Genomic DNA, 115,343 nt, shown 5'->3' with positions numbered 1-115,343 from the left:
CAACTTGAACGCTACGATGGCTCTGGTACTTTGCTACAAAGTGCTGAAATGAAGGCGTTATCAATGGACGTTAAATATGATATCCCAGCTGATAAGAGTGCTTGGCTTAAAAAGCCATTCACTATTATTCCGACAGACAATCCATTGAGTGAAATTCCATACACGCAAACTAGCATTACATGGTGGCGCTTTAACAATGTAAAATTCTCCTGCCATGACAACAACTTGTACGTCAGTTATAACAACGGAGGTCAAAAGATTGCGAAATACGACGTAAACCTCCAACTTAAGTGGCAAAAGCTGATTGATATTCGTTACTGGGCTAACAGCTCGCGTGCTTCTGAAGCAATTGAAATGGCGCTCTCTGAGAACGGATTTTTATACACAGTGCAACATATTAGTACTGATGCAATTCCTGCCTACAATCATAAATTTTCGACCAACCATGCGATACCCGATAACACGGATCAAAGTGCGATGCACATGATTGTAAAAACCTTTAATGTAGACGGTGAACAACTCAATGAACAATTTATCAGTGATACTGACTCATCGTTAGTGGAGGATGTTCAAGTACATCAAGACAGTGTATTTGTTGGTGTATCGGCACGTCGCAGCAAAACGGGTAGAACAAGATATTCAAGCGAATGGGATATTGGTTTAGTAAAAGTTTACCATGGTGAAAGGGCTGCCGAGCGTTATTGGTATGACTTAGATAAAGAAGATGTGCTACGTGGAGTAAAGATCAGCAACGGCACATTATTTGTGTACGGCCATACTGGTGGTGTACAAGTGGACACAAATAGCTGGGTTGAACATAGCAAGGCGTTTATTGGGGAAATCAACCTTGAAAACCTAGCCGATATTGCTGTTGAAACCACTAGCACCGCACGTTCCGCCAGTTTCCAAGACTTAACCATTCAAAATGGCGTGTTAAGCGCTGTGGGACTTGAGAATGCGCCCATGACACATTCTACTGATATCTCTATGGCGGGTCTGTTCATTAAAAAAACACTCGACGATTAGACCTGCTAAGTGGTGATAACGACCAAGTTATCACCACTTATTATTAACGCGAAAGCAAAGTAACCACAGCTTGAGCCCCTTTATTGTCCGATAAATTCGCTAAATGCAATTCCCCTTGCTGATTACGAATAAGCTCCCGGCTCAACACCAAGCCGATACCCGAGCCATTTGGTTTAGTGGAATAAAATGGTACAAAAAGGTTATCTGGATTGGCGATACCTGCGCCGTTATCTGCTAGGGTAAATCGCCAATTTTTTGGTTTATCTATGGTTAGTGTTATGCCATCATTCCCCGCAGATTGATTCGCTTGCTCGGCATTATTGACAAGGTTGATCATAGCCTGCGTTAGCTGAGCTTCATCACAATAAACCAAACCTATATAAAGCACCTTTATCTCAACACCGGGAAATAAAGCTTGCCAGCGCGATACCAGCAACTCTACCTCAATGCTTTGCATATCAACGGGTGGAAGCTGCGCTACTTGTGCGTAGTTTGCAACAAATTGCTGTAAATGAGCGGCACGGCTTTCTATTACACCGAGCATAGTTTGCTGCATCTCAGGTGAAATGATATTGCCATCTTGTTGTAGAGATTGCGCCATTGAGTAGACCGGAGTTAAGGTGTTTCGCACTTCATGATTGAGCACCGACAGTAGCTTTTGCCATACCTGCTTTTCATTATCTCGCAGCGCTTGCTCCACCGAGAAAAACACCAGTAATTGATAGACCCGCTGCCCCCGATATAGTTTATGAGCCGCAATGCTAAATCGAGAGATGTGCTGCGTATGCTGCCACTGTTCATCCACATACTGAAGCGCCAGTGCTTTCGCATGTGCACCATGTAACACCTGCTCTGGATACACGGTATTCATGGCATGATTGGCAAAATACACATGATGATGCCCATCAAGTACCACAATTGGCAGGGTGAGTTCGCTAATAAAATTAAATACAAAAGCTTCATTTTGACCATATTCTTGACGCTTTTGCTGTAATCGCTTGGCAGCTTCTTTGAGCTCGGCCTTGAGCAATTCAACCCGGCCCTTACGGTACTGCGCTAACTGCCAGACACCAAACTCCTCGTTGGTTACACCATCCAACTGGACAGCCAAATTTTCAAGCACCTGCATTACTGCCCGATAACCGTAACTCAGTGCGAATACAGAGGGGATCATCACACCGAGCAACAAAGTGATTGCACTTAACAGCGTAAGCTCAAAATAGCAGATCATCCCAAGCGCGAGCATAGTAAGTGTGCTTATAGGTATCGCAAAGCCCACCAATAACTTATGCTCAAGTGATGCCAGCTTAGCCATCAAGCTCTGCCTTTGGGCTAATATCATGCTTTTCTAGGCGTCGATAAATTGCAGATTTACTCAAGCCCAAAAACTCTCCAGCGGCCACTACATTGCCATCGAAATGGCGGATCGCTCTTGCAATCATGCGTTTTTCGGCTTCTTCAAGGCTCAAAAGTGGGATCTCTTGCTCTGGTACACCTTCCTCAAGCTCAATATCATCCGCAGTTATTTCAGGCTGAAGTCCTAAGATCACCGCTCGTTCAATGACATGAGATAGCTCACGAATATTGCCAGGCCAGCTGTAACTTAATAATTTGTCTAGCGCCGCAGTGGTTAGCGTGCGCTCCCGTCCGGTATCATTACCATGGCACCTAGTGTGTTTCGTTAAAAAATGGGCAGCTAAGTTTGGCAGCTCTGCTAATCTCGCTCTGAGTGGCGGTACCTTTAGCACCACCGTATTTAAGCGATAAAGTAAGTCCTGACGAAACTGCCCTGCGTTAATCGCTTCTGACAAATCCGTATTAGTGGCAGAAACAATCCGCGCGTTACTGCGGCGCGTTTCAGAATCTCCCACGACTTCATATTCACCCGTTTCGAGCACGCGTAATAGCTTACCCTGAAGTGGCAGCGGCAAGCTGCCGATTTCATCTAAAAACAAAGTGCCATTTTCAGCCATTTCAAACCGCCCAGTGCGGTTTGCTTTTGCATCGGTGAATGCGCCTTTACGATGGCCAAATAACTCACTTTCAAATAATTCTGTTGGAATAGCGGCCATATTTACGCTCACAAAAGCGTGCTCAGAGCGACAGCTAGTATCATGAATATATTTAGCCAACTGACTTTTTCCGCAGCCATTTTCTCCCAAAATAAGCACATTGGCATTGGTTTTTGCAACGCGCTGAGCTTGCTGAAATAACTGAGTGGTTGCGTTATTGCCTGCGTGTGGTTCATGTGATGACGATAGCGCTTCAGCACTTTTGGTGTAGCGTCTAACAGTGTTCAGCAGTCGCTGGTTTTGCCAAGGTTTTTCAATAAGGTCACATGCGCCCAGCTGCATTGCTTGGACCGCAAGCTCAACTTTGGCCCATGCGGTAATAACCACCACAGGCACACTTATTTGCGCTTGTCTCAGCCAACTAAGAAATTGCAGTCCTTCTTTTCCTGAGGTGGTATCTCTATTGAAGTTCATATCAAGCAAAATAAGCGCAACAGGCTGCTCTGATAACAAAGCTTTGGCTTCATCTGGGTGTGCAGCTTCAAGGCTCATAAAACCATGACTTTGTAGCACTATGGTGGCTGACATTCGCACGTCAGGGTTGTCGTCGATGATTAAAACTGGCGTCATCACTTCCTACTCATATTTTGTATGGGCTTACGCCCAAACTTTAATGTTTTAATGCACGCATTGGTGTCGAGTTTATTAACTGTCTCATTGGGTAAATCGCCGTGGCTAACGCAAAAGCCAACATGGTAACAATCACCACAAGCAACCAGCTAGATTTTGCCAACAACCAATCTGACGAAACACTCATATAAAATCCCGCAACAACCATAATGGCAGCCAACATCGCCACTAGCATGGGTGCGATGGTATCTGACAATAACAACCGAGATAAGCGGTGTCTTTTGGCACCAAGTGCCATTCGCATCCCAAACTCGTAGCGTCTTTGTTGAAAGCTATAGTTAAGCACGCCATATATGCCCACCCCAGATAACAATAAACAAAAACCACAAAGCGCAAAGCTTAGCAATAAAGTCAAACGCTCCAAATAGGTAATGCTTTGATATGTCTTTGTTAAGTTTGAAAAACGCCATATTCCCGCCTGACCATTCACGGTGCTGATGGCATTTTGGATCTGAGCGCGAGTAAGTGATGCTCCCGATTCCATTTCTATCATAAATGGATAACCCAAAGGCAGCGCAGGTAGCCAAACCGCTTTACCTTGAAGCTCATGATGACGTTTAGGATGGTTGAAGTTTTTTGAAATACCTACGATTTCAGCAGGTACATCTGGGTTAAAAATAAAATACGTTTCACCAATCACATCACCGCCCGGTTTTAACGCCTGTGCCGCGGCTGAAGAGACAATAGCCTCTTCCTTTTCGCCTCGAATTGCAGCCTCGCTAAACGTGCGTCCTGCAACGAGTTCAAGCCCAGTTAATGCAAAATAATCCGCCCCAACGTTACCTCTAACCATGCTCGGTGTCCATTCACCCGCCATATCCTGCATAGCAACCACAGGGACATCGCTTTGTAATGGACTTTCTCCATGGGCGACGCCTAACACGCCCTGAATGTTAGCCAACGCGAGTTTGAATCCTTCAATATTGGCGTAACGCGCGGGAAATGGAGTGGGATCTGCGGGAATATGCAGCATCACGCTATACATATTATCCAACTTTGTTCCGAGCGGTCTAAGCAAAGTATCGGCGCTTTTACATAGCACTAAGGTCGCCCCAAGCACCAGCACAGTGGTAAAAAACAGCTGTACCGCAACCAGTGTTTTTGTCGTCGTTGTGCGTACCGCTTTTACGCTACCCTTACCTGACGACTGCATGCTTTGCTTAAGTTGGCTAAAATCAATCATGCGTGAGGTGACAAACGCAAACAATAAAGCTAATAACAGCACGGTTAGGATAGCACTGAGCAGCACCGTGGTATCTAAGCTTAAAGTGTCAATCAGCGGCAAATAACCACTGGTGAGCGATTTAACTAACCTCAGCTCCCACGCGGCGATAAATAACCCCACCAGCACAGCGCTTGACACCAATAACAGCGCTTCTAGTAAGATTCCACGAAACAACAGCTTACGCTTTGCACCGAGCATAGCTTGTAAGGCCAGTTGCTGCTGGATGGTGTGAGCTCGAGAGATAAACAAATTACTTACATTAAAAATTGCGATGAGTACCAAGCATGACACACTCAACAATACGATAATGGCAAGCTTGTCATGTCCCGCCAGTTCTACGTCACGGTAGGAACGTACTATAGGTTCAATATCAAGTAACGCTTCGTCAGCCGATTTCCATTCGCTTTGGTGCAGTTGAGCATTTTGATATAGCTGCTCTGCGAGGATATCCTGACCACTATTGACTGGTAATATCGCCAGTAACTTCAAGTTGTTTAGTCTGCTACTCCACGGATGATACTCGCCGCGCTGATCACCAAAAAATCGCTCATCTTCAGAGAAACTAAGCCACAGCGCCCCATTTCCTTCACTTAAAAAGTAAGGATCAACATGCGTACGTGCAGCAACACCGACGATGGTGTACAGTCTGCCAACAATCCGCAGACTCTCCCCAAGCACACTGTCATCACCATTGAAGTATTGTTGCCAAAGTTTATAGGAAATAATGACCTCTGGATTTTTCTGGCTAATGCTTTTCGTCGGCGTTAGGTATCGCCCCAGTGCTAGCGGCATTTTCACCATACTAAAATAATCCGAACTTGCAAAAGTCAGCGTAAGCTTTGGTTTGCCAGCTAGATTTTCAACCACATCGGAAAAGCTACTGATCAAAGCTCGCTTTTCATACATGGAGGGACTCTGATACCAGTTCAGCATATTTTGAAAGCTTTGCAACCCTTCAGACATCCTATCTTGATATACGTTTTTTTGTTCTACTACCACAAATCTTGATTCATCTTCAATCTCAAGCGGCTTAATAAAAAAGCCACTAAATAGACTCAATGCGACAAAAAAACAGCTTAACGCGAGTGCCAACGTCAGTACTAATGTGATACAAAAATTCGGCACCTGAACCAAACTTTTAATTGCCAGCCCTAGTTGACGCCGAAATTGCAAAAACCCCATTACACCACCTCCGCAGTACAAATATCGCGTTTTGCAACGCTTGATGAAACCTGTACACCATCTAAAAGCTGAATTTGCCGCTTGGCATAACCTGCATAGCGAATATCGTGCGTCACCATGCAAATGGTTGTGCCTTGACTATTCAACTCCCCCAGCAAGGCCATTACCGCATCACCATTTTTAGAATCGAGGTTTCCAGTTGGTTCATCGACTAATAAAATACTTGGCTCGCCTGCAAGCGCACGCGCAATAGCCACTCGCTGCTGCTGGCCACCAGATAGTTGGTTTGGTTTATGTTTTGCTCGGTGGGACATTTCAACTTGCTTAAGTGCACCCATCACACGGCGCTCAATTTCGTCAGTCGCAAGCGCAGGCTCACGATATTGAAGCGGTAAAGCCACATTATCAAATACCGTTAACCCATCGAGTAGATTAAATGACTGAAAGACAAAACCGATATGCAAATTACGCAGCTCTGCTTGCGTGTCTGCGTCTAGCGTACTGGTTTCTATATCTTGGATGCGATAGCTGCCCGAAGTGATGTCATCTAATAGTCCAAGAATGCTCAATAGAGTGGATTTTCCCGATCCTGACGGACCAGTTATCGCAACGTAATCGCCCCTTTCAATTTCAAGGTTAATGTTGCTAATGGCGTGAGTTTCAACATCCTCGCCAAAGAACACTTTGCTCACTTGATGTAATGCCAAAATTGTCTTGTCCATTTGTTCTTCCTTTACCGATTGAGTGATTTAATTGTTATTTTTTCTAGGTGCTGGTAGTCAGACATTTCTGACACCACCACTTGCTCACCGGATAAACCGCCTTCAAGTACTTCTATGGCATTGCCGGCTAGTTTACCAAACTTAAAACTTTTTTTGATAAGCATGTTGTTTTGTTTATCTAAAACGAATAATTGACTATGAGATTGTGGAGTTACACGCGGTGGCTTAATCAGTGAAAGTGCGGCGGTCTTTTTTGCTGTAAAAATTTGCCCTTCAACAGTCAAAAGTGGGCGAGCATTGCTTGGCAGCTCTCCAAGTAATGTCAGTTCTATCGCAATACGCCCGTCTTGTACGATGGGCACAATGCGGCTAACCTTAGCCTCAACCTGACCAACAAAGGTGTCTACTAGCGCTCGTTGACCTAAGATAATCTCGCTTGCTTCTCGCTCTGGCACCATTAAGTCGGCTACCAAAGTTCGCTCACTACCCACCACAGCTAGCGCCTGCCCGCGTGTAATTGCTTGACCTTGACTGACATGTACTTGCTGCAACATGCCGCTGATCCCCGCTGTAACTTGTAATTGCTCCACCGCCTGAAGCGCGACCTGATAGCTCAGCTCATATTCTTTTAATAGCTCTAGCTCAATCTCAATTCTTTGCTTGTGTAAAGCACTGGTTTGGCTAAGTTGCTGCTGAGCAAGTTTTACTCGCTCGCTTAACTGGGCGACCGTTAAGATTGAGCGCTGATGATCTAAGCTTGAAACTATGCCTTGAGTGACTAATTGGCGCTCAGCCTGCTCTCGCAATTTGGCATTTTCAAGCTCACTGCTGAGTAGGGTATTTTGTCCTTTTAATACTAATCGCTCACTTTCTTGGCTTAGCCTTAATGCTTCAACATTGGCTTTTTACCTAGCGAGTACCAGTCTTTCTCGGTGGAGTTGCTGAGTTAACTCAGGATTGGTTAACTGTAAAATAACGGTGTCTGGCTCTACCCTGCTGCCAGGAAGATGCAGTACGGTTTCAACTTGCGCTGCAAATGCAGTTGTGATCTCTCTACTGATCTTTGAGCGTAATCGGCCATAGCCTTTAACACTAAATTCTATTGTCCCGGATTGAATAGAGGCAAACTTGAGTGTTTCAACATCTAGCTGATGCCTGTCCGGTAAGAACAACATACCAAAGAGTATAATTAGGGTGACAGTCACAATTAATCGCCACCTAAAAGCCTTGACAGGTGGTTTTGTCAGAGTCGTTTTAATATCCATCGCTTCACTGTATTAATTTTTTATACGTAAAAGCGACATCTATGCCAAAGTTAACCTATTGATTTATTGTATTTTTTAATTTTTTGTTTGTGTTTCTTTCCCAACAGTGGGACTGTGGCAGAGCTTTTCTGGGAATTTTTGAAGTAAATAATGAATGGGAAGTCTAGAAAGTAACTCTTAGTTACGCTTTAACTTGATCATAGTTAGAGGTGTACAACCGATGTAAGCTGCGCACCTATGATAGGTCGCGAAGTTTACAGCAAACTAGAGTGTCTTCCAGATCAAGATATTGTCCCCGCGTCTAACACAACGCTGCACGACATCGCCGATATAGTGTTTTGCGCCTTCAGAGAATTGTTTATCTGCGTAGTAGCAAAACTTTGTTGAGTCGTAAGTTTTTGCTTGTTTGTTATTTACTTCAACATTATTCGCTTCAGCAGCAATTGAAAAAACAGGTGCTAATAGCAAAACTGAAAAAATATATTTTATCATTTTAATTTCCTTTTTATTCAGCCCACAAAGCCTATGGGGTGTTTCATTTACATGTTAAGACGGGTATATCAACCGCAACAGCCAAGCTCTTATTACATTTCAACCTGCTCAGAAATTACCTAAAACAACTTAAAAGCAATAAAAACTGACTAATTTTAAATCGTACCTATTTCAATTCCAATGTCAATTATTTAACACCGACCACCGAATTCTAAAACTCTATAGAAGTCTTTAAGTATGATGCTAATCATATTAGCACTGGCCCTATTGAACTATATTTTATGTCTATATACGTGGAGGTATTCTTAGACTCTAATACTATAATCGCCAAATTGCTTTAAAGGTTTTACTCGCCAAATAGAAAAATAACAGCGGCATCAATACTAACTTCAGTACCAAAAGCGATACCACGTTTAAGAAGTCTATAAAAAGTGACTCAGCAGCATCGAGCATATCGCTAATACCACTAGAAACCGCTTTAATTGCTCGGCTTAGCGTCCCCTCATTGCTACCGTGAAGCTGCTCATTGAGCTTTTCGATTGCGTGTTGATGTTGATCTTTTTCTCTATTGATAAGCGCTATTTCAGTGTCGAGTTTTGTTTTATCGCTGGCCAATCGCTGCTGCTTTTCAATCAGTGGCTTAGCCTCTTCACTTTTGGTAAATGTTAGCCACTCGGATAAACTTCGGTTCGCTTGAGCCGCTTCAATATCACCTTCCAAAGCGGTAATTTCAGCATGTAGCTCGGTCGCTTCACCATGAAGACGGATCTGTTGTTTCGTCAATAGCGCTATTTGCTCACTATGGCTTTGCTTTTGACTGGCGATTTGAGCCTTTATTTTTACACTTTGTGTGCTGGTCTTTGTAGCTTGAGATTGAAAGAGGTCAACACTGCTCGACACCACTTCACTTTGTTTATTTATTTCTTGGTCCAGTAACAGTTGACTAGTGAGACCCGTCGATAGAATTACAAACGGAACCACAAAACGGATCAGTAGCATCGTGGCTAATATTTTAGTCCTTACCGTTTGCCAAAGTCCTAGATAGCAACACACGAAATACCCAATTACGGTGACGGTAAAAGCAACACTGAATAAAATATGAGTGGAAATAGTGTAGAGAATACGTTGTATAAACAAAGAGCCAATGGCTAGTTGCATCACATCAGAAATGTATTCGGCTAAATCATTGATAGGATCGAGTAGCTGCGCAGGCTGAATGCTTGCAACACCAATCCCAACCTCGGCAGATTGCAGCAAAGAAATAGCGCCATTTACCGTACGTGCTGAAGCATAGACAAGCGAAGACTGCAGTAGCGCATCATCAATAAAGGCCATCATGGCGGTATTAAACTCTGGCAACCAACTTATTACCACAAGGATGGCTAACAGAAAATATAACGCTATTTTTCCACTTTTTGTTTGCATATCAGCCTCAGCCTTTTAGCAGTTTTATTAAGCTTTATTCGCTTGCCCTAACACGGTAATAGTGCGCTCAATAAAACGGGTAAGCGCCCGCTCTGGAAGAAAAGGTTGTCGCCCTTCAAGATTAAACTGCGCTAATAAGCGCTTGATCTTAGCATCGTTCTTTATTTGCTCAACCGACTTACCCGCCTGATTCAAAATTTTAACCCGCTCAACCCAAGCGAATGTTTGAATTCTATGTTGTTCGAGTTCTCTTTTCGATGTAGGTTTGCCATGACCTGGCACTATCAACGTATTTTGATCGCCAATCGACAAAATCAAATCGACCGCTTTATTAAAACCCGTTAAGCCCCCGGCATAAAATGTTGGATGCCAGTTTGTGGTGTAAATGTCTCCGGTAAACAAAATATTGCTTGTAGGATGATAGAGGATGTTGTCATTGGCGGTATGTGAAACGGCTTGAGTATGCTTTATCACCCAAAGCTCCTTTAACCCTTGCGGGCTGTCAATAAGTGTAAAACCTTGCTGTTGGAAAAAAGCATTACCACCAGTATGATCCGAATGACTATGTGTGTTTAGCAGGTATTTTTTCTCGGTCTGAAAGCTATTCTGTATCAAATCATTGAGCTTTGGCAAATCCGCATCTTCAGTTGTAGGGTCAATGATCACCACTCCCCTTTTCGTTGCAAAGATCCCAATGTTTGTGCCATAACTTTTATCTCTGACGACTTTTGCTGTGTCAGATTGATAAAGCACTTCAAACTCACCGCTATAAGTTGGCTGAACAACAAATAAGCCCAATAAAATGAACGCCATAATAGACCGCATTTCACACTCCTTTATATTATTAGATTGCTCACGTTATAGCCATTATGACTTCTTTACAAGCCTATTTTCCTCTCGGTTTGATGGAGCGGCCAGGCTTTTCCTCAAGCGGTTTATCAGGCCATCTGTGTTTTGGATATCGACCACGCATTTCTTTGGCCACCTCAAAATAAGAAGTTTGCCAAAAGTTGCTTAAATCACTGGTGGTTTGGATTGGCCTTTTCGCTGGAGATAGCAGCTCAAATCGTACCGGGACTTGGCCGTTGGCGAGCGTTGGCGACGTCAATTGACCAAACATTTCTTGTAACACCACAGAAACGGTTGGCCCTTGGTGCTCATCGTAGCGGATCGCGACTCGCTTATCGCTTGGCGTGGTGTAAAACTCAGGTGCTTGCGCTTCGAGTTGCTGTTGCTGCTCCCAAGTGAGTGTCGCTTGAAGCAGGTTAAAAATATCCAGTTGCTTCAGTTGTTTGATAGTATTTACGCCCGTCAAATAGGGCAATAACCAAGTATCAAGCTGCGCTATCAAACTTGCCTCAGATATCAGTGGGAAGGTATCTAGCTGCTCACTTAACCATTTAGCTCGAGCGAGCCAAGCGTGACTTTTTGCCGACCAATTGAGTATACCAAGCCCTTCCGATGTGAGGATATCCCTTACACATTGGGCAAACGCTTCTTTGGGGATCTGACTCAGATTTTGCTCTTTTAATACCAGAGCATGATATTTAACTTGTTGCCGGCCCTGAACCGCTTCTTTTTTACTATCCAGTTGATACTGCACCGCCTCACTCAAGTATGGCGCTAGCTGCTCAAGTAATGTGCCCTTTTCGATTGCGCAGCTTAGAAATACTAAGCCATCCTTATTTTTGCCATCCACATCACAAACAATCAAATAGGTCTGACCTTGCAGCGGATCTCCGTCACGTAATGTTACCCCCCGACCATTCGCAAGCAAGTAGCGGTTATCCCCTTGAGGACGTTTTTGCGCAGCTCTGTCAGGAAAGGCATGGAGCAATAAAGTGGGCACTAAGGTTTGAATATCTACAAGGGTGATTGCTTCACTCTTGAGCCTAACTCCTAGTTTGTGTGCAAATGATTTGGCCAATTTTACGGCCTGCTCTGCGGCAGCTCTGTGCAAACGATATGCTTTGGCGGTACGGGTACGGTCTTGCACAAACTCAATCAACGCCAATACTCGCTCAAATATATCGCTTGTGTTGGCTTGTACTACAATATCGCGCTCGCTCAATATTGCCGCCAAAAAACAAGCTAGTTGTTGCGCAATTGGCGTCTCACATCGCAGTAGCATGCTGGCAAGACGAGGCGAAACACCCAGTTGTAGTGCACGCTGCCCAGCAGTTAACACTTTATTATGCGCATCGACCAAGCCAAGCGACTGATTCAATTGACAGGCCACCGAAAAATGTTGCATCGGTGGCGGTGTTAGCCAATTCGCGTCCTTGTATTGTGTCACTCCCCACGCACTTAGCTCTAACGCTAAGTCAGAAAGGTCAGTGGTGGTTATTTCTTCTGGCTGAAAGTCACTTAAATTATTATGCTCACTTTCGCGCCAAAGACGTAAACACTGGCCCGCTTGTAGACGACCTGCACGTCCTGCACGTTGTGTTGCTGATGCCTTTGAGATCATCACCGTATCTAGCCGCGAGAGACCGCTTTTAACGTCATAGGTTAAGCGTTTTTCAAGGCCAGAATCTATAACCATAGTGATCCCGGCTATGGTCAAACTGGTCTCAGCAATATTGGTCGCAAAAATAACACGTCTTGATGCACTGGCGCTTTTACTGAGCACCTTTTCTTGTTCAGATAAGGGTAATCCGCCGTACAAAGGCAGAAGCTCAACATTACTTTGTTCAAGCTCTTGGCACGCCTGAATGCAGCGCTGAATATCAGCCTGCCCGGGGAGAAATACCAATACATCGCCATCGCTTTGTAGAGTGAAAGCATGGCGCAGCGCACTTAACACATGATCTGCCAAGTAACGACTCGCTTTACCGACATATTCAATTTCAACTGGATAAGTTTTACCAGGACAAGATAACCTTGGTGCGCCATCCAAATAATTCGATAAAAGCTCGGTGTCTATCGTTGCAGACATCACCAGTAATTTGAGATCGTCGCGATACGCTTGTTGCACTTCAAACGCGAGCATTAAAGCTAAATCCGCATGAATCGAACGCTCATGGAATTCATCGAAAATAATAAGTGCAACATCACTGAGTTCAGGATCCGCTTGAAGACGGCGAGTCAATACGCCTTCGGTGACGATTTCCAAGCGGGTGTTGGATGAAACACGTTGCTCGTTTCGAATTTGATAGCCTACTCGCTCGCCGACCGATTCTCCCAGCTGTTTGGCTAAATAGGTCGCAATAGATTTTGCCGCCACACGACGTGGCTCAAGCATAATTATTTTTTTACCTGAAAAAATATCAGCTTGCAGTAAACGCAGCGGCACTAAGGTCGACTTACCTGCGCCGGGTTCGGCCTGTAATACCAGACGGTTATCATTGGTTAAAGTGGAAATGATCTCGGGGATGAAGGCTTCAATCGGCAGCAAAACTATAACGCTTTATTATTCTATCTTGTTCAAGATGATACACCTAAACTGGATGTCTCCAAACAACCGAATTCGCTTATCGGGTATTACAAGCATAAATAAGATCGGATAAATTTGACCACGTTTTTAATTTGCCCGCTTGTAAATATGAGCGTAGGTTTTGCACCACGTGCTCTGCCGGACTTTGCATTTCCTCGCTTCCGGTATGGACTCCAACCCAAGCGTTACGATGAGATTCTTTCGCAAGATATAAACCACCGTCGGCTAACTCCAACACATGCTCCCAGCTAAGCTTATCTGGTTGTGTTGGATCAAACGGGAACGGAGCAAAACCAATTGAACAAGTACAGTTGATAGTTTGATCGTTCACCACAAATGGATAGCTCTCCACTTGGCGACGGATCCGCTCTGTCACTTCGTGCGCAGCCGCTCTGTCCATATCTGGCATCACCAGCAAAAACTCTTCCCCACCCCAGCGCACTAGAATATCTGACTCTCGAGTGCATTGCTTAAGGATTTCAGCAAAGTCTTGCAACACGATATCTCCTGCGGCATGACCAAATCTGTCATTGATACTTTTAAAGTGATCGATGTCGACAATCACAAAAATTAAATCGGCATTCTGTTGTGTTTGCGGAATTTGCCACTTTTGCCTGTACACTTCAATGGTGCCATCAATCACGCTAAAAAAATGATGCCGATTACTCAGTCCAGTCAAGCTATCAGTGAAACTAAGGGTTTGCAACCGCTTGTTTCGCTCCGCTAATTCCTCGGTCCGCTGCGCAACCTGACTCTCTAACAGCTTGGTGTAACGGCGATTTTGCCAGCGCCAATAAAAAACCAGCACTAAAGTAAACACCAGCAAGGCTATCAATAACCAACGTTGCTGGCTTAATCTTGCGTTTTCTATCTGTTGCTGATGCGCCATAATTTGCTTTGCCTGCTGAGCATTATCTCGCTCAAGCTCATTAAGCGCCTGCTTTTGTTGCGCGAGAGAATACTGCGCTTCTAGCTTCAGCAGTTTGTTATTACGCTTTTGCAAATTCAGTGACTGCTCGGTAACGGCATAGCGTTTTAAATAACGATGCGCTTGCTGATAGTCTCCAAGCTGGGCATAAGCTGAAGCCAGTATCCATTGCAACTGAGATTGAAAAAGTAAAAAACGTGTGCCGAGTGTATCTCTCAGCCCTGCCTGAGCTAAATCGATTGAAGTTGCAAAATCACCACTTTGTAAAGCCACTCTGGCACGCTGCACCGCTGCCATAATCCGCATTCTTTGGTTTTGAACCAAATAACCTGCATTGTCTAACTCATCTAGAATTTGTTTGGCTGATAAATATTCACCGAGCTGTAAATGAGCCCAAGAGCGTGTGAGCTTTAATTGCGCTAGTGTCTCCTGTCGAATACCTGAATTCTCTGGTACGAAAGAAGACTTAAGCGCTAAACGATAAGCGCCCTTATCCATATTCAAGCGCGACTGCCATAAACTGATATCGGCTTTTATCTGGGCATTATCATCAATTTGCTCAGCCAGTACTGACGCTTTATCCAAATAGCGCTGCGCTAATTCATAGCTCTCTAAGTCAATATCAAGGTGAGCGATGGCGAGATAGGTGTTTGCCTTTAAAAACGTATTGTTATCGGCTTCGGCCAACTGCAACGCTTGTTGGTGCAAGTCCAGACCATCTTCAAAATCACCAAAATGCTGAACTATACTACCTTCTAACAGTAATGCTTTGATTTGCAGCGGCTTATTACCTTGCGTACGCGCTTGCTCTCGCAGCGCTCTGATGTCCGGTAACAAAGACAAGTCATAATCTTGTTCAGCCGACACTTGTAGCGCATTTAAATTGCGCTGTATTTGTTCCGATGATTCGTAAGCAAAACCACAAAATGTAATTAGCCCACTCACCAATATGCAAAGCGATACCACAGCTGGCTGCATTAGTCTCCTCCCACCAGCATTTCAGCGTTAGCTACCTGCCAATTCGCTACTTTTTTGTTGATAAAACCGGACTCTGTCAACGCCCGTTTAATCACGCCTCGTCGTTTAAGGATTTTTAACCCACGATTGAGTGCCGCAAATATTTGCACGCCTTCAGGATGATTTTTACTGACGACAAAATGCCGAGAGTCTGGCAAGACAACCTTAATATTTTCGATTGGGACATATTCTTTACCTTCAAAATTTAAAGTTAAAGAATCACTCACGCTAAAATTAATCAACATAGTGTCGACGACATCACTTTCTACCATTGCCAACATGGTTTCCCACGGGCCAATAAAGCTCACCATGTGTAAATCTGTATTCATCAAGGCACGCCAATCCACTTCCCATTGCGGGTTAGATACCACATTCAGCTGCCGAAGCTGTGAAAGCGGCGTTTGCTGCAGTGCGACATTACGCTTGGTGACGTAAAGCCCAGCTTCGTAATCTCCAACTTCAACAAGCGGATCTGAGATAAATAATGACCCGCGATAGTCCACGATATTTTCATGCCAAACACTGCGAGCAAGGATTAAGCTTTCCCCAGCGATCAGATCAGAAAACTCTAGAATATTCACCGAAGGTTTTGGATTAAATACGACTTTACGTGTTTCACCACCAAGAAACAGGGCCTGCTGTAATAGCACCATTTCGATGATTTCAACATGAGAACCTTTGGTGGTTGGGAAAAAAGAATCAACGTCTAAGACATCACGACCCGCAAGAAAGTGCTCATAACGCTGACTGAAATTTTCGCTACTGATTATATCAACAACCAGCTGATTGCTCCCCCAACAGAGATTGGAAATAAAAAGGAGTGAAGACAGCCACTTCATCTTCATTGTTGAGTAAAGCCTTATTATTAACAGTTATTCAAATCAGTATACTTGAATTTAGCGCGCTCTGTTAACCACTAAACAACATATTCTAATGAATTTGGATTTACTGCTAGCACACAGGTAAGTAGCCAGACTTGAGTCCGAATTTAAGGAACAAAATTATGCTTGACGTAAATGAAAAAAACATTTAGTTTCTAAATTAACAACAAAGCAAAAGGAAATTAAAATGTTAAACATAAAATTAAATAAAAAATCAATTAAACAACTTGCAACTTCTAACCGCCTAGATAATAAAATGACACCTCTAGTGAATGGTGCAAACGGATCTATCTGGGAAGATCCTACTGCAAGCCATTTTCATATGTCTTGCGAAAATGGTGGTGGATGTAAATCGGCTAGAGGAGATACTTGCCGATAAAAAGTTCAGCAAAATAGGCCTCGCGTTAGTGAGGCCTATTTTTAGGCATCAATATGCGCTATTCATACCCTAAGTTAGGACCAAGCCAACGCTCCGCTTCTTCTAGCGACATAGCTTGACGCGCAGCATAGTCTTCTACTTGATCTCTTTGAATACTCGCAACGGCAAAGTACTTAGAATCTGGATGCGAGAAATACCAACCCGACACCGCTGCTCCCGGCCACATGGCGTATGAGCTAGTCAGCTTCATACCGATACGGTTTTCGATATCTAACAGCTTCCAAATTTTTTGTTTCTCTGTGTGTTCAGGGCACGCAGGATACCCTGGCGCTGGACGGATCCCTTGATAGTTTTCACGGATAAGTTCTTCGTTACTTAGCGCTTCATCCGCCGCAAATCCCCAGTGCACTTTACGCACTTGCTCATGTAAGTATTCAGCAAATGCCTCGGCTAAGCGATCTGCGACCGCTTTAATCATGATCTTGTTGTAATCATCTTGCTTGGCATCAAATGCGTCCGCTAAGTCATCTTCTTCAAGACCACCAGTGACGGCAAATGCACCGAAATAATCAGGCGTGCCTTTAGGTGCAATATAATCCGACAAACAATAGTTAGGGAAATCGTTTTTTTCGGTTTGCTGACGCAGCTGACATGACGTAACCAAGACTTCGCTACGCGACTCATCGGTATAAATTTCAATATCATCACCCACGCGGTTAGCAGGGAACAACCCAATCACACCCAGTGGCTGCAAAGTACCCGCTTGTTCTAACTGATCTAACATGACATTGGCATCATGAAACAGTTTTTGCGCCTCTTCACCAACCACTTCGTCTTTTAGAATACGTGGATATTTACCGGCCAATGACCAGGTCATAAAAAATGGCGTCCAGTCGATATAATCACGTAGCGTTTTAATGCTCACGTCTTTAAACTCGGTGATCCCCAACTTATTTGGCACCGGTGGCGTGTAGCTTTGCCAATCAAGTTTTACCGCATTATCGCGAGCTCGCGCCAAGGTAACCGGTTTTGAACGTGGCTTTTTACGCGCCTGCTGCTCCCGTACTTTGACATATTCGTCCGCGGTTTTTGCTAAAAACTCTGGCTTTTGGGTTTTACTTAACAGGCTAGATACCACACCAACCGCACGACTGGCGTTGTTGACGTAAATCACACCTTTGTCGTACTGAGGTTCAATTTTAACCGCCGTATGTGCTTTCGATGTGGTTGCACCACCAATGAGTAGAGGAATATCAAAGCCGCGACGCGTCATTTCTTTCGCAACATGCACCATTTCATCAAGGGATGGCGTAATAAGACCAGACAGACCAATAACATCAGCGTTTTCGTCAATGGCCGTTTGCAGAATTTTCTCTGCCGGCACCATCACACCCAAGTCCACGACTTCGTAGTTATTACATTGCAGTACCACGCCCACGATGTTCTTACCAATGTCGTGTACATCGCCCTTAACCGTGGTCATGATCACTTTACCGTTGCTTGAGCCTTCTTCTTTTTCGGCCTCAATGTAAGGGTCGAGGTAGGCAACCGCGCGCTTCATCACTCGAGCAGATTTCACCACTTGAGGCAGGAACATTTTGCCCGCGCCAAACAAGTCGCCAACCACGTTCATGCCATCCATCAGTGGCCCTTCAATCACTTGAATTGGCTTATCAAACTGTTGCCGACAGGCCTCGGTATCCTCGTCGATAAACTCGGTGATCCCTTTAACTAAGGCGTGCTCCAAGCGTTTTTCAACTGGCCAAGAACGCCACTCTAAATCTTCCTGTTTTTCGGCTTGCGCCATGCCCGAGTATTTAGGCGCGATTTCAACCAATCGCTCGCCAGCACCGGCGTCGGTATTGAGGATCACATCCTCAACGGCATCACGGAGCTCTTTTGGAATATCGTCATACACGGCTAACTGACCGGCATTGACGATCCCCATATCCATGCCCGCTTTAATCGCATGGTAAAGAAACACAGAGTGGATCGCTTCACGCACCGGGTTATTACCACGAAAAGAGAAAGAAACGTTCGATACGCCCCCTGACACTTTACAGTGCGGCAGGTTTTGTTTAATTTTGCGCGTGCCCTCGATAAATTCTACGGCATAGTTATCGTGCTCTTCGATACCCGTAGCGACCGCGAAAATATTGGGGTCAAAAATAATGTCTTCTGGCGGAAACCCAAGCTCGTCAACCAAGATTTTGTAAGAACGCTGACAGATCTCAAACTTTCGTTCTGCGGTTTCCGCTTGACCAACTTCATCAAATGCCATCACCACCACAGCAGCACCAAAGCGCTTAATGATTTTAGCTTGGTGGATAAATGGTGCCTCACCCTCTTTTAAAGAGATTGAGTTTACAATGGCTTTACCTTGAATACATTTCAGGCCCGCTTCAATAACTTCCCATTTAGACGAGTCGACCATGATGGGAACTTTAGAAATATCCGGCTCTGACGCTATCAGATTAAGAAACTTCACCATCGCAGCTTTTGAGTCCAACATGGCTTCATCCATGTTGATATCGATCACTTGCGCGCCGCTTTCAACCTGCTCTCTAGCAACATCCAGCGCGGTTTCGTAATCTTCTTCTAAAATTAAGCGCTTAAATTTTGCCGATCCCGTTACATTGGTACGTTCACCGACATTGGTAAATACTGCTGTTTGTGTCATGGTGAATTCCTAATTTAAGTTACAGGCTTCAAGACCTGCCAAACGCATCCGCACTTCGATGTTAGGCAAGCTACGCGGCTGGGTTTGTGCAAGGCCTCTCGCGAAGGCGCGAATATGTTCAGGCGTAGTGCCACAGCAGCCGCCAACAATATTGATAAACCCTTCGTTACCCCAATCGATAATCTCTTTTGCCATGTCGTCGGCGTCTAGGTCGTATTCACCAAATTCGTTAGGAAGCCCTGCGTTTGGATGCACAGAGGTAAAGGTCTCACAAACCCGTGACAGCTCTTCTACATATTGTCTTAATAAATCAGGGCCTAGCGCGCAGTTGAGGCCGATAGAGATTGGCTTAATATGGCGAATGGAGTTATAAAACGCCTCGGTGGTTTGCCCTGATAGCGTGCGACCGGAAGCGTCGGTGATCGTGCCCGAGATCATAACAGGCAGAGTGACGCCCGCTTGCTCGAACGCTTCTTCTACACCGTAAGACGCGGCTTTGGCGTTGAGCGTATCAAAAATAGTCTCAATCAAAATAAGATGAGCACCGCCCTCGATAAGAGCAAGCGTTGATTCGACATAAGCTGCAACCAACTTGTCAAAAGTGATATTGCGAAAGCCTGGGTCGTTTACATCTGGAGAAATCGAACAAGTTTTTGACGTTGGACCAAGCACACCTGCCACATAGCGAGGCTTGCTAGGATCTTTGGCGGTAAATTCATCACATACCGCACGTGCAAGCTTCGCCGATTCAAGATTAATCTCACGGCTTAGACTTGCCATGTCATAATCTTCCATCGAGATGGTGGTAGCATTAAAAGTATTGGTTTCAATGATATCCGCGCCAGCAGCTAGATAATCGCGATGGATCTGTTTGATTATCTCAGGCTGCGTCAAACTTAGCAGATCGTTGTTGCCTTTGATAAGGACATGCCAATCTTTAAAGCGCTCACCGCGATAGTCTTGCTCTTCTAATTTATGCTTTTGGATCATGGTTCCCATTGCACCATCTAAGATCAGAATACGTTGCTGCATCGCTTGCTTAAGCTGCTCTGCTATTTGCTCACCGTTTACGGCTACATTATTCGGCATAATTGTTAGTCCTTACATCTTGGCTAACTAAGTTAATATCATAAGGTGTGGTTTGGTAAACATAGTAGTTTAACCAATTTGAGAATAACAAGAATGCATGACTTTGCCATGTCTTAGATGGACGTTTGTTGGTGTCATTCTCAGGAAAATAGTTCTCAGGCTGCGGTGCGTTGGCCATTTTTTCACAATCGCGAAGATATTCTTTTTGTAGCGTATCGGCGTCGTATTCAGGATGACCGGTAATATATACTTGGCTACCTGAGTGATTTTTAATTAAGTAAGCGCCCACTTTTTCAGAGCCCGCTAATACTACTAGGTCTTTACACGCGTTAATTTTATCGATGTCGATGTGGCCATAGCGCGAGTGTGGCACCAAAAACTCATCATCAAAACCACGAGTGAGCGCCCCGTGGTCAAAGTAGCAGTGGTGTTTAAATACGCCACACAGTTTGTCATTTTTGAGCGCTCGCTTTAACCCATAATGGTGATACAAACCGGCATGTGCGGCCCAACAGGAGAACAGGGTTGAAGTAACATGGTGCTCAGCCCAATCAAAAAACGCCTGTAATTCCTGCCAATACACCACATCGTCATATTCAAGATGCGCCAGCGGCGCACCGGTGACGATCAAAGCGTCATAATTTTGTTCTTTTACATCCGAAAAATAGCGGTAAAACATATCTAGATGTTGCTCTGAGTTTACAGAGCTACGGTGGGTGTCTAGTCGCAACAAATCAACGTTCACCTGCAAAGGGGTATTTGCCAGTAATCGGATAAATTGCACCTCAGTCTCCACCTTATTCGGCATCAAGTTTAATATCGCGAGCCGCATTGGGCGGATCTCTTGCGTTGATGCACGACTTTGTGGCATCACGAACACATTTTCATGACGCAATTGGGCAATGGCTGGGAGTTCGTCGGTGACGGTGATTGGCATGCGCTGCTCCAGACTAATCGAATGGCATTATTATGGACAAAAACTGGAAAATTTCAACCTCTAGATGTATGGACGTCTAAACATTTTCGGTAATAATTTTATGTCTCACCTCTCACTGATTATTTCAATTTATGTATACTTGCCACCATATTAATAAACACAAGAAGCTTGGTATTTATGATTGGTATTGGCGAAGCGGCAGCGATTGCGGCGGCTGGGGTATGGGCTGGCTCAACTATACTCTACAAACGATTTAGCCATCATCTTAGCCCATTTGAGTTGAACGTCAGCAAAGGCGTCATCGCTTCTGCTTTGATGATCTTGTGTTTGCTCATCGCAGGTGATGCTATGTACCCGACCTTACTCTCGAGCTGGGGCTGGCTGATAGCCAGTGGGGTACTGGGCATAGCGATTGGTGACAGCGCCTACTTTGCCGCACTTAGAAATATAGGTCCTGCTCGCACTTTGGTTATTGAAAGTCTTGCACCTGCCATCGCGGGGATCTTAAATATTGTACTTCTTGGTGTTTATCTCAGCGCATCCGCTTGGCTCGGCATTGCAGTGACGACCGTTGGCGTGATGCTGGCGATTAAGCCAAGTAGAAGCCAGCCAGTGCTAGACAAAAAACACTATCTCTTGGGAGTCTGTTTTGCACTCACGGCTGCCATTTGCCAAGCGGCGGGTATGGTACTTTCCAAAGGTGCGCTAAATAACGAAAGCATTAGTAGTTTGTGGGCGGCACTTATCCGCTTGGGCTCCGGCACCCTATTTGTGGCCTTTATTGTTGTTTGTTTGCGATCACAAAGCCTGTTTAAAGCACTCACACTTAAACAAATCGACGGTAAAAACTGGTTATTCGTTGCAGTGTTTTTTGGCACCTTTATTGGGCTGTGGCTACAGTTGATTTCCGTTAATCATACTGATCCCGCTATCGCACAAACCATCTTTGCAACGGCACCGCTCATGGTCATGACGATTGGGCTACTGCGCAGAGAAGCGATTACTAAGTCTATGATGTTTGGAGGCCTAATTGCTTTGGCTGGAGTATTTTTATTGCTAAAAGGATAGCCAATATACACACTTAATATGTGTGCATATTGGCCTCCATCTAATGCGTTGTCTGCAACCGCCTGACCGTATCAAGTGTAGTCTGGTCATACTGATAAATTTAAACATTTGCTGCTAACCAGTTGTGAAATCCAAAAAAATAGTCAACCTGAGATTTGTTAAAGGCAGACACGACTTTTTGTTACCACTATATTAATATGTAAAAACAATGTATCTAGACTAATATTTATGCCTTTGCTTTTAGCTTTACTGCTCGTTGTGTTACCGGCGCATGGTTCAGAATGCCCAAGTGCTAATAATGCTAACCTCACAAGCCAAATTTTGTCTTGTAAGCAACATCTTGAAACGCTTGAACCCAACGGTGCCCAAGCTTTTGATGCACACCTTGAGCTTGTTAGCTTGTATCGTCGAGTGGGTGACATAAAGCTCAGCAATCAAATACTGGATGAGTTGATAACATGGAAGTTAACCACACTCCAACGCTTTCAGGTGTTAAGACAAAGTGGTATTAATCGTTATCGCCAGCGCAATTATATTCAAGCGCTTAAGAGCTTCCACGAAGCGCAAACGCTTGCGGCTAAGTTGCAACAAAACGAACTCCTGGGTAAATCAGCAAACGATTTAGCTAATGCTTATCAGGCACTCGGAGATCTAGATACCGCCCTTACTTTATTTTTAGAAAGCTACCAAATAGCGAAAGCAACCAATGACCTGCAGAGGCAAGCGATCACACTTAATAATTTAGGGAATGTGTCGAGGGATATTAATCAGTTGGATGATGCCATTCTCTCGTTTCGTCAAGCCCATGCGCTCCACCAGCAAGCTGGCGACCAAGTCAAAGCGAATCACACCTTGCTAAGCATCGCGGAGGTATTTTACAAAAAGCGCGACTACAACAAAGCAACTGAAATCATTGAAGATTTACTTCAACCTTTGACACAAAGCGGTGCCTATACTCAATTGTCTCGAGCCTATTTATTATTGGCCGAAATTGCCATTGCTCAAAATCATATCACTCTGGCACAACAGCAACTCGCTTCATTCAAACGCACTCGGCAACTAATTCAACACGGTAAAGTGGATCAGCGAGCACTGCTTATTGAAGCCAAACTCAAGCAGCTTGAGGGCGATAACCTAACAGCACAAACGTTACTTAAACAGGGGCTTGAAGCACATAATCAGCAAAATAGTCAGCTTACGGAGTTATTTTACATTGCTTTATTGCAGTCCCAACTACAAACACACGCTTATAAAGAAGCGGTAGAGACCGCACAGCGTTATAATGACATGCTTAAAAGTAGTCGTATACAAAGTGAGAACCTTTATCAATTTCGCCTCCAAAGCGCTAACGTCTTGGCCGCACCTAAGCAACAAACAGAGACAAATATTGTGTCTCATATATTCATCGGGCTTATCGCATTTTTAGCAGGTGTGCTGGTTACTTACTGCGTTATTCGCTATACCACCCGCACCGGCACTCATGGATTGCACAGTAAACATACGAGCATTGACGAACAAGCCGCAAGACTATTGATGGTTGAGGTGATGACGCTCACTTTGGCACTTTGGGAGCAAAATAGTGGCAAAACTCGTGTCGAATTAGCGGAAGAAAGCAAAGTATGGAAAGTGAATATCGATGATGGTCGCTTACGAGTGCGTACTCTTGAACGCTATCTTAATATCAAAACGCTGCCCAAAAAGCCGCGTATTCGAAATATTGTTACCACGGCACAATATGTACTCACTCAATGCCAAGAAGACGCTAATCTCGATACCGTGCCTCTTTCTCAAAAAGTTGCACAACTGGAACAAATCTTAGCTTGCTCCAACGCGGCTTAATATCTACAACAAAGGGGCTTCCGCCCCTTCTGGTATTAACAGGCCCTAGTTAACCGTAACAGTCTCACATAAATAACATGCTAAAGTCACGCCCATACCGGCCTCATATTCTTGGTGATGGCGATCTCCTTTGAATTCAAAAGGTCCTTCGAAGCGTGGATACACTGTCATATCAGGCTTTAAGCTATTACTAAAGCCTTTCATATTTTGATGTAGGGATTGACACATTTTATTACCCATATCATAAGCAAGCCGCCAATCATCAAACTGGCCACAATCTAGTTGTGGTGTAATGCGACCAGAAATACTTTGCTTGGGACTTGTGCAAACATTACTTCCTTCACTGTGTAAATATTTAAAGGTTCCAGCAGTTAATGTCATTTTACCTAGCAAAATCGTTTGCCGCTTTGGACATCTCGCCCCATCAGCAACTTCGAGCTGCGCTATCATTTCTGGGCTATGGGCTTGTACAAAGCTCGCAATCAAAGTTGCTCCCAATACTACTATTACTCGTCTCATAACTGTCTCCTTATTGGTTATGACACCGTTACTCGATTGCGAATGTACTCACGCTGAGACTCCAATAACGGCGATAGCAAAATCCTGCCTCAAGCGCATATTGATTGCAGCAAAAGTTACGGGGCAATTGGGTAAATTCGGGTAAAAGTATATGCAAAATTTTGATATTTAAGTTTTTATTTATCACTATTTGATATCAAAACTTACCTAGCCTAATGCGTCCGCTTAATACCAAAGGTTTTACCCAAGTTGACCCTAACTGGCCCTACAACCTCCTATTCAATCGCTGAAAAAGTTTCCAACATCACAAGGCAAGTTAACAATGCATGAGGCATGTTGACTCAGCACAACGATGAAGGAATAGAAAAATGAAACAGAGAAATTTCACCCCCAAATTAGTCAGCCTAGTTACCAGCACTTTGTTGCTGGGTAGTATTTCGCTGCAAGCCGCAGAAGAATATGGAGAAATGGCACCCTCTCAAGTAAGCCCAGAAGCGTGGCAAGCCATTTCAAACTGGTCTCAAGACCGTGTTTCCTTGCTTGAATATATCTCCGACAACGACGAAGAATATGAATTAGACCGCTATGTCGATAGCTTGATCCGCGACTATCGAGATGGGGAGATGCTAAGCCAAGCAAAAGCATTAGATCAAAACGTATTATCAGCATGGGAAAATGCTTTTACCGAGCAAGCGCCTGAAGACAACTTTTTCTTTACTCGATATCTTATTCAATTTAAACCGACGGTATTCGAAAAATGGACACAACAGCAAAAAGTGCCAACACTCAGCCAACATTTAGAGCGAAATGCACCGCAGCTTTACAGCACTTGGCATAAGGAATACGCAGCGCCTAAACGTAAAGGGCTCTCGGTACTTGAATACGATAGGACGCTACCGTCAGATATTCTTGCCGAATTAAAAGAATTGCTGACTAAAAAACCCATCTTCGGACCTAAGTCACAATGCTCATGTCAGATGGTGACCCCTTCAACCAGCACAGGCCAAGTGGTCACTAACTACCCATCAACCCAAACGCCTTGGAGCACATCCACCAGCGATGGTAGTGGTTTTTCTAAGCACCATGCTTATGTCAATACCTCAGCCTACGGCGCCTTTCACTCAGCTAAGGGGAAACGTTGGTCAAAAAATAAAGCGCTCAGTTTCGACAACACCTCAGCCCATAACTCGACAGAGTTCCACGTCAAAATGTTGTGTGCAGACACAGGGGGATTTGCATGTAATCAAAGTAATGCCTGCTCGGGCAATTTAGAAGTCAGAGGCACTTATTCAGCTCGCTACCATGTAACCGGGCAAGCTAAAAAAATCTGGTCAAAAGGGACCAACTCACATGCGACAGACGGCGCAAAATTTGCGGTCGATTTGCCAGGAGCTGCACCTGAAGTCATCTTGTTTAATAAAGCCGGTGGCGCAGCCATGGGATACAACACCACATGGAATTTGAACTCCACCATTGGAGTCGTCAAAGCCGCACTTGGCATTACTTCTGCAATCGTCAATGGTAACCCTGGCAGCTTGCTGGACGGTCAATTGGCCGATGCGCTTATCACCAACTTGGCAGGCATGATCACGCGTTCAGGTAATCAAGCCAGTGTTACCACCACAATGCGCGCGCGCTTTGATTCGTCCGATGTCAGTCCTTTCTTGTTGCAACCCAATGAGGTGTATCACTTTACCCTTGATTCAAAAGGTCGGGTGCAAGCCAGAGGCTACGGTGGTTATTCGGACAGTCATTACGAATATGGTAGCTCAGGCGCGGTGACGTATGCGGCAAATCACTTTACCTGTGGCAGCAATGTCAATGCTCCAGCACCAACAGGGTTATGGTTCTATTCGTCACAATCCGGTCCTGATAGCGATGCGTCGTTACGTAGCGACGTTGAAAACTGGCTCTCTGTGCAGCTCAACAAACCCGTTAATGCGGGCCAACGCCAAGGCATCATTCACTAGGTTTTTGTTAAGGGCGGCTATGCGCTGCCCTACTCCAATAAGGAAAGATTATGAATAAGTTCATCGCCACCACGCTTACCTGCTGGGCTTTGTCTTTAAGTGTTAATGCCTCAGCAGAGTCAGAGCACTACGATACATCAACCCTACCGCTCTTATTTCACGCAGGACAACAAGGTTATCAAGCCCTTTCACCTTGGTATTCTTTTCAATATCAGGACCAAAGGATCACCTTACAAACATGCGCAGAAGATGCCTGCAAACAAACGCTGCAATTTCCCCAGTTAGAGCAAACCGCACCATTCAATAGCGAGACGTATGAGCCCAGCTATCAAGGTGAAGCTGGAAACATGAAAAAGTTAGAGAGTTACTCTCAACTCCAGCTCGGTTATCTAAAAGAAAACAGACTCTATGCCAGCGGCAATCAGCGGCGCTTACTGTTCACGTTACAACTCGCGTCGGGTAAAGCTGAGTTACCCTTTGTTTTTAATGATAACTATGACGAATCTCTGACAAAAGATAAGTCATCCCTTACTCGAAGTTCCCCCTCCTGCGCCAAAGCCTGTAATACCACTTGGCAAGCATTTAGCGTGGATAAATCTGGCCAATATAGTCCGGCTATTTTTGTTCGAGATGAAACCGGAAATTGGCTTATTCAAAGTACTCACGACGCTATTCGCATTGAACTTACCACTTTAATCGGACAATATCAGCCACCGGCGCTGCGTCATCACCACAATGACACCACACAGTCTAGTTATCCGTTGAGTGACGATAGCTTAATCGTCACTCGCCAAGCTGATAGCGTATCTCGTCACATACTTAACCAAACTCAGGTTGTTGGCCTAAGTGATAAGCATTGGTTGCTGCTTCAAAATACCGACCTCACCCTCACGGATACCAACTCAAATATTCAAGCCAAGCGTCCAATCGCACAACTTGAGCTATCACGCCCACTGGCAAGCTATCTTGATAACGATCGCTTATATTTATTGGGGTTATCACCAAGAGACGCTGTGATTAAACCATCGCAGCAAACGATTATGACGCAGTATCCAAAGCTTCATGAAGACGCCCTCGTTGCCACCTCTCTACTAGAACTAGATTTAGAACTACAGGTTATTTCGGCCACAACGGTATTTATTCCTGACACCGAGTTTGCTGATATTCGCATTACTCGCAATGCTTGGGGAATATTGGTTAGCTCCGGCGAAGTTTCGGCACGTTCAACAACACATACATATGAAAGCAATCAATCGGCATCAGCAATGTCTGGCTGCCCGATGATAGCCAATGGCTATGGTTATGGCTTGCTATGCTGGAAGGCGTTAAATAACCCAACACTCACCTATACTCCCAATGCCGCAAGCACAATGATCCCAACGACGGTAGTTGACAACACAACGCCAAATCTAATGAATCAATTAGAAAACAATCAATATGGGATTATTTTTAAAAATGGGGCAACGCCAACCGATCCGGGTGGAGTGTGGACTCATCCAGATAATGTTGCCACCAGTAAGGAAGATTTAGGGTTGGCTGTGGCCATGTACCATTATCGCTGGGGTTCACCTGTCGCGGCAAATATCGTCTACCCATCAGGAAGTCCCGCACAGCCAGTGATGTTTAGAAAGGTGGAATATCAAGCGGCGAATAGCAGTAATTTGCCACATAATGTTTGTAATCATTTTGCTGCCAGCTCAGGTTACCCTGAGTATCAGGCGGCTGATGCTTGTATGACACAGCCAGGTTTTGGCCTATTTAGCCTCGAAGATCTTACCTTCGACCGTTGGCAAGGGGGGAATTATTATCCGAATCAAACAGTCAGTGGGCAGGACAATTCTTGGTTTCCTTGGTATACCAACTTTGTTGGCGATCCACCGGTAATAGAAATCTTTGAGCAGGCCTCGAGTGCTGAAATGCTTGCACGATTGCAATTTAACCTAGCGCAGTTTGGTAAAATCAACCAAGACACCTATGTTAACGGCACGCGCTTTAGCCAAGACACAGTCACCGGCTTCTACCGCTGCAAACACCAATAATCAGGCGAAAATAAGGATATTCGTATTCAAGACTCGCAAATTGTTAACAATGCATTAAACTTCATTCAACTGTTCAAAAAGGAATGAAGTCATGCGCATCATCATCGCCATTGCGACGCTCAATTTAATTGCTTGTAGCAGCACGTTTGCAGTCCAACAAGCGAATACCAAAGTATTAGGCGCTTACTCAATGTTTGCGCCTTCCACTACTGAAGCCCCAAATATCTACGCGCGCGTCGTTGTTGACGGCGTACTCAACGACGCCAATCAATGCCCAAGCTTGCTCTTTGGTAAAAAATCCATGCCGATGCAGTTGCGAGCAATGCGTCCAGACCAAACACACTTTCCGGTTTCAGTATGTGAAGCAAAAATCTCCCCAAACACGGCTTATACCGTCAGTGATAGCCAATTCTCGTTAGCACCCGTGACATTCGATCCGAATAAAATTGCGGTTTTTGGCGACACTGGCTGTAAGTCATCCGTTTGCGAAAACAACACTGCTGCCGAGCCGTTTAAAACCCTCGCAGAGCAAGGGGCAAAGCAACAACCACAATTGTTGCTCCATATGGGGGATTTCAACTACCGAGGCACGGGTGGTGCGATTTCCGGTGATACCTATGCTTATGACGCAGGCGATGGTGGATATGGTGGTACTAGCTGCGGTCTTAACGATACCTACTACAGTCAAAACGCGTTAAATAGCCCAAGACCAGATACATGGAGCAACTGGCAAGCCGACTTTTTTGCCGCAACAACGGATCTTTCAGCAACCGCACCATGGATTTTTGCGCGAGGCAATCATGAACTTTGTAGCCGCGCAGGAATTGGCTGGTTTTACTTTTTTGGCCCGGGAGCCAATCTTCCTGATGCCATTGACCAACAGCAATGTCCATCTCAAGGGGATTATAATCAACCGCCACAATCTGCAAGTGCCCATATCATTGTGCAAAACTCCTATACCATCAACTTAAAAACGCTCAGTGTGTGGGTAATGGATAGCGCCAATGCCTGTGATGCCAGTGCTGATAATGGCCTGACAAAAGTCTACCAACAGCAATATCAACGACTTAATGTCAGAAGCGAACTGCTCAAAGCCAAACCCATGTGGATTATGAGCCACAGACCCATTTGGGGCGTTGAAGACCCAACAACCAAAGACACACTAAATGTGATGTTGCAAACCGCGCTGAAGAGCACCAGACAAGGTAAGTTGCCTGAACACGCCACTTTATCACTCGCAGGACATATGCATATTTATCAGTCTTCCACCTTTGCTGCCAGTACCGCACGCCCTCCACAAATCGTTGTCGGCAATAGCGGCGTCAGCCTCAGTGATACCAATGCCTTTAGTGAATTTGATTATGCACTTGATAGCCAAAACGCAATCGTTAACGAGCAAGGTAAGTTCGGCTTTTTATCAATTAAGCTTGGCAAAGATGGCGCGTGGCAAGGGGAGTTTTTGGATGAAAGTGGTGCCGCTTTTCTAACCTGCAGCAGCGAAACTACAGATAAACAAGCGGTATGTCGCACGAAGTAAGCGCGACTCTTACATCCTTAATCACTGACAACTTGAGTTACTCGCCTTGTATCATCGTGTTTTTGATACCAAGCGAGTAGCAGCAAACGCGAGTCCTGAAATAAACATCACTACTGCTAAACCATAAACGTGGTTAACACTGAGTAATAGCACGCTCGCAATCAATGTGAATATCGCAAAACGTACCGCATACGAATGATTAAACCGTATTATGCCAGCTTAGATTTTACTTAATAAGAACATCACGCCGAATCATTCGAACTGTTCTAGCGTATGCATAAGACTAAACGGATGCTGTAAAAACTCGGCTTGGTAGGTTCTATTGCGAACACTTTCTGGTAGCTGGTTAAACTCCAGCTCCGTTTCAACATAATCGAAATAAACGCTGGAGCTTACCGTGTTTAGCGTATTCACGAACCTTAAGACTTCTGACTGCTTTTGCACCGCTAAATTCGCAGCAACAAGTCTGGCGAATTCGCCATATTCTTCGGCTTCACATTCCCTTTTTTGGTGAATATAAAAATAAGATAAAACGATACCTCGCTGCTGCGAGGTAATATTAAGACTGCGCAATTGCTCTTCTGTAATAGCACGCTCACTTTCGCATGCCGCTTTTCTATCACCCAGTTGTGTTACGCTATTTAACAGCTCACTAAGCAGCGTCTTTTGAACTGGTTCAAGTTGTTCGACTGGATATTCAATAGTCGGCGTAAGATCTACTGACATTGTTTCAGCGTTAGTTTGCGACGCGAACGCAAACGCAAACGCAAACGCAAACGCAAACGCAAACAATATCAAAACTAATAGCAGGGATTTCACAAATATTCCTTTTATCACTCGTGTCCGTGAACTTGCTCCAAGCTTTGAAACAAATTAAAGTTATCTCGAAGAAAATCCGCTTTTAGCGCGGCCGTTTTAACGGTCTCAGGTAAAGCGTTGAACTCAGCCTCAAACTCAATAAAATTTGCGTAACGTCCAGAAGATAGCACGTTCATTGCTTTCACCAGCTTAAGCTCCCTCGGGCTCTTATGCATCACATAATTTATAGCGACTGTCCTTGTAAAAGCGCCAAACTCCGTAGATTCACACTGATTTTTGTTCAAACCATCAACATAAAAAAGCACAGTGGTGTAGTACTCTACATCCATTTTGAGTGAGTCCAATTGCGACCTTTTCAACACAGTCGCAACGTTGGCACATTCTATCCGTTTGTTGTGTAATCGGTTATAGCCCTTAATTAATTCAGCCATAGCGTGCTGCTCAAGGCCATGTAGTGCTAGGTCATGCAGTAAAGTGGTAAGTTCATTAGGTGGCAGCGGTAGCTGGTTAAGCACATTTTGATAGTCCGGTGTGGCGGACGCTGTACTCATATTTACTATAAAGCCAGCGACCAAAAAAGCAGGGGATAAATTCATTGCAAAATTCCTTTTTGACTGTATTGCCCCCAAGCGTACAGTTCTTGCAATAAATAAACAATGAACAAAAGCGTGGCTCACTAGCCACGCTTAGTTAGTTTACAGTCTGCTAAAAATCATAGCTAAAACTTAAGCTGTAATTTCTCGGCGCACCATAGCGATACTGATCAAAGAAGCCAATTTGGCTGTAGTATTTTTCATCGAAGAGGTTTTCTACGTTGAGCTGTAGCGCCATATTGTCTGCCAGTGCGTAGTTTGCCATCAAGCTAACCAGTGCATAAGCATCTTGCTCTAGCCTATCGTTGCCCGTTACTGAATAAGTGTCATCCTGCCAGTTCACGCCACCACCAATCGTCAACTCAGGTAAAGCATTCACAAATTGGTAAGTCGTATACAACTTAAATTGCTTTCTTGGGTTATCCGTATTCACTTCAACGCCGTTGGCATCCTCAGCTTTGTATTGTGAATAACCCAAATGCACATCAAAACCGTCAGTTAACTGACCCACCACTTCAAATTCGAAGCCTTTACTGGTTGTGCCTTCAGCAGCATATTGCGCGACTGTATTTACCGAACCAGGAACTATGTATCCAACATCATCTTGAGCTAGGTTATCTTGTTCGATTTGGAAAATCGCCAATGTTGTTTGCAGCGTGTCGTCTAGATAGGTACTTTTTAGCCCCACTTCGTATGATTTTCCTTTGATTGGCTCAAGGAAATCACCATTACGGTCTTGGGCATTTTGCGGCTGGAATATTTCTGTGTAACTTGCATACACTCGCTGTGTTGTCGACAAGTCGTACAAGGCGCCAGCGTAAGGTATAAATACGCCATTGTCGCCAAAATCAGTGATGACGCCATAGCTTTCGCCTTCGCGCTGCCAACTCGACAAACGACCACCCGCTATTACTTTAAGCTCATCGCTAAGATTTAGCCTTGTTGCGGCGTAAAACCCTTTTTGCTCGGTATCCATATCTTGAGCAACTGAGGTTTCTGTGCCCCACGTCGGCTCAGGGAAATTGCCGTCCCACTCGTAAAAATTGCCAACTGGCAAAAAGGCATTATCGAGCGCAGCGAAAGTGAGGGTATCGGCACTCTGCTCACTGTAAAGCGCGCCAGTTACAAAATCATGCTCACGACCGGCGAGTTGATAAAAACCTTTAAGCTGGATATCAAAGCTGTCTTGGTTACTTTCACCTGTACTTTTATAAGGCCAAGACGCTAAGCCCTCACCCGTTGTTTTATCCAACGTGCCGAATAAATAGAGCAGCTCTGTATCTTGCTCGTATTTCAGCTTGTTGTAATTGGCAACCAGTTCCCAGCCATTTGCAAAGTTGTGACTAAAGTTCACAAAAGCATTGGTGCCAGTAGTTTGCCACTCTGTCCAATTTGCAGCCGTGGTTTTTTCAACTTCCCAGTCTGTTTTACTTCCATCGGTAAAGAAAGTAGGTAATGCCCCCCAAGTTGGACTGGTAGGGTCGTTACGCTGATAGCTAGCACCAACGCGGATCGTCGAATGCGTGCTTAAATCCGCTTCTAGTACCCCATAAAGCACGGTACTTTCGTCAGAAAAGAGATCTAAATACAAGTCACCTTCTTCATACTTCGCCACCACACGTCCACGCACACTGCCATCGTTAGTTAATCCATTGGCAACGTCCACCATCACTTCTTTATTGTTCCAGCTCCCCAAAGAGACACTAGCAAAACCTGTGAGGTCGGTGCTATTTGCATGTTTGCGTACTAGGTTAATAGAAGCTGAAGGATCACCCGCGCCGGTTAATAACCCCGTTGCACCACGCACAAACTCCACGCGCTCATATATCGCAACATCCGCGATGGTTTCACCTGAATCCCCCGCCAAACTCCATGACAAAGGAACGCCGTCAATTTGATAATTGGTAATGTCAAAGCCACGTGACTGCAACGTATTACGAACATTATCAACTTCTTTCGCTGACACCCCAATCGCATTTAATACGGTGTCGGTCAACGTATCGAGCTTTTGCTCTTTGATCCGTGCAGCGGTAATAACGCTAACAGATTGCGGCGTCTCAAGAAGGGATAACCCTAAGCCAGTTGCGGTGTCTATCACTTCATTGACGGTGTATTTTCCCGTCACAACTATTTTTTCAATTTCTTCATTATCTTGCTGTGCTGCTTGCACCTGTAATGCTGACGTGCCGAGCGCTGCCATAACAGCAAATGAGAGCGTTTTGAGAGGCAGAGTGTTCACTGGGTTCATCCTAATATTGTAAAAATTGAAACGATAATAATGCAGATGATAACCATTAGCAATAACATTAAGATGAATTACAACCAGTTTCGAACCCGATTTAAGGAACGTTCCCAAAAACTGTAACCAACTAATTTAAAACAATTTTCCCATAAAGGAAACGAGTAATATAAACCGCTAAACGAATAAAACATGCCATTTAACGCACATCCAAATGAATATAATTGCTATTTACACTTTTAAAAAGATATACTTTATTTACATTTTTGCGCAAATACTCCCTCAGCTTTAATTTGTCGCCGTCATTCAAAAAACTAGGAACACGCAATGGCAAAGAAAATAAGCAACAAGTTTTGGTTTCAGTTGCATGGTTGGTTTTCACTGCCAATATGGCTACTGTTTTGCTTTATTTGTATCACAGGTACCATTTCCGTTTTCAGCCATGAACTTACATGGCTTACCAACCCTGATTCTCGGGCACATAACCCCAGTCAAGTAAGTGAGATGTCAGCGGGCTCAGTGTTACGCGCGTTTAAGGATGAGCACCCAAGTGCAGATGTCATGGGGCTCAATGTGAGAGAGCCCTATTTGACCTACGTGGTGATGTTTACCGACGTCGACAAGCCCTATGCGCTTGCATACGTAAACCAGTACACAGGAGCTGTTCAGGAAATAAATGACGGCAATACGTTTATTAACTTTATGCGTTCACTACATGGCTGGCTGCTATTTCCATGGCAAAATGGCTATAGTGTTGGTTACTATTTAGTGGCGTTTATGTCACTGATCCTATTGGGCGCGTTGATCACAGGCCTGGTGGTATACAAAAAGTTTTGGTTAGCGTTTTTTCAGTTTAAGCTGCGTAAATCACAAGGTGGTCGCACCCTTGCCGCTGACATCCATAAACTCAGTGGAGTATGGTCGCTTTGGTTTATGGCCGTAATGAGCCTTACCGGACTGTGGTATTTAACGCAAGCGGTGCTGTGGCATGCTGGTGTTGAACTCGAACATCATGAAACATTAAATGCAGCGAATATACCCAACTCAACAATAAACGCGAATGCAGTAGAGACCAGTGTTGATCTAGCGCTCGCTGAAATCCAACAACAGTACACTGACTTTCGTCCAAGTTACATCATGCTACCTGAGCATAACCGCGATACGCTTAAAATCAGTGGCGCAAACGACTACGTACTCTATGACGATTACAGCATTAATATTGCCTACAACACTTGGAATGATACAGTCGTTCATCATGCAAACCCTGATTCAATGACAGGCTTACAAACGGTTATGCACATCACAGATCCACTGCACTACGGCACCATTGGAGGGATCTGGACAAAAGTCATCTGGTTTATTTTTGGCTGTATTTTATCCGGGATGTCAGTTACCGGATTTATCATGTATCAGCTTCGGACCAAACGCGCGCGTAGCCAAGAACGAAGCAATGCAAGACAACTAAAAGCACAACAAGGGTAAATCGCCATGAATGCAGTCAAACGCTTTATACAACACAATATATATTGGTTAAATGCTCTATTGCTGGTATTGCCAGCTTGGTTTTATTATCAATCATTACATCCAGAATTTCCCGCTCCATTGGCGGAGCAAACACTTGGAAAGTACAGCATTACACCAATGCCTTTTGACGACAAGCCGCCATACATCCACGATAACTTATACGTCAAAGACTTCTTATTGCTATTTAATAAAGGCGATGTTGATTCTATGCGTCAAGGCTATCTCAATATCGGCCCCAACGCGATGCCACTTGCACAGCTTATGGAGCATGAGCTCGGGATCCTTCACGGCACAAAACACGGTCAACACGTACATGCTTTAGCAAAGAAAACATTATCAAAAGACGACAGGGTTTGGCTGACGATTGAAACTTGGCAAGGCGAAGTCGTCATCATGAATTGGCCACTGCCAGAGTATTTAATCAAAGAAAGTACATAGGAAAGGGGCATCTCGCCCCTACTCGATTTAAATTACACTTAAGACTCAATGGAAATCAGGATATTATACCAGTTGTATTAAGTAAATGATCTATCTTGAAGCGGGGAAATAGCTTTAGTAGCACCGCTCTCGCGTCCTGCTACCGCTAAGGTACCTATATCCATATAGGCAAGGCAAAAATTTTGCTATTTAGTTGTTCTAAATGAGAAATTTTTAACGAAGCTAATATGCTATTTCACCCTTCAAATTGATTAGAGAATTAATTCAATTGGTATTAGTACCCCACCGCAGCGCTATCTGCGCGCCTTGGATCTGAGGAGCCAAATAGACCTTTCTCGGTAAGCATGATTGACTGGGTTGAGCCCATCGCATTCTGCTCTGAAAGTGTGTGTCCTTTGTTTTCAAGTAGACGTCGAGTATCCACATTTAAGCTACGTTCAATACGAATTTCATCTGGTAACCATTGGTGGTGAATACGCGGAGCCACAGTTGCTTCTGCGATATTCAAGCCATGATCGATAACATTCATAATGATTTGCAGCGTGGTGGTGATAATACGCGAGCCACCAGGGCTACCCGTTACCAAAAAGGGTTTACCCTCTTTCATTACAATCGTCGGTGTCATCGAGCTCAACGGGCGCTTCTTGCCTTCAACAGCGTTAGCTTCTCCACCAACCAGACCAAAACCATTTGGTGTGCCGGGCTTTGCCGAGAAATCATCCATTTCGTTGTTAAGTAGAATGCCAGTGCCAGCCGCGACAATACCTGAGCCATAGCTAAAGTTAAGCGTGTAAGTGTTACTCACCGCATTGCCCCACTTATCTACCACAGAATAATGCGTGGTCTGGTTACTCTCATAAGGTAATAATTTACCGGGCTTAATCTCGCGGCTTGGCGTCGCTTTGTCTGCATTTATTTGTTTACTGCGCTGCTTTGCATAGTGCTTATCCACCAATGCTTTAACGGGTACGTCGTAGAAATCAGGGTCGCCCAAATATTCACTGCGGTCAGCATACGCACGTTTCATGACCTCAGCCATTAAATGGACGGTAGCAGCGCTATTATGCCCAAGCTCACCAATAGGGTATTGCTCCAGCATATTCAGCATCTCGATGATATGCACACCACTAGATGAAGGAGGCGGCATAGAAACTATGTCGTAGCCGCGATACGTACCTTTTACCGGCTCACGCTCGACCGCTTTATAGCCTTTTAAGTCATCCAGCGACATAATGCCACCAGCTGCTTCTACCGCAGCAACAATTTTCTTTGCTGTCTCGCCCTGATAAAAGCCCGCGCTGCCTTTTTCGGCAACAAGTTCCAAAGAGTGAGCCAAGTCAGCCTGCACCAGCCATTCATTTGGCTTGTAGCTGCTACCATCCTTTTTATAAAACACAGCCTTAGACGCCGGTACCCCACCGCAGCGCTATCTGCGCGCCTTGGATCTGAGGAGCCAAATAGACCTTTCTCGGTAAGCATGATTGACTGGGTTGAGCCCATCGCATTCTGCTCTGAAAGTGTGTGTCCTTTGTTTTCAAGTAGACGTCGAGTATCCACATTTAAGCTACGTTCAATACGAATTTCATCTGGTAACCATTGGTGGTGAATACGCGGAGCCACAGTTGCTTCTGCGATATTCAAGCCATGATCGATAACATTCATAATGATTTGCAGCGTGGTGGTGATAATACGCGAGCCACCAGGGCTACCCGTTACCAAAAAGGGTTTACCCTCTTTCATTACAATCGTCGGTGTCATCGAGCTCAACGGGCGCTTCTTGCCTTCAACAGCGTTAGCTTCTCCACCAACCAGACCAAAACCATTTGGTGTGCCGGGCTTTGCCGAGAAATCATCCATTTCGTTGTTAAGTAGAATGCCAGTGCCAGCCGCGACAATACCTGAGCCATAGCTAAAGTTAAGCGTGTAAGTGTTACTCACCGCATTGCCCCACTTATCTACCACAGAATAATGCGTGGTCTGGTTACTCTCATAAGGTAATAATTTACCGGGCTTAATCTCGCGGCTTGGCGTCGCTTTGTCTGCATTTATTTGTTTACTGCGCTGCTTTGCATAGTGCTTATCCACCAATGCTTTAACGGGTACGTCGTAGAAATCAGGGTCGCCCAAATATTCACTGCGGTCAGCATACGCACGTTTCATGACCTCAGCCATTAAATGGACGGTAGCAGCGCTATTATGCCCAAGCTCACCAATAGGGTATTGCTCCAGCATATTCAGCATCTCGATGATATGCACACCACTAGATGAAGGAGGCGGCATAGAAACTATGTCGTAGCCGCGATACGTACCTTTTACCGGCTCACGCTCGACCGCTTTATAGCCTTTTAAGTCATCCAGCGACATAATGCCACCAGCTGCTTCTACCGCAGCAACAATTTTCTTTGCTGTCTCGCCCTGATAAAAGCCCGCGCTGCCTTTTTCGGCAACAAGTTCCAAAGAGTGAGCCAAGTCAGCCTGCACCAGCCATTCATTTGGCTTGTAGCTGCTACCATCCTTTTTATAAAACACAGCCTTAGACGCCGGTACACCAAGCATTCGTTCTTTGATATAGCTATGAGAAAGCGAATTGGCTAAATCAGAGGTCACTTTTATGCCATCACGCGCTAATTTAATTGCAGGCTGAATAACTTGGTTAAGTGTCATGGTGCCATATTTTTCGAGTGCTAACTCCATTCCCATAACCGTTCCGGGAACACCCACCGCAAGGCCGTGCTGAAGGCTTAGCTTTGGGTTTACCTCGCCGTTTTCATCAATAAAAATATCTTTATGCGCACGGCTCGGCGCCATTTCGCGATAATCAATCGCAATGGTTTTATTTTCTTTTGCCAGATGCACTAGCATAAAGCCGCCGCCGCCAATATTTCCGGCTCTTGGCAAAGTCACAGCAAGGCTAAAACCTACTGCGACAGCTGCATCAACAGCATTGCCACCTTGCTTTAAAATCTCTACACCAACCTGACTGGCAAGTGCCTCTTGGCTAGATACCATGCCGTGTTCAGCCCATATTGGCTGTGCTGTGGCTTTAGAACTAAATATTGGTGACTCGTCAGCTTGCGCCGTGTTACCAAACGCAACACCCACGCACAAGGAAACAGAGCAAGACCACACCAAGGCTGTAAATTTACGCATCTTCATCCCGCTTTTTAATTATTCTCATGTTGCAGTGTTGCATGATTAAAAAGACCAAACAATATCGATGCGTTGGGCGACTGGCAGTGCAAATGTACGTTACACCATAGTTGCTGCACTCAAGGCTAAAAAGCAGCTTGTCATCGAGCGTTGAAGTTACACAGGGTTGAAATAAGGCAATTGCGAAAAACATAAATTTAACCTTTAAAAAACATATTTGACAAATAATTTATGTTGGGTACAGTCAACAATGCAGTTTATTTTTTGTACGACAATTCAAGCTTTCACAATAAGGAAAATAAGATGAAATTAACACTAAAAAAAAGAAAGATAAAACAACTGAACCATACTGCAGGCTTGGAAAAAGCCCAAACACCAAACATCGCGGGAGGTTATTTAACCGCGGGTTGTGACAGAGAAATAACCGAGTTATGCAACACGAAAGCATTTGGTTCTTGCTATAACTGTGGCTCTCTTCGCTGTTAATACGCTTTCTTACCACCCAAAGGAAATGAAAAATGAAAATTAAACTGAATAAAAAGCCGCTTAAAAACTTAAACAATGCTCAAGCTATTACGCCACAAGCAACCCCCCAAATTGGTGGTGGTGTAAACCGTTTGACTGATTTGGACTGTGTACCGACTAACCGCCACGATTGCCGTACAGGTGCTATCTCTTGTTACGGTGATCACGACTGCGCTTTCACCAATAGACAGTATATGTGCGATTAATTCTTTTTAGGCCCGCACTTGGGCCTATTTTGGAGTCTCAACCCGATCAAAACACCAATCCTAGCTCACGCAACTCGCGCTCAGCTTGCGCCGCATTAAAAAACTGAATGCCATGTAATCCGACCTGCTTTGCACCTTCAACGTTCGCTAAGACATCATCAAGAAAAACACAGTCATCTGCCGCCAGTTGGTAGCGCTCCAGTAAGTGAGTAAAAATAGCTTTACCGGGCTTCATGCAGCCAAGCTCAGCAGAAATAATTTCTCCGTCAAAGTGTTGCCAGAAAGTATGACGCGCTTTTAGGTGGCTCACAATCTCATGCACATTGTCGGTGAGGGCATATGCACTATATCCAGCCGCCTTTAGGCGCTGCATCAGTGAAAGCGTGCCATAAAGTGGGATCAGCGATTCTTTGATATAAAAGAACAGTTCGTCAGCTTGCTCAGAGGTTAAGTGACAGGTTTGCATAAAAGCGTGCTTGGTGTCTGCTTCAGTCAGTTCTCCTCGATTAATCGCAAACCAAATCTCACTGTGGAACAACTGCTTAGCTAGACTCTCAACGTCGCATTGGTTGCCAAAGGTAAGCCGAACTATCTCCTCTGGTGACCACCTCACAAATACGTTACCAACGTCAAAAATTACGTGTTTAATATTGCCAATTGCCATCCTTGAACCTCTTTAGTTAATTTAAATATGAGCGTTTATTATGCATATCTTTATCACTTACGCACGGCTAATTCGTTAGACTTCATTGAAATAAAATCAATCATGCATTTGTTGTAAATACTCGCTAAAAAAGGTGAGAAAAGCTTTGACTTGACGAGGTTGAAACTGCCTAGATGGATAAATAGCTTGCAGCGCGACTTTATCTGAGTCCGTTGGACTAAATCCCAATGTTTGAGTTGGCAACAACTCCACCAATCGTCCCGCTTTAATATCTTTGTGAACATCCAGCCACGACTTAATAGTGATCCCAAGCCCTTGAATAGCCCAGTTCCGCAATACTTCTCCATCTGAACTCACTAAACAGGTAGGCACGGTTTCAATGATGCTTGCTTGCGTGTCTCTGTCGATAAAATACCAATCGTTTAGCGCCTGTCCTGCTCTTTCCAGTACTAAACAGCGATGTTGCTGTAATGCTTGATAGCAATCTGGTGTACCATACTGTTCGAGATAGTTTGGGGCGGCAACCAGCATTCTGCGGTTGTTTAACAGAGGCCGAGATATCAAGCTGCTATCATTTAAATTACCATAACGAATGGCAATATCAGTGCCAGACTCAACTAATTTGACTAAGCCCTCCCCTAGGCTCAGGTTAACCACCACCTGTGAATGCTGCGTGGCAAACTCCGCAACGGCGGGAACCACGTACTGACGGCCAAAGTCTGAGCTTGCTGCAATTTTGAGTGTGCCTCTCAAATCAGGATCGGCATCTTGCAGTAGCGCCTCCGCCGCCGCAACCTCCTCAATAACTCGCACACATCCTTGGTAAAACCGCTCTCCCGCTTCTGTCAGTTTGATACTTCTGGTGTTTCGAGTGAGTAAACGGGTTTTATAGTGCGCTTCAAGTGCATTGATCCGTGCGGTCATGCTCGCAGGAGAAAGCCCTAATACTCGCCCTGCCGCAGCCAGGCCATCAGAGCGCACCACTTGAACAAAAAGCGCCATATCGTCTGCTTTGCTTTTCATTATTCACCTTTTATGAAAAGTAATTTTATATATAAGCCAATTATCAAATATTAATAAACAAATAGACTGTTCTCAACGCATAAATCGCTAACACCAATGGAGGTAACACACCATGCAGTTAGATCACTTTTTGTTTAGAGCACGTGACATGGCAAAGATGGCAATCTTTTTTGAGCAGGTGCTTAGGCTTAAAGAAGGCTTACGTCCACCTTTTCCATTTCCAGGAAAGTGGTTCTATGGCGACCAACAACAACCTTTCATTCATCTGGTTGAACAATCTCCACATACCCAAGCACAGGTTGAATACCTTGGCTCTGTGCAAACCGCAAGCATGGGTACTAGCAACATAGATCATATTGCATTTCGTGGTGATGATTACCCTGGGTTAATCGCCCGACTAGAGCGTTTTGGCGTTCGCTATGTGGAACGAGATGTCCCCGTTAGCAATGAGCATCAGGTTTTTATCTTTGCACCTGAATCTCTAAAAATTGAAGTGCTGTTTCCACGCCACATCAACTCACTTGTCCAATAATTAGGAGAATACTATGTCTGATCCATTGTTATTTACGCAGAAAAAAATCGGTAATTTAATCTTACCAAACCGCATTTTGATGGCACCAATGACCCGCTCTCGAACAACACAACCGGGAGATATTCCAAACCAGTTGATGGCAAAGTACTACGCCCAACGCGCTTCGGCAGGGCTTATCATTAGTGAAGCCACACAAATCTCTTGTCAGGGCAAAGGATATTCATTTACTCCCGGAATTTATACCGCTTCGCAGGTTGCCGGATGGAAGGAAATCACCCATGCAGTACATCAAAAAGGTGGTCGTATTTTCTGTCAGCTTTGGCATGTCGGTCGTATGTCTCACTCTACTTTTCATGAAGATGGCCAACCCGTCGCCCCCTCAGCACTCGCGCCTGACGCACAAGTGTGGGTAGTCAATGAAAAAGGAGTGGGTGAAATGGTCGATTGCCCGACACCACGCGCGCTGGCAACCCAAGAAATACAGAGCATAGTCGAAGATTATGTTCATGCGGCTGAAAATGCCATGATGGCAGGGTTTAATGGCGTTGAGATCCACGCTGGTAACGGCTACTTAATTGACCAGTTTTTACGCCGCAGCTCTAATCAACGTCATGATCAATATGGTGGCTCGAAGGAAAACCGAATTCGCTTTGCGGTTGAAGTTATCACCGCGATTAGCCAAGCAATTGGGCCTGAAAAAGTAGGGATCCGATTAGCGCCTTTTATTACTCAACGTGGCATGCAAGACGAAGAGGCCATTGATACTATCTTGCTCGCCGCGGAGCACTTTAACCGCCTAGGCATTGCCTATGTGCACTTAGCTGAAGCAGACTGGGATGATGCGCCGGTCGTGACGGAGAGTTTTAGGCAAGCACTAAGAAGAAAATTTCACGGCGCCATTATTGTGGCGGGAAATTACGAGCCAGAGCAAGCCGAAGCCCTTATTGAACAAGGCCTAGTCGACTTTGTGGCTTTTGGTCGCAAATTTATCTCCAACCCAGATCTCGTATACCGTCTGATTCATCAATTACCTTTGAGTCCAATCAACCCTGATGCGCCTTTATTTGGTGGTAGCGAGCAGGGCTACACCGACTATGCAGATTTTCAACAATTAAGAGCAAAAGGTGCAATATGAAACCATTATTACTGAACTTATCCCTAGCCTCTATGGCATTACTCGGTGCAACCAATGCAATCTCAGCACCTGAGTTTACACTAGAAAGCCCAGATCTTGTTGCCGAAAAATCTATTCGACCATTTCAATACTGGGATCAATTTGGCTGCGAGGGAAACAGCACACGGCCAACCTTAGTTTGGTCAAATGCACCTAAACAAACCAAGAGCTTTGCGGTGACATTTTACGATCAAGACGCGCCAACCGGCAGCGGATTTTGGCACTGGCAAGTGTATAACCTGCCCAAAGACACCACGAGGCTCGCAGAAACTTTACCAAGCCAAGCCATTGAAGGTAATACGGATTTAGGAAAGCCTGGGTACTTTGGCCCGTGCCCGCCTATTGGTCGCAAGCATAAATACACCTTTACCGTGCATGCGCTAGATGTAGTTACACTCCCCGTGCCAGCTGGTGCAACGGCACCACTTACTGGATTTTTTATCCACCAGCATAGCTTAGCGCAGGCAACACTTTCTGTGTATGCAGGCCCAAGAGCCGCAGGAGAATAACCATGCGTACCACGTTGACCACAAGTATTCGAGCACTACTAACAGCAACCGCCCTGCTTGCAGGCACAGCCCACGGCGCTGAAGTAGAGTCTGGCAATTACTGGCCTGATGATGCTCAACTGGTGATCTCTATCTCCATGCAGTTTGAAGCAACCGCACAAGACCCAAGCGATCCAGGGCCATTTCCTCAGCAAGAAGCAGGCTACCCCGACACCGTCGCTCTTACTTGGTATCAGTATGGCATGAATGAAGGGATCCCACGATTGCTTAAGCTTTGGGATAAGCACAACATCAAAGTGACGTCCCACATGGTAGGAAAAGCTGCAGAGCTCAATCCTGAACTTGCCAAAATGGTGGCTCAAAAGGGGCATGAGATTTCAGGTCATGGACAAAACTGGACACCACAATACTCGATGACACCCGAAGCAGAACGAGCATCTTATATTCACAGTGCAGACGTGCTTGAAAAGATCACAGGGCAAAGACCACAAGGCTTTAATGCGTTTTGGATGCGCCACTCTGAGCAAACATTAACTATTTTGCAGTCCCTTGGCTTTGTCTATCATATTGATGACTTATCTCGGGATGAGCCTTCGTTTACCCCGGTTAATGGCAAGCCCTTCGTGGTGGTGCCTTATACCTTTAGAAATAACGATATCGTGCGCTATGGCGGCAGTTCCGCAATGACAGCAAAAGCCTATTTGCAAGAGTTAAAGGACGAATTTGATGTGCTTTATGAAGAAGGAAAATCCCAGCGCCGTATGATGTCTATCAGTGCACACGACAGGCTCGCAGGCAGTCCGGCTCGCGTAAAAGCACTTGACGACTTTATTCGTTACGCAAAATCGCACCCAAAGGTTAAGTTTATGCGCAAGATAGACATCGCGAAATGGACCCTAAAGCAGCAAGACGTACCAACCAACCCAGAGCGCGTGTTTTAGAGGTGCTCGGTAATGATTAAACATGCTTTAATTTTAGCACTAAGTGTCAGTGCGACTATAGCATTAGCAGCACCCAATGAGGAGTTACCCGTAGCAAAGGTTGCGCAAATTTGTGACTCAACACAATGTCAAATAGCCGCGAATGCCGTATTGCAATACGCTGCTTTTTGGCACAGTGGAGACACTAAGTTTGCGAGACAGGCACTAAGTAACACATTTACTGATATGACATTACCAAGAGGTAGAAAGCAAGGCTTGAAAGGCGTGCTAGAAGCCTCATCAGGATTTCGTCGCGCAGTGCCAGACCTGAAAGCAGAAGTCGAACACTTACTAGTCAGTGGTTCATTTGTCACGGTACGACTACGTTTCTTTGGACACTTCAGCGGCCAATTTGGTGAGCACCAAGGAGCAGGTCAAGCCATTGATTTTCGAGCCGTCGATGTTTACTACGTTGATGGTGAGAAAATCACTAAAAATTGGCATCTAGAAGACTACCATACGCTCTTTGAACAAATGCAGATTAGCGAATAAACAATTATTGTCATAATACCGAGGCTCCGACTTGGAGCCTATTTAACAACACGCTTGTATTCTACATTCCTTTAAATCAATTGATTATATACAGTTTTTATCAACAATCTGTTCTAATACGGTCACTAAATTAGGTATTAGCAAAAGTAGATTTATCGCAGTGCAATCAATAAACCAACTTTCTCAACAGTTCATTTCCCTGTGTAAAGATAAACGTAAACTCTCAGATCACACCTTGAAAGCATATCAAATTGACCTAAAGCAGTTTATGCAGGCACTTGATGAAAATAAAAGCATTAAAGATATTAGCAAAGTAGACTTATCACAGTTCCATCAATTTCTGGTTGATGCAGAGCTATCAAACACATCAATAAAGCGCAAAATGGCGTGTGTAAGGGCTATGTTCCAGTGGCTTGAGCGAGAGGAATTCATCGAGCTTAATCCTTTTCATAAATTCCAGCTAGACATTAAGCTACCCAAAAGATTACCAAGAAACGTACCACACTCAGACTTGAAACGCTTGCTCAAACAAGCCAGAAAAAACTGTAAAAACTTATGGGTAGAATCATCAAACACATATAGCATCAGTCAAAAGCGCATGCTAAATGAATTTACTTCACTCATCGCGTTAGAACTTATGATTAGCACAGGGATCCGCGTCTCTGAGCTTGCTGGAATTTGTTTAACTGACATCTATATCAACGAAAAGAAGATTAAAATCTTAGGTAAGGGAGCCAGAGAACGGTTTGTGTATCTCACAGATCAAGAAATAGCCAAATTACTCAAGAACTATATTGAAAGCCGCGCTATTTGCGCACCACATTGCGATCATTTACTGATTAATAGCCGCGGGGAACCCGCCTCAACGCAATTCTTACGCAAACTAATCAAAAAACTTAGTCAACAAGCATACACCCAACTCAAAGTCACTCCACACATGCTAAGGCACAGCGCGGCATGCGAACTACTTGAATCAGGCCTCGACATTCGATTCGTCCAACGGTTGCTCGGACACAGTAGTATCTCAACCACGGAAATTTATACCCATGTTACCGACAACGCGCTGCAAAAAAAGATCACTAAAGCCAATGTAAGGAAACGAATTGCTAGTTAGTAAGGATAACTACTAATTATGATTGAAGAGTGTGATGTAAGAGATAAGTATAATAAGCTTCAGAATATCTGGGATATTTCCGATCAATGGCACTATCACACCTACAGAAAAATTAAGCAGTATTTATACGATTATTTAAGCATAGAAGATGGTGTGAAATTATCAGAAAGAGTATTACTTGCGGGTTCAGGAGGTAACTCTTACGGAATATCTGGTGATTTTATTTATCATCTAGATATAGCAGAGAATTTATTAAATTTTGAGGACAAATCAATAGTAGGCTCTGTGACAAACATTCCTTTTTTTGATGAGTCATTTGATATTGTAATATGTGTGTAGGTTCGGTACTAAATTATGTTGATGCACAGCTTGCTATTAAAGAGCTTAATCGAGTAACAAAAAAAGGTGGAGTTTTAGTTTTAGAATACGAAACTAGTAATAGTTATGAATTTATATTTACAGACAAGTACAAGGAAAGTGTAACTCCGATCCACACCTTTTATAATGGAGAAAGCGAACATCTTTGGCTTTATTCTATTGATTACATAAACTCAATTTTACACAGTTTTAACTTGTTAGAGAAAAAGAGCAACTCGATACATATCATATCCACACTGCTCTTACGAAGTACAAGTAACCCGAAACTATCTTCCAAACTCTCCAAGTTAGATCCTTTTTTTCAAAGGGTTAACATACTAAAAAGAGGTGGATGTAACTTTATGGCTTTCCTTTTAAAATGTCGCTGAAGGTTTTAGATACAACTTTTAGTACCTCCAGTGCACGCGACGAGAACAAAGAAAGAAAAAAGACGAAACTAACGGAAAGAAAACCATAAAAGTAAAAGAAATCATCTTTATCTATTTCTGTTTTTTTAATAAAAAACACTAAAGATAACGCTAATACCAAAAATAAAAAAGTCAATTTTACCGACAGACCTAAATGTTGAGTAGGCTGTGCAGTTGTTGTCTTTACTATACTTTCATATGCTTTATCACTTCCACCTTTAAAATAAACATCATCAACGAGAGATGTCTTTGCGGTGCTATAAAGCTCTTGAGCTTTTTCCTTGTATAAAATAACTTTATCTTCCTCGTATACTTCAAACCACCTTGAGTAATGTTTAATATACAGCATGTGTAGTAAATCCAATGCGGTTTCTTTCCTTAAACTACAATGAAGAGGCCTAGGATTTAAAAATAAATGTGCAGGAACCTTGCTTTCATGATTGCTAGCTGAAAGCTCTAATTGCCAATAATCAAGATCCAACTCATAAAATCCAATCATGCCTAGTAGCTTTTTCATCAACTCAAAATTATCACTTTGATGATAAGGCTGATCTATCAAGGCTAGCTCTACAACGGAAAAGCTTGAGCTGGGAAATTTACTCTCAATATACTGGGCAAGCTGATCTGCAAACTCAAAAAAGGTATTGTTCTTCCTATATCTTTCATCTATGGATATATAGTCAATAACAACTATATTTTCTTCAACGAAATAGGTTAGTTGAGTATAGCCAATAACTATTTCATTATTTGAAAAAACAAGGACATGGAACTCATCATCAAACTTTTTGTTATAGTTATCTAGCCAATAAGTAATTGTATTAGTTTCCGTTCTAAGAGCAGGGTGTGTGTACCTAGAGTATATCGATAATCCTTCGATATACTTTTGATCTTTAGAGCTCACAACTCTTTCTAATGAATAGTGTGAATTGAGATTCATAATTAGTAGTTATCCTTACATCTTTTTCTATGCCAAATAAAACCAGACCACGGACCAAACTGCAACAAAAAATTACATAAATTCAACAAAAGTGCTGTGCTAACTCATCCCAAAACCACAATTTTTATTTTCGAAACCGCAAAAATCCTCCTTCCATGCAAGCAGACAAAATAAAAATTTCAATAATTTCAGTTAATTAAATTTTGGCATGCGACTTGTTATCTACTGAGTAATAACAACCTTCATTCCACCAGAGATATCAACATGGATATACAAGTCGAATATAAAAAGCGCAACAAGGTTAACTGGTTGTGGGCTGTTGGCGGAACCATTTTCGCCGTAGTTATTATATGGCTGCTAATACAGTCCTCAGCGCAGGCATCTTTGCCCATAGCGAAAACATGGATTGCAGAAGTCCAGCAAGGGGATTTAGAGGTCAGTGTATCTGGATATGGACAGCTTAAATCGAAAACGCCGCGTTTGATAAGTGCCGCAAGCGATGCCACGGTTGAAGAAATTGTGTTGCGCCCGGGTTCCCGACAGCATCATCATGAGGTTACAAGATGCAAATTTGGCCCAATCTTTAAAAGATGCCAAACGCAGTTTGGCGCAATCGCAAGACCAATATCTACAACTCGATATCAATCAACAACGAGAACTGCTGTCTCATCAGGCGGATTTGGAAATTCTGAGATCTGAGTTAGAAAGTGCCGAACTGGAGGTTACCGCTCAAGGAGAATTGGTTGAAGATGGAGTTGTTTCTAAACTCGACTACCAACGCGCGGTACTTACCCATCGCCAGCTGAAACGTCGCATTAATATTGAGCAACAGCGAATATCATAATTGCAGACCTTACACAAAGCCAACCTGCAGCTTGCGCAGTCGAATATTGATGCCTGTAATGAAGTATTTTTATTGGTTCAAGATAGGGTGAATAAGCTCACCGTACGGGCTGGGATCAAAGGGGTATTGCAGCAACTGCCCAGCCCCATCGCAATTTTCGATAACAATACCGCCTTGGTGCATGCCAATGAAGCCTTCTCAAATTGGATTGGCAAACCATGGCAAAGCCAGCGTTTGTTAAAAGCGCATAAGTTTAGCCTTGAGTATCATAGTAGACATTGGCGCTTTAACCACCCTACTCTAGGTGATGAGTGACAGCTTCGCTATAGTGAGCTTACCATTGCAGGCATGCAGGCACACTTGGTGATCCTGACTGATGTGCAAGCGGTTGTCAGCCAAGCTCAGCGCGACGCTTGGCAAAAAATGATCAGAGTACTCAGCCACGAGATTCATAATTCTCTCTCGCCGATTAAGTCACTTGCTCAAACCTTGATAGAAATTCCCACCACGCAAGAAAATCAAGTCGATTTTGAACAAGCACAAGGCGCAATTGCTCATATTCAGCTTCCACTGACGGCAGAGAATAGGTGAGTGTTCATCGCCACTTCTAGGCAACATTTATTCAGACATTTTAAGCATCGCAATCAACTGACGGCCAGCAGCAATGGTATTGGTTTCACCACTATAGATGTTGTCGCATTCTTTCGATTCAAACACTTCTTTAATCCAAACAAACAAATCTTTGTTAAACATCACCAGCATCTCAACGGGAATATCTTTATCGTGCAAATGCGCCGTTAAACATTCTGCAACCTCATCAATTAATAACGCGCCATCATTAAACTCAACACAAAAATACAAGCTATTAGCCAATTCTTTGTACAACTTTACAATTAGTTCAATACGTTGCTGTGAATATCCGTTGGCTTGAATAAGGCCAACTTCGGAATCTACCTCTTCTACGGCTTCAAGTAAACATGCAACATCATCGCCTTCTATCGGACACTCAAGCCAAAATTCGCTGGCAGATTCCGCCTCTTTTTGCAATTTACTTGAAAATGCTCCGAGGTCGTCTGGGCCCATATCGAAAAAAGCATCATCGAATAGATCATTGGCGGCTTCTGAGCGTAAATTACCGTTGAGTAATTTTTCATTTTTCTTGAGCTCTTCGAGGGTTTCATCAAACAATTCAATTGCCTCTGGCGCAATCTTTCCTCGATCTCTTTGGCGTCGCGCTTCAGGCCCAACAAATGCCTGATTATGTGAGATTTTAAAGTAAAACTTCTTAAAGACTTCTGTCGACTCTTGGATTTGTTCTGCGAGTCGACGCAGATTAGTTAAGTCTTTTTGCATCGAAATATAATGTGTCACCTCCCCTTGCTCATTACGAATAGCGGAAATATTCCACTCTACCGGATACATACTGCCATCTTTACGATAGTTGATAGAGGATCCGTAGAAAAAGCCGTTGCGCTCAAGGGCATCGCTTAGCTTAGCAATAACGCTTTTATTACTTTTAGGCCCTTGTAAAATCGCCGGAGAATTGCCAACAAGCTCTGCGAGCTCATAACCCGTATGCGTACAAAACTTTTTATTGGCGTAGACGATGCGGTAGCCATTTTCCCTATCTGCATCGGTGACAACCACCGCATGATGAGAATGCATAAGTACTTGTTTTAATAATTCTATTGCTGAGGTTTGCTTTAGTAACTGGCTGAAAAACAAGGTTTCTTCAATGTTATCTTGCTGGATAGGCATATAGCTTCCTTAAACCAAACACGGCTTATTTATATACCTTTAAACAGTAGCTCAATTATCGTTACCTGCTACTTTTTCAGCATCAAAACAAAACAATAATACCTGTTAACCGATTAACTTTGACCCCTCGTAAAAGTGCTGTCGATGCTCAAGGTAACGCATCCACACTCTATCCATTTGCGACTGATATAGTTTTGCGCCATGTTTGTAATCCATGCCGTGCAACAGCAGCATATCCGCAAGTTGCATGCTGCTGGTCATGGCATGCAACATACCTTGCGAAGAGAGCGGATCAAAGCTCATGCTCGCATCACCCACCGCATACCAGCCTTTTGCTGCGCAACTATCCAAACGGGCCGAATTTGCACTTACCATTGGATGCAGGTGTGCTGTTTCTATATTCACCAAGTCCACTAAGGTGTTAAACCCCCTCACCTGCTTTACTTTTGCTAAAAAATCTCGAGCGCTGGTGATGTTGCACTTTTTGATCGCATCAGCGCAAGCCTGCCAAGAAAACACCCGCGGCTGCATATTGGAGTCGAGTGAAGAGCATGCCGCGCTCGGTGCACTATACCACCAGCCATTTTCTTCATCGCTTATCACCGCAAACTGTTTCGTCGTGGCAACCTCTGCGGTAAGCCACAGTGCCATTTGCTTATCAAACTGTTGTAGTTTTGCACCGAGTCGCCTCGCCAGATGACAGGCGCGACCGGTGGCATCAATAAGCAGTGTTGTCGTGATAGACATGTCAGTGTCGCAGCCTTCAACCCTAACTTGCCACCCTGATTGTGTTTGCACCACATCAGTGAGCTTTGTAGAGGATAACAAAGGGATACCACGAAGCACTAATTGATCACGAAGCTGCTGTTCAAAATGCTGCCGATGAATGTGCCACCCCAAACCATCGGGGTTTTTAACGTTATCCACTATGGTAGGCGATTCACTGCCCCAAAACGAAATCATACCGTGACAAGTGAGATGTTCCGGGCTTTGTAATAAGTGCAACAGGTTAAGCTTTTTGAGAATTCTAGAGGCCGCTGGCGGTAAACACTCGCCCACTTTGTCTTTAGCTGTAGCGAGCTTATCGACTACTATGACCTGATAGTGGGGATGCAAAGCAAGTGCAGCAATGCATCCAGCAATGCCTGCACCTACAATGACAATATCCGATTTCCTTTCAGCCATATTAGCCCTTATTATTTGCGATTCCGGCGGTGTGCTTTGTCGGTTTGTGACAAATCAGGACGACAATCTCGCATGCTTTCGTTATTATCCGCAGCCAGCAGTTTTTCCGCTTTGACTGGTGTTAACCCTACTTGCATGGTGGTTGGAAAACCAGTTACGCCTTTTTCTGTTTTCGGTAATACCACCGCCAATTGACCAAACCCAGTGATCATACTGTTGATCTGCTCAATATAGTTGGTTGAAGGGCCTATCGGCAAATCGTTTAGCCACAGCTCCCGATCATTAAATGCTGCTTGTCGCTCTGCAAATGGCTTAGTTTCATCGACTACCCGGTGATAATTTTGCTCGCTAAGCATATTATTTGGCACTCGTGCAGGCCAAAAGGTCGGTAAATAAGGGTCGTACGCTTCATTGTAGCCATCGCGACAACTCGCGGTGTCTGTTTGCCAAGGAATGGCCATCCAACGTGTAATGCCACCAGCAACCTGCCCCGTTTTTAATGGGCCGCTCGAATGCAGCGCGATTTCTGATGTCATTTCCACGCCATAATTGGTGCCGTGGGTCGGTGCAGTATCTTCTGAATGTTTAAGACGGAAAGCCTCGCTATACATGCCCACTGTACGCATTGGCCAAGTCATTTCACATCCAGGGTGGAAAGCATCCGCTAAACAGAACTCCATCGCCGCTTTAGTTAACATCTCAGGCTGCTCAGCAACCGGAATTTCATCAATGCTGGTTGGGGGGCAATAACAAGGGTCGTAATCAGAGTCAAATTCGCCATTCGACCACTGCTGTAACATATTCAACTGAATGTCTGTCAGGGTGACAAACTGCCTTGGCGAGTCATCGGCATCTACACTCATCGCATCGCCGTACAACCAAGGCCACAACTGCGGAGCGGTAGCGGCAAATTTAGGGTTCCAACTATGTTTTTCATCCGCCGTGGTGACTTTTTCTATCTGTCTAAAGTTATTAAAGAGATTACGTCTTGCTTCTTGCCATGTGCGTGAATTGTCATTTAAACGGCTGATCCAAGTCTCTGAAGTAAAATCAAAGGGGCTATTCCAGCCAAACCCTGCGGCAAATCCCGCATTAACCCATTGTAAATCGGTTAACCTTTGGAAAATTGGCAGAATGTCTTTACTAAAGGAGGGGTTACCTTCAGGTGCTGGTAGCATCTTGGCATCAACTGCAACCTGACGCATTAAATCCCACATGGTTCGCGGAGATTTTTGCATTGGCGCGTAATCTGGTGGCGCACAAATAACCCATGCAGGTTTCACATCAAGTGCTTTGCCTTGATATTTCACCTCAGCAGTTACAGGGCCGTCCGAAGTATCATCGTACCAGCCTTCATTATTACCGAAAGTTATCGCCTCGTGGCCTTGAGGATTTTCTGACACCCCGTGTCCACCAAGCATAAGTAAGCGGCCCTTGTCATCGGTACGCATTTCGCCTAAGTAAACTTTTTTATCGGCAAAGCATCCTTCAAAGCGACTACAACCGCACCCTGAAGCAATACCACTGATCTGCTGCGCTCCACCATCAATGAGCAAGCTGTTACGGTCGTTTACATTGAGGTTGCGTAGTAAACTCGGCTCAGCTTCTGCCGCCTCTGGAATATCCAACACTAATTGAAACTCATACCAAGATGCTTTTTGATTAGCCAAGCGTGCATGCCAAATGATAGAAGTGCCATCGTCGCAAGTGAGTTCTTTAACGATGTTGCCCTCAGCGTCCAATCCATAAATACGAAAGCGCGCGGCTTGGCGCTTCAACGCTCCCGTGCTATCGCGATAGTAATTCATCTCTCTTGGAATGGCGGTATCGACCTCAGGGCCAATAAAAAATTCATCTGGGCTGTTACCAACCCGCATTACACCTATGGGTGGGTATATGGCCGCTGAAACAATGGGATTTTGATTGCAGTGATGTGACATGTTGTAATCCTTTTTCCAGTAGTTCAATTCATGAAGCATTACTGCAGTGTAGAAGCTATTTCTGACTTACACCATTACATTGAATTACAGATAGGAAAGAGGCCAGAGCCTCAAAATGAGGATGGCCCACATGGAGTAAGGGTGATATCTCATCTGTGATGGATGAGATAAAAATACACCCTGTGCGGGACACAGGGAGAAAGGAAAAAATTAAGGAAGGAAGCGCTCAACGCGATAATCGCAGACGCTTGGTATAAGAAATGTGGGATTTAACTTAACCTAATGCTTCGCATACTAAATAGCTTTTAAAGCCGACGTGATTAATTACATGCTTGACCTCACAGACAAACCAGTCACCGTTGAGATTATCGTCAACCTCTTCGATAGTTATCACGCCACCTGCTAATAAATTAGGGTCGCCAACCACACAAAGCTGCACACTGGTATGCGCTCGATTTAAACGCTGTAACATGGCCGTCGCCGCGGTTTGTGCTTCCGCCTCGTTATGGTAAACGTAAGAGAGTGTCGTGTTAGGTGAACCGCCACCGACACTTACCAATGTTTTTTGCGCTAACGCTTTATCGTAAAAATAAGCTTGCACCCCTTTGACTAACTTGTTGTGATTAGCATTAAGCTGCCATGAAACCAGCTGCTTTTTACTTACCGTCACGCTAGGCAAAGCTTTGCCAGTTAACGACTTTCCAGTACCTTTAGCCATAAATATAAGCTTGTCATCCGCAATCTTCATGATTGCATCAAACTACACGGCAAGCTTGCTTAGCAATTGCATATCGCTTTCACTTTGCTCAATGTGCGGTATTTCTCGGCCCTGAAAAGCATCACCTATTTTTGCCTGTAGTCCATACTCACCAGCAATGTCTTGAATAAGCTTGTCCAGCATCAGCGGCTCATCCTTCCCCTGCTCTGGCCACGAACGTATTTTTAGTGCTTTAAAATCTTGATCCCATAGCACTTTATTACCATAAAACGTCAACGAGCGATTGGGGCCAGTCAATTCATAAGCGCCCACTTCGAAAATACCTAATTTGGTTGAGGGAGCACTCTGATCTTTGGTGCCTTCTTTATATCCCATCGCAATTTCTAGTTGATCCGTTGGTGTGGGTAAGGCAATGGGCGCGTCAACTAAATTGTCAAATCGTACATAGCAGGTATCACTCGCCAGTCCCGTGCGTGTTGTAACACTGAGCTCAGCCAAGCGGTTCTTCAGTGTTTTTGATACCTCATTGCCATTTGCTTTAATAGAATAATGCGGTTGTAAGTCCATATTAATCCCAAATATTGATCACTTTAGACACAGTAGGTTTTGCGATTTCGGGAAGAAAAATACTGATCTGCTCCGAATAAATTGGCCCAAGCTCTGCCAAGCCATGATTGGCTTCTAGCACCTTTTCTACCATGCCACTACTGCGGCCATAGTGCTTAAAACAGATGAGATCGAGACAATCACCATCTCGCGTAATATAAGTTACCCCTTTGCTCATAACGACTCCTTAGCATCCAGCGCGCTTAATAGCGGCTGAGCTCCATTGAAAATTGGATTTCTCGTGGGATCCCATCATTAAAAAATAAGGTCCGCGTTTCACTTATCCGCTTGATGACCCACTTACCCATCACGCGCCCTACGCTTGGACTAGATTTCCCACTTTCTTCAACATAGCCAAGCGTCATCGGCTCCCCTTTGGCGGCTTCATCTCTCATCATGTCTAATTGCTTCAAGCCGTTATCCACAATTTGCGGGAAGATCACCCCTTCAATGTTTAAGGTTTGCTCTCCTACGCCAATAAATTGCATCGGCGGAGAGTCCTTATCAGTCTGAGATTTGTGGGCTTCCCAGCGATATTGAGAATCGTACTGGAGCTTATTAAACGCTGCGGTGCTTACTGAAAACTTGTAGTCTCCCAGTTGCATCATATGTTTAGCATGATTAACTTTGCTCATTTAGTCCTCTATCGTTATGCCACTTGATTGTAATATCGAGCACTAAGCTCTTGCTCAGCTTGTTGTTGTTGCTGATCCAAAATTTGCTTCACTTGCTGCGCAACCTCATAAGCCTGTTGGCCATCTTTTGCATTGACTGTGATATTGGCGTTCACCGTTACCGATGCAGCGCTCGGCTGCGGCGCCGATGAATATTCAGATAGTTTATTCGCACTCACATTCTGTTGATTTAAACTATTCGGATCTGGTGCTTTAGCCTCATTGGTGGCTGATGTTTTGTCATCGCTAAACCAACCTTTTATGGCATCACCAACCATATTGTTGGTAAGGTAACCCGCCATAGGGGCCGCCATTCTCACATAGGGATTTTTGCTCTTTGACAGTGCACCAGATACAGCATCAGCAGAAAACATGCCGCCTAGCGTGCTACCAATGTCAGCCGCTTTTTCTTTAACAGAAAGCCCATCATTATTGAGCGTTTCCCATACTGTGTGTGCGTTTAACGCTCTGCCTGCCAAATCACCCGCCTTGCTGACGCCGTGAATTTTGCCGGTTGTCATCCCTTGATTAGCAGCAAACGCAGCAGCCGTGCCTGTGGCTAAATTCAGCTCATTAATGACATTATTTTTAACAAAGTCGAGTGCACTGTTTTTTGTTGCTTCACCGTGTTGAGGCGTACTAATCACAGCCGTTTTGTTGTCTGTTTGCGCAACGTGTTCATCGCCTTTTGATAACCAACCACCGAGGGTGTCGCTAATTAAGCCCAGCGGCCCCATAGTGGCAAAACTCGTTGCGCTATCGAGCAAGCGCTCTGTCACCGAAGGGCTTGAGGTGCCTGACGCTGAGTCCTGAGCATCGTCAGAGAACCAGCCACCAAGTTTGTCACCAAACCAACCTCCGATTGACTCACCGCCCATCGCGCCGAGTGCACCACCGACTAAGCCACCGATTGCAGTGCCAACCACAGGAATAACCGAGCCAATTGCCGCGCCTGCTGCGGCGCCAGCGAGTGCGCCGCCTGCGCCACCCGCTGCAGCTCCAACCTGAGTGGTTTTTTCTTTAGTCGTTAACGTGTCATCAGTTAATGCCGTAAACGCATCGAATGCACCTAACGCCACACTAAGCGGTGCAGCCGCACGCCCAAGTAACTTTTTAGACCCCTTGAATAACTGACCAAGTTTGCCACCTTTAGCCGGAGAGAAACTGCCAAGCTTTTGATAACTAGCATCATTTGAGGCAGCCATCATTTTGACTTTTTTGGCTTTTGCTTTGGACTTTGGTTGCGATGCTTGATTATCTAACTGTGCTTTTACGCTGGGAGCTTTCCCGCCGTCCAACAGTTTCAAAGCGGGTTTATTGGCGCTTCGTTTGTTGATTTTGCGCGGCTTGTGCTCGCGCTCCGCCGACGTTTCTTGTTTATCCGCTAGATTAGAAGACCTAGCTCGCTTGTTACGCTTTCTGCCTCGCTTCTTGCGTCCTTTTTTACGCGTAGATTTCTTCTCTTCAACATCACTTTCTAACTCAGCAAACGACTCAGATAAATCATCGCTAATACCGTCTAATCCAAACTCACCAAATAAATCTGGTAAGCTGTTGGTAAGTGAAGATAGATCTCCCTTGAGAACGCCTTTTAAATCAATATTGGAGAGTAGATCAGCGTGTTGATCTAGTACACTTGCCGCATCGTTTAGCCCAAATGCATTCAACAGTTCAGGCCCTGCGCTTACAAGGGAGTTGATGTCGCCCCCCAAAATCGCGTCGACATCCAGTTTTTCTAATGCCGGTAATGCGCCTTCGAGTACACCAGCAGCACCGTCTAACTCAAATGCCTTTAGTAATGAAGGACCTGCCGCCATAAGGCTTGATACGTCACCGCTGGCAATTTGCTTGAGATTCAGTTGTTTTAAGCCAGGAACCGCAGCTTGTAGCTTATCCGCAGCATCGCCAAGTTCAAATGCTCTAAGCACTTCAGGTGCGGCATCCACTAAGCTGCTCAGCTCACCATCCATTAAGCCCTTAAAATCGAGTTTTTCAGCGATAGGAAGAACTGAACCAAAAGCCTGTGACGCACCTTGCATATCCAATGCATCTAATAATGCAGGAGCACTTTGTAGCAACGACTGGATATCACCATCCGCAATTGCTCCTATGTCCAATTGTTGTAGCGCTGGCAAAGCCGCAGATACCGAGTTTGCGGCACCATCAAGTCCCGCCGCCTCGAGTAAATTTGGTAACGTTGCGGCCAACGACCCCAGCTCACCATTAGCAAGCCCGGCTAAATCAAGTTGTGCAAGCGCCGGTATTTCTTGCGCAAGAGTTTGGTTCAATGCCTTAAGATCAACGGCTTCTAGCAAGCTTGGTAAAGCCTGCTGCAAACTTTGTAAATCGCCTTGAATAAGTCCAGGAATATCCAATTGATTCACAGCTGGCGCAAACTGCGTCACCACATTTGCCGCATCGTCAAAGCCAAATTGAGTTAATAACGCAGGAGCAGCTTCTGTTAACGAACCAAGCTCTCCTTTGAGTACCTCTGCAAACTCAATATTGCTCAACAAACTACCTGTTTCGAGCAGCTGCTTTGGCAAAGCAGCGAAATCTAAACTCGCTGTAAATTCCGGCAAAGCTTGGCCCAATGACGCTGCATCTAGGCAAAATTGCTGCTGAGCATCGGTTACAGATTGGCTTTGCTTCGATGCATTTGTTGCCGCAGTCACGGCTGGTGCAACGGAAATTGCGTTAAAAAGTGAAGGAACGTGTTCGGCTAATGCCGCCAACTCAACTTGTACGGTTTGGCTTGCGGCGCTGAAATCCAGTTCTGCAACCCGTTCAGACAAGCCACTTATCGCATGCTGTAAAGAATCGGGCAACGCCAACATGACCTGCTCAGCCTGCTGCACCAACTGGCTACTAGGCACAGTATTTTCACCAGCGGCAGGTGCCTGAAACTCAGGTACTGAGAATGAAGCCTGTGGACTTAACACCGCGCTGGCATTAAGTTGAGTCATGATGGAAATTAATTGCTGGATCTGCGCACTAGTCGCCGAATTGGCATTGAGCTTTGCAACTAGACTACCTAAATGAGCAACTTGGTTAGCAAGCGAAGTTACCTGTGGCAACTTATTTTTGACTTTGTTCGCCTCTCGTGAACGAACCTGTTTACCTTGTTTTGTCATGGCGTTACCTGAGGAAAATAGAGAAAAGTGAAACGCTTTAGCTTAAGCTGAGGCCTAAGCTAAAGCGTCTAAAAGTATGGAAATGCGCCCCTTAAAGGGTTAAGGGGCGGTTGCGGTCATCGGTTTAGCCCGCTTCTGTCGCTTGTTTGTAATCAAGCGCTGCTTCAAACCACTCGATGAGTTCGTCTTCGGTCAGCGCGTTGAGTTCGGCCAAGCCCCAGCCAGTATATTTGGCCAGAGCGATAACCATGGCTTTTAAGCGCTTTGGCGGGACACGAGAAAAGCTTGTAGCGTTTCTCGCAGCTTCACAAAATCACTCCAATCAAGCTCTTCGATGATATCTGGAGAAACTTCGCATAAGTGCGAGAAATAACGAATTTCGCTTTCAGACTCGCTGATATCCGCTCTATCCACCATTAACCGATCGCGTACTTTTGGTCGTCTCATTGTCAGTTCTGCATACTCATGCCCATCGACCGTAATTGGGAATGCTAAGGTAATGATTTCTTTCATGGATTAAGCTCCGATTGCTGCGCGAAGTGCTGCCATTTGGTCCTTACCATTAACGGTACGAACGTCGTTGTATAGGTCAATTTCGTAAATCACATCTTGACCGATCTGTAGCTTGTACTTCTGAATTGCATATTGCAGCGTTAGCTTAGCTTCTTCGCCATCTTTCCAGCTGCCCATATCCACTTCTTTGAAGAAGCCTTCAAGCGTTACCACTACAGGTACTGGCGCTTCGCCTTGCGCTTGGATTGCACCACGAGCCGTTAATGGCGTTGTCGCACCGCTCCAATCGCCAAGTAGCTTCATCATGTCAGCGTTGTATTCAAGTAACGTGATTGTGCCTTCTAGCTTTTCAAGTTGGCCAACATCAAGCTCAACCGGCGCTTGAAAACCCGACGTCACTTCGCGAGTTTTTACGGTTACTTTTGGTAGCTGGATTTCATCAGCGATACCTAGATAGCCTTTACCGTCTACAAACAGCTTGAATTTTTTAAGAATTTTTGGAGAGATTGCCATTATACGATTTCCTCTAGGTAGTTGTTAGTTAGAATACTCTTGAAGGTGATGTGCTCAGCCGGTGTTGGCGGCGTGAAGTCAAAGCTAAAATACACTTTACCCGCTTGAATATTGGCCGGTGTGTTTAACTCTTCGTCAGCCCAAATTTGACCGCCAAGAATTGCACCTTGTGCTTTTAAGCTATCAAGGTACGACTGCACACTTTGCGTAACATCTTCGATGTAAGTTTTGGTGATATTGCGGTCAACCGCCCACATGTGCGCACGCAGTAGTGAGTCGTTGATCATATCTGCGGTACGTACCACTGACAGGAATGCCCATTTAGGGTCGTCAGAACAAGTATGGTTACCCCAAAGCTTAAAGCCGTTTTGACGAATAATGGTCGACACTTCTTTTTCGTTCAGCATATTCGCACGTGCGTTAGCATCGCCCAGCTGGAAGTCGATAGGACGTGCAGTTGCCACAATACCGTTCATATTGGTATTACTTGGGCTCCACCAAAAGCCTCGGTCGTTGTCCGACTTAGCAATCATGCCCGCAACACGTGCACTTGCAGGTTCAACTTCTGTTTTGCCATCGCGGAATACTTTGACATGAGGGTCAACAACGAACACACGACGCGAACCAAAGTCTGCACGATATGTTTTTGCATCCTCATCGTTGGTGTTTGGACCATCTGCGATGATAACCGCACGAAGACGCTCAGCCACGTTCACAAGCTCTGTGATAACTGGGTTACGATTACCTTCAGGGCGTTGATGCGCATAACCTGGCGCCACAAGAATACGTGGTGTTACCCCAAGTACTGACTCAGCACCAAGGAAAGCTTGTACACCTTCATAAGAACCGTCTGCTGCCACACCGCCAACCATGTTTGACATGATTGCCGCTTCATCAGCACCATCGACACGAACCACAACGACTACCGCACCAGCTTGGTCAAAAATACCGTCCATTGCCGCAGGTAGTGTTCCTTCTGTACCCAACGGTGCAGCTTCAGCACGTTTACCAGCAACCAATACAGGTGTGTTAAGTGGAAACTTTTCTGGATCTGCACTAGGTGCCGTACCAATCACACCAATTACTGAGCTTTTTACTGTTTTGATTGGACGCGTGCCGGATTGCGCCTCAATGACTTCTACACCGTGTAGAAATTTTGACATAGTTATCTCCTTTAAAGACATGTCAGTTAGAGAATAAAAAGGGCCATACAAGCTGCCTTGTATGGCCCTAATAACTTCATAAAAATTAGCGTTTGTTGACCTTATCCTTTACGGATAAGGTGGATAAAAAATGACTTAGATCTGGATACCCTCGATGGTGACAGGCTCCCCGTTGATTAAATACAATCCTTTTATTTCGATAGACAACTTGCCCTCACCTGCTGGATGTACCGCAACACCATCAAGTTGAAAGCGTGGTTCCCACTTCTCCAGTGCATTGGCGATGGTCATAGTGATATCCCCCACCAAAGAGTGAGAAAAAGGCCTATCTACAAGCTCATATAAGCCGCAGCCATAATCGCGTCGCATAACGCGACTGCCAAGCGGTGTGGTCACAATATCGCGAATACTCTGTTTTAGATGCTCAACACCACCGAGCGGCTTGCCCGTTTTGGCATTCATTCCTATCATGACGACTCCTTAAGTCACTTTGTAAATTCCCGCGCTGGAGCCTCCTGATACAGGAACCTCCGCAGCCTGAGTCATATGTTCAACTACGGCTTTAGCAATCGCAGCAGCCAGTTTGCCAGCTCCTGCATGCGCACCTGCCAACACAAAACCCTCGGCTTCAAGCTCCGCTTTGATCATGTTTTCTAATGCATTTGCATCTAATGCCATGTCACTTCCCCGCTGTAACTGTAGATGAGCCGTCACCATGTGGACTGCCAGTAAAATGACATACATGTGCCGTAGTCACACAAGGTGAGCCACCATTTAAGGCAATACTTGCCCCTTCAACACTGACGTCCCCCCCCCGCTTGAACAGAAGCACTTCCATCACACTTCAAAGTTGCATCTTTTGCACTCAATACGGTCGCATTAGCTTGTGTTTCTACTCGGATGTCTTTGGCTGTTGTAATATTCAGCGTCCCTGCTGAAAGCACATCCACAGTGGCATCCGCTCCTTGAATATCAATCAGATAACGATGACTCTTTCGGTCATACGTGATTGAGCTGCCATCTTGATATTGAACCTTATGAACATCAGGGCGATTTTCAGGCGATACTCCCAATTGTTTTGGCGCAAATTTTTGACTATACAAACTGCCAAGTACTACTCCCTGGGAAGTATCTCCACAGGGAGATAGCACCATCACTTGCTCACCAACTTCAGGTGCTTGCCAAGTCATATCATGAGCAGCTTGCGCCGTTAGCCAAGGTAACTTTGCCGTGATCCAATCACCCATTTTGACCTTGACGGTCGCCGTTTCGTAATCCACTTCATGCACCGTTCCTAGGCTAATTAACTTAGTAAGACGCTGCTGTAAGTCGGACATGGCTAAGTCTGAAAAATGTTGATTGGCTATCACGCTATCGGTCCTTCTTCTGGGGTTTTGTAAATTAAGCGATGCTCGCCACCATGCGGGCCAAGATACACTTCTGTTACCTCAACACCGGCCTCCTCGGGGTACTCAACTTGGTAATAAAACTGCCAAGTCAGCGTCGCCTTAGCGAGCATTGAATTGACTTGGTTGCTATAACTAAAACTGCTTTTTTCGCATATAAAGTGTTGCCAAGGGACGGGCGTTTCGTCCTTTATAATCGAAGCCTCAGCGGCACTGACCAAGTTATCCAACCGCGCTATCAACGCAGAGGCATCAGCCTCTTCAAGCGCCAGTTCAAGCTGCAAAGTCATCACTCGTCTGTCGAGTGCATTTGGGCTTAGGTTTTTATTGTACGCAGGCCCATAAGTCACGCCTTTGTCGGCGCCTTTCGCTTGCAGTTCACTGGCTTGTCGCTCAGCGATTGGGATAAGGGTAAGCTGTGCACGCTCTGTTAAATCCGGTTGTGGCTGGCTTGCTTTTAGTAAATCAACTTGAGCAAGCTCAGACAGACCGGCACTCAGGCACGCCAACACCTTAGCTATCAAGGTTTGTCGATGCATAGTTGTGCTCTCAAATTATAAATTGGCTAAATTAAAAAGCCGAAGATGGACGAAGCGCCCGAAAGAAGGTTAATTAAATGGAGTGATTATTGCTTCTCGGGCGAGCTTGCGTAATTCTTTCACATCAGCAGGAATGGTTTCTCCCGTTTCCAGCTCTCTTATCACATACCAATCCGTTTTTTTAAGGTACGCTCTTAATTCACAATCAATGTCGAATTGGCTGCGCTCTCCGCCTAGCTCATCTTTTCTCATTACGATTTGTTCTAACATTATAGTTGCCTCTCAAATACTGGTTTTTCAAAATATCCCCATCGATTTTCTGGAACCTTACCTGCAACTACTGAAGGTAAAGCAATTAGGCAGCTAGCTCCCTTTTCTAGATAAATGTGAGGACCAAAGGTGTAATTCACACCACCACTACTAGGCATATTTGATTGTCGAGTTACTTCATGCCATTTGTCATCTGTTGGAACTAAGAATTCATCGGACGGATAAGTAAATCGAACCTTTCCTGACTCAGCTTTTATCCAACCACCAAAGGTCAATGCGTTGTTGTAAGGTAAACCACCTTGATAAATGGAGTATGCATTTTCAAATGCTGGATAATCATCTACTTCTAACGCTTTAATACGTACGATTGCAAAATCAGGCTGATTATATTTTGGAGTACCACCTTGAATTTGGTCATACATAGCTCTGATTTCAGGGTGTTTATCTTCTTTGATCTTCCCATGCTCTGAATAGGCTACGATTTCACATTCGTAATGATTACTATTCCTACAGTGGTAACCATCTGGGATCCCCTTAGTTCCAGGGGTTAAAGAGCCATTAATTTTCAGCTCTTGATTCTTAGTAATACGGAAGAACGGCAGTTCAGCTCTAAATTGACTATCAATAAAACTATTTACCTGCGCTTTCATTCCATTCGTGGCTGCAGTGAGTTCAACAGTAGAAGAGTCAATATGCTGATCTACTTCCTCAGCTTTATTCTCTAGCGTACTTTGAATAATCCCAACCTGATCTTCAACAGTTTGGCACAGTGCATTGGCACGTGTGGCAACCTGACTCAGGCGCTCCGTCATGGTTAAATTGTCATTTGACATAGTGTTTCCTTATTGATGCTCAAGATTGGTTAATCTAATTTCTTGATTGGTTTGGCGGTTCATGGTGTCTAGCTGTACCGTCGTCACATTGGCAAGTTCTGCGTTAAATAAGCCATGGAATGCTGCTACGCGATTATCTAGCCGAGCGGCATGTGTTGTATCTAATCTTGACACTTCACTGGTGAGCAATTGTTTCAGCTCACTTAGCGCTGTTTCCTGTTGTTGCAAACGAAATTCCTGTTTGATTTGCCGATGCATGGTATCTAGCTGCGTTAGCGTCATTTCGGCCAACTCTTTGTCAACAATCAGATTGAGATTGTCGACTCCTAGCTTTACCTCGATACTCTCACTAGGCAGTTGTGCCAAACTTAACGTTAACCACTGTAGTACTTTGACGTCAGGTGTGCGGTAACCAAGTGTGGTGTTGGCTTTTGAGTAAACCCCCAGCAAAATCAGCTCTGGCTCACCGCTTGCGTCTACTGCGCCGCTATCTAAATAAACACCAATTTCTCTGATGGCATATTCAAGTGGTGCGTCGAATTTGCCTGCAATTTTAAGGCTCGTACTTTCACCGTCTTGATAGTCGCTGTCGGCAATAGCTACACGCTCTTTAAGGCTGCGTAGCTCAGTTTGATTTTGTGATGGCGTATAAGCGGCATCGCCAAACGCCATATGGCTGATTTGTCCCTTAAAGCCTCGCGCTTGAGCGCTGAGTAGGGCATCAAGTCCCGCATGGGTAAACTGCAGCGTTAGTGCAGACATTAAGTCGCTCCTTGTAAATGATAATGTTGATATTGAAGTCGGTGCATACCACTGGCGAGTACCACTCCTTGCATTAACTCATCAGGATGAATGCCCACTCCTTGGCTGGTATGCATTTGTGCATTCAGCTGTTTTGCAACCGCAAACACACCTAAACTCGCCTGCGTTTCACTAGGTAAAACGCCTGCGCCTTCGGTATTTAACATTTGATAGCCATAGTGATTTATATGGCCACATGCCCCTAATGCGGCTTTGCCTTGCTCAGGTTTTACCCCTAACCCCAACACTTGGGTATTGCTCAGACCCAAAGGCGCTTTGCCAATACCTGCTGCACCAATTTGCTCTTTAAGTGCAATACCCAATTGTAAATCAACATGGATAGCACCGCGTTTCACTGCGTTTACCACACGGCGAATACGCTTGAGCATCTGGGAGGTCAACAATCCTTGTTGTCGGTCGTCCAAATTCTGATTAATAAGCGCCCAGATCTGTACAGTGCCAGGCAAACCATCTTCCTGCTGCCACCATTCCTTGATCTCGGTTTCAATATTGAGACTATCGAGCGCTTTTTGCAGCGCAAATGGGGTCCCCTTGCACTGATGAACCGTGAACGCATCAGTAATGACTTGGCGTTTAATCGCCACAGGCCAATGTTCATCCCACTCATCCACTGAGTAGTTCCACGCCAAAAAAGGCAATAAAGGCTCGGGGCAAAGCTCTGGTTGCCAAAGACTCGTTAAGAGCAGCCGTGTATCGTTCAGTACACAAGCATCACGCAATTGGGTTCTTGCTTCATCATCCTTGAGGGAGAGCCCACTTAGTCCGACACTTACCGCTAGCCGCTCAAGTGCATCTCTTGAGAAAAACACTTGAGAGTAAATAATTGGCAGCAATTTATTGCTTGATAAGCGTTTAATTGCGCTGCGTAAATCAAGGCAGCCGACCTCAGTCAATGAGAGATAACGCGCGATTTCCACTAGCTCGTCATCGCTGCGCTGCTCAAGTTTTAAGGCCGCTAATAAACCTCCTCGGATAGTTCGAGGCTTGGCTTGCAGCTCTGCTAACCACTGCTCCAGCGTTGACGCATTATGAGGTAAAAGCTTAGTCATCCTGCCCCCTCACCTTTACTCGCAAATCCGTTTGCTGACAATACGCCACCTCAATATCTAGAGGTATAATGTCTTCACTTGGCGACTCCAACTTGATGTTCTCAACACCAGACAAAAACAGAGCGTTGCTAATGCCCGCTCGCGTGATCTGCCTACCAAGCTGACGTCTTTCAGTTAAGTAAGCGTCGAGCGCGGCCGAGGCACTGTCCACAATCACCTCAGGCGACGGGCCAGGTAAAATCTCAAGTTCCGCTGCAATGTTAAACGTCAATATCTGTGGCTGCTTGATTGTGACTCTATCGCCAAGCGGTCTCACTTTAGAGACTTCAGGCTGTGTTGACGATTCAGGGGTAAAGGCGATGTGTAATTTATTCAGCAGCTCCGCGCTTAGTGTACCTTTCCCTATTCGACTCAAGACGGTTAGTTCTATTTCACATGGCCTCGGACTATGAACTTGCACATCGCAAATCTCATTACTCACCGACAATGCATGAAAGCGATAAGAGGCCGCGCTCCCTGCGGTATTCAGTCCATCAAACGCCAGTTGCGTTCTCGCTCTTAAACGCTCATCATCCTCATTCCCAAGCCTTGCAACATTAAACCTCGCTGCGATTGCGTCTAAATCACTCCCTGAAGCACTCGCGAGCAAGTTCGCTTCTATTGCGTCATTTAGCATGCTTTGCTGAGTCAGTCCTTGATATGCCATAACTTCTAACAATTTAGTTAGAGGTTCACTTTCCAAGTTTACTACCTCTTGGAGTGCGCTATCCTTTTGCAGCAATGCTTGCTTTAATGCTTCTAGACGCTGCTCAAAGTTTAAGGGTTTTAACACTTTAGGAATGGGCAACTGCGATAAGTCCAACCGCTCAAATGCCATCATCACCTCCTTGCTTTGCGCCATAAAAAAACCCACAACAAATACTTGCTTGTGGGTCTTGGAGATTGGAAACCTGTGTGCTTGCTAACTTTCTCAAGCATAGGTCTATCTTACTGGTTTTTAGGGAGTAAAACAGGTCAATCCTGACCTGCTTTATTAAAATAATGCTCTTTAAAACCAACGTTAGCTGACTGCTGGTAGATACACATCAAATTCCATCGTTTCAAAAATAAGCCGAAAAGGAGCACCGATCCGCTCTAAGCCTCGATTGACTCGTTCTGCTGAGAGTAAATAATTACCACTAATATCGAACTCAAGAGCAAGAGTAAAAGTACCGTTTTCGACGTTTGCTATAAAACGTATATCTTCTACTGGCTGTGTGGCATTAACAACACGCTCAATCATAATCATGATTTCAGTATCAGGTAACCCTGTAACACTTGCTGTAACTAGACACTTATCATTTTTCGCTACCCACCAAATATTACCTATTAGCCTGGCACTGGAAGAAGCAAGCGCTACATCCGATAAGGTTATTTCTGCATGTTCAACTGGGGACTCTTCCATCAATGTTTGTGGGTGGAATTGCTTAGTCTCTGGATTATAAATATCCCCTAAACTGGCATTGCTGCATTGTATATAGTGCTCAACATCAACAACTTCATCGAACTGATAGAGCCCAATAACTACATTGTCACTATCTACATGTGCATAGTTATACATACTCAATAACCTCCCATGACACTGGCACATAACGATCCCAAATCGGCATTGACGAGCCACCCATGTACATATCAACTCTATTCACTATCTTAAGTGTTGTACTATCCACGAGTTCACAATATATAGCTCCTGCCCAGCCACCATACTCACTGCTAGAGTCGCTCGTCCTCTTTGCACCATAGTAAGCAGATGACAGCATGTTGACGACCGTCTTATTAGTATCAACTTCCGGCAGCGTTATTATTCCGCCATTTCTCTCACTCCCATTATACTTTCCTCTAAATACTCGCTTCACTCCCCCACCAACTAAACTACTCACAGGTGTAGCCATCACTGCATCTCCCAATTCTTTTCAGCATTTAATATAAAAGTTAAAGTTAGGTTTAGGTCGTATACAATCTGCGTATCTGTGACGACCTTTCCTTGCTTCGCCATCAAAATAACCTCACTCGATATACCATCAACTACTATTGTAGGCGTAGCATCCAAACGCTTAGAAACAACAATCACAGCGTCTTCTGGTGTTTCTGCAACTGGTGGCAAGGTGAAAGTGTCGCTCGCTTTTAGGTGCACATTGCTGTGCGCAGGTATTACCCCACTTTATTAAAATAATGCTCTTTAAAACCAACGTTAGCTGACTGCTGGTAGATACACATCAAATTCCATCGTTTCAAAAATAAGCCGAAAAGGAGCACCGATCCGCTCTAAGCCTCGATTGACTCGTTCTGCTGAGAGTAAATAATTACCACTAATATCGAACTCAAGAGCAAGAGTAAAAGTACCGTTTTCGACGTTTGCTATAAAACGTATATCTTCTACTGGCTGTGTGGCATTAACAACACGCTCAATCATAATCATGATTTCAGTATCAGGTAACCCTGTAACACTTGCTGTAACTAGACACTTATCATTTTTCGCTACCCACCAAATATTACCTATTAGCCTGGCACTGGAAGAAGCAAGCGCTACATCCGATAAGGTTATTTCTGCATGTTCAACTGGGGACTCTTCCATCAATGTTTGTGGGTGGAATTGCTTAGTCTCTGGATTATAAATATCCCCTAAACTGGCATTGCTGCATTGTATATAGTGCTCAACATCAACAACTTCATCGAACTGATAGAGCCCAATAACTACATTGTCACTATCTACATGTGCATAGTTATACATACTCAATAACCTCCCATGACACTGGCACATAACGATCCCAAATCGGCATTGACGAGCCACCCATGTACATATCAACTCTATTCACTATCTTAAGTGTTGTACTATCCACGAGTTCACAATATATAGCTCCTGCCCAGCCACCATACTCACTGCTAGAGTCGCTCGTCCTCTTTGCACCATAGTAAGCAGATGACAGCATGTTGACGACCGTCTTATTAGTATCAACTTCCGGCAGCGTTATTATTCCGCCATTTCTCTCACTCCCATTATACTTTCCTCTAAATACTCGCTTCACTCCCCCACCAACTAAACTACTCACAGGTGTAGCCATCACTGCATCTCCCAATTCTTTTCAGCATTTAATATAAAAGTTAAAGTTAGGTTTAGGTCGTATACAATCTGCGTATCTGTGACGACCTTTCCTTGCTTCGCCATCAAAATAACCTCACTCGATATACCATCAACTACTATTGTAGGCGTAGCATCCAAACGCTTAGAAACAACAATCACAGCGTCTTCTGGTGTTTCTGCAACTGGTGGCAAGGTGAAAGTGTCGCTCGCTTTTAGGTGCACATTGCTGTGCGCAGGTATTACCCCACTTACTAGCGGCTTTTTCCTCTCTCCGACTAGGTATTCATCAACGTTACCTGAATGTATCGAGGTGAATATTGGCTTTTTAAAACCGCCTTCAGGCTCAGCTTCTTGCGATTCGTTTGTATGAAGTTTAATTGAATTGGAACTACAATCTGTGCCTGACATTAACGCTGAAGCGCCAGTAAATGTCCCAAATCTAGCCCAAACGGTAAACCATGTATTTTGTCCTGACACATCTTCACTGGTAACTTTCAAGTCGCCGATTAAGCTACTGCCAGTATTGGAAACACAATGGTTGTACGCAACCACATTTAAGTTATTGGCTGAAGCATTATTTGCTTTTGTAACATATATCGTTGCACCACCGCTTTGGTCGTTAAAGCCCGCTCCATAACCTCTAGTTCCAGCGAGATTAATCAACCAACGATAAGAGTCGTTTGTGTTGCTGGCATAAAATGAAGCGACTTTATACCAGCGAACTACATTTGAAGTGCTTTTGACTACATTCCAATCTCTGACGTTCGTATTACCAGTATGAAGTACATATTGCCCACAGTACGTAAATTCCCTTGGACTGACGACAATACCTTTATTGCCATCCCATGGTGTCTCACCTAATCCTAGATAGGCATGCGCGCCGTCCTCTTTTCCGTTACTGGAATAGATACCTACACTGCCAACTCTTTGTTGCTTAGTGTCGGAATAAACATGGAGGCCAACTGCATTAGGGTTTGGAACAAGCGAGCCGCTAAATGAACCTCCTTGCTTACTGAAGACAGTATCTGGGAATGTCCCACCACCGATATCTGACGCTGTGGGTTTATAACCTTTGTGGTAAACACGATGGTTGTAACTTGAGCCAGCGTAGATTTCACCTCTTACGTGCACGGGCCTGACAAAATGGAACTTTGGAGTACTATTATAAAAATGACACCAATCTTGATTTTGGGGGCCAATTTCTAAATAGCCATGAGGTGTTACAACCTTCAGGGAATCATTATTACCTTTAGATAGCTTGGTTTTGTCATCCCCTAGATGAATTTCACTTCTGAACCTAACCCAAGTCTGCTGGTAGTTCAGCTGCATAGCTCAGTTGTCGGGTATGCTGTCACTACCCAAATCACCCATACCTAGCCAACCACGGCCATCACCTGTGTAGGTGAGGTGTAGCGACGCGGCGTTTGTGCGGCCGGATTCACCAATAGATATTCCAGCGGCTTGTTCAATGTTTTCACTACCAGAGCTGCTACTATCCAGTGTTAACCATGGATTGTTTTTTACAATTTTAATATCCGCTTTGTAATCAAACCCTTGTCCATTGGTGTACTTAAATGCAGCTAACCCATTCTTGGTATCCCATATCCCAGTAAAACCAGTTTCAGTATTGGGCGTCCATATATAGCAGTCACTGCCAATCATTTTTAGGTCGCCATTGACCTCTACATTTCCTCTAAACTCCCAATCATTGCTGGAAACAAAATTTCTCGCAGTCCAATATTCAGTGCCATTCTCTCTTCTAAATAGAGTGAAGAAGTCTGAACCAGCGCCAGTTGTGGCAGGTGAGTTATCCCCGTTGTACTCTATACCACCGCCGTGTGATGGGCTTTGGCCTACATAGACTGTACCTGTTGATTGCGCACCTGCAACGGGTGAAAATACATTTAAGACAGCTCTGCCACCATCATCGGCTTGGATGTTTACTGTTGTGTTGGTGCCATTATCAAAGATTGCGTTTCTGGTGGATAGTCCAGACTTCCTTAGCGACATCCATTCAGAATAACTAGTTCCTGAGCGGTGCCTCCACTTAAAGTATTCATTAGAGTTATCGGATGTTTCAAAGAATAGATAACTATCGGCGTCTGAGTCAGCGTCGTTCTTAAATCCAATTTTCGCACCATCACTATTTTTCGACCAAATAATATCTTGGTCTGTAAGATTTATAGACTCCCCCTTGGCAACAGCACCTATATCTGCAGGTGTTGGTTTGTTTCCCTCATGGTATACATTATGCTCCGCCACAAACATATTGGTTTCATTTATGGAGCTTAAGACTCTGCTGTTTTTTTTGCTTTTATGTATATGTTCAATGGGGTAGTTAGTATTACTGTAATTTCCTATGCTCACATTATCGTTAGTATAAGAGAGGATATGACAATGCAACGACAAGGAATTACCGCCAATAAGCTTAACCTGAATGAGGTAGTCTTCACTTCCATTACTGAGTATTTTTAGCTCAAGTTGCGTGTAGTCCCCACTCAAAGACTCAACGACAATATCCTTATGATGATTAACCAATATATCCGCTGAAAAATTAATGACAGTATTACTCGTCGTCCCCTTTAAGGTAATTGAGCATCTAGACGCTAGAGCACTGCCAATCACTTTAGCTATCGTCGTAAATTCAGAGTTATTTACTTCAGGTGTAAGACCTGAATGACGTTGAAAAGCACCTACATCTGAAGCGGTAGGTTTATAACCCTCATGGTAAACACGTTGGTTAAAACTTGAGCCAGCGTAAATTTCCCCTTTTACGTGCACGGGTTTGCCAAAATAGAACTTTGTCATACTCGTATCAAAGTGACACCAGTCGTGATTTTTAGGTCCAATATCAACATTACCATGCGGTGTAACCACTCTTAGGGAGTCGCTATAGCCTTTAGATAGCTTGGTTTTGTCATCCCCTAGATGAATTTCACTTCGGAAGAGAACCCAAGTCTGCTGGTAATTCAGTTGCATAGCCCAGTTATCAGGTATGCCATCCCCTCCCAAATTACCCATACCAATCCAAGCAACCCCATTACCTGTATAGGTTAGGTGTAACGATGCATCACCGCTTGTGCGACCAGATTCACCAATAGATATTCCAGCGGCTTGTTCAATGTTATCACTACCAGAGCTGCTACTATCCAGTGTTAACCATGGATTGTTTTTGGTGATGGTGATATCACCTCCAAAGTTCCAGTTACCATATGCATATACACTAGACCAATCAGTCCCGTAGTTAATCTCTAAGTTGCTAGTCGTGCCAACTAATGCTCTTTTGTTTCTAATTTTTAGGTCTTGACCGCCATTGGTATCTATATAAGACCGTTCAAATCTATCAAGCTTTTCGCTGATATCGGCTGGTTTTGGTTTGTTATGCTCGGTGTAAAAAGCCCCCCAAGATGACCAAATACCATCAGCAGAACGATACCGAACAAAAGATTGTTCTAGTGCGTGATATGCGTGTGCGACTTGTATGACTCTTTTGCCTGCAGAAAGCTGGACTACAGATATCTCAACTAGAAATGCAGCATCTGGATTCGGTGTGTCGAGAGCCCCTGCCCCAACAATGATCACTTCACTTTTTTGGTCTAAATCATTCAACGAGCCACTATTAACAAGCCTGCCGACTTCAGGCACCGCTCCTACCTCTTCTGCAGTTGGTTTGTTATATGTCGAGTAAGTATTTGCGAAAAATTCAAATGGTTTAGCATTTCCACCAGATTGGGTCGCTATCCAGCATTTAAAAGCAAATGGATATGAGGTGGATCCATGAGGATTACTAAATGTAGGCACATTATCAATGATTTTTATTGACGGATGATTTGGCCCATTCGTGTTCCCATAAATCGTATTTGCACTCCATGTCGAACCATATTTTGCAAAACGGCCTACGAAGTTAGTGCTTGTCGCCGTTCCATCCGTCAAGCCAAATATCAGTATGTCGCACGCGGTATCGGGCAAATCAGGAAATGCTTTTGACTCGCCAGCGTCAAGCCTAAGCTCAAACGTACGGTCAAAGAAGTTCGCTGATTGGTGGCTAATTTGAGTGCCAAGTCCATGCGGGTTTATCGCATCTCCAACCCACTCTCTCGTCGCATAGGTCAACGAAGGATCTATTTTTTCGGCAACTGAATGATTGTTCTCTACATCAATCACCGCTTTTATTTTTAGCTCAGCGGCGGCATTTTCATCACCTGAAGGCTTATAGGTTTCAGGGTGTTTAACTAATGCAAAGGGGCGTCCGTCTGGCATATAAAATGCAGCTTCACGAACATAAAACCCACCAACCCCTACTGGTAAAACTCCAATTATTTCAGCTAGATTGGCCGTATCTAACAGCTTAACTGAATTTATGGATCCTCGGTATTTTTCTTGCACCAATGTTTCTTGTAACGGCGTGAGATGACCGTCCCCAACTCCAAACTCGCTGATCTCAACCGTCTGGTCATTAGCCATGGCATCAAGAATTGCTTGCCTCCCAGCCGATGTTAAGCGGGTCCAATAATGTGAATTAGTCATATGATCCTTACTGTTTAGATAACGGATAAACCGTGGTTGATGTTGCACTACAAGAAACAGTTCGAGTGGAAAGAGCAAGGTTACTCTGTAAATTCATTTGGAGCTGATAATCCACAGATTTTCGCTTTGCTCTGTCGATTAGTTTTCTGGTTTCTCGGATCAGAGGTAAATCGATCCCTCTGTGAGAAATAAATACATCAACTTTAAATGTGCCAGCGGGTGCCATAGGGGTTTGCTCAAACCACTCGGTGATTTCGGCGCCCATATCGAAGTGAGATAGCGATTGTATAATTGCATACCGTGTACCTAAGTACTTATGCTGCTCAAAGCTATCAGCTATCACTTTACGTTTTACAGATTCGTGCCAGTTTTCATCCCATTCTTTTACGCCTTGACTCCATGCTAACCAAGGAAGTAAGGGCAAGGGACAGTGAAATGGACTCCATAGAGTGGAAAGCTTGCTGATTTCATCGCTCAATAACAAAAAGATTAAGCTATTCACTTCTAGTATTGCGCGACTCAGCTTATTTGGTGGTTGGGTGTCTTCACTCTCACTCAAAGCGCCACCTCAAAATCGATCTCTGTAGCACCGTTGACACACCATGCAACTTCATTTTTTAATACTTCTATATTGCTTGTAGGTGAAATAAGATTTACTTCTTCTACTCCCACCTGATGCAGCACGGCAAATAAAGCGGACTGCTTAACTGACTTGCCCAGTGAACTTTGCTGCTGCAGAAAGTGTTGCAGCTTAGTAATCACATTTAATCTAACTTGCTCGTGGCCAGGCCCAAGTTCAAGCTTGACTTTTGCTTTTATATTGAAAGGCTTAATTACTGCGGGAACAATTTCAACACGATCTCCAATTGGTCGAACCCTTTGTGCAAGCAAGACTTCAGACACACTGTCTTGATCTCCTGGTGTGAGGCCAAAAGCAGCCGCAAGCGTATTTATTAATTCTGTTGACGGAGCACCATTTTCGGTTTCATTACTTAATATGCTCAAAATCACATGGCAAGGAGATGGACTTGCGACGTGAATATCTTTAACTCTGCTATCTGCCGTCAACGCATGATAACGGTAGCTTTCTTCTGTTCCAGCCGTATTTAGACTATGGAATGCTTGTTGTATTCGGTGCCTAAACCGTTCATCTGACTCTTCTGGCAAACGGCTTACACCGTAACGTGTTGCAATATGGTCTAGGTCACTATTTGTTGCTGTCGCCAACAAGTTACCTTTGACGGTGTCATTTATTCGTCCTTTAAGCAGCATGCTGTGATATGCAAATGTATTGAGTAACTGTGTTAAAGGCTCTGATTCTAGCTCTAGTGTCTTACTAACATCTGGAACTAACTCGCTCGATTTACTTTTTAACTGTTCCAGAATTTGTTCATATTCCAGATTTTCTAATAGCTCTGGAGGTGTTAGCTTAGATAAATCGATCAACTGAGATGATGGCATTGCACCCTCCGGTACTAAACAGAAAATAAAAAACCCACAGCAAACACTTGCTTGTGGGCTTTGGAGATTGGAAACCTGTGTGCTTGTTAACTTTCTCAAGCATAGGTCTATCTTACTGGTTTTTAGGGAGTAAAACAGGTCAATCCTGACCTGCTGTGAAATTATTAGAACGCAATCACAAACTGTAGTAATTCAGCTTGAGAGGTAAGGCTAAGCACCGCAGCTTCTAACTCACCGCTTTTTTCACGCACCACTTCTCTTTGCTGCAAAATGGCGAGTAGGTTTGCACGCTCTGTTGCTGCACCTTCTTCATTACCGTTCAACCTCTCACTCAACTCACGCTCTTTTGCGCGCTCTACTCGCCACTGCTCCGATTGCAATTTGCTATAAGCGAGTTGCTTTATGCGCGTAATGACTTGCTGTTTTAAATACTCAACTTCAGAGTTTTCTTCAGTCTCTAACTGAGCTTCAGCTATAAATTGTGCTACCGACTCTTTATTCCATTGCTCACCCGTTTTCGGGTGTACCAACCAAAAGTTACCCGCAATAGACATCCCTTTATTATTGTCGTAATAAATATTCATTTTTACTCCTTAAATCGCGCGACAGGTTCTGGCAAGGCCATACTGGTTATATAGGTAGTGTTCATTGATAACACCGATATGTGAGTATGGATTCATCGCTTGAATGGCTGTTGCTATTACGCCCCCGTCGTATCCTAAGCTATCGGCCTTAGAACGATAGCAATACGAACTCAGTAACTCGCCATCTAGTGTTTCCATAACCACATTCACTTCACCTTCACTATTCTCTGTGCCATTTGAATTTTGCGTTTTATACGGCTCACTGTTACTGGTAAAAATATAATTGATCGGCTGAAGCTTCTGCTCTTCGGTAAAGAGATAATGTGCGTTGAATTTGTCACCTGCCATTTTTACTTCACTACCAAGTAGACCAAAGTAACCGTAGTAATTATATGAATAGCTCGACATCGCCGCTTCGCTGTGGTTATAGCGATTTATCCCATGCGGCTGCGCTAAGGTATTTGCGATAAATACCATCGTTGTAAAGTCACCGCTATCCACATAATTCTGATATTCAGCTGCATTCGCAATGGCAATATTAGTAATGTGGTTGCCATCACGATATTTTTCCACAACCAAGTTAGTACCCGAGTCGATAACCACTAAGCAGTGCTTTTGGTTGTTATACAACACAGCCACCTCGTTATGGTTGTAGCTAGACCGTGTTGGAATACCAAATTTATCTCGGGCATTGAGATCTTGCTTTGGCAAAGTACGCGAGGTAAATCCCTGCCCTAAAACAAAGATACCACCATACTCGTGAAATTATTAGAACGCAATCACAAACTGTAGTAATTCAGCTTGAGAGGTAAGGCTAAGCACCGCAGCTTCTAACTCACCGCTTTTTTCACGCACCACTTCTCTTTGCTGCAAAATGGCGAGTAGGTTTGCACGCTCTGTTGCTGCACCTTCTTCATTACCGTTCAACCTCTCACTCAACTCACGCTCTTTTGCGCGCTCTACTCGCCACTGCTCCGATTGCAATTTGCTATAAGCGAGTTGCTTTATGCGCGTAATGACTTGCTGTTTTAAATACTCAACTTCAGAGTTTTCTTCAGTCTCTAACTGAGCTTCAGCTATAAATTGTGCTACCGACTCTTTATTCCATTGCTCACCCGTTTTCGGGTGTACCAACCAAAAGTTACCCGCAATAGACATCCCTTTATTATTGTCGTAATAAATATTCATTTTTACTCCTTAAATCGCGCGACAGGTTCTGGCAAGGCCATACTGGTTATATAGGTAGTGTTCATTGATAACACCGATATGTGAGTATGGATTCATCGCTTGAATGGCTGTTGCTATTACGCCCCCGTCGTATCCTAAGCTATCGGCCTTAGAACGATAGCAATACGAACTCAGTAACTCGCCATCTAGTGTTTCCATAACCACATTCACTTCACCTTCACTATTCTCTGTGCCATTTGAATTTTGCGTTTTATACGGCTCACTGTTACTGGTAAAAATATAATTGATCGGCTGAAGCTTCTGCTCTTCGGTAAAGAGATAATGTGCGTTGAATTTGTCACCTGCCATTTTTACTTCACTACCAAGTAGACCAAAGTAACCGTAGTAATTATATGAATAGCTCGACATCGCCGCTTCGCTGTGGTTATAGCGATTTATCCCATGCGGCTGCGCTAAGGTATTTGCGATAAATACCATCGTTGTAAAGTCACCGCTATCCACATAATTCTGATATTCAGCTGCATTCGCAATGGCAATATTAGTAATGTGGTTGCCATCACGATATTTTTCCACAACCAAGTTAGTACCCGAGTCGATAACCACTAAGCAGTGCTTTTGGTTGTTATACAACACAGCCACCTCGTTATGGTTGTAGCTAGACCGTGTTGGAATACCAAATTTATCTCGGGCATTGAGATCTTGCTTTGGCAAAGTACGCGAGGTAAATCCCTGCCCTAAAACAAAGATACCACCATACTCCGTCGTATTTGCTGATAGAGACTCTTGGGTGCTATATACGATTTCAAAACTAACATCATTAGGTTGTGCTTTTAACCCCAGCGGCACAATGGCACTTGCGCCATGTTGATACACCTTAGTCGCGGGGTTTTGCTCAAAGGCATTATTATGGACAAAGCTTGATTTTATTACGGTAGATGACGTGCCATCTTGGCTAATTTGTAAATGATCTAAACGACATGTGTCCGTTGCTGCATTCGCGGTAACACTTGGTCGAGTGAGATAGGAAGTACCATCACTATTATAGACAGCCAAAACCGATGTGGAGCGGCGAAAATTAGCATGACTATTCGCCGTATCAATGTTTTTTATCGCGAATAAGGTTTTTGGTGTTGCAGCAGTGTTGTTCGCAACCACTTCATTAATTTGTTGCGTCAATGGAGCTATTTGATCCAATAGCGCCAGTTTTGCAGCTCTGGTAACCAGCTCAGCGGTCGACGCGGTTAAATCAGCTTTAGCAGAATCAATATTGTTAATCGCTGAGGTTGCAACCTGTTGCAATAGCTGGGTTGAGTCATCCAAATGTTCCTGTGCAACGGCTACAACGGCTTGCTCAAGCTTAGCGTTATCTGTGAGCCGTGCAATTGCATTCGTGACTAAGGTTTGCTCCTCTGCACTCAACGGAGTGCTGCCGTTCATATCAGCGACCAGTTTGTCGACCATTACCTGAACGGCTTGTTGAATTGTTGCCATAATTTCCTCTTATAAATCCTTTAAATTGGTAGCAGGGTTTCACCCAAAACTTGATTGAGCCGAAGCCGTCTGAAGCGCTTGTCGATTTCTACTTGGGCTTGTTGATGTGCTAATTGCTGCTGGTGGATATCTGCATCAATTGCCTTAAGCGCATTGATCAATCGCTGTACGTCTTGTTCAAGTAGATTATCTGGGTGAGGGAGTGGATATTGCTGAAATGGAGTAAATTGATTGATGTCCACAATTTCTCCTACAAGGTAAATGTACGTAGATTTCGTACTCTAGGGCGCTGCGCCGGAGTCCCCTTCAGTACCAGTTTCACCCGTGTCGTCGCGGTATCAACACCGTTAAAGGTGTAGTTGAACTGCTGCCAACCATCGTTCAGCACTGAACTGCTATCTAGTGCAAGTGGTAGCCAAACATCCCCTTTTTGCATCAAAGCTTGTACTTCTGAGTGGCTTTGAATATTCGCTTCAAAGCTTACCGTTAAATCACCACCTAAACGGCAGCGCAGCTCACGAGAAATATAGTCTCCGGTTTGCGCGACTTGCCCATGAACACACTGGCTGCCCGCAAAAAGTACTGGCGTTAAGCTTTGTGTTCCCGTCAATACAGCAGCGACCTTAACCTTGCCAGTTATGGTTTCTCCAAGCGTACTTGGTTGCCACTCTTGAACGCTTAGCACTTTTTCTTTATTGCCAGTAGGGTACGTGAGTTCAAAGGTAACTTGAGTATCTGCACTTGGGCGCTGGACTACAGCTAAAAGCATTAAATCTGTTACTTGTTCAACCTCTACCTCGCCGAGTTCAATCCGTCTACTTTGCTCTGTGAATTTGGCGGCCTTTAACCTAAATGTCAGATCTTTATCCTGATGTGGCGTCCAGGTGCTAGCGTTGCTTGATGATAACAACACTCCTACTTGATACGGCTGCGAGGTAACCCAGTTGTGCGCCTGATCAAGCTTACCCAGCTCAGCAATAGCAACACTGTGCTCAGCCCCATCAGTTAACACAACCAGCGCATATTCCTGATCGGCATTTAAAAAGGTTGGCGTAAAGGTAAACAGTGTCGGTTGGTCATTTAGCCTTATCTCATCACAGTTTAATTTGCTACTTGCCAGCACGGTTTGTGTAGGAATACCTTGTACTACTTCACGAATTTGTACTTCTACCGCTTCCTGACCCTTGGCGGTAAACCATAATTCAACACCGGCAATAAATCGCGATTGCTCCAAAATAAAGGTTTGTGCGAGTGGGTCAAAACGCTGAGTAATAATACTATTTACGCGCCTCAATGTTTCCACTTCAATCACGCCACTGCCAGTATAACTAGCGCTTCCTGCCGAACCTTGCTTACCAATAAATCGCACCAGTTTAGTTCCGGCGGGAACATTATTTGGCACTTTAAATCGACCAGCTAATTCACCGCGTGTATTTGCTTGGATCATGCTTGCACCTCTGAAATAATTTCAATGCCATCGAATAACAGTGAGTCCAGTTGCTCACCTGGATCAAACCCAGAAATAGCAAAGTTGACCCACCGAGTGCGCAAGAACTCGGCTTGCTGACGGCGCACACCAACTCGCTCAGTACTCGTTTGAGTAATAACGCGACGAACACGCCCTCCACCGCTAGTTAACCTGCGAGTAATGGGGCTTGTCCACTGAGTCTGGGTTTGTGTCCAATGGTCAACACTTGGGGTTAACCTGACATCCGCAGGCAGTGGTTCAAATGCCATATAAGGATTAATTTTCATCTCACCGGTACGGCTCTCTTGTACTAAGATGTCTTCGAGTTCGTACGGTAATGTTTGGACTTGTGGTTGTGACAATTGAGTTATTTCTGCGGCCATTGGCAGCATAAGTTCGCCATCCACAATAGCAGCGCTTTGTTCAAGTCCAATATCGCGCATATCGTCATCTAAAAACGGGTCAACAAACACGCCGTATTTGCTAGCAGGTGACTGGGCATTGGTATCGTTACGTAGGCGTTCAATAGCCAACAATTGGTATAAATCTGAGATCTGCTGTTGCATCAACGCAAGATCTGTCATTTGTACCGCTTCAATCGCAATATTCTGGATATGCGGCTGCGCACTCCCCCAGTGTTGCTGCACTTGGGCAAGCCCAAGGTGTTGCTGCACTTGGGCAAGCCCAAGGTGTTGATGAGGCACTAAAGGTGCTTGCGGGTTGATTCTGTCGGGTGCACCTTTGATCCGCTCAACATGACCATTGGGGGTAAGCACGAGCAGGTCGATACGTGGCATAAACCAGTGATAATCGACGACCACAAGGCCATTTTCGAGCATTTCTTCAGCTTCGTTTAACTGTTGCTCGAGCCAAAACCCGGTTTCGTTCGCATCAACTTCAATAAGTCGGCGATAGGTATACACCACGTCATACGACGTGCCTGAAGCTGGCTTATTGCCACCTTCGCGCCAACTAATATGATTGCGGGTAAAAATAAAGTCGATACCTTGCTGATATTCAATGCCACCTTGCGAGATCTGCAAAATTTCAATGACAGAGTCATCATCAAAGGGATCGGTATTTTGGCCGGTTTGCGCGTGACCTCTAGTCAGAGAGGTACGCTTTTTCACCTCAGCAGTCACCTGATCAATGCGCTGCACCGGTGCAAAGTCTAAATCAATTCGCATAGCGCCTTGGGTATTGGCACTAAATCTGCTCGGCTCATTGATCACCTCACGCACATCGGGGTCGTTCGGCAGCGTAACAGGCAGTGCGGTGTTAAACGCTATTTCATAGCCATTGATATGCGCTTTTCGCTCTTGCACATTAAAGTGCTGGTGGCTTGCCGTACTCTCTCGATAGCTGACATTGAGCCCACTCACCACATAACTCCCACCGTTTGACTCTCGGTCGTAACGCGCAAGTGCGCTGGTAATTGAGTCTAGTTGCGGCGGCGGCTGCTTAACGATAAGCGTGCCATGATCGATTTGGTAAACGGGAAAAAAGTCGCTATTGGGATAGTCAAGGCTGTCGCTCAGTCCCCAACGGCCCGAGATTTTCAGTCGCGCGGCACCCGCTTCGTCAAAATTGTGTGCGCCAATAGCTGGATCTCTAAGTGTTGAGTCTTCAAGCTCTGTCACCACTTCCTTTGCTAACCACACCCCGACAATTTCGAGTTTATTTAGCGCAATCGCTAACTGTTTAGTGTCGACATCATGTACCGCGCCTTGTAAATATACTGAGGATGCGCCAATGGTTGCAACGGCATGAGCTTGGTCAATAACCACCTCGCCCCCTTAACCACATCCCCATCTTTCATCAATACATCAGCGATGCCTTTTACATGGTGCTGAGACTGCAGTTGCAGGTCGTTAAGTTCACGACTTTGCAACCCTTTACTCGCTCGAAACAATAGCTGACTGTAACACTTTGCAGGATCAAACTGCTGGTAATAATCTTTTATCATTGCTTTCTTCTTAAAAACTGATCACAAACTCAAACGTTTCGCGTACCCCTTGGTCACGAAATAGCGCCGTGCGATGCTCAAGCAAAATAAGCTCACCAGCCTCTGCAACCTCGTCTGGTAAGAGGTAATATTTTCCAGCTGGAATGCCCGTTTTTGGTGTCGTGCCAAGCATTAAACCTAGCTCTCGAATATGCTCACCTAAGCCATCTTCGAAGTCGTAGGAGAATTGGCAATATAGATGTTGGCTAGCGGTATCGCTTAAGCGGAACCTTCCGGTTGGCACCTGAATTTCGCCTTGTTCATCCGGCTCACAAAAGCGAATTTGCTTTGCCTTGCGATAACCAATGAGATTGGTGAGTTGTGTGGTATTGGTAGGGGTTGGCGGCAAAGTATTATCCCAACTTGATGCGCCGTTTCCCCATGCCAAATAAATAGCCTGCTGCTGCATTAGCCGTGCAAGCGCCTTTCGGCCTTGAAGTGTTAAAGTGGCCAAGGACTGCTCCTTAAAGAAATGAAACCGAGCTAAAGATTAAGCTCGGTGAGAAAGTAGAGGTTTAGTAAGATTCAATCCAGAGGTCGGATTGTTGCTCTGCGGCAAGTAAACAAGCTTGGGTAAGTTGTGCTTTGGTCACATTGGCCACAGCGTTATTGGCAAGCACCCAACGCTGCGTGTCACTGTCTGTCATCAGCAGTATGGCTCGAACCATACGTTGCTGACTTTGTTCATCACCATCAAACACCAGACCGTCCACTTCAACGGCGATTGACGCCACATTCGCTGCACGCTGACTTTTAAAGCGTTCACGTTTAGTGTCTGCTATTTGTTGTTCAGTATGTGAAATAGTAGCAGGATGGTGATAAGCCACTCGCGCTTCATCGTCGTACTCTATACGCGAGTCAACAGTTTCAGTGGTTAATGCTAAATCCACCTCCACATGCTCAACACGATAGCACGCTCTTCTCGCTTGCAAGTCCAGTATAGGCTCCGCTGGTAGCGGTGGCACAGGCATTGGTTCATCTGGGTTAGCGACATTGTGCGCTTGCACCTCTACTACCCGTGCTTGCACTTCAGCCGTTTCAGTCTGCCACGCGGCATGCGCCTCGCAATATGCCGCTTCTTCTTGCTCAATGGCAAGTTGTAGCGCTTCGTCAATCTGCTCTTGAGGATGACGCAGCATGATTTTTGTTTGCACGTCTGTATAGCTCAGCGTTAAGGCCTCTACTGCATCAGCCGTGAAGTTCTCAGCCTCAGTATTCATCGCACTCTCCTTATCCATTATGTGCAATTCCTATTGGGAATAGGGTGTGATGGCAGAACACTTTGACGGTATTGCCGTTGAGATCGGTTTTGGTGTTTTCGCCATTGATGATAGGGATGGTTTGATCATCGCCCCAAGAGCCTTTTGCGTTAACCGGTTTAAAGACGACATTGCCTGATACTAAACCGACAAGCTCACCTTCCTCATTGATGTAAGTCACGTCTTGCATTATCCCTGTAAGAGTTGTCAATGCTTGCAAAACCAAACCTTTGAACTCACCTACTGAGAATCTATACACTTTTCCTTTTGTATAACTTTGCGAAATACTTGAGTTCGCTGGTTGTACATCATAATTTTGATATTGCAACTCACTTCCATGAAATTGAAGGTAAAGCAGGCCGTTTTTTTCTATAATTGAGGTCAGAGCTTTAATTGCAGAGCCCTCTTTTTGGTATAGAAGTATCGGATCATGTTTTGGCTGAGCACCAATAACATCATTCACTTTGAAGCTTCCCCAACTCATAAGTCCGTGTCTATTTAATGGGGTAAAACCAACACCTAAATGCCCTTCACTTTGCTTAGTGCGCTTCCCGATAAGCGAGCTATTCAGGGAACCACCTCGGTCTAAGTGATAAAAGTTACTTTGGTATATATATGGTGATACATACGCTACAGGATGACTTGATTTTGCCTTCGTGACAGGTGCCTTTTCTGTAATGTGAACCAGACCAACAAAATCGGTTTTATTGGTGGACATGGATTTCCAGTTGCCGTCAACATTATTCAACTCCACACCATACGTTGACCATTGATTAGATGTTAATGTGGGTTCGCGGCCAATCATTGTGGTAGCTGTTTGTTCTGTAATATGGTTGATTGGTATGAGTTGATATTCTGAGCCACTACCTATCGTTCCATTCCAAAGTCCTTGCACGCCATCTGGGAACTGTTGGAGCAAGCTTTCAGGATGTCCAAACAGGTCTATTTGAGGTGTTTCATGGAACGATGCACTTAGTTCAAACGCATCAAGTATATACAAAATGTCATCAACTTCAGGAATTGGTGGCGAAAACTCTTTACCTCCGTTCTGATAGCTCAAAGGCAGGCTTTGAACTAATTTATCTAATGATACATATACGGCGTCTCCGTCTATATGTGCGATGTAATAAACTTCGTTTTTGGTGGCGTTATAGATACAAGCATATCGTTTATCTGTAATTACATCCTTAAGTTGCTCATACTCCGTAACCTTTAACCAACGACCGCCTCCTGATATGCCCACATTTCTAATAGTTGCTTGGTGTATTTTAGTAAAGAGCGGCTTTGATTCTCCACGCAAACGATTTGAAATAGCATGACGCAATGTGGATTCTAATACCTCCGCTTTATCCAGCTTATTGGCCGATAAGCGCAAATCGATTACTTGCCCAGCATAAATGACGTCATAATACGCATACCCATCTTGACGACCCGATCCATTTGTAGACTCAGCGAAACCACTCTCTGCTGAAACTCGGGAATAACTCATTGCTCCACCAATATCAAAACACTGTGATGTGCTAAGGATATCTTCAGCCGCTTTTCTAAACCATGGTTCATGACCTAATCCTGCTTTTAAAAACCTTCTACATCCAAATGGATTATATGTTGGGTGATATCCCCCTTGGTTTAAACGCTGCACGAGGGCTATTGTTATTGCAAAGCACTTCCCGTCATGACCAGAGTTAACATCTTTCGTCGTCCAACTCGACATGGCTCCAAAAACACCCACATCGTATGTATCCAATGGATATTTAGCAGCTGCTCGCACACTATCAGAGTATAGCGGGTAGCCCGTTCTCCAATCAGACGCAGTAGCAACCCTAGCACCTTGAGGTCGAATATGTTCACCCGATGAGTAATCGAGATAACCACCTCCTTCACTGGTTCTAACTGCATACCAATTGTCACCATGCCCCTCGACAACCCTAATTCGATATCTAACCTGAATATACGCTTTGGCTTTTGGGTCGTATTAAATATTATGCTCGGGCTCTCCAAGGAAAGTAGCCTTTTGCGACTCCGTTAGCGATGACCATTTAACGCCATGCCCCTTTGTACCAGTGTCCCATTCACCGAATGCAGAATACCCCTGAGCAACGAGATTATTGCGAAGGGCAATGCCCTTATAGTTATTTGCGCCATATTGCACATTCCCCAGTGGATACACGACGTCTTTATCAGCAATTTTCTCATGCCAAGATTCCAAAAGTACTAAGTCTTTACGAGAGGTGATCACCTTATTGGTCTCGGTTTCTGCTGCAAATGCGGTTTCGGTATTACTATGCTGGGTTACAGTGCCAGACTCTGAGTCATAAGTTTTAGTGCCATTAGGGGCTGGTGGGAAAAGGATATTGTTTCTAACATTATTGACTTGATTTACACACTCAATCCTTAGCAAAGCACCATCTACAATAACCTCTGGCATACCGACTCTAGAGTCTCCAAATGACAAAGTATTCATATTTCGACCCAACGCAATCATATTACTGAGCACTTCTAGCGTGTTCATCCCTTCATTGACCAGCCTTTCATTGTTAGAAATATAATGCCTACCCCACTCCACAAACCCACTTCCCGCATATTGCTGTTTACGCATATCGCGCAGCGCATCAAACTGGGCTTTGGTCATTACATGAGGATGCGGATTCACGCTTTGTGCATCTGCAATCAGCGATTTCAGTGTTGGCAGTGTATGGCTGTTGCCGTTTAAATCTTTGAGGTTGACGCTGCCAGACTGAGTTTGCCAATCATTCAGTGCTTGGTTGTTCTGATTAACCGTTTGATAGGTATGAGCAATATCTTGCTTAACCTGATCAATTTCCTGTAAGCCTTCGGTGATATTATTGGCAAGTTGAACACTTGCTTCGGTTTGCTCAGTTGCGGCCTGTTGCAACTGGGCAAGTTGTGATTCTATGGTCATGTATTATCCTATGTTTGCTTTTCTTAGGCGCATCGCCAGTTGCATGGTTTGGTTGGCTTGCTGGATCAGACTTTTACCTTGTCTAAGATGTGCATACACAGACGTAGCCAGCTCTTTTGCCATAAAAATATTGGTGTTAAGCACACCTGTTTCAAAACTGACTTGCTGTGAAGGCAGCGCCGCGAGGTTTAGCGAAATGACCTCTAACCAGGCTACGTCTTTGCTTTTATGATTCAGCACTTCACCCCCTGCGCTATATACCGCAACCAAAGTGCTGCCAGACCAAATTCCTAATTCTTTAACTGGGTAATCGGCTTCCCCTTCAAAGACTGCGCTAAAACGCACTTGTGTTGAAGTGAGTTGCTCCGCCTGTAATATCGGGACCTTTTGTTGCTCTTGTCGTAACTGCGTTTGCAAGTGAGACGCAATGTAACCTGCGCTTCCTGCGGACAAATGTGTCAACGTAAAAGCTTGTCCTTGCTCTAGCGCCTGCGTCAATTTGGCAAGCCCCGGTGTAGTCCATACAACAGACGCAAATTGTGATGATTGCATTGAGAGTTCCATTTATTTGGAGAGTATTATTCTGGGAGCACCACTTGGAAACGACTGCAATGAACATTAAGCCGTCCAGTGGTGGCGAGCGCAGCTGAGAGCGGCATCATTTGACGGTGCTGCCAATGTGCAGTCGTTGCATGAAGCGGATCACCGATAAAGGCGTCGGCTTTAGTCCAGCTTTGTTGCCACTCGCCCTGCCACGAGCGTGTTGACCACACGCGATGCTGCGAAAGCAGCCTAATTCGGGCTGAGCTCACAGGCAGTTGTGAAGGCTCTTTGTCGCTGAGCTTGTATTCACTCAAGCGTTTTGTGGTGAGGTAATGACTGCGCTGACTATGTGTTCTACTGAGGTGTGCAGAGGCATTCGTCACGTTATGACTCACACCTTGCTGGTGGCAGCGACCAAAGCTGACTTTGCATAGCGTGTTATCGCCATCATGAAATGGCACGCCAGAAACATCGGATAGAAGCGCTCCAAAACCACTTTGAGATAACTTCAGTTCACGCACATCATAACCATGATAAATACGTGAGAGCTTGGCTCTTACTGGGGCAGATAGTCCAAGCAGCTGGTGTATATCTTTAAGCGCCTTGTTCCCTGGAATTTTGCCAGATGCCAATTGATAGCGATAAAAGTGACGTCCGGGTTTATCAACCTCAAGCTCTGCCTCGTCAAAGTTGAGCCAATTGAGCGCAATGTCTACACTTTTTGGTGTACCACGAAGTCGCTGCCAAACCAGACCTTCTTTGAGGGTTTCGCGAAGGTCTTGGCTGTAGGGCAAAATAGCCTCTAAGCCATACTCCCAAACGAGCCACATCAACAAGTTGTCGTGCGGCTCGGCCTTGAACCCAGATAACCTTGAGATACCCGTATGAATATCGTCACTCACAGCAACACTTTGCTGCAATCGCCGTTGCAGCAAAGTGTGATTAGGAGGTAATAACGTCATCTTAGCCTCGCTTTAATGTCAGCGAGATTGACTTGGGCATAACGTACTGATGGGCTGCCACATCAATTAACTGTGTTGGAGCAAGCAGTTCGATATGCCTAATTCCCGTACTATGTAATTGTGCATGCAGCCAGCTTGGCGTTAAGTCCCAACCAAGTGTCGTGATATTGAGCCAGTTGTCTTGCAACGTTTGCTCCAGCTTATTGATAATAAGTTCAGAAGCATGAGTATTGAGATAAAGCTCAGCTTCAACATCTACCCAAACGGGCTGTGCAAGTTTGACCTCTAACGTGTCCGTTAGCATTTTCACTGAATCGTCAAATAGCCTCTCTTTCACTTGTGCTAAGACCTGCTCAGCATCAGTGTCAAACTTTGCAAGTACCGTTACCACCACCAGCCCATCCCCTGGGCTTTGCACCGACACATCCTTAATTAATCCCGGTGCAGCTTCAATGGCTTGATGACGATAATGCGCCGCACTACCTGCCGTACTAGACGCTATGGTACTGTTGCGAATACGCATTCGTAAGGTTTCGTCATGCTCATCGGGCAACCGAGCCACCCCATAAAAAGCGCCAAGATGCTCAAGATCAGCGCCTTGGCTGGTAGCTAACAAATTCGCCGCCGCGGCTTCATTGACGCGCTGTCGTAATAACAGCTCGCGATAGCTTTCGACTTGCAAACAAATCGCCAGCGGCGAGCTTTCAAGCGCTAGCGCTTTGGTATATTCAGGTGCGAGTTCAATAAAACGTTGTTTACGTGCTTGGAACAGGCTTTCGAAATCAAGTGGTTCAAGGATGTTTGGCGCAGGCAAAGTGGAAAGATCGATTGATTGATTTGCCATAGAGTGCCTTATTCTGGAGACGTTAAAATGCTTGCAACACCAGTAGCGCGAGATTCAATTTCTTGGTAAACATTTTCAGCGCCTTTACCTTGATAGGGAAACTGAATCTCATTATTCAGCACTTTTGTGGTTAATGTACCTAAGCCATCACGCCCCTGTGATGCCGCTGCACGCATCTCGGCAAGTGTTGTTGCTTTGCTTAAACCATCAAGCAGCTTAATAAACTCAACTAATACTAGGTGGCTTGTATCTGCAGTAGTCCCAATAATAGATTCTACATCCGCCACTTCTCGGCTTATTTGCCCGCGTTTGACTTGCTTGTCTAGGTACGCGATTAAAGCTAAATGATCTTGTTGTGAAGGAATTTGTTCTTGCATAATTACACCTCGATTCTTGGATAGTTAATAACACGGTCAACAGCAAAAGTGGCGTTACCACCAAATTCAACGATATTTTGTGGTGGCTCTGAAGTTGCAGCAGGGGCATAAGTACGGTTAATAAATCGCACAAATAACCTCGAGTATGGATGATGTTGAGAGAACCTTAATACAGGAATTGAGCCTGTCGATGCACCATTCCACCAGCCTCCAAAACTTCTAACGCTCACGCTATTTGCGTTCAGTTGCTCATTGATCTCTGCACTCGTCGCCGCTGAGTTCGCAAAAACAAATTGCATATAGGTTACACTCCAGTCGCGCTCATATTGCGGCGCTTCACTGTACCCGGGCGAATATGAGTGCCCATGAACTAAATGAATTTTGGTAAGTGCACCAACAGTTGGATAAATATGGTAACCAATGCTCGTCGTTGGCACTAATACCCACTCAGAGCGAGATTCATCTTCTGGATCAGCAACTACCCCAAGTGAAGCCTTTGAATGCGCAACTTGATCATAATAACTCACTTTGAGATCAGAGTGACTATCCGCAAAACTAAGGATCGCTTGATCTGTTTTTGACCCCGCCAAAGCAACCGCTTCATTAATATCTTGCTGCGCGTCACTCAGCGCATGATTAATCTCCCCCATTTTGCCGATCACGGTTTGGGTGAGGACATTATTTGAATCGATTAGTTTGCCGTTCTCGGCTTGCAGTGCGGCGATGCGCTGCTCTAATGTCATTGGCTGATAATCCGCCATATTACACTCCTAGCTGTAGTAGTCTGTTGTTGAATTGAATTTGTCGGTGATTCGCTTGAATTTGCGCACTCAGTTGTTGGGTTTGTGCCACCAGCATGTCGAGAAATTCACCGGCATAGAAAAGCGTTAAATCGCCTGTGGTATTAATCGTGATAGCGTCTACGGGTGCAGCACTTAACAGCAGATCAAACCCTTGTAATATTTGTGCAATGGGAGTTTGATAAAAAAGTACATTTTGCGGGTGCGACCAAACGGCAAACAAAGTGCCATCGGCAAGATAAAAACCCACTTCGCGCACCGCATACTCAGCATCGTCAATAAAATGTCCGGTAATATGAAATTGTCCGTCACCAACAACTTGCCCGCCGGCAATCGCCACGCGATTTTTTTCACCTCGCAGCCTAGTTTGGCTACGAGATGGCGTATAGCCAGAAGTGCCTACCGCAATCGCGCTAATATCAATGGTAAAACCATTGGCTTTGGCATTAACGGCCGCGTTTAATCCCGCCTGCGTAATAAGCGGCGTAAATTGTTCCATGAGTCATTCCTTTAGAGTCTGTTAATCTTCAAGTTTGTTTTTGCAGTAGCTTGAGCGTGTTTAGGTATTAATAGCAATAAAACGACTGTCGCTGGATTTGGATAGCAAAGGGCGCGGCGTGAACATAAAGACTGGAAGCACTTTTGAGATCAGAGCGCACTTCACCGGATATTTTGCCCACCCCTTGCAAAACAGAAGTTCCAGCAAGATACAACTGGCTTAAATTTGCAACATTATCTGTGTGTTGAGGCATCCACGTTCGCTGGAGACTCGCAGACTGACTGACTGTATTGAGCGATAAGCTTGTACTTTGCTGTACACCTACACGCAAACTAATTTGGCTGCGACATGGTTTTGTCATCACCACTGCTTGCCAAAGTTGTGCCTGCAACTTAGGAGTCAGTAACGTGCTGCCTGCTGGGTCTAGGTTCTGAGCGGCCAACGCAATGATCTGTGCAGAATGCGGCGTAAACGCGTGAGGATTTTCTTGTTGCCACCACTCTTTAAGCTCAACTTTTGCGGCTAGAGTGGATAGCGCGCTTTTTATCGCACTAACCGTCCCTTTTATTCGATGATCGGGCACGCTATTCGCTATAATCTTGCGCTTCACTTCAATTGGCCAAGCGCTATCCCAAAAGTCCACACTGAGTGCATCCGCAAGCCAAGGTAAAAAATGCTCGGGACATCGCCATGGATCCCAAAGGCTACCGAGTGGAATAGGAGTCGCGGAAACTTTACTTAGCGCCTTTGCCAGCGCATGCTCAAGCTTAGTGCTTGCGTGCGGTAATAGTGTATTAAATATCTCTTCCTGCAATGTTTATCTCCACTTGTGTACAAAACGCAGCCTGCCAAGGGGTATTGATAATGTCGGCGGTAGGTGAGAGCAGCTCAACACGTTGCACACCTGCTTGGTGTAGCGCACTATAAAGCCCAGACAACCGAATATCATGATTAAGTTTATGATGTGTTTTTAACCATTGCTGCACGCTTTGCTCTACCGTAGATTTCACTTTTTCTTCATCGGGGCCTGGATATAAATAAAGTGTGGCGCGGAGGGTAAATTCTTTTACCTCAGCTGAGAGCACTCGTGGCCTATCTGTCAGAGGCCTAATGTCTTCATGAAACAAATGCTCTGTAATTGCTGTGATTTCGTCTTGATTTGGTATGCCATTGCCTCTATCTGTCAGCACCGTTATGGCAACATCTCCCGGCGCGGCATCTAGAAGCCTAGCGGCATGGCTACAATGCAGCAATTTCGTATGCTCTGGTACTAAGTCTGATAATGGCGGCTCGACCTGAAGCAGCTCAAATTCGGGAGACTCAACAAAAACATCCTTAACTTGAGGTAAGGCTTTAAGCGTGTGAAAACAATAAGCACCAATTGGCCCTGCTGTACTAAACCCTTCTAGTGCCAATTGAATACGCGCTCGAAAGCGCTCATCACTCTCCCCAGCTTCTCGTATCACCGCAAAACGATTACCCAGATAATCGAGTTCACTGCTCGTGGCTTTTGCCAGCAACACCTGCTGTGCGCCTTCATTAATCTGTTGACGTAATAGCAGCTCTCGATAAGCAAAGACTTCCATCAGCTTGACGATGGGGTCGCTAGGTAGTAGCTCAGAAAGTTCCGGGCAGGCGTGCTCTACGGCTTGCTTTAGTTCGTTATAAAGCGATTTAAATTCAACGGGTTCAAGTAAATCGGATGCGGGTAATTGACTAAGACTGACCGCACTGAAGTTAGTTAAAGACATAATGGGGCCTGTTGTAACACGACTCCCTTCAGGAGCCGTGTAATTTGATGTTTAAAGGTTTGGCAGTGTTGACTTAATTTCGGCGCGCTTATTCATCCAAGCCTGCTTTGCTGCCACAGCTTTTTCTGAGGTTTCACCATATTCAGTAACCGCAGCCATATAGTCAAAGAATAAGAAATCGGTGTTGGCGCTGTAATGTTTGCGTCTTAACTCACTGATTTCTTTAGGGCTATATTCGATTTCACATAAAGCGAAATCAACTTCAGCTTCTTTTGCAAGATGTGCCGCGTGTGCATCATCAACAATACCACCAGCAATCGCTTTACCTGTTGTTTTTAATTTTAAAATCGCCATGTTTATGCTCCTTCGCTTAAAGTTGGACCTACGTGAGTGTATGGGTGGCCGACACTATCAGCCCAGATCATATTGTCACCATGATCGCCCGTACCAACATAAGGCAACGCAATGGCCACCTTCATACTGCCAAGCCCTCTAAAATACGGCTGATGACAGCCACCCCAGCCAGTTCTTCTATTCGACTTATATTGCCACCCTTTACCTGCATCTGAGCCAGAGACGAGAATATCTGCGGAGCGGTTTCTCGATGGATAAAATCGCAAATCACCAGTTTGTTCCAACACATTAATCCAGCAACTTGCTTGTGTTAAAAACTCCCCCTTACTCCAACCAATATATCTTTCACATCCCTGATTTAGTACAAATAGATTACCTTCAGCGGGGTTATCATCTCGTCCTTTATTCACAACAACATCCAGCAGAAGGACTCTATATTCGCTTCCATAATAGCTGTCACCATGGGAATCTTTCGCTCCCAAACCTCGCCTCAGAAACTCTTCATTTGGAGTGAGACCAAACTCAGTCAACTGAGCTAGTGATAACTTAGTGATTGTTCCTGTTCCCTCGGTACCACGATAAAAAAAACTGCTCCACGGTGCGGCATGCGCCGCAATCACATCAACAGCCGTGCCGTTAGGTACATCGGCACAAATATTATTGAAATGCTTAGTATCAGAAAGTGCATTAGGTGCTAAAGGCAAAGCTCGTTGGAAACTCATAATTTTTGCGTCCACAGCCTGCTCTTTAGCTTGCAAGCGGGCATCGACCTCTGCTCTTTTCGCATCTAATTTCGCCGTAATATCTTGAATTTTATTATCGACGGTTGCGGTGAGGTCGTTTGACGCCTCAATCAATTTGGCAATATCTTGTTCTAATGCCATATTTTTTCTCCATATGGTTAATACAATTTATAAAAGGAATACTGAGTGTTATCTCAGCGGTAAATCAGGCATAAAAAAGCCCACCGAATGGTGGGCTTAATAGCCTAAAGTCGTTGTAGCTTGGTGTTATTACGGTTTTGGATAGCGATTTTTAATGGTGCTTCGCGCTTGCAGCCACGCGGTTTTTGCCGCTTGTGCTGCTTCACTCGCTTCACCAAATTCGGCCATTGCCGCTAAGTAATCGAAGGCAAGACCATCTGACTCGCACTGGTAAGCAAAACTTCTAGCGTGCATACATTGCGCTGCAAGCTGAGCCTGCTTTGCCTCAGCTAAAATGCCCGGAATATCAGCACTCGCGACACCCAAATCTGCCAATGTTTTTTCATCTGCCGGCACATTGATAAGTTCATCATCACCGATTTTTAAGGTTTTAATTTCCATTGTGATTCCTTTAAGCTGTTGGTGGTGTATATGGATGGTTTGCGTAAGGGATTGAGCTTAGTGTTGGGGCTAAACGCTCGGCAAATGGAATTGGCTCTGCGTACCAACGAACAGAACTATTGGCAAAGCTAGCCTCTGTTAATTCTCTTCGCAAGTTATCATTCCCATCATGATAAGATACATCTCCTTTCCAATTTTTGATAAATCGGTATTTAAGTCCACCACCTCTTAGGTACATACCATTATAACGATAACACCAAGCACCAACTGAACCATCATCACGACCTACATACAGAGGTTTATCAGCATCTACCTTTTCCACCTTTGAATACGCGGCGAAGCTCACATGACTTACTGTTGGGTTATAACGCTCATGAAAACGCTTAATTTGCATAAAGTTAGCATTACCATCCCAAGCATAGGCATTACCTTCCAGCTCTAACAGAAGCCCTGCTTGGTGAGGTCGGTTCGGATCTAAAGGCTTGGTATCTGAGTTCCAAGCATAATCTCGAGCGATAGTCAGTTTACTTGTCCCACCGTAATTACCAGGAAAACGCCACCACACCGGATAAAAATAATCCTTTGAACCACCGATAAAAATATCCTGAACATAGCGTGTTTCAGGCATCGCTTCTTGAATAAATTTGTCGACATCTTGCTCTTTTTTTGCAATGCGCGTGTCAAAGGCAGCCATTTGGTTATCGAGCTGCTGCGCCTTGTTATCCACCACCGCCGTTAAGGCATCCGTAGACTGAATGAGATTAGCAATATCTTGTTCTAATGCCATGAGTTGCTCCTATAAAATTCCTTTGTCCATCAACTCAAACTTCTGTTTAAGATGACGAGTCATATTGTTAATTTGCGCAGCGCCTAGCTTGGCAAGTTCAGGGGCGATAAGAATATTTAGATTAACGCCGTTATCGACGATGGTAACGGCGTCAGCAGGTACGCCCGTTAGCACCAAATCAAAAGCAAGAAGTAAATCGACTTCCGCCGACTTATAAGCAATAGGCCTATCTGGTGAAGAATACACCGCAAATAGCACCTCTTGTGTTTGGCCATTTGCTTCGCTTTCGATATAAAAGCCCACTTCATTGACCCAAAAGTTGTGATCGGTATCATCAATCACACTCATATGGATTTGGGCATTCCCCTTATCTTCGCCACTTGCCACCATAATGCGGTGGACTTCTTGTTGTAGCTGGCGGCGGCCTTGATCTGGCGTATAATTGCCAGTACCAAGCCCTACCTTGCTGATCTTCGCTTGAAAGCCATTTTTTTGGGCGTTAAATACTGCTTCCAAACCCGCGGTGGTGATGGTCGGCCGTAAAATCGTGCTCACAGCACCTGTCTCCTTTTGTTGAGTGATATCAACCCGCATCAATACACAACTCGATTTATAAGCTGATTTATTAAGCACATTGATATGAAATGACAGCAATGGGTTTTATCCCAATAGGTACTACCGCTGGGTAAACGCTGATGACATCAATTGAAGTGTTTATTCGCTATTCCAATAGCGGTTGTAGGCTAAATTGCTGCGATGGTTATACGTGGCAGTAGAATCTAGCCACTTGAAAACGACGATTATTAAAGTGCAAAGTGCTCGCAAGTTCCGCCGTAAAGTCAAACTTGGCGGCAGGCAATCTTTGCTCATTGGTAAAATAAATTCGGCTAACCACATGACGACGGTTATTTAAGTGAAGCCCTACTCGCGCAGAGCTTTGTAAATACGCATTCACATGCTGGCTTTTCATATACCGGCCTGTCGCCGCGATTTGTTTATTGCTTGCCAATGCAAATGCCGCTGCTACGGTGGCTGCAGGTGCTTTTACGGCCTCGGTTTGCGCTGACTTTCTCGCAACTTGCAAGCCACTGGCAATAGAGGCTGTTTGCAGTTTTAGGCTCATTTTAGCACCGACTAAAAAGTCGAAATGGGCACGTTTTGGTTTAGTGCTATCAGTAACATCTTTAACGGCTTGGTAAAGCTCTGGGCTTAAGATCACAGCGTCACTGGTATACGGAATTTCATTCGCCCACGCGATAAACATAAAGGTATGTGGCTGCTTTGATTGATAAGGCGCCAGTGCTATATCATCAATTTCTTGAAACCATTCAAAAAACTCAACACTTACCCCCAGCGCTGCCAATGCTCGCTTTACTGAGCCAACCGTGCCTTTGTGCTTATGCACTTTGACCGAATTGGCGATAAATGCCCGTTTGGTATCTACCGGCCAGCTTTCATCCCACTCATCTACTGATAAAGACCATGCAAGCCAGGGTAATAAAGCTTCAGGGCAGGTCTCTGGGTGCCATTGTTTGCCCACATATTCTGGGATAGTTGGTGTTACCTCAAGCTTACTCGGTAAGTCTTCAACTTGCTCAGCAATGGTGCGAACCAGCTTTGATGTGCCAGGCGGCAGCAATTTATGATAACTTGTCATAGCTCATCTTACTCCGTTGGAAAGTGTAATTGCACATCGCGACAATAAGCTGCATTTTTAGCACTTGGTGAGAGGTCGTCATGCATCGAGCGAAGCTTCACTTTTCTGACTCCCCCTTGATGCAAGGCATCAATAAGTCCCGAGCTGGGTACTTCTTTCCCGAGCAAGTAATGCGATTGAATAAAGTTTTCAATTGCACGATGGATGGACACTTTAACCTGCTCCGTATTAATACCTGCATTAAAGTAAATATCGGCTTCAATCGTGAAGGCCGTTGGCTCTACCAAATGCACGCGTACAAGGTCTGTAAGCGGTCTAACATCTTCGTCATTGAGATAACGTAACACCTCTGTTCTCAGTGCTTCTTTATCTTCCAAAGTCACCACATCAGCAACTGGTAACACATGGACTTCAACAATGCCCGGCAATGTTGATTCAACAAATACATCTTTCACTTTTGCAGAAGCGGTAAACGCGTGGTACTGATAAGCACCAGACGTGCCTCCCATTGAATGACTTTCAAGAGAAAGTGGGATCCGCAAACGATAGCGTTCATCCGATTCCGCTTCTTCTCGCGCCACACCGAACAAAACACCCAAATGATCCAAGTCACTGCCCGTAGCATATGCCACCATCACAGATTGTGCGGCGTCATTCACACGCTGTCTCAGTAATACCTCGCGATAGGCAAAAAGCTCCATCAGCTTTATTGCTGGATCTGAGGGAAGAAATGGATAATCTGGAAACTGCTGTTGCAATTGCGCTTCTAATTCCTGATAAATAGCTTCATAGCTGACTGTCTCCAACACATCAGGTGCAGATAGGCGCGTCAAATCGATAGCATTATTCATGCTACTCTCCTTTTAAATGGGGTTGGATAAAGAAAGCCAATACGGCCGATAATAGCGGCGCTACGGACCCACTCTGCGGGCACCGAGCAACGTATCTAATTTTTTATCTATAGAATCTAAGCGCTTTTCGATGCGCTTTTGGTCTTCTTGGCGAATTTGCTTGAGGTGGTCAAGCTCTTGGGAGTTAGTGGTGATCCTTTTATCTAAGTCGCCAAGGTAAATAACACCAGACACCAACAGCGCAATGGTGGTGAGAATGTGGGCCAAATTAAACTCCTTTTTCATTTGCCATTGTTCAGGATGATTCACTTGCTGACCCCTTTTACTTTCTCAACGGTTCTAAGCCCTGCAAGCCCTAACATGGCAAGCGTAAGCTCTAACATCACATCCAGCGGCAACTCAGGCGTACCATGTTCAGGCATTAACCACTGTAGAATTGGATTAATCACGAACGAAAACAAAAAGCCTAGACCACACACCCACATCAAAAAAGGCCTCGCCCCCGCAACAAACACACTGCGATGCGCTGCTTGAACTTGATTGATCTGCGCTTGTACTAATGCATGCTTTGCTATCAGTCTCGCCTTTAAATGCTCTTGCTTAAGTACTTCTTCTTCACTGGTAAACAATTCATCAAGAATATTGCCAATTGCTTCTATCGGAGCCACTGTTTTTGCAGAAAATAGGCTACCTAATAGACTCATGATTGCCATTCCCCAGAGATCATCTGTTGAGCAAGCTCTTGCGCGCGATTAGGCACTTGTCTTGCCCATCGGCTATCTAACATTTCTAGCGCGGCGGTATCAAAATCACCTTTTTCGACTGCTTGTAATATTCGACTAAAATTAAGTAATCCTGTGATCCCTAAGTTAAATGCCATATTTACCAGCACCGCCATCCGTGCATCGTTGCAGTGTTGGGTTGCAATCCTGCGCGCCACCGCCGCTTTGGCATTTTCTACATCGCTCGCAAGTAGTGATTCTGCTTCTTCTTCATCAATCCCCTTATCATCGAGATTTCGACCATAACCAATAGTCAGCTTTCCCGCGGTACAAAGGTAAGGAAATTGGCGAAACCCCTCATGTTTTTTGAGTTGCTCTACTGTATTCATTACGGACATACAATTCCCCTTTATTGTTGCTAATGTGTCGACATATTAACCATCAAGCTTTGCTCAGCTTTCAATAACCAAAACTCCATTGAACGCTTGCTGTCAAAACCCAATGTTTTTGCTGCATCGACCACCTTGTTATGCATCATGTATTTAGCTCGGATTGCACGCTTACATTCTGGCCTAAGTAACTCAATTGATGCGGTAAGTTGAGCAATTTCATCTGGCACATGCATCTGCTCTGCACTCACGTATTGGCTTGATGAACTGCCAATAGCTTCAGTTGCTGCTTGACGGCTAAAGCCCTTACCTAGCTCTTTACTACACCAAAACTTACCCCAGCGCTTAAGGGCAGTACGTACCTGTTTAATTGTCACTTGCTTGTTGGTCATGGATTTTTCCTATCACTTCTAAAATATCGAGTAAGTACACATCTTCAACTAGGCCAATAACATCATTCCAGCGTGGGCTATATTCCCTATTTTCCCATCGTCTTAACGTACGCTCCTCAATACCATAATGAGCGGCTGATTCAGCTTGCGTGTAACCTCTGAGCTTTCGCGCAACACGAAGAATTTCAGCTCCTGTTGGAGCTGGTTTGCTTTGACCCACCAGTCTGGATGTGGTTGTGTTTATAAGTGTCATTGTTCTCCTTACCTCAAAAAATAAACACGACTAGTGAAAATTTGTTCTGCTTAGCTGAATGGGGATCGCTGAAAAGCGAAAACAACGTAGCCGTTCATCCTTGCCATCGAGTTTTTAGTTCCGGTAAAAACCCACCACGCCCGTTAACATGTTCATCTGATAACTTTCTTCAGCGTAGTGATATAATAGCGATTTCTCGGATTGGAAACAGGTCAAAAATGACCTATGAATGATATGCTTACAATTAACGACTGGATAAATAAACAGTTCAATTATTTAACTTATTAAAAGGTAAATAAAAAATTACAATAGTTAACCAACTTTAGCTTGGGCATTGTTTTTTCCTCGTTCTGAACTATCAACATTGCAGCACTGGAAGGCTTTCTCTAAAATACATCTAACTTAAAAAAGAGATTGGAAACTCATGGCTCAATATATTTATACCATGTCGCGGGTGAGCAAAGTTGTGCCACCTAAGCGCACTATTCTGAAAGACATTTCTTTATGCTTTTTCCCGGGCGCTAAAATTGGTGTTTTAGGTCTTAATGGTGCAGGTAAATCGACCTTACTTCGTATTATGGCGGGTGTGGATAATGAATTCGAGGGCGAGGCACGTCCGCAACCTGGTACTAAGATTGGTTACCTACCGCAGGAACCTGTACTAGATGAAAGCAAAACCGTTCGTGAAACGATTGAAGAAGCAGTTGGCGAAGTTAAGCGCGCACTTACTCGATTAGACGAAGTGTACGCAGAGTACGCAATGGAAGACGCTGACTTTGATGCGCTAGCTAAAGAGCAAGGCGAATTAGAAGCTATCATCCAAGCACACGACGGTCACAACCTAGATAATGCGCTTGAGCGTGCTGCCGATGCGCTTCGTTTACCAGAATGGGATGCAAAAATTGAGCACCTCTCAGGTGGTGAAAGACGCCGTGTTGCTATCTGCCGACTGTTACTTGAAAAGCCAGATATGCTGCTTCTTGACGAACCAACTAACCACTTAGACGCCGAGTCAGTTGCGTGGTTGGAACGCTTCCTTCATGACTACGAGGGCACAGTGGTGGCGATCACCCACGACCGCTACTTCCTAGATAACGTAGCTGGCTGGATTTTAGAGCTTGACCGTGGCCATGGTATTCCGTGGGAAGGTAACTATTCTTCATGGCTTGAGCAAAAAGATGCACGTTTGAAGCAAGAAGAAAAATCAGAGAAAGCACGCCAGAAGTCGATTGAAAAAGAACTTGAATGGGTGCGCTCAAATCCGAAAGGTCGCCAAGCTAAGTCTAAAGCACGTATGGCGCAGTTTACCGAGCTTCAGCAAAACGACTATCAAAAGCGTAACGAAACCAACGAGCTATTCATTCCACCAGGTCCTCGCTTAGGCGACCAAGTAATTGAAGTGAGCAACTTACGTAAGAGCTTCGGTGACCGATTGTTGATTGACGATTTGAACTTCAACGTACCTAAAGGTGCAATTGTTGGGATCATCGGTGCAAACGGCGCGGGTAAGTCAACGCTGTTTAGAATGCTAAGCGGTCAAGAGCAGCCAGATAGTGGTAACATCACTATTGGTGAAACAGTTGAAATCGCCACTGTTGAACAGTTCCGTGATGACATGGACGGTAATAACACGGTATTCCAAGAGATCTCCAACGGCCAAGACATTCTTAAAATTGGTAACTTTGAAGTACCAAGCCGCGCCTATGTTGGCCGCTTTAACTTTAAGGGCAATGACCAACAAAAGTTTGTAAAAGAGCTCTCTGGTGGTGAGCGCAATCGTCTGCACTTAGCAAAACTACTAAAAGCAGGCGGTAACGTACTGTTGCTGGATGAGCCAACCAATGATCTCGACGTTGAAACGTTACGAGCGCTAGAAAATGCGATTTTGGAATTCCCGGGCTGCGTTATGTGTATCTCGCACGACCGTTGGTTCCTAGACCGTATCGCGACCCACATCCTAGATTACCGTGATGAAGGCCAAATCAATTTCTTTGACGGCAACTACACTGAATACGAAGAATGGCTGAAGAAGACCTTTGGTGCTGAGGCCGCAGAGCCTAAACGTATCAAATACAAGAAGATTGGCTAATAATTAAAACATTAGTCTATCGACGATGATAATCTGAGGCTCCCCGTTAGGAGCCTTTTTTTATTTTTTAGTAGCCGCTTAGCTTTATTCATGCCGCACTGTTGAAACAAGTAGCAAATCAAATTTCAGTGGCAATTCCATCCAAGCGGCGTAATTTATTGTCATTTTTTAGTAGCGAGCACAATGATATAAGCTATTCTTTACCCATACGGACTATTAGGATCAGTAATGAAAGAACGTCGACGTTTTTCCAGAGTTATTTTTTCAAACGAGGCACAATTTATGGCCTCAAGCGGTGATTTTAGCTGCGAAATCTTGGATTTATCGCTCAATGGCGCGTTACTCACCCTGCCCGATGGTTATGTGCCACTCAAAAATGACCCAGCAAGTTTAAACTTTTATTTACCTGGCAGTGATATCCAAATTACGATGGAGGTAGAAGTTCGTCATGTTGAAGAGGGTCATTTAGGCGTACATTGCCGCCAAATCGATCTTGATAGTGTGACGCATTTAAAGCGCCTTATTGAACTTAACCTTGGAGATGATGATATACTACATCGCGAGCTAGAGCAGCTCACCTACGATGATGATTAATATCTATCGGATTTCAAATTCGATGCTATAACAAAGAGAAAATTATGATTTTGGATTCTTTACAAGGATTTGTCCCTTTTATTTCCTACTTCGGCCTTGCCTACTTACTTACCCTAGTCTTTTTGTTTATTTACTCCAAAGTTACCCCTTATTGTGAGTGGAAACTAGTTAAAGAAAACAACCCTGCTGCTGCAACTGCGTTTTGCGGTACCTTAATTGGTTTTGTCTTACCTATCGCCAGTGCCGCTGTCAATGCAGTCTCTCTTATTGATTTTGCCGTTTGGGGTGTTATTGCGGGAGTCATGCAGTTAATTACCTTCTTCATGGTAAGGCTTTATATGCCAAAGCTATCTGAGAAAATCGAAAACAATCACATCAGTGCTGGGTTGTTCTTAGGTGGTGCCTCGCTTGCGACCGGAATTTTGAATGCCGCTTGCATGACCTATTAAGGAGTCAAGATGAAAAGGAGTAGAACAATCAAATTGACTTTATTAATGGGCGCCACAGGAGGGTTGACCGCGTGTGGTGATAGCGACGAATCAGCGTTACTTTTTAAAGACGTTGATGAATGTACATCATTCGGTATTGAAGAAGAAGCATGCCAGTTTCAATACCAACAAGCACTCGATAGCCATCGCCAAGAAGCCCCCAAATATGCCTCTGAACAGCTATGCGAAAGCGACTTTGGCTTTGATCGCTGTGAAAATTCGAGTGGTGGGATCTGGCGTCCAATTATGGCAGGCTTTATGGTTGCTGCACTTGCAGAAGCAGTAGACGAAGGCCTAGACATGATGAAAAAGCGCAAAAAGAAGAAAGCGGCTTACTTAGGTGGCACTTACTACTCTGGCGCAAAGCCACTGTATCGCTCTCGTGATGACTTCTTTAGCTACCGAAATGCGCAAAACGGGTTTGTCGCGTCTGCAAAGTCTTCGGGTACAACATCGGTCAAAAGCTCAACTATAAATTACAAGCCTCGCGCCAGCTCAGTATCACGCAGTCGCGGTGGATTTGGCCGCACAGCTTCTCGTAGTAGTAGTGGCAGTTGGGGCAGCTAAGCCAACCTTCGCTTGATAAAATATAAGCCGAGGTCCACTCGGCTTTTTATTGAGTGCTCTGTAGTTTACCAAGTATCTACGCAATTGGTATTATACCAATTGAATTAATTCTCCAATCAATTTGAAGAGTGAAATACCATATTAGCTTCGTTAAAAATCTCTCATTTAGAACAACTAAATAGCAAAATTTTTGCCTTGCTACTAAAGCTATTTCCCCGCTTCAAAATAGCTCATTTACTTAATACAATTGGTATTAGACGGATCGATTTTACACTTATGTTAAGAATTTCTATTGATGAACGCCCACACTGGCGTGAACAAGCAAAAGCCCACGGCTTTGAATTTCATACTATGTATGGTGAAAAGTATTGGGACGAAAGTGCATATTATCAATTTACGTTAAAACAAATTGAGCAAGACTTGGAAGACCCAAGTGATGAACTCCACCAAATGCTCTTACACCTTGTCGATTTAGTGTGTAATGATGAGTCACTTCTGCAACAGTTTGCTATTCCTGAGTCTCAATGGGAATTAGTGACTCGCTCATGGCATCGTCGAGACCAAGCGCTCTATGGTCGCTTTGACTTTAGTTACGATGGTAAGTCACCAGCTAAGCTGCTGGAGGCCAATTATGACACGCCCACCAGTTTATTCGAAACGGGTTACTGGCAGTGGCTATGGCTTGAAGAACAGGTAAGAGCCGGTAAGCTACCGCGTAATGCGGATCAATTTAATGGCCTTCAAGAAGCGCTGGTAGAGCGTTTTTATCAACTGCATAAATTCCACCGCGGTGCTCCCCTACACTTTTCTTGCTGCAAAGAAAGCATTGAGGACTTGGGCACCATTCAATATATGCGCAGCTGCGCGATGGAAGCTGGACTCAAAACGAAACAAGTTTTTATCGAAGATATCGGATTTAATAACCAACACTTTGTCGACCTTGATGATGGAAAAATCCAATGGATGTTTAAGCTATACCCGTGGGAATTTATGTTTCAAGATGAATATAGTGAACAATTATCAGAAGCAAAAGTGCAATGGCTAGAGCCTGCTTGGAAAGCGATTTTATCAAATAAAGCAATTTTACCTTTGCTATGGCAAACCTTTCCAAATCACCCAAATCTGTTACCTGCATACTTTGAACAAGATAAGCATAAAATCGCAAACAGTGAGTCCGGCTATGTGAAAAAGCCTCTATTTTCTCGTGAGGGCGCGAATATTGAGATCCGAAAAGATCAACAGCTGCTTGCACAGTCTGCAGGTGGATATGGCGAAGAAGGCTATATTTATCAAGCCTACTCACCTTTACCCAAATTTGCAGGCTTCAATACGCTCATCGGTTCATGGATTGTCGGTGATAAAGCTGTTGGAATTGGTGTACGTGAAGATAAAAGTCTGATCACCCAAGATCTTAGCCGTTTCTTACCCCATATCATTGTTGGCTAAATGCTCCGGTTCGCCTAAATACGTTAGTCTGGATGGAACAAGTGTGTTCCATCCCTCAAATTAGTGTTCAGCCGAAAATAAAAGTTTATTAAATTCATACCATTCGTACTTTTTAGACAAACACTTGGCAAAACTGCCGCAAAAATTAACACAAACTTAACCAGTGTACTAAAGTAGTATCTGGGTTTTGCATCAAGCTGAGAAAGCAATACTTGGCTTGCTGCAACAAATTTTTGGAAAGTGCACTCAACAGGTTGGAGTGCATAGATACGTTATAGATCACTTAGCGAGCTCATTTACTTAATACAATTGGTATTAGACGGATCGATTTTACACTTATGTTAAGAATTTCTATTGATGAACGCCCACACTGGCGTGAACAAGCAAAAGCCCACGGCTTTGAATTTCATACTATGTATGGTGAAAAGTATTGGGACGAAAGTGCATATTATCAATTTACGTTAAAACAAATTGAGCAAGACTTGGAAGACCCAAGTGATGAACTCCACCAAATGCTCTTACACCTTGTCGATTTAGTGTGTAATGATGAGTCACTTCTGCAACAGTTTGCTATTCCTGAGTCTCAATGGGAATTAGTGACTCGCTCATGGCATCGTCGAGACCAAGCGCTCTATGGTCGCTTTGACTTTAGTTACGATGGTAAGTCACCAGCTAAGCTGCTGGAGGCCAATTATGACACGCCCACCAGTTTATTCGAAACGGGTTACTGGCAGTGGCTATGGCTTGAAGAACAGGTAAGAGCCGGTAAGCTACCGCGTAATGCGGATCAATTTAATGGCCTTCAAGAAGCGCTGGTAGAGCGTTTTTATCAACTGCATAAATTCCACCGCGGTGCTCCCCTACACTTTTCTTGCTGCAAAGAAAGCATTGAGGACTTGGGCACCATTCAATATATGCGCAGCTGCGCGATGGAAGCTGGACTCAAAACGAAACAAGTTTTTATCGAAGATATCGGATTTAATAACCAACACTTTGTCGACCTTGATGATGGAAAAATCCAATGGATGTTTAAGCTATACCCGTGGGAATTTATGTTTCAAGATGAATATAGTGAACAATTATCAGAAGCAAAAGTGCAATGGCTAGAGCCTGCTTGGAAAGCGATTTTATCAAATAAAGCAATTTTACCTTTGCTATGGCAAACCTTTCCAAATCACCCAAATCTGTTACCTGCATACTTTGAACAAGATAAGCATAAAATCGCAAACAGTGAGTCCGGCTATGTGAAAAAGCCTCTATTTTCTCGTGAGGGCGCGAATATTGAGATCCGAAAAGATCAACAGCTGCTTGCACAGTCTGCAGGTGGATATGGCGAAGAAGGCTATATTTATCAAGCCTACTCACCTTTACCCAAATTTGCAGGCTTCAATACGCTCATCGGTTCATGGATTGTCGGTGATAAAGCTGTTGGAATTGGTGTACGTGAAGATAAAAGTCTGATCACCCAAGATCTTAGCCGTTTCTTACCCCATATCATTGTTGGCTAAATGCTCCGGTTCGCCTAAATACGTTAGTCTGGATGGAACAAGTGTGTTCCATCCCTCAAATTAGTGTTCAGCCGAAAATAAAAGTTTATTAAATTCATACCATTCGTACTTTTTAGACAAACACTTGGCAAAACTGCCGCAAAAATTAACACAAACTTAACCAGTGTACTAAAGTAGTATCTGGGTTTTGCATCAAGCTGAGAAAGCAATACTTGGCTTGCTGCAACAAATTTTTGGAAAGTGCACTCAACAGGTTGGAGTGCATAGATACGTTATAGATCACTTAGCGAGCTAGGAAGTAATACCAATTGGTATAAAAGCAGTCAGCCTCAAAAGTGTGAGACATAGTCGACTAAGGAACTCACATGACTCACTACAAAATAGGTACCGATATTAGTCAAAAACCCATTCCAGACGCGGTGAAAGTCGCTGTGATAGGGGCTGGTATGTCTGGTTTGTATAGCGCTTGGCGATTACAGTGCGAAACAGACGTTGATGACTTCGCCATTTTTGAGCGCAGCAACCGCACAGGTGGAAGATTAGACTCAGATCTTATCCATTTTAGAGATAACCGTGCCGGAGCAAAACCTGACAGCACCATTACGGTCAAAGAAGAACAAGGTGGTATGCGGTTTCTATTTGAGGGTATGGATGACCTAATGGCCCTCTTTCTAAAATTGGGCCTAGAAGATCAGATAGTCCCTTTCCCCATGAATAGCGACGGCAATAACCGACTCTACTTTCGCGGGACCAGCTTTTCGGTAAACGACGCTAAGCAAGACGACTATCATATTTGGTCGGCACTTTATAACCTCGACCCAAACGAACAAGGCGTTAATCCCAAAGACATTATTAATGTTGTTTTTAATCGTATCTTGCAAGTGAATCCACAATTCGATTCAAGGCCTGAGGTTCGTGGCCCAGAGTTTTGGCAGGAGTTCCGTCTGCAATGCCAATGGCAAGGTGAGCCGCTGTATAATTGGTCTTTGTGGGATTTACTCACTGATATGGGTTATAGCCAAGAATGTATCACCATGCTGTATCGTGTTTTGGGCTTTAATGGCACTTTCTTATCGAAAATGAATGCGGGGGTTGCCTATCAGCTTTTGGAAGACTTTCCTGCAGATGTCGAATTTAGAACCTTTAAAGACGGCTTTAGCACCCTGCCAAACGCGCTGGTGGATAAAATAGGCAAAGAGAAGATTTACCTGCAAACAAGCATCGATAGCATCGCCTTTGATAAAGCAGACAATCTATATGTACTTAAGTACACCAAAACCGAGCAAGACGGACAGATAAGCGAAGGAACATTTAAAGCCGAAAAGCTTATTTTAGGGCTACCAAGGCTCGCGCTTGAAAAGTTGTTCATAGCGTCGGATGTATTCAAACAACTACCAAAGCAGCGGCGCGATGCGTTATGGGATACATTGCAAAGCACAAGCAACCAACCGCTCCTGAAGATTAATTTATACTACGACACTGCATGGTGGGGAACCGGCATGACAGGCCGTCCAGCTGTCAGCTTTGGACCTAACTTTGCCGATTTACCAACGGGTTCTGTTTATCCCTTTTATGCTTTAGATGATGAACTCGCAGCCGCGCTTATGTATAACGAGCGTCATGCAGAGCCTAACTCTGAAACTCAACACAAACTCGAAGGGATAGAAGCCGCTAAATACAGTCGCCCAGCCGCATTGACTATTTACTGTGATTATTTAAATATTAATTTTTGGAGTGCACTGCAAAACAAAGGTGAGCTTTATCATCACCCTCGTGAATCGGAACTCGTCGAGTCTATTCCCAGTGATATTTTTCCAGCCTCTGAAGCGGTTGTACGACAAGCGACACAATTCTTTAGAGACATTTTTAATACGCACTATGTCCCACAGCCCACCCTTACTAGCGCTCGAATTTGGGAAGGGAATGTAAATTTCAATGTCCCTGAAAACCTTCAATTTGGTTTTGGTGTACATCAATGGGCAATTGGCGCGAATGATAAAGATGTCATCGAAGATTTAGTGGAGCCGTTGCCAAATCTGTTTACCTGCGGTGAAGCTTACTCTGATTATCAGGGCTGGGTAGAAGGCGCGTTACGTTCGACAGATTTAGCGCTACAAAAAGGGTTTGGTTTAGCGCCACTAAGCGAAGTCTTTGAAACAGACCAAGGCTGTAGCTCGTCAGAAGCAATGCAAATCGCCTATCGGAAAATTGCTAATGAAATGATTATGGAATATATCGATCCTAACTTCTCGCCAAATACTAAAAACAAAGTAACGCTTGCTGATGCCAATAGTGTGCTTGGCGTTAACCTCAGTTATTTCGATAAGCCCTAACTCGCCTCCCTAGGGCCTGTTGACCTTTGCTGTTTGATTTTTGTTCTTCTGAGTGGGTTTTGGTCGCGACGCTCGACTTGCCGCCTAGTAATCTAGGCCAAAGTTGAGCAACAATGAACAAAGCGCACTCAGGTGAACCCAAAGGGCAGCGCTTGATTGGCATTTCTACTGTGTTGCCCCACAAGGATGTGGGGTAAGGTGACTTTGCAGGAGCACAAAGTCTTTATCGCCTGACTCACATAGAACAACTATGCTACGCAGGCTCTGCCTTATATAAATACCAATCAAACTGCTGCAAAAACAAACTTGAAAGATAAACAGGCCCTAATAATGAGGAGTTTTTACTCCTCATTAGTCCTACCTTGCAGAACTAATTGATAGTTTTCGATCAACTAAAACCGTTCCGGCGTATTTCAAGTTAACCTAAGCTCCGTTGATCTGAGCCCTGTGATAAGTATTCTATGCTTTTGTGATAAAAACGTGATAACTCCGTGAGCCTATCTCAATATCTTGCAGCCATGATAAGGAGACTGTTAATCCTAATAAGAAGAGTACATCATGAAAGCAAAAATCCTGACCACCCTAGTCGCCACGTGTTTATCAAGCGCAGCGCTGGCACAAGACCTTGAAGTAAAGATCACTAACCTCACTCACGGTATTTACTATACGCCTTTACTGGTGGCTGCTCATAATCAAGATACCGCTCTTTTTAAACTCGGTGAGCAAGCATCTGAAGCATTACAAGCCATGGCCGAAGGCGGTGACATTTCAGCTTTAGGACAAATTCTCGAAAGCGCAAACGCCAATATGGTCGCCAACCCAGCTGAGGGGCTACTTGCACCCGCAGGCACTACAATGGTCACGATATCAACCAGTGAAGACAATACGCACCTTTCAATTGTGGCGATGCTACTTCCTACCAATGATGGATTTGTAGGATTAAACGCTTGGCCTATTCCAAGCGCTGCCGGCACCTATGAAGTTTACCTTAATGCCTATGATGCGGGTACTGAAGCGAATAATGAACTGGTTGTCGAAGGCTCTGGTGCACCCGGTATTTTGGGGATCCCAGCATCACCAGGTACGGCTCCAGGAACTCAAGGAGCCGGTGTTACAGCAAGTGAAGAAAACACCATGGTCCATATTCACAGAGGCAACGTAGGTGACGCTGAGCAAGTCGGCGGTAATAGCGATCTGCATAACACCGTGCACCGTTGGTTAAATCCCGTAGCTAAAGTAACAGTAACCGTAAAATAAGGGGGGGAGCTATGAAAGCGAAATTAGCATTAATTGCCATGTCTGCGCTCCTGCTCAGTGCATGTGGAGACAATGACAATAATATGGTGATGCCAGAGCCACCGGATATAAATACCAATCAAACTGCTGCAAAAACAAACTTGAAAGATAAACAGGCCCTAATAATGAGGAGTTTTTACTCCTCATTAGTCCTACCTTGCAGAACTAATTGATAGTTTTCGATCAACTAAAACCGTTCCGGCGTATTTCAAGTTAACCTAAGCTCCGTTGATCTGAGCCCTGTGATAAGTATTCTATGCTTTTGTGATAAAAACGTGATAACTCCGTGAGCCTATCTCAATATCTTGCAGCCATGATAAGGAGACTGTTAATCCTAATAAGAAGAGTACATCATGAAAGCAAAAATCCTGACCACCCTAGTCGCCACGTGTTTATCAAGCGCAGCGCTGGCACAAGACCTTGAAGTAAAGATCACTAACCTCACTCACGGTATTTACTATACGCCTTTACTGGTGGCTGCTCATAATCAAGATACCGCTCTTTTTAAACTCGGTGAGCAAGCATCTGAAGCATTACAAGCCATGGCCGAAGGCGGTGACATTTCAGCTTTAGGACAAATTCTCGAAAGCGCAAACGCCAATATGGTCGCCAACCCAGCTGAGGGGCTACTTGCACCCGCAGGCACTACAATGGTCACGATATCAACCAGTGAAGACAATACGCACCTTTCAATTGTGGCGATGCTACTTCCTACCAATGATGGATTTGTAGGATTAAACGCTTGGCCTATTCCAAGCGCTGCCGGCACCTATGAAGTTTACCTTAATGCCTATGATGCGGGTACTGAAGCGAATAATGAACTGGTTGTCGAAGGCTCTGGTGCACCCGGTATTTTGGGGATCCCAGCATCACCAGGTACGGCTCCAGGAACTCAAGGAGCCGGTGTTACAGCAAGTGAAGAAAACACCATGGTCCATATTCACAGAGGCAACGTAGGTGACGCTGAGCAAGTCGGCGGTAATAGCGATCTGCATAACACCGTGCACCGTTGGTTAAATCCCGTAGCTAAAGTAACAGTAACCGTAAAATAAGGGGGGGAGCTATGAAAGCGAAATTAGCATTAATTGCCATGTCTGCGCTCCTGCTCAGTGCATGTGGAGACAATGACAATAATATGGTGATGCCAGAGCCACCGGTCGAGCCAAAGCCGGTTGAGTATGAGTTTGCCATCACCATCACCAACCTTACATATGCACAGCCAATGTCACCAATTGCAGTGCTGCTTCATCAGTCTGGTCATTACTTTACTGTCGGCATGCCAGCAAGTGAAGCATTAGAACAACTTGCAGAGGGCGGAAATAACAGCGACATCATCGCCGACGAGATGACACAAGCATCCGTATCAACGGATGGACCTTTAGGCCCCGGTGCGACCACCAACCTTTCCATCAAAACTACTGACCTCTCTGAGCTTAAATTATCGCTATTAACCATGATGGTGAATACCAATGATGGATTCTCCGGTCTAAATGCTATAGACCTCTCTGCGCTGCCCGTAGGCGAGATGCAAATGTATCGAACACTTGCCTACGATGCTGGAACTGAGCTGAATAGCGAAGCCGCGGGAACCATACCAGGCCCAGCAGATAGCGGTGAGGGCTTTAACGCAGAGCGCAACGATAATCACAACATGGTGACGATGCACAGTGGCGTAGTTGGTAGTGATGATGGACTCCAAAGTTCAACACTCACTAGTATCCATAAATTTGATAACCCGCTGCTTGCAGTCACAATCGAGAGAGTTAAATAGCCTATGCGCAAACGTCTGCCATAGGCGTTTGCGCTTTCATAAAGGGCTATTTATGTTAGAAAACGTGTTGCTAGTTGAAGATGACTTAGACATAGCGAGATTACTCCAAGTGCATTTAGAGGAGCTAGCTTTAGAGGTAACGCATGTTGCCGACGGCAGCCAAGTATTGTCGGCTGCTAAATCGAACGATTTTTCCGTGATTTTATTGGATTTAATGCTACCTAATATGGATGGACTAACCCTTTGTCGAGAACTGAAGGCGCTTTACCCTATGAGTAGTGTCATCATCGTCACCTCAAAAAGTAGCGATATCGATAGGATCATTGGACTTGAAGTTGGTGCGGACGACTATATATGCAAGCCTTTTAATACGAGAGAATTGCAAGCAAGAGTGAAAGCACAGCTACGCCATGTCAGGCAACTTAAGCAACCAATGCAGACTGAAAATGCGAATTTCCCAAGCGATAAAATTGCAGTTGGGAGCCTAGTTATCGATGCCTGTTGTCATGAAATTTCGTTGGCTAATGTTAGATTAGACCTTACCGCAACCGAATTTGAGCTGCTGCAGTTTTTTGCTAAACACCCAAATCACGTGTTTTCTCGAACCCAGTTATTAGAGTCAGTATGGGGCTACCAACACTCAGGATACGAGCATACCGTTAACTCCCATATTAATCGTCTGAGGGCAAAGCTTGAAGCTATTTCAAATAATACGGTGATCGAAACAGTATGGGGTGTTGGTTACAAGTTAAATTCAGCCTCTCTTAGTGGGCATAGCGTATGAAGCTCTCACTCTACAAAAAACTCGCACTGACCTTATTTGTCACTTTCGTTGTCATTGCAGCGATTTTTGTGTGGTGGACTCAAGCGCTATCTCAAGTGTCTAAATCTCAAGCAGAACAACAATTACACCTAGCACTTGCGACCCATCTTGTCGACGATAACCCCCTGATAAAAGAGGGAGTGTACGACTATGATGGTTTGAGTAATCTATTTCACACCTTGATGATCTTAGGCCCCTCATTCGAGTTTTATTTTGTCTCCCCTGAAGGTAAGCTATTAACTTATTCTGCAGCCCCTGGAGAGGTTAAACGTCAGCAAATTGATGTTACCCCATTAAAAAAGCTCCTAAAGAGCGATAGCCAACTACCTGTATTTGGTGACGACCCGAGGAGCGTTAACGGCAGTAAAATTTTCTCTGTGGCCCCTGTATTTAACCAGAATATTTTACAGGGTTATCTATATATCATCATCGGCTCGTCAAAATACGATAGCATTATTGAGCAGCTAAAAAATTCAGATAAGGTGATGCTCGGCGTAAGTTGGTTATTAGGCACTTTGTTCTTTTTACTGGTTGTCGTCTTGCTACTGCTTAATAAAATCACCAAGCCCGTGTCCAGACTGACTCAATATATAGATCAAGTCAGCCAAAACCATTTTAATATTAGTCGTGATGCCCAAATAAATTGGCCCGAAGAACATGATGAGATCCATCAGCTGGGTCGCAGCGTCAATGCGATGCTGGATAAGATTCAGCAGCAATTAACCACACTTAACCTCAAAGATGAACAACGTAAAGAATTACTTTCACAGCTAAGCCACGATCTTCGCACACCACTTGCCTCGCTTAAAGGTTACATTGAACTGATAGAAAAACAAACGAGTGACAAAAATATCGTTTCGCATATCGAAATTGCCAGCAAAAATATAAATCAGCTCAATCATCTTATCGCACAGATTTTTGAACTCGCCCATCTAGAAGCTGGACATACCAAACTTCATATTGAGCCCTTTAATCTACTTGAACTTATGTATGACGTTGCGGCTAAGTTTACATTGCAGGCTAAACAGCGCGGAATAACCATGTTAATAAGCCCTAAAGCAAGCGAAGTTAGTATATACAGTGATATCGGGAAATTAGACAGAATCCTATCAAACCTCATCGATAACGCTATCAGGCACACTCATGCTGGTGGTGAAGTACAGCTCACATTACAGCAGCAACAAGATATTGCTTTAGTGAGTGTTAATGATACTGGCACTGGGATAAGCGCCACTAATCTTCCCTATATATTCGACGCTAGCTTTCAGGCTAAAAATAGCCTAAGTAACCGTAAACACAATGCGGGGCTTGGCCTTGCGATCACAAACGAGCTCGTTAAATTATTAAAAGGAAATATTAGCGTATCAAGCAAGCTAAACCGAGGTTGTAAATTTACAATTTCACTACCACTTTGATTTTCCACCTTTCCTTCTTTTTGTACCTAAAAGGAAAAGTAACATGTTCTCGGCGTATAGACATACAAATCGGTGGATAAACCACCTCCTACCATATTGCACTTTGCTTATGCTGTGGTGAGAGCGAGATTATCTCGCGAGGGTGATCACTTTGTAGATTGGGAAAGGCTTCAACGTTTTCGACTTGGATATGTATGCACACAAATCGGTAGGTAAACCGTCTACTATATTGCACTGTACTTATGCTGTGATGGGAGCGAGTTTATCTCGCGTATTGGATCAAAAAACAAAAAACCCGCTACATTGCTGTAGCGGGTTTCTTTAATTAGGCCCTGACGATGTTCTACTTTCACATGGGTAATCCACACTATCATCGACGCTGTTTTGTTTCACTTCTGAGTTCGGCATGGGGTCAGGTGGTTCCAAAACGCTATGGTCATCAGGAAAATACTGTTTTTTAGTTTTTATTTTTATATTAAATTAGGCCCTGGCGATGTTCTACTTTCACATGGGTAATCCACACTATCATCGACGCTGTTTTGTTTCACTTCTGAGTTCGGCATGGGGTCAGGTGGTTCCAAAACGCTATGGTCATCAGGAAAATACTGTTTTTTAGTTTTTATTTTTATATTAAATTAGGCCCTGGCGATGTTCTACTTTCACATGGGTAATCCACACTATCATCGACGCTGTTTTGTTTCACTTCTGAGTTCGGCATGGGGTCAGGTGGTTCCAAAACGCTATGGTCATCAGGAAAATACTGTTTTTTAGTTTTTATTTTTATATTAAATTAGGCCCTGGCGATGTTCTACTTTCACATGGGTAATCCACACTATCATCGACGCTGTTTTGTTTCACTTCTGAGTTCGGCATGGGGTCAGGTGGTTCCAAAACGCTATGGTCATCAGGAAAATACTGTTTTTTAGTTTTTATTTTTATATTAAATTAGGCCCTGGCGATGTTCTACTTTCACATGGGTAATCCACACTATCATCGACGCTGTTTTGTTTCACTTCTGAGTTCGGCATGGGGTCAGGTGGGTCCAAAACGCTATAGTCACCAGGAAATTCTGTTCATCAATGAAGTCTCCCTCATTAATGTAAATCCGGAAAAAGCTATTAAATTCTTTTGTCTACTTTAGTCTATTAACTTCTGTTAGCCAAGGCCTCCATGGATGGAGGTCATGCTAGGAATTGTCTGGAACAATTCTAGTAAACCACTTTGGCGTTGTATGGTTAAGCCTCACGGGTAATTAGTACGAGTTAGCTTAATGCCTCACAGCACTTCCACATCTCGCCTATCAACGTTGTAGTCTTCAACGGCCCTTCAGTTGACTCTAAGTCAAAGTGAGAACTCATCTCGAGGCCTGCTTCCCGCTTAGATGCTTTCAGCGGTTATCAGTTCCGAACGTAGCTACCGGGCAATGCAATTGGCATCACAACCCGAACACCAGCGGTTCGTCCACTCCGGTCCTCTCGTACTAGGAGCAGCCCCTCTCAATTCTCAAACGCCCACGGCAGATAGGGACCGAACTGTCTCACGACGTTCTAAACCCAGCTCGCGTACCACTTTAAATGGCGAACAGCCATACCCTTGGGACCGACTTCAGCCCCAGGATGTGATGAGCCGACATCGAGGTGCCAAACACCGCCGTCGATATGAACTCTTGGGCGGTATCAGCCTGTTATCCCCGGAGTACCTTTTATCCGTTGAGCGATGGCCCTTCCATTCAGAACCACCGGATCACTATGACCTACTTTCGTACCTGCTCGACGTGTCTGTCTCGCAGTTAAGCTTGCTTCTACCATTACACTAACCGTACGATGTCCGACCGTACTTAGCAAACCTTCGTGCTCCTCCGTTACTCTTTGGGAGGAGACCGCCCCAGTCAAACTACCCACCAGGCACTGTCCTCAACCCCGATTCAGGGGCCTAAGTTAGAACATCAACACTACAAGGGTGGTATTTCAAGGTCGGCTCCACAGAAACTAGCGTCTCTGCTTCAAAGCCTCCCACCTATCCTACACATGTAGGGTCAATGTTCAGTGCCAAGCTGTAGTAAAGGTTCACGGGGTCTTTCCGTCTAGCCGCGGGTACACAGCATCTTCACTGCGATTTCAATTTCACTGAGTCTCGGGTGGAGACAGCGTGGCCATGGTTACACCATTCGTGCAGGTCGGAACTTACCCGACAAGGAATTTCGCTACCTTAGGACCGTTATAGTTACGGCCGCCGTTTACCGGGGCTTCGATCAAGAGCTTCGCCTAAGCTAACCCCATCAATTAACCTTCCGGCACCGGGCAGGTGTCACACCGTATACGTCATCTTACGATTTTGCACAGTGCTGTGTTTTTAATAAACAGTCCCAGCCACCTGGTCACTGCGGCTCTCGTTTGCTTACAGAGCAAGTCCTTCACAAACAAGAGCGTACCTTCTCCCGAAGTTACGGTA

At 44.6% G+C, this 115,343-nt stretch carries 117 protein-coding genes, 6 rRNA genes and 3 pseudogenes (2 of these 126 cut by a window edge); 34 read left to right on the top strand and 92 right to left on the bottom strand.

Features of this window, described 5'->3' with window-relative positions; all coding sequences use genetic code 11:
* Nucleotides 1–1,026: the 3' portion of a hypothetical protein gene (locus tag PPIS_RS01635; protein WP_010369491.1), read on the top strand. It extends 429 nt beyond the left edge of the window; 1,026 of the gene's 1,455 nt are visible here — the last part of the coding sequence; the start codon falls outside the window, past its left edge; its stop codon occupies nt 1,024–1,026.
* A 43-nt stretch (nt 1,027–1,069) separates the two neighbouring features.
* Here the strand turns inward: PPIS_RS01635 and PPIS_RS01630 are convergent, their stop codons facing one another.
* The 12 genes from PPIS_RS01630 to PPIS_RS01580 all read right to left on the bottom strand — a co-directional run bounded on the left by PPIS_RS01630 (nt 1,070) and on the right by PPIS_RS01580 (nt 16,265).
* Nucleotides 1,070–2,341, bottom strand: a complete 1,272-nt coding sequence (locus PPIS_RS01630) for a sensor histidine kinase (RefSeq protein ID WP_010369493.1) — start codon at nt 2,339–2,341, stop codon at nt 1,070–1,072.
* Nucleotides 2,334–3,668 (bottom strand): sigma-54-dependent transcriptional regulator, encoded by a 1,335-nt coding sequence (locus tag PPIS_RS01625; protein ID WP_010369496.1) that lies wholly within the window; start codon nt 3,666–3,668, stop codon nt 2,334–2,336. Before PPIS_RS01625 ends, PPIS_RS01630 begins: the two co-directional genes overlap by 8 nt.
* 40 nt (nt 3,669–3,708) lie before the next feature.
* The gene (locus tag PPIS_RS01620) at nt 3,709–6,135 is read right to left on the bottom strand and encodes an ABC transporter permease (RefSeq protein WP_010369499.1); all 2,427 of its coding nucleotides are present in this window, start codon (nt 6,133–6,135) and stop codon (nt 3,709–3,711) included.
* Complete coding sequence (locus PPIS_RS01615; protein ID WP_010369501.1) at nt 6,135–6,857, bottom strand: ABC transporter ATP-binding protein; 723 nt, start codon at nt 6,855–6,857, stop codon at nt 6,135–6,137. The genes PPIS_RS01620 and PPIS_RS01615 overlap by 1 nt, the downstream gene beginning before the upstream one ends.
* An 11-nt stretch (nt 6,858–6,868) precedes the next feature.
* Nucleotides 6,869–7,663, bottom strand: a complete 795-nt coding sequence (locus tag PPIS_RS25265; RefSeq protein WP_019647282.1) for an efflux RND transporter periplasmic adaptor subunit — start codon at nt 7,661–7,663, stop codon at nt 6,869–6,871.
* 99 nt (nt 7,664–7,762) lie between these two features.
* Nucleotides 7,763–8,062 carry a hypothetical protein gene (locus PPIS_RS25260; RefSeq protein WP_248694122.1) on the bottom strand — a complete coding sequence of 100 codons (300 nt, stop codon included), beginning with the start codon at nt 8,060–8,062 and terminating at the stop codon, nt 7,763–7,765.
* 324 nt (nt 8,063–8,386) lie between these two features.
* Nucleotides 8,387–8,614, bottom strand: coding sequence for a DUF1496 domain-containing protein (locus tag PPIS_RS01605; RefSeq protein WP_010369505.1), 228 nt, complete (start codon nt 8,612–8,614; stop codon nt 8,387–8,389).
* Nucleotides 8,615–8,932: 318 nt separating this feature from the next.
* The gene (locus PPIS_RS01600; RefSeq protein ID WP_010369508.1) at nt 8,933–10,039 is read right to left on the bottom strand and encodes a hypothetical protein; all 1,107 of its coding nucleotides are present in this window, start codon (nt 10,037–10,039) and stop codon (nt 8,933–8,935) included.
* A gap of 27 nt (nt 10,040–10,066) precedes the next feature.
* Nucleotides 10,067–10,864, bottom strand: coding sequence for an MBL fold metallo-hydrolase (locus PPIS_RS01595; protein WP_010369511.1), 798 nt, complete (start codon nt 10,862–10,864; stop codon nt 10,067–10,069).
* 61 nt (nt 10,865–10,925) lie between these two features.
* Nucleotides 10,926–13,436 carry an ATP-dependent helicase HrpB gene (gene hrpB, locus PPIS_RS01590; protein WP_010369514.1) on the bottom strand — a complete coding sequence of 837 codons (2,511 nt, stop codon included), beginning with the start codon at nt 13,434–13,436 and terminating at the stop codon, nt 10,926–10,928.
* Nucleotides 13,437–13,512: 76 nt separating this feature from the next.
* Entirely contained in the window at nt 13,513–15,381 is a 1,869-nt protein-coding gene (locus tag PPIS_RS01585; protein WP_010369517.1) for a GGDEF domain-containing protein, read from the bottom strand.
* Complete coding sequence (locus PPIS_RS01580) at nt 15,381–16,265, bottom strand: type 2 periplasmic-binding domain-containing protein (protein ID WP_010369519.1); 885 nt, start codon at nt 16,263–16,265, stop codon at nt 15,381–15,383. Before PPIS_RS01580 ends, PPIS_RS01585 begins: the two co-directional genes overlap by 1 nt.
* A 223-nt stretch (nt 16,266–16,488) precedes the next feature.
* Here PPIS_RS01580 and PPIS_RS01575 point away from each other — a divergent pair, with 223 nt between their 5' ends.
* Nucleotides 16,489–16,680: a hypothetical protein gene (locus PPIS_RS01575; protein WP_010369522.1), complete on the top strand. Its 192-nt coding sequence runs from the start codon at nt 16,489–16,491 to the stop codon at nt 16,678–16,680.
* Between the two features lie 58 nt (nt 16,681–16,738).
* On the opposite strand, the gene metH is transcribed toward PPIS_RS01575, so the two are convergent.
* The 3 genes from metH to PPIS_RS01560 are packed head-to-tail and all read right to left on the bottom strand — an operon-like array spanning nt 16,739 to nt 21,386.
* On the bottom strand, nt 16,739–19,360 hold the full coding sequence (gene metH / locus PPIS_RS01570; RefSeq protein ID WP_010369525.1) for a methionine synthase: 2,622 nt from the start codon (nt 19,358–19,360) through the stop codon (nt 16,739–16,741).
* 9 nt (nt 19,361–19,369) lie between these two features.
* Entirely contained in the window at nt 19,370–20,449 is a 1,080-nt protein-coding gene (locus PPIS_RS01565; RefSeq protein ID WP_010369528.1) for a homocysteine S-methyltransferase family protein, read from the bottom strand.
* Complete coding sequence (locus PPIS_RS01560) at nt 20,439–21,386, bottom strand: homoserine O-succinyltransferase (protein ID WP_010369529.1); 948 nt, start codon at nt 21,384–21,386, stop codon at nt 20,439–20,441. Before PPIS_RS01560 ends, PPIS_RS01565 begins: the two co-directional genes overlap by 11 nt.
* A gap of 177 nt (nt 21,387–21,563) precedes the next feature.
* Here PPIS_RS01560 and PPIS_RS01555 point away from each other — a divergent pair, with 177 nt between their 5' ends.
* Both PPIS_RS01555 and PPIS_RS01550 read left to right on the top strand, forming a co-directional pair.
* Nucleotides 21,564–22,454, top strand: coding sequence for a DMT family transporter (locus PPIS_RS01555; RefSeq protein WP_010369532.1), 891 nt, complete (start codon nt 21,564–21,566; stop codon nt 22,452–22,454).
* A gap of 228 nt (nt 22,455–22,682) precedes the next feature.
* Nucleotides 22,683–24,293, top strand: coding sequence for a tetratricopeptide repeat protein (locus PPIS_RS01550; RefSeq protein WP_010369536.1), 1,611 nt, complete (start codon nt 22,683–22,685; stop codon nt 24,291–24,293).
* Nucleotides 24,294–24,338: 45 nt separating this feature from the next.
* Here the strand turns inward: PPIS_RS01550 and PPIS_RS01545 are convergent, their stop codons facing one another.
* On the bottom strand, nt 24,339–24,812 hold the full coding sequence (locus PPIS_RS01545; RefSeq protein WP_010369538.1) for a hypothetical protein: 474 nt from the start codon (nt 24,810–24,812) through the stop codon (nt 24,339–24,341).
* A gap of 368 nt (nt 24,813–25,180) precedes the next feature.
* On the opposite strand from PPIS_RS01545, the gene PPIS_RS01540 reads away from it, so the two are divergent.
* The 3 genes from PPIS_RS01540 (at nt 25,181) to PPIS_RS01530 (ending at nt 30,358) form a co-directional block, all read left to right on the top strand.
* The gene (locus PPIS_RS01540; protein ID WP_010369541.1) at nt 25,181–26,782 is read left to right on the top strand and encodes a hypothetical protein; all 1,602 of its coding nucleotides are present in this window, start codon (nt 25,181–25,183) and stop codon (nt 26,780–26,782) included.
* A gap of 50 nt (nt 26,783–26,832) precedes the next feature.
* The gene (locus tag PPIS_RS01535) at nt 26,833–28,821 is read left to right on the top strand and encodes a hypothetical protein (RefSeq protein ID WP_010369543.1); all 1,989 of its coding nucleotides are present in this window, start codon (nt 26,833–26,835) and stop codon (nt 28,819–28,821) included.
* Between the two features lie 91 nt (nt 28,822–28,912).
* Complete coding sequence (locus PPIS_RS01530; protein ID WP_010369546.1) at nt 28,913–30,358, top strand: metallophosphoesterase; 1,446 nt, start codon at nt 28,913–28,915, stop codon at nt 30,356–30,358.
* 252 nt (nt 30,359–30,610) lie between these two features.
* Here PPIS_RS01530 and PPIS_RS01525 read toward each other — a convergent pair whose 3' ends face one another.
* The 3 genes from PPIS_RS01525 to PPIS_RS01515 all read right to left on the bottom strand — a co-directional run bounded on the left by PPIS_RS01525 (nt 30,611) and on the right by PPIS_RS01515 (nt 34,018).
* Entirely contained in the window at nt 30,611–31,177 is a 567-nt protein-coding gene (locus PPIS_RS01525) for a hypothetical protein (RefSeq protein WP_010369549.1), read from the bottom strand.
* Nucleotides 31,178–31,191: 14 nt separating this feature from the next.
* Nucleotides 31,192–31,773 carry a hypothetical protein gene (locus PPIS_RS01520; protein WP_010369551.1) on the bottom strand — a complete coding sequence of 194 codons (582 nt, stop codon included), beginning with the start codon at nt 31,771–31,773 and terminating at the stop codon, nt 31,192–31,194.
* Between the two features lie 109 nt (nt 31,774–31,882).
* Entirely contained in the window at nt 31,883–34,018 is a 2,136-nt protein-coding gene (locus tag PPIS_RS01515; protein ID WP_051094802.1) for a TonB-dependent siderophore receptor, read from the bottom strand.
* Between the two features lie 318 nt (nt 34,019–34,336).
* Here PPIS_RS01515 and PPIS_RS01510 point away from each other — a divergent pair, with 318 nt between their 5' ends.
* Together PPIS_RS01510 and PPIS_RS01505 are read left to right on the top strand one after the other, a co-directional pair.
* Nucleotides 34,337–35,491, top strand: a complete 1,155-nt coding sequence (locus tag PPIS_RS01510) for a PepSY-associated TM helix domain-containing protein (protein WP_010369557.1) — start codon at nt 34,337–34,339, stop codon at nt 35,489–35,491.
* A gap of 6 nt (nt 35,492–35,497) precedes the next feature.
* Complete coding sequence (locus PPIS_RS01505) at nt 35,498–35,971, top strand: hypothetical protein (RefSeq protein WP_010369560.1); 474 nt, start codon at nt 35,498–35,500, stop codon at nt 35,969–35,971.
* Between the two features lie 274 nt (nt 35,972–36,245).
* Here the strand turns inward: PPIS_RS01505 and ggt (PPIS_RS01500) are convergent.
* Both ggt (PPIS_RS01500) and ggt (PPIS_RS01495) read right to left on the bottom strand, forming a co-directional pair.
* A pseudogene (gene ggt, locus PPIS_RS01500) lies at nt 36,246–37,382 on the bottom strand (gamma-glutamyltransferase); the annotation flags it as partial.
* A pseudogene (gene ggt, locus PPIS_RS01495) lies at nt 37,382–39,121 on the bottom strand (gamma-glutamyltransferase); the annotation flags it as partial. The pseudogenes ggt (PPIS_RS01495) and ggt (PPIS_RS01500), both read right to left, overlap by 1 nt.
* Nucleotides 39,122–39,424: 303 nt before the next feature.
* On the opposite strand from ggt (PPIS_RS01495), the gene PPIS_RS01490 reads away from it, so the two are divergent.
* Both PPIS_RS01490 and PPIS_RS01485 read left to right on the top strand, forming a co-directional pair.
* Complete coding sequence (locus PPIS_RS01490; RefSeq protein ID WP_010369565.1) at nt 39,425–39,607, top strand: hypothetical protein; 183 nt, start codon at nt 39,425–39,427, stop codon at nt 39,605–39,607.
* A gap of 32 nt (nt 39,608–39,639) precedes the next feature.
* Nucleotides 39,640–39,852: a hypothetical protein gene (locus PPIS_RS01485; RefSeq protein WP_010369567.1), complete on the top strand. Its 213-nt coding sequence runs from the start codon at nt 39,640–39,642 to the stop codon at nt 39,850–39,852.
* Nucleotides 39,853–39,898: 46 nt separating this feature from the next.
* Here the strand turns inward: PPIS_RS01485 and PPIS_RS01480 are convergent, their stop codons facing one another.
* Together PPIS_RS01480 and PPIS_RS01475 are read right to left on the bottom strand one after the other, a co-directional pair.
* Nucleotides 39,899–40,516, bottom strand: coding sequence for an HAD family hydrolase (locus PPIS_RS01480; RefSeq protein WP_010369570.1), 618 nt, complete (start codon nt 40,514–40,516; stop codon nt 39,899–39,901).
* Nucleotides 40,517–40,612: 96 nt separating this feature from the next.
* Nucleotides 40,613–41,539: a LysR family transcriptional regulator gene (locus tag PPIS_RS01475; RefSeq protein WP_010369574.1), complete on the bottom strand. Its 927-nt coding sequence runs from the start codon at nt 41,537–41,539 to the stop codon at nt 40,613–40,615.
* 112 nt (nt 41,540–41,651) lie between these two features.
* Here PPIS_RS01475 and PPIS_RS01470 point away from each other — a divergent pair, with 112 nt between their 5' ends.
* The 7 genes from PPIS_RS01470 (at nt 41,652) to PPIS_RS01440 (ending at nt 46,679) form a co-directional block, all read left to right on the top strand.
* Nucleotides 41,652–42,071, top strand: a complete 420-nt coding sequence (locus PPIS_RS01470; RefSeq protein WP_010369578.1) for a VOC family protein — start codon at nt 41,652–41,654, stop codon at nt 42,069–42,071.
* A gap of 13 nt (nt 42,072–42,084) precedes the next feature.
* Complete coding sequence (locus PPIS_RS01465; protein WP_010369581.1) at nt 42,085–43,206, top strand: alkene reductase; 1,122 nt, start codon at nt 42,085–42,087, stop codon at nt 43,204–43,206.
* Nucleotides 43,203–43,754, top strand: a complete 552-nt coding sequence (locus PPIS_RS01460) for a YbhB/YbcL family Raf kinase inhibitor-like protein (protein ID WP_010369584.1) — start codon at nt 43,203–43,205, stop codon at nt 43,752–43,754. The genes PPIS_RS01465 and PPIS_RS01460 overlap by 4 nt, the downstream gene beginning before the upstream one ends.
* A gap of 2 nt (nt 43,755–43,756) precedes the next feature.
* Complete coding sequence (locus tag PPIS_RS01455; protein WP_010369587.1) at nt 43,757–44,695, top strand: polysaccharide deacetylase family protein; 939 nt, start codon at nt 43,757–43,759, stop codon at nt 44,693–44,695.
* 12 nt (nt 44,696–44,707) lie between these two features.
* On the top strand, nt 44,708–45,226 hold the full coding sequence (locus PPIS_RS01450; RefSeq protein ID WP_010369589.1) for an ester cyclase: 519 nt from the start codon (nt 44,708–44,710) through the stop codon (nt 45,224–45,226).
* Nucleotides 45,227–45,386: 160 nt separating this feature from the next.
* Nucleotides 45,387–46,340, top strand: a complete 954-nt coding sequence (locus tag PPIS_RS01445; RefSeq protein ID WP_010369592.1) for a tyrosine-type recombinase/integrase — start codon at nt 45,387–45,389, stop codon at nt 46,338–46,340.
* An 18-nt stretch (nt 46,341–46,358) separates the two neighbouring features.
* Nucleotides 46,359–46,679 (top strand): class I SAM-dependent methyltransferase, encoded by a 321-nt coding sequence (locus PPIS_RS01440; protein ID WP_010379545.1) that lies wholly within the window; start codon nt 46,359–46,361, stop codon nt 46,677–46,679.
* A gap of 378 nt (nt 46,680–47,057) precedes the next feature.
* Here the strand turns inward: PPIS_RS01440 and PPIS_RS01435 are convergent, their stop codons facing one another.
* Nucleotides 47,058–48,062 (bottom strand): hypothetical protein, encoded by a 1,005-nt coding sequence (locus tag PPIS_RS01435; protein ID WP_010379547.1) that lies wholly within the window; start codon nt 48,060–48,062, stop codon nt 47,058–47,060.
* A gap of 550 nt (nt 48,063–48,612) precedes the next feature.
* Between PPIS_RS01435 and PPIS_RS01430 the strand changes: the two genes are divergently transcribed.
* The 3 genes from PPIS_RS01430 to PPIS_RS01420 are packed head-to-tail and all read left to right on the top strand — an operon-like array spanning nt 48,613 to nt 49,497.
* Complete coding sequence (locus PPIS_RS01430; protein ID WP_010378422.1) at nt 48,613–48,906, top strand: hypothetical protein; 294 nt, start codon at nt 48,613–48,615, stop codon at nt 48,904–48,906.
* Entirely contained in the window at nt 48,907–49,221 is a 315-nt protein-coding gene (locus PPIS_RS01425; RefSeq protein ID WP_010378419.1) for a hypothetical protein, read from the top strand.
* Nucleotides 49,222–49,269: 48 nt separating this feature from the next.
* The gene (locus PPIS_RS01420; protein ID WP_248694123.1) at nt 49,270–49,497 is read left to right on the top strand and encodes a histidine kinase; all 228 of its coding nucleotides are present in this window, start codon (nt 49,270–49,272) and stop codon (nt 49,495–49,497) included.
* 27 nt (nt 49,498–49,524) lie between these two features.
* On the opposite strand, the gene PPIS_RS01415 is transcribed toward PPIS_RS01420, so the two are convergent.
* The 61 genes and pseudogenes from PPIS_RS01415 to PPIS_RS01110 form a co-directional block, all read right to left on the bottom strand.
* Entirely contained in the window at nt 49,525–50,664 is a 1,140-nt protein-coding gene (locus PPIS_RS01415) for a PAS domain-containing protein (protein WP_010378414.1), read from the bottom strand.
* Between the two features lie 105 nt (nt 50,665–50,769).
* Nucleotides 50,770–51,849 (bottom strand): NAD(P)/FAD-dependent oxidoreductase, encoded by a 1,080-nt coding sequence (locus PPIS_RS01410; protein ID WP_010378412.1) that lies wholly within the window; start codon nt 51,847–51,849, stop codon nt 50,770–50,772.
* 11 nt (nt 51,850–51,860) lie between these two features.
* The gene (locus PPIS_RS01405; protein WP_010378411.1) at nt 51,861–53,789 is read right to left on the bottom strand and encodes a LodA/GoxA family CTQ-dependent oxidase; all 1,929 of its coding nucleotides are present in this window, start codon (nt 53,787–53,789) and stop codon (nt 51,861–51,863) included.
* 274 nt (nt 53,790–54,063) lie between these two features.
* Nucleotides 54,064–54,537 (bottom strand): XkdQ/YqbQ family protein, encoded by a 474-nt coding sequence (locus PPIS_RS01400; RefSeq protein WP_010378409.1) that lies wholly within the window; start codon nt 54,535–54,537, stop codon nt 54,064–54,066.
* A 12-nt stretch (nt 54,538–54,549) separates the two neighbouring features.
* Complete coding sequence (locus PPIS_RS01395; protein WP_010378407.1) at nt 54,550–55,074, bottom strand: phage late control D; 525 nt, start codon at nt 55,072–55,074, stop codon at nt 54,550–54,552.
* A 1-nt stretch (nt 55,075) separates the two neighbouring features.
* On the bottom strand, nt 55,076–55,291 hold the full coding sequence (locus PPIS_RS01390) for a tail protein X (protein WP_010378405.1): 216 nt from the start codon (nt 55,289–55,291) through the stop codon (nt 55,076–55,078).
* Between the two features lie 25 nt (nt 55,292–55,316).
* Nucleotides 55,317–55,748, bottom strand: a complete 432-nt coding sequence (locus PPIS_RS01385; RefSeq protein WP_010378403.1) for a phage tail protein — start codon at nt 55,746–55,748, stop codon at nt 55,317–55,319.
* A gap of 14 nt (nt 55,749–55,762) precedes the next feature.
* On the bottom strand, nt 55,763–58,921 hold the full coding sequence (locus PPIS_RS01380) for a hypothetical protein (protein WP_010378401.1): 3,159 nt from the start codon (nt 58,919–58,921) through the stop codon (nt 55,763–55,765).
* A 124-nt stretch (nt 58,922–59,045) separates the two neighbouring features.
* Nucleotides 59,046–59,171 (bottom strand): hypothetical protein, encoded by a 126-nt coding sequence (locus tag PPIS_RS25595; RefSeq protein ID WP_017218950.1) that lies wholly within the window; start codon nt 59,169–59,171, stop codon nt 59,046–59,048.
* Between the two features lie 5 nt (nt 59,172–59,176).
* Entirely contained in the window at nt 59,177–59,434 is a 258-nt protein-coding gene (locus tag PPIS_RS01375; RefSeq protein WP_010378399.1) for a phage tail assembly protein, read from the bottom strand.
* Between the two features lie 3 nt (nt 59,435–59,437).
* A complete protein-coding gene (locus tag PPIS_RS01370; protein ID WP_010378397.1) occupies nt 59,438–59,947 on the bottom strand; it encodes a phage major tail tube protein in 510 nt (169 codons plus the stop codon).
* On the bottom strand, nt 59,947–61,110 hold the full coding sequence (locus PPIS_RS01365; protein ID WP_010378396.1) for a phage tail sheath C-terminal domain-containing protein: 1,164 nt from the start codon (nt 61,108–61,110) through the stop codon (nt 59,947–59,949). The genes PPIS_RS01370 and PPIS_RS01365 overlap by 1 nt, the downstream gene beginning before the upstream one ends.
* 135 nt (nt 61,111–61,245) lie before the next feature.
* Complete coding sequence (locus tag PPIS_RS01360) at nt 61,246–61,581, bottom strand: GPW/gp25 family protein (protein WP_017218947.1); 336 nt, start codon at nt 61,579–61,581, stop codon at nt 61,246–61,248.
* Between the two features lie 9 nt (nt 61,582–61,590).
* Nucleotides 61,591–61,788 (bottom strand): hypothetical protein, encoded by a 198-nt coding sequence (locus tag PPIS_RS01355; protein ID WP_010378390.1) that lies wholly within the window; start codon nt 61,786–61,788, stop codon nt 61,591–61,593.
* A 116-nt stretch (nt 61,789–61,904) separates the two neighbouring features.
* Nucleotides 61,905–62,480, bottom strand: coding sequence for a phage baseplate assembly protein V (locus tag PPIS_RS01345; RefSeq protein ID WP_010378388.1), 576 nt, complete (start codon nt 62,478–62,480; stop codon nt 61,905–61,907).
* The gene (locus tag PPIS_RS01340; RefSeq protein ID WP_010378386.1) at nt 62,477–63,055 is read right to left on the bottom strand and encodes a hypothetical protein; all 579 of its coding nucleotides are present in this window, start codon (nt 63,053–63,055) and stop codon (nt 62,477–62,479) included. The genes PPIS_RS01345 and PPIS_RS01340 overlap by 4 nt, the downstream gene beginning before the upstream one ends.
* Before the next feature lie 69 nt (nt 63,056–63,124).
* Nucleotides 63,125–63,325, bottom strand: coding sequence for a hypothetical protein (locus tag PPIS_RS01335; RefSeq protein WP_010378384.1), 201 nt, complete (start codon nt 63,323–63,325; stop codon nt 63,125–63,127).
* Nucleotides 63,325–64,158 carry a hypothetical protein gene (locus tag PPIS_RS01330; RefSeq protein WP_010378382.1) on the bottom strand — a complete coding sequence of 278 codons (834 nt, stop codon included), beginning with the start codon at nt 64,156–64,158 and terminating at the stop codon, nt 63,325–63,327. The genes PPIS_RS01335 and PPIS_RS01330 overlap by 1 nt, the downstream gene beginning before the upstream one ends.
* Nucleotides 64,159–64,167: 9 nt before the next feature.
* Nucleotides 64,168–64,920 (bottom strand): phage tail-collar fiber domain-containing protein, encoded by a 753-nt coding sequence (locus PPIS_RS01325; protein WP_010378381.1) that lies wholly within the window; start codon nt 64,918–64,920, stop codon nt 64,168–64,170.
* Nucleotides 64,920–66,029, bottom strand: a complete 1,110-nt coding sequence (locus PPIS_RS01320) for a phage tail protein I (RefSeq protein WP_010378379.1) — start codon at nt 66,027–66,029, stop codon at nt 64,920–64,922. Before PPIS_RS01320 ends, PPIS_RS01325 begins: the two co-directional genes overlap by 1 nt.
* The gene (locus PPIS_RS01315) at nt 66,022–66,930 is read right to left on the bottom strand and encodes a baseplate assembly protein (protein WP_248694124.1); all 909 of its coding nucleotides are present in this window, start codon (nt 66,928–66,930) and stop codon (nt 66,022–66,024) included. The genes PPIS_RS01320 and PPIS_RS01315 overlap by 8 nt, the downstream gene beginning before the upstream one ends.
* 159 nt (nt 66,931–67,089) lie before the next feature.
* Nucleotides 67,090–67,629, bottom strand: a complete 540-nt coding sequence (locus tag PPIS_RS01305) for a hypothetical protein (RefSeq protein ID WP_010378374.1) — start codon at nt 67,627–67,629, stop codon at nt 67,090–67,092.
* Nucleotides 67,622–67,960 carry a hypothetical protein gene (locus PPIS_RS01300; protein WP_010378372.1) on the bottom strand — a complete coding sequence of 113 codons (339 nt, stop codon included), beginning with the start codon at nt 67,958–67,960 and terminating at the stop codon, nt 67,622–67,624. Before PPIS_RS01300 ends, PPIS_RS01305 begins: the two co-directional genes overlap by 8 nt.
* Complete coding sequence (locus PPIS_RS01295) at nt 67,960–68,202, bottom strand: hypothetical protein (RefSeq protein ID WP_096040857.1); 243 nt, start codon at nt 68,200–68,202, stop codon at nt 67,960–67,962. The genes PPIS_RS01300 and PPIS_RS01295 overlap by 1 nt, the downstream gene beginning before the upstream one ends.
* Nucleotides 68,203–68,259: 57 nt before the next feature.
* Nucleotides 68,260–68,799, bottom strand: a complete 540-nt coding sequence (locus tag PPIS_RS01290; protein WP_010378374.1) for a hypothetical protein — start codon at nt 68,797–68,799, stop codon at nt 68,260–68,262.
* A complete protein-coding gene (locus tag PPIS_RS01285; protein WP_010378372.1) occupies nt 68,792–69,130 on the bottom strand; it encodes a hypothetical protein in 339 nt (112 codons plus the stop codon). The genes PPIS_RS01290 and PPIS_RS01285 overlap by 8 nt, the downstream gene beginning before the upstream one ends.
* Nucleotides 69,130–70,479 (bottom strand): hypothetical protein, encoded by a 1,350-nt coding sequence (locus PPIS_RS01280; RefSeq protein ID WP_010378370.1) that lies wholly within the window; start codon nt 70,477–70,479, stop codon nt 69,130–69,132. The genes PPIS_RS01285 and PPIS_RS01280 overlap by 1 nt, the downstream gene beginning before the upstream one ends.
* A gap of 3 nt (nt 70,480–70,482) precedes the next feature.
* The gene (locus PPIS_RS01275) at nt 70,483–73,677 is read right to left on the bottom strand and encodes a phage tail protein (protein ID WP_010378368.1); all 3,195 of its coding nucleotides are present in this window, start codon (nt 73,675–73,677) and stop codon (nt 70,483–70,485) included.
* A 7-nt stretch (nt 73,678–73,684) separates the two neighbouring features.
* Entirely contained in the window at nt 73,685–74,236 is a 552-nt protein-coding gene (locus PPIS_RS01270) for a phage tail protein I (protein ID WP_010378366.1), read from the bottom strand.
* A complete protein-coding gene (locus tag PPIS_RS01265; protein ID WP_010378364.1) occupies nt 74,233–75,138 on the bottom strand; it encodes a baseplate assembly protein in 906 nt (301 codons plus the stop codon). The genes PPIS_RS01270 and PPIS_RS01265 overlap by 4 nt, the downstream gene beginning before the upstream one ends.
* 164 nt (nt 75,139–75,302) lie before the next feature.
* The gene (locus PPIS_RS01260; RefSeq protein ID WP_010378360.1) at nt 75,303–75,722 is read right to left on the bottom strand and encodes a hypothetical protein; all 420 of its coding nucleotides are present in this window, start codon (nt 75,720–75,722) and stop codon (nt 75,303–75,305) included.
* 9 nt (nt 75,723–75,731) lie between these two features.
* Nucleotides 75,732–76,433 (bottom strand): hypothetical protein, encoded by a 702-nt coding sequence (locus tag PPIS_RS01255; protein ID WP_249031237.1) that lies wholly within the window; start codon nt 76,431–76,433, stop codon nt 75,732–75,734.
* A 57-nt stretch (nt 76,434–76,490) separates the two neighbouring features.
* The gene (locus tag PPIS_RS01250) at nt 76,491–76,910 is read right to left on the bottom strand and encodes a hypothetical protein (RefSeq protein WP_010378360.1); all 420 of its coding nucleotides are present in this window, start codon (nt 76,908–76,910) and stop codon (nt 76,491–76,493) included.
* 9 nt (nt 76,911–76,919) lie between these two features.
* Complete coding sequence (locus PPIS_RS01245) at nt 76,920–78,401, bottom strand: hypothetical protein (protein WP_010378359.1); 1,482 nt, start codon at nt 78,399–78,401, stop codon at nt 76,920–76,922.
* A gap of 20 nt (nt 78,402–78,421) precedes the next feature.
* Nucleotides 78,422–78,643: a hypothetical protein gene (locus PPIS_RS01240; RefSeq protein ID WP_010378357.1), complete on the bottom strand. Its 222-nt coding sequence runs from the start codon at nt 78,641–78,643 to the stop codon at nt 78,422–78,424.
* A gap of 8 nt (nt 78,644–78,651) precedes the next feature.
* Nucleotides 78,652–79,848, bottom strand: coding sequence for a hypothetical protein (locus PPIS_RS01235; RefSeq protein WP_010378356.1), 1,197 nt, complete (start codon nt 79,846–79,848; stop codon nt 78,652–78,654).
* Nucleotides 79,845–81,835 (bottom strand): annotated as a pseudogene (locus PPIS_RS01230) (DUF4815 domain-containing protein). Before PPIS_RS01230 ends, PPIS_RS01235 begins: the two are co-directional and overlap by 4 nt.
* Nucleotides 81,836–81,845: 10 nt before the next feature.
* Nucleotides 81,846–82,328, bottom strand: coding sequence for a hypothetical protein (locus PPIS_RS01225; RefSeq protein ID WP_010378355.1), 483 nt, complete (start codon nt 82,326–82,328; stop codon nt 81,846–81,848).
* Nucleotides 82,329–82,389: 61 nt separating this feature from the next.
* Nucleotides 82,390–83,112 carry a DUF4376 domain-containing protein gene (locus PPIS_RS01220; protein ID WP_010378353.1) on the bottom strand — a complete coding sequence of 241 codons (723 nt, stop codon included), beginning with the start codon at nt 83,110–83,112 and terminating at the stop codon, nt 82,390–82,392.
* Nucleotides 83,105–84,847, bottom strand: a complete 1,743-nt coding sequence (locus PPIS_RS01215; RefSeq protein WP_145957323.1) for a hypothetical protein — start codon at nt 84,845–84,847, stop codon at nt 83,105–83,107. Before PPIS_RS01215 ends, PPIS_RS01220 begins: the two co-directional genes overlap by 8 nt.
* A gap of 261 nt (nt 84,848–85,108) precedes the next feature.
* Complete coding sequence (locus tag PPIS_RS01210) at nt 85,109–86,056, bottom strand: hypothetical protein (protein ID WP_019647287.1); 948 nt, start codon at nt 86,054–86,056, stop codon at nt 85,109–85,111.
* Nucleotides 86,057–86,059: 3 nt separating this feature from the next.
* Nucleotides 86,060–86,608, bottom strand: a complete 549-nt coding sequence (locus PPIS_RS01205; protein ID WP_010378351.1) for a phage tail protein — start codon at nt 86,606–86,608, stop codon at nt 86,060–86,062.
* Between the two features lie 26 nt (nt 86,609–86,634).
* Nucleotides 86,635–87,561, bottom strand: coding sequence for a phage tail protein (locus PPIS_RS01200; protein ID WP_010378350.1), 927 nt, complete (start codon nt 87,559–87,561; stop codon nt 86,635–86,637).
* Between the two features lies 1 nt (nt 87,562).
* Nucleotides 87,563–88,405: a baseplate assembly protein gene (locus PPIS_RS01195; protein ID WP_010378349.1), complete on the bottom strand. Its 843-nt coding sequence runs from the start codon at nt 88,403–88,405 to the stop codon at nt 87,563–87,565.
* 8 nt (nt 88,406–88,413) lie between these two features.
* The gene (locus tag PPIS_RS01190) at nt 88,414–88,782 is read right to left on the bottom strand and encodes a hypothetical protein (protein ID WP_010378348.1); all 369 of its coding nucleotides are present in this window, start codon (nt 88,780–88,782) and stop codon (nt 88,414–88,416) included.
* A gap of 2 nt (nt 88,783–88,784) precedes the next feature.
* On the bottom strand, nt 88,785–89,543 hold the full coding sequence (locus PPIS_RS01185; protein WP_010378347.1) for a hypothetical protein: 759 nt from the start codon (nt 89,541–89,543) through the stop codon (nt 88,785–88,787).
* 1 nt (nt 89,544) lies between these two features.
* Nucleotides 89,545–90,081, bottom strand: coding sequence for a phage tail-collar fiber domain-containing protein (locus PPIS_RS01180; RefSeq protein ID WP_010378346.1), 537 nt, complete (start codon nt 90,079–90,081; stop codon nt 89,545–89,547).
* Between the two features lie 67 nt (nt 90,082–90,148).
* Nucleotides 90,149–90,895: a phage tail protein I gene (locus PPIS_RS01175; protein WP_010378344.1), complete on the bottom strand. Its 747-nt coding sequence runs from the start codon at nt 90,893–90,895 to the stop codon at nt 90,149–90,151.
* Entirely contained in the window at nt 90,876–91,832 is a 957-nt protein-coding gene (locus PPIS_RS01170) for a baseplate assembly protein (protein ID WP_010378343.1), read from the bottom strand. The genes PPIS_RS01175 and PPIS_RS01170 overlap by 20 nt, the downstream gene beginning before the upstream one ends.
* Nucleotides 91,833–91,883: 51 nt before the next feature.
* Entirely contained in the window at nt 91,884–92,186 is a 303-nt protein-coding gene (locus tag PPIS_RS01165; RefSeq protein WP_010378342.1) for a hypothetical protein, read from the bottom strand.
* A 2-nt stretch (nt 92,187–92,188) separates the two neighbouring features.
* The gene (locus tag PPIS_RS01160; protein WP_010378340.1) at nt 92,189–93,070 is read right to left on the bottom strand and encodes a hypothetical protein; all 882 of its coding nucleotides are present in this window, start codon (nt 93,068–93,070) and stop codon (nt 92,189–92,191) included.
* A gap of 129 nt (nt 93,071–93,199) precedes the next feature.
* Nucleotides 93,200–93,511, bottom strand: a complete 312-nt coding sequence (locus PPIS_RS01155; RefSeq protein ID WP_010378339.1) for a hypothetical protein — start codon at nt 93,509–93,511, stop codon at nt 93,200–93,202.
* Between the two features lie 10 nt (nt 93,512–93,521).
* Nucleotides 93,522–94,298, bottom strand: a complete 777-nt coding sequence (locus PPIS_RS01150) for a hypothetical protein (RefSeq protein ID WP_010378338.1) — start codon at nt 94,296–94,298, stop codon at nt 93,522–93,524.
* 9 nt (nt 94,299–94,307) lie between these two features.
* A complete protein-coding gene (locus PPIS_RS01145; RefSeq protein ID WP_019647288.1) occupies nt 94,308–94,853 on the bottom strand; it encodes a phage tail-collar fiber domain-containing protein in 546 nt (181 codons plus the stop codon).
* A gap of 205 nt (nt 94,854–95,058) precedes the next feature.
* Nucleotides 95,059–95,955 (bottom strand): phage tail protein I, encoded by an 897-nt coding sequence (locus tag PPIS_RS01140; RefSeq protein ID WP_010378334.1) that lies wholly within the window; start codon nt 95,953–95,955, stop codon nt 95,059–95,061.
* 8 nt (nt 95,956–95,963) lie between these two features.
* Complete coding sequence (locus tag PPIS_RS01135) at nt 95,964–96,806, bottom strand: baseplate assembly protein (RefSeq protein ID WP_010378332.1); 843 nt, start codon at nt 96,804–96,806, stop codon at nt 95,964–95,966.
* Nucleotides 96,807–96,866: 60 nt separating this feature from the next.
* Nucleotides 96,867–97,115, bottom strand: a complete 249-nt coding sequence (locus PPIS_RS01130; protein ID WP_010378331.1) for a hypothetical protein — start codon at nt 97,113–97,115, stop codon at nt 96,867–96,869.
* The gene (locus tag PPIS_RS01125; RefSeq protein ID WP_017218912.1) at nt 97,112–97,519 is read right to left on the bottom strand and encodes a 3TM-type holin; all 408 of its coding nucleotides are present in this window, start codon (nt 97,517–97,519) and stop codon (nt 97,112–97,114) included. The genes PPIS_RS01130 and PPIS_RS01125 overlap by 4 nt, the downstream gene beginning before the upstream one ends.
* Nucleotides 97,507–97,926: a glycoside hydrolase family protein gene (locus PPIS_RS01120; protein WP_010378326.1), complete on the bottom strand. Its 420-nt coding sequence runs from the start codon at nt 97,924–97,926 to the stop codon at nt 97,507–97,509. Before PPIS_RS01120 ends, PPIS_RS01125 begins: the two co-directional genes overlap by 13 nt.
* 20 nt (nt 97,927–97,946) lie before the next feature.
* Nucleotides 97,947–98,309, bottom strand: coding sequence for a hypothetical protein (locus PPIS_RS01115; protein WP_010378324.1), 363 nt, complete (start codon nt 98,307–98,309; stop codon nt 97,947–97,949).
* Nucleotides 98,284–98,562, bottom strand: a complete 279-nt coding sequence (locus PPIS_RS01110) for a helix-turn-helix domain-containing protein (protein ID WP_010378322.1) — start codon at nt 98,560–98,562, stop codon at nt 98,284–98,286. The genes PPIS_RS01115 and PPIS_RS01110 overlap by 26 nt, the downstream gene beginning before the upstream one ends.
* A gap of 424 nt (nt 98,563–98,986) precedes the next feature.
* Here PPIS_RS01110 and ettA point away from each other — a divergent pair, with 424 nt between their 5' ends.
* The 7 genes from ettA to PPIS_RS01075 all read left to right on the top strand — a co-directional run bounded on the left by ettA (nt 98,987) and on the right by PPIS_RS01075 (nt 107,587).
* The gene (gene ettA / locus PPIS_RS01105; RefSeq protein ID WP_010378320.1) at nt 98,987–100,651 is read left to right on the top strand and encodes an energy-dependent translational throttle protein EttA; all 1,665 of its coding nucleotides are present in this window, start codon (nt 98,987–98,989) and stop codon (nt 100,649–100,651) included.
* A 228-nt stretch (nt 100,652–100,879) separates the two neighbouring features.
* Entirely contained in the window at nt 100,880–101,245 is a 366-nt protein-coding gene (locus PPIS_RS01100; RefSeq protein ID WP_010378318.1) for a PilZ domain-containing protein, read from the top strand.
* A gap of 44 nt (nt 101,246–101,289) precedes the next feature.
* The gene (locus tag PPIS_RS01095) at nt 101,290–101,694 is read left to right on the top strand and encodes a DUF350 domain-containing protein (protein WP_010378315.1); all 405 of its coding nucleotides are present in this window, start codon (nt 101,290–101,292) and stop codon (nt 101,692–101,694) included.
* Between the two features lie 9 nt (nt 101,695–101,703).
* On the top strand, nt 101,704–102,300 hold the full coding sequence (locus PPIS_RS01090; protein ID WP_010378313.1) for a DUF1190 domain-containing protein: 597 nt from the start codon (nt 101,704–101,706) through the stop codon (nt 102,298–102,300).
* Between the two features lie 276 nt (nt 102,301–102,576).
* Entirely contained in the window at nt 102,577–103,746 is a 1,170-nt protein-coding gene (locus tag PPIS_RS01085; RefSeq protein WP_010378312.1) for a glutathionylspermidine synthase family protein, read from the top strand.
* A gap of 338 nt (nt 103,747–104,084) precedes the next feature.
* Nucleotides 104,085–105,254, top strand: coding sequence for a glutathionylspermidine synthase family protein (locus PPIS_RS01080; protein ID WP_010378312.1), 1,170 nt, complete (start codon nt 104,085–104,087; stop codon nt 105,252–105,254).
* 365 nt (nt 105,255–105,619) lie between these two features.
* Nucleotides 105,620–107,587 (top strand): FAD-dependent L-amino acid oxidase, encoded by a 1,968-nt coding sequence (locus PPIS_RS01075; RefSeq protein ID WP_010378309.1) that lies wholly within the window; start codon nt 105,620–105,622, stop codon nt 107,585–107,587.
* On the opposite strand, the gene PPIS_RS25680 is transcribed toward PPIS_RS01075, so the two are convergent.
* Nucleotides 107,565–107,750, bottom strand: a complete 186-nt coding sequence (locus tag PPIS_RS25680; protein ID WP_081629139.1) for a hypothetical protein — start codon at nt 107,748–107,750, stop codon at nt 107,565–107,567. The two genes, PPIS_RS01075 and PPIS_RS25680, sit on opposite strands and share 23 nt — an antisense overlap.
* A gap of 395 nt (nt 107,751–108,145) precedes the next feature.
* Here PPIS_RS25680 and PPIS_RS01065 point away from each other — a divergent pair, with 395 nt between their 5' ends.
* From PPIS_RS01065 to PPIS_RS01040, 6 genes are all read left to right on the top strand, one after another.
* The gene (locus PPIS_RS01065) at nt 108,146–108,844 is read left to right on the top strand and encodes a spondin domain-containing protein (protein WP_010378306.1); all 699 of its coding nucleotides are present in this window, start codon (nt 108,146–108,148) and stop codon (nt 108,842–108,844) included.
* An 11-nt stretch (nt 108,845–108,855) separates the two neighbouring features.
* Nucleotides 108,856–109,056, top strand: a complete 201-nt coding sequence (locus PPIS_RS01060; protein WP_096040856.1) for a hypothetical protein — start codon at nt 108,856–108,858, stop codon at nt 109,054–109,056.
* Nucleotides 109,057–109,236: 180 nt separating this feature from the next.
* Entirely contained in the window at nt 109,237–109,935 is a 699-nt protein-coding gene (locus PPIS_RS01055) for a spondin domain-containing protein (protein WP_010378306.1), read from the top strand.
* An 11-nt stretch (nt 109,936–109,946) separates the two neighbouring features.
* Nucleotides 109,947–110,654, top strand: coding sequence for a spondin domain-containing protein (locus PPIS_RS01050; protein WP_010378303.1), 708 nt, complete (start codon nt 109,947–109,949; stop codon nt 110,652–110,654).
* Between the two features lie 52 nt (nt 110,655–110,706).
* Nucleotides 110,707–111,438, top strand: coding sequence for a response regulator transcription factor (locus PPIS_RS01045; protein WP_010378302.1), 732 nt, complete (start codon nt 110,707–110,709; stop codon nt 111,436–111,438).
* Nucleotides 111,435–112,892, top strand: coding sequence for a sensor histidine kinase (locus PPIS_RS01040; protein WP_010378300.1), 1,458 nt, complete (start codon nt 111,435–111,437; stop codon nt 112,890–112,892). Before PPIS_RS01045 ends, PPIS_RS01040 begins: the two co-directional genes overlap by 4 nt.
* Nucleotides 112,893–113,222: 330 nt before the next feature.
* On the opposite strand, the gene rrf (PPIS_RS01035) is transcribed toward PPIS_RS01040, so the two are convergent.
* The 6 genes from rrf (PPIS_RS01035) to PPIS_RS01010 form a co-directional block, all read right to left on the bottom strand.
* Nucleotides 113,223–113,336 (bottom strand): 5S ribosomal RNA (gene rrf, locus PPIS_RS01035).
* Between the two features lie 41 nt (nt 113,337–113,377).
* Nucleotides 113,378–113,491: ribosomal RNA gene (rrf, locus tag PPIS_RS01030) — 5S ribosomal RNA — on the bottom strand.
* A 41-nt stretch (nt 113,492–113,532) separates the two neighbouring features.
* Nucleotides 113,533–113,646 (bottom strand): 5S ribosomal RNA (rrf, locus tag PPIS_RS01025).
* Between the two features lie 41 nt (nt 113,647–113,687).
* Nucleotides 113,688–113,801 (bottom strand): 5S ribosomal RNA (gene rrf, locus PPIS_RS01020).
* A gap of 41 nt (nt 113,802–113,842) precedes the next feature.
* Nucleotides 113,843–113,956, bottom strand: a 5S ribosomal RNA gene (gene rrf, locus PPIS_RS01015).
* 167 nt (nt 113,957–114,123) lie between these two features.
* Nucleotides 114,124–115,343: ribosomal RNA gene (locus PPIS_RS01010) — 23S ribosomal RNA — on the bottom strand (it continues 1,664 nt past the right edge of the window).

Origin of the sequence: Pseudoalteromonas piscicida, from assembly GCF_000238315.3 — a bacterium.
Classification (GTDB): Bacteria; Pseudomonadota; Gammaproteobacteria; order Enterobacterales; family Alteromonadaceae; genus Pseudoalteromonas; species Pseudoalteromonas piscicida.
Note: the sequence above shows the minus strand (reverse complement) of the source record. Positions and strands in the feature narration are given on the sequence as shown.

Coding starts and splice junctions, on each gene's coding strand:
- PPIS_RS01630 (WP_010369493.1), bottom strand. CDS start 2,341: ATGGCTAAGCTGGCATCACTTGAGCATAAGTTATTGGTGGGCTTTGCG.
- PPIS_RS01625 (WP_010369496.1), bottom strand. CDS start 3,668: ATGACGCCAGTTTTAATCATCGACGACAACCCTGACGTGCGAATGTCA.
- PPIS_RS01620 (WP_010369499.1), bottom strand. CDS start 6,135: ATGGGGTTTTTGCAATTTCGGCGTCAACTAGGGCTGGCAATTAAAAGT.
- PPIS_RS01615 (WP_010369501.1), bottom strand. CDS start 6,857: ATGGACAAGACAATTTTGGCATTACATCAAGTGAGCAAAGTGTTCTTT.
- PPIS_RS01605 (WP_010369505.1), bottom strand. CDS start 8,614: ATGATAAAATATATTTTTTCAGTTTTGCTATTAGCACCTGTTTTTTCA.
- PPIS_RS01600 (WP_010369508.1), bottom strand. CDS start 10,039: ATGCAAACAAAAAGTGGAAAAATAGCGTTATATTTTCTGTTAGCCATC.
- PPIS_RS01595 (WP_010369511.1), bottom strand. CDS start 10,864: ATGCGGTCTATTATGGCGTTCATTTTATTGGGCTTATTTGTTGTTCAG.
- PPIS_RS01585 (WP_010369517.1), bottom strand. CDS start 15,381: ATGCAGCCAGCTGTGGTATCGCTTTGCATATTGGTGAGTGGGCTAATT.
- PPIS_RS01580 (WP_010369519.1), bottom strand. CDS start 16,265: ATGAAGATGAAGTGGCTGTCTTCACTCCTTTTTATTTCCAATCTCTGT.
- PPIS_RS01575 (WP_010369522.1), top strand. CDS start 16,489: ATGTTAAACATAAAATTAAATAAAAAATCAATTAAACAACTTGCAACT.
- metH (WP_010369525.1), bottom strand. CDS start 19,360: ATGACACAAACAGCAGTATTTACCAATGTCGGTGAACGTACCAATGTA.
- PPIS_RS01565 (WP_010369528.1), bottom strand. CDS start 20,449: ATGCCGAATAATGTAGCCGTAAACGGTGAGCAAATAGCAGAGCAGCTT.
- PPIS_RS01560 (WP_010369529.1), bottom strand. CDS start 21,386: ATGCCAATCACCGTCACCGACGAACTCCCAGCCATTGCCCAATTGCGT.
- PPIS_RS01555 (WP_010369532.1), top strand. CDS start 21,564: ATGATTGGTATTGGCGAAGCGGCAGCGATTGCGGCGGCTGGGGTATGG.
- PPIS_RS01550 (WP_010369536.1), top strand. CDS start 22,683: ATGCCTTTGCTTTTAGCTTTACTGCTCGTTGTGTTACCGGCGCATGGT.
- PPIS_RS01545 (WP_010369538.1), bottom strand. CDS start 24,812: ATGAGACGAGTAATAGTAGTATTGGGAGCAACTTTGATTGCGAGCTTT.
- PPIS_RS01540 (WP_010369541.1), top strand. CDS start 25,181: ATGAAACAGAGAAATTTCACCCCCAAATTAGTCAGCCTAGTTACCAGC.
- PPIS_RS01535 (WP_010369543.1), top strand. CDS start 26,833: ATGAATAAGTTCATCGCCACCACGCTTACCTGCTGGGCTTTGTCTTTA.
- PPIS_RS01530 (WP_010369546.1), top strand. CDS start 28,913: ATGCGCATCATCATCGCCATTGCGACGCTCAATTTAATTGCTTGTAGC.
- PPIS_RS01520 (WP_010369551.1), bottom strand. CDS start 31,773: ATGAATTTATCCCCTGCTTTTTTGGTCGCTGGCTTTATAGTAAATATG.
- PPIS_RS01515 (WP_051094802.1), bottom strand. CDS start 34,018: ATGAACCCAGTGAACACTCTGCCTCTCAAAACGCTCTCATTTGCTGTT.
- PPIS_RS01510 (WP_010369557.1), top strand. CDS start 34,337: ATGGCAAAGAAAATAAGCAACAAGTTTTGGTTTCAGTTGCATGGTTGG.
- PPIS_RS01505 (WP_010369560.1), top strand. CDS start 35,498: ATGAATGCAGTCAAACGCTTTATACAACACAATATATATTGGTTAAAT.
- PPIS_RS01490 (WP_010369565.1), top strand. CDS start 39,425: ATGAAATTAACACTAAAAAAAAGAAAGATAAAACAACTGAACCATACT.
- PPIS_RS01485 (WP_010369567.1), top strand. CDS start 39,640: ATGAAAATTAAACTGAATAAAAAGCCGCTTAAAAACTTAAACAATGCT.
- PPIS_RS01480 (WP_010369570.1), bottom strand. CDS start 40,516: ATGGCAATTGGCAATATTAAACACGTAATTTTTGACGTTGGTAACGTA.
- PPIS_RS01475 (WP_010369574.1), bottom strand. CDS start 41,539: ATGAAAAGCAAAGCAGACGATATGGCGCTTTTTGTTCAAGTGGTGCGC.
- PPIS_RS01470 (WP_010369578.1), top strand. CDS start 41,652: ATGCAGTTAGATCACTTTTTGTTTAGAGCACGTGACATGGCAAAGATG.
- PPIS_RS01465 (WP_010369581.1), top strand. CDS start 42,085: ATGTCTGATCCATTGTTATTTACGCAGAAAAAAATCGGTAATTTAATC.
- PPIS_RS01460 (WP_010369584.1), top strand. CDS start 43,203: ATGAAACCATTATTACTGAACTTATCCCTAGCCTCTATGGCATTACTC.
- PPIS_RS01455 (WP_010369587.1), top strand. CDS start 43,757: ATGCGTACCACGTTGACCACAAGTATTCGAGCACTACTAACAGCAACC.
- PPIS_RS01450 (WP_010369589.1), top strand. CDS start 44,708: ATGATTAAACATGCTTTAATTTTAGCACTAAGTGTCAGTGCGACTATA.
- PPIS_RS01440 (WP_010379545.1), top strand. CDS start 46,359: ATGATTGAAGAGTGTGATGTAAGAGATAAGTATAATAAGCTTCAGAAT.
- PPIS_RS01435 (WP_010379547.1), bottom strand. CDS start 48,062: ATGAATCTCAATTCACACTATTCATTAGAAAGAGTTGTGAGCTCTAAA.
- PPIS_RS01430 (WP_010378422.1), top strand. CDS start 48,613: ATGAGGTTACAAGATGCAAATTTGGCCCAATCTTTAAAAGATGCCAAA.
- PPIS_RS01415 (WP_010378414.1), bottom strand. CDS start 50,664: ATGCCTATCCAGCAAGATAACATTGAAGAAACCTTGTTTTTCAGCCAG.
- PPIS_RS01410 (WP_010378412.1), bottom strand. CDS start 51,849: ATGGCTGAAAGGAAATCGGATATTGTCATTGTAGGTGCAGGCATTGCT.
- PPIS_RS01405 (WP_010378411.1), bottom strand. CDS start 53,789: ATGTCACATCACTGCAATCAAAATCCCATTGTTTCAGCGGCCATATAC.
- PPIS_RS01400 (WP_010378409.1), bottom strand. CDS start 54,537: ATGAAGATTGCGGATGACAAGCTTATATTTATGGCTAAAGGTACTGGA.
- PPIS_RS01395 (WP_010378407.1), bottom strand. CDS start 55,074: ATGGACTTACAACCGCATTATTCTATTAAAGCAAATGGCAATGAGGTA.
- PPIS_RS01390 (WP_010378405.1), bottom strand. CDS start 55,291: ATGAGCAAAGGGGTAACTTATATTACGCGAGATGGTGATTGTCTCGAT.
- PPIS_RS01385 (WP_010378403.1), bottom strand. CDS start 55,748: ATGAGCAAAGTTAATCATGCTAAACATATGATGCAACTGGGAGACTAC.
- PPIS_RS01380 (WP_010378401.1), bottom strand. CDS start 58,921: ATGACAAAACAAGGTAAACAGGTTCGTTCACGAGAGGCGAACAAAGTC.
- PPIS_RS25595 (WP_017218950.1), bottom strand. CDS start 59,171: ATGGTTATCGCTCTGGCCAAATATACTGGCTGGGGCTTGGCCGAACTC.
- PPIS_RS01375 (WP_010378399.1), bottom strand. CDS start 59,434: ATGAAAGAAATCATTACCTTAGCATTCCCAATTACGGTCGATGGGCAT.
- PPIS_RS01370 (WP_010378397.1), bottom strand. CDS start 59,947: ATGGCAATCTCTCCAAAAATTCTTAAAAAATTCAAGCTGTTTGTAGAC.
- PPIS_RS01365 (WP_010378396.1), bottom strand. CDS start 61,110: ATGTCAAAATTTCTACACGGTGTAGAAGTCATTGAGGCGCAATCCGGC.
- PPIS_RS01360 (WP_017218947.1), bottom strand. CDS start 61,581: ATGATAGGAATGAATGCCAAAACGGGCAAGCCGCTCGGTGGTGTTGAG.
- PPIS_RS01355 (WP_010378390.1), bottom strand. CDS start 61,788: ATGGCATTAGATGCAAATGCATTAGAAAACATGATCAAAGCGGAGCTT.
- PPIS_RS01340 (WP_010378386.1), bottom strand. CDS start 63,055: ATGCATCGACAAACCTTGATAGCTAAGGTGTTGGCGTGCCTGAGTGCC.
- PPIS_RS01335 (WP_010378384.1), bottom strand. CDS start 63,325: ATGTTAGAACAAATCGTAATGAGAAAAGATGAGCTAGGCGGAGAGCGC.
- PPIS_RS01330 (WP_010378382.1), bottom strand. CDS start 64,158: ATGTCAAATGACAATTTAACCATGACGGAGCGCCTGAGTCAGGTTGCC.
- PPIS_RS01325 (WP_010378381.1), bottom strand. CDS start 64,920: ATGTCTGCACTAACGCTGCAGTTTACCCATGCGGGACTTGATGCCCTA.
- PPIS_RS01320 (WP_010378379.1), bottom strand. CDS start 66,029: ATGACTAAGCTTTTACCTCATAATGCGTCAACGCTGGAGCAGTGGTTA.
- PPIS_RS01315 (WP_248694124.1), bottom strand. CDS start 66,930: ATGGCGCAAAGCAAGGAGGTGATGATGGCATTTGAGCGGTTGGACTTA.
- PPIS_RS01305 (WP_010378374.1), bottom strand. CDS start 67,629: ATGTATAACTATGCACATGTAGATAGTGACAATGTAGTTATTGGGCTC.
- PPIS_RS01300 (WP_010378372.1), bottom strand. CDS start 67,960: ATGGCTACACCTGTGAGTAGTTTAGTTGGTGGGGGAGTGAAGCGAGTA.
- PPIS_RS01290 (WP_010378374.1), bottom strand. CDS start 68,799: ATGTATAACTATGCACATGTAGATAGTGACAATGTAGTTATTGGGCTC.
- PPIS_RS01285 (WP_010378372.1), bottom strand. CDS start 69,130: ATGGCTACACCTGTGAGTAGTTTAGTTGGTGGGGGAGTGAAGCGAGTA.
- PPIS_RS01280 (WP_010378370.1), bottom strand. CDS start 70,479: ATGCAGCTGAACTACCAGCAGACTTGGGTTAGGTTCAGAAGTGAAATT.
- PPIS_RS01275 (WP_010378368.1), bottom strand. CDS start 73,677: ATGACTAATTCACATTATTGGACCCGCTTAACATCGGCTGGGAGGCAA.
- PPIS_RS01265 (WP_010378364.1), bottom strand. CDS start 75,138: ATGCCATCATCTCAGTTGATCGATTTATCTAAGCTAACACCTCCAGAG.
- PPIS_RS01260 (WP_010378360.1), bottom strand. CDS start 75,722: ATGAATATTTATTACGACAATAATAAAGGGATGTCTATTGCGGGTAAC.
- PPIS_RS01250 (WP_010378360.1), bottom strand. CDS start 76,910: ATGAATATTTATTACGACAATAATAAAGGGATGTCTATTGCGGGTAAC.
- PPIS_RS01245 (WP_010378359.1), bottom strand. CDS start 78,401: ATGGCAACAATTCAACAAGCCGTTCAGGTAATGGTCGACAAACTGGTC.
- PPIS_RS01235 (WP_010378356.1), bottom strand. CDS start 79,848: ATGATCCAAGCAAATACACGCGGTGAATTAGCTGGTCGATTTAAAGTG.
- PPIS_RS01220 (WP_010378353.1), bottom strand. CDS start 83,112: ATGGATAAGGAGAGTGCGATGAATACTGAGGCTGAGAACTTCACGGCT.
- PPIS_RS01215 (WP_145957323.1), bottom strand. CDS start 84,847: ATGTCGAGTTGGACGACGAAAGATGTTAACTCTGGTCATGACGGGAAG.
- PPIS_RS01210 (WP_019647287.1), bottom strand. CDS start 86,056: ATGACCATAGAATCACAACTTGCCCAGTTGCAACAGGCCGCAACTGAG.
- PPIS_RS01205 (WP_010378351.1), bottom strand. CDS start 86,608: ATGCAATCATCACAATTTGCGTCTGTTGTATGGACTACACCGGGGCTT.
- PPIS_RS01200 (WP_010378350.1), bottom strand. CDS start 87,561: ATGACGTTATTACCTCCTAATCACACTTTGCTGCAACGGCGATTGCAG.
- PPIS_RS01195 (WP_010378349.1), bottom strand. CDS start 88,405: ATGGCAAATCAATCAATCGATCTTTCCACTTTGCCTGCGCCAAACATC.
- PPIS_RS01190 (WP_010378348.1), bottom strand. CDS start 88,782: ATGCAAGAACAAATTCCTTCACAACAAGATCATTTAGCTTTAATCGCG.
- PPIS_RS01185 (WP_010378347.1), bottom strand. CDS start 89,543: ATGGCGGATTATCAGCCAATGACATTAGAGCAGCGCATCGCCGCACTG.
- PPIS_RS01180 (WP_010378346.1), bottom strand. CDS start 90,081: ATGGAACAATTTACGCCGCTTATTACGCAGGCGGGATTAAACGCGGCC.
- PPIS_RS01170 (WP_010378343.1), bottom strand. CDS start 91,832: ATGTCTTTAACTAACTTCAGTGCGGTCAGTCTTAGTCAATTACCCGCA.
- PPIS_RS01165 (WP_010378342.1), bottom strand. CDS start 92,186: ATGGCGATTTTAAAATTAAAAACAACAGGTAAAGCGATTGCTGGTGGT.
- PPIS_RS01160 (WP_010378340.1), bottom strand. CDS start 93,070: ATGGCATTAGAACAAGATATTGCCAAATTGATTGAGGCGTCAAACGAC.
- PPIS_RS01155 (WP_010378339.1), bottom strand. CDS start 93,511: ATGGAAATTAAAACCTTAAAAATCGGTGATGATGAACTTATCAATGTG.
- PPIS_RS01150 (WP_010378338.1), bottom strand. CDS start 94,298: ATGGCATTAGAACAAGATATTGCTAATCTCATTCAGTCTACGGATGCC.
- PPIS_RS01140 (WP_010378334.1), bottom strand. CDS start 95,955: ATGACAAGTTATCATAAATTGCTGCCGCCTGGCACATCAAAGCTGGTT.
- PPIS_RS01135 (WP_010378332.1), bottom strand. CDS start 96,806: ATGAATAATGCTATCGATTTGACGCGCCTATCTGCACCTGATGTGTTG.
- PPIS_RS01125 (WP_017218912.1), bottom strand. CDS start 97,519: ATGGCAATCATGAGTCTATTAGGTAGCCTATTTTCTGCAAAAACAGTG.
- PPIS_RS01120 (WP_010378326.1), bottom strand. CDS start 97,926: ATGTCCGTAATGAATACAGTAGAGCAACTCAAAAAACATGAGGGGTTT.
- PPIS_RS01115 (WP_010378324.1), bottom strand. CDS start 98,309: ATGACCAACAAGCAAGTGACAATTAAACAGGTACGTACTGCCCTTAAG.
- PPIS_RS01110 (WP_010378322.1), bottom strand. CDS start 98,562: ATGACACTTATAAACACAACCACATCCAGACTGGTGGGTCAAAGCAAA.
- ettA (WP_010378320.1), top strand. CDS start 98,987: ATGGCTCAATATATTTATACCATGTCGCGGGTGAGCAAAGTTGTGCCA.
- PPIS_RS01100 (WP_010378318.1), top strand. CDS start 100,880: ATGAAAGAACGTCGACGTTTTTCCAGAGTTATTTTTTCAAACGAGGCA.
- PPIS_RS01095 (WP_010378315.1), top strand. CDS start 101,290: ATGATTTTGGATTCTTTACAAGGATTTGTCCCTTTTATTTCCTACTTC.
- PPIS_RS01090 (WP_010378313.1), top strand. CDS start 101,704: ATGAAAAGGAGTAGAACAATCAAATTGACTTTATTAATGGGCGCCACA.
- PPIS_RS01085 (WP_010378312.1), top strand. CDS start 102,577: ATGTTAAGAATTTCTATTGATGAACGCCCACACTGGCGTGAACAAGCA.
- PPIS_RS01080 (WP_010378312.1), top strand. CDS start 104,085: ATGTTAAGAATTTCTATTGATGAACGCCCACACTGGCGTGAACAAGCA.
- PPIS_RS01075 (WP_010378309.1), top strand. CDS start 105,620: ATGACTCACTACAAAATAGGTACCGATATTAGTCAAAAACCCATTCCA.
- PPIS_RS25680 (WP_081629139.1), bottom strand. CDS start 107,750: ATGCCAATCAAGCGCTGCCCTTTGGGTTCACCTGAGTGCGCTTTGTTC.
- PPIS_RS01065 (WP_010378306.1), top strand. CDS start 108,146: ATGAAAGCAAAAATCCTGACCACCCTAGTCGCCACGTGTTTATCAAGC.
- PPIS_RS01060 (WP_096040856.1), top strand. CDS start 108,856: ATGAAAGCGAAATTAGCATTAATTGCCATGTCTGCGCTCCTGCTCAGT.
- PPIS_RS01055 (WP_010378306.1), top strand. CDS start 109,237: ATGAAAGCAAAAATCCTGACCACCCTAGTCGCCACGTGTTTATCAAGC.
- PPIS_RS01050 (WP_010378303.1), top strand. CDS start 109,947: ATGAAAGCGAAATTAGCATTAATTGCCATGTCTGCGCTCCTGCTCAGT.
- PPIS_RS01045 (WP_010378302.1), top strand. CDS start 110,707: ATGTTAGAAAACGTGTTGCTAGTTGAAGATGACTTAGACATAGCGAGA.
- PPIS_RS01040 (WP_010378300.1), top strand. CDS start 111,435: ATGAAGCTCTCACTCTACAAAAAACTCGCACTGACCTTATTTGTCACT.